Below are 105179 nucleotides of genomic sequence, written 5' to 3' on the forward strand. Positions count from 1 at the left end.
GATGCATCCGTAGCTCAGCTGGATAGAGTACTCGGCTACGAACCGAGCGGTCGGAGGTTCGAATCCTCCCGGATGCACCATCTATTACTTCATATTGCTTTAGAAGTGATATGAATATCGAGCAGTACAGTAGTAAATCCCGATGCATCCGTAGCTCAGCTGGATAGAGTACTCGGCTACGAACCGAGCGGTCGGAGGTTCGAATCCTCCCGGATGCACCATCTATTACTTCATATTGCTTTAGAAGTGATATGAATATCGAGCAGTACAGTAGTAAATCCCGATGCATCCGTAGCTCAGCTGGATAGAGTACTCGGCTACGAACCGAGCGGTCGGAGGTTCGAATCCTCCCGGATGCACCATTTACTATTTCTGAAAGCAGTACCCTGATGCATCCGTAGCTCAGCTGGATAGAGTACTCGGCTACGAACCGAGCGGTCGGAGGTTCGAATCCTCCCGGATGCACCATTACTGTTTCTAAAAGCATTTCCCGATGCATCCGTAGCTCAGCTGGATAGAGTACTCGGCTACGAACCGAGCGGTCGGAGGTTCGAATCCTCCCGGATGCACCATCTTCTCCTTCTTTGTTTATTCCTTCGACGTTCCGTCAGCAATCACACTCTCTGTCAGCGACAAAAACCACCATTTACGATAAAGTAATGCTTTGTTAATCGGTTAGCGAGAGCACGATGTACGCACAGTATGACGGTTTGATCTTCGATATGGATGGTACCCTTTTGGATACCGAACCCACGCATCGTCAAGCCTGGACCGACGTCCTGGGCCGCTACGGTATGCGTTTCGACCTTCAGGCGATGATCGCCCTCAACGGCTCCCCAACCTGGCGTATTGCACAGGCCGTGATTGAACTGAATCAGGCCGATCTCGACCCGCACCTGCTCGCACGCGAAAAAACCGATGCAGTAAAAGCCATGCTTTTAGATACCGTACGTCCTTTGCCGCTGATTGATGTGGTAAAAGAGTGGCACGGGCGTCGCCCAATGTCGGTGGGGACGGGCAGCGAAAGCGCGATTGCAGAGGCATTACTCAATCATCTTGGCCTGCGCCACTATTTTACTGCCGTGGTTGCCGCCGATCATGTTAAAAATCACAAGCCCGCACCGGACACCTTCCTGCTCTGCGCAGAATTAATGGGCGTCCCGGCGGCAAAATGCGTCGTGTTTGAAGACGCCGATTTCGGCATCCAGGCCGCGCGTGATGCTGGAATGGATGCGGTGGATGTGCGCTTACTGTGAGTGACGCGCTGTCACTTGCCTCATTATTCGCCAGCAGTTTTCTCAGCGCCACGCTGTTACCGGGCAATTCGGAAGTGGTGCTGGTGGCGATGCTGTTGTCCGGCGTGAGTCAGCCCTGGCTGCTTGTAGTAATAGCAACAATGGGTAATAGCCTTGGAGGGCTGACTAACGTTATTCTTGGGCGTTTCTTTCCGCTGCGTGAAAAATCGCGCTGGCAGGAAAAGGCAGTCGGCTGGCTAAAACGCTATGGCGCTGCCACGCTGTTATTAAGCTGGATGCCTGTAATAGGCGATTTACTGTGTCTGCTGGCGGGATGGATGCGCATCTCCTGGGGACCGGTGCTCTTTTTTTTGTGCCTTGGCAAGGCGTTGCGTTATGTCCTCGTGGCATGGGCAACGCTGCAGGGTATGACGTGGTGGCACTAATTGGTGGAATGAATACGCGACCTTCAATCGTCAACCATTACAATTATGCTGAGTAACATTACTTTGACAGGCGGGAGGTCAATTTGATCCCGGACGTATCTCAGGCGCTGGCCTGGCTGGAAAACCACCCTCAGGCATTGAAGGGTATTCAGCGTGGTCTCGAGCGTGAAACGCTGCGCGTTAACGCGGACGGCAGTTTAGCGACAACGGGTCACCCGAAGGCGTTAGGCTCGGCGCTGACACATAAATGGATCACAACCGATTTCGCTGAAGCGCTGCTGGAGTTCATCACCCCAGTAGAGGGTGATATTGATCATATGCTGACGATCATGCGCGATATTCATCGCTACACCGCGCGCAACCTGGGCGACGAGCGCATGTGGCCCCTCAGCATGCCGTGCTATATCGAGCAGGGCCAGGAGATTGAGCTGGCACAGTACGGCACGTCAAATATCGGCCGGCTGAAAACGCTTTACCGTGAGGGGCTGAAAAACCGCTACGGCGCGTTGATGCAGACCATCTCTGGCGTGCACTACAACTTCTCGTTGCCAATGGCATTCTGGGAAGCGAAATGCGGTGAAACGGATAAAGATGCCATCTCAGCAGGCTACTTCCGCCTGATCCGAAACTATTACCGTTTCGGCTGGGTGATCCCGTATCTGTTCGGCGCATCGCCTGCTATTTGCTCATCCTTCCTGCAGGGAAAACCGACGACGCTGCCGTTCGAGAAGACTGACTGCGGAATGTACTATCTTCCGTACGCCACCTCTCTGCGCCTGAGCGATCTCGGCTATACCAATAAATCGCAAAGCAATCTCGGTATTACGTTTAACGAATTGCACGAATATGTGGCAGGATTGAAGCGGGCGATCAAAACCCCGTCAGAAGAGTACGAGAAAATCGGCCTCGAAAAAGACGGTAAGCGTCTGCAGATCAACAGCAATGTGCTGCAGATTGAAAACGAGCTGTATGCGCCTATTCGTCCTAAGCGCGTGACGCGCAGCGGGGAAACCCCGTCGGATGCGCTGCAGCGCGGCGGGATTGAATACATTGAAGTGCGCTCGCTGGATATCAACCCGTTCTCACCGATTGGCGTTGATGAACAGCAGATTCGCTTCCTGGATCTGTTTATGGTCTGGTGCGTGTTGGCGGATGCGCCGGAAATGAGTTCAGACGAACTGCTCTGCACCCGTACAAACTGGAACCGCGTGATTCTGGAAGGGCGTAAGCCGGGTCTGACGCTGGGTATCGGCTGCGAAACGGCACAGTTCCCGCTGACGAAAGTCGGCAAAGATCTGTTCCGCGATCTGAAGCGTGTTGCCCGGACGATGGACAGCATTGACGGCGGGGATGCGTATCAACAGATTTGCGACCAGCTGGTGGAATGCTTTGATAACCCGGAACTGACGTTCTCAGCACGCATTCTGCGTTCTATGATTGATCAGGGCATTGGTGGTACGGGGCGTTCACTCTCGGCGGAGTACCGTGAGATGCTGATCCAGGAGCCGTTAGAAATCCTGAGCGAAGCAGATTTTGTCGCGGAACGCGAAGCGTCCGTTGTGCGTCAGAAAGAGGTTGAAGCGGCGGATACCGAGTCGTTTGAGGCGTTTCTGGCGAAGCAGGCTTAAGCAGAAAAGAAAAAGGCCACATCGCTGTGGCCAAAATATACATCTCTGAATTCAGGGATGATGATAACAAATGCGCGTCTTTCATATACTCAGACGCGCATTCTGTAGAAGAGTTCAGTTTATTTTAAAAAAAATCACTATCGGAGGTGACGTATGCCGTTATTAGATAGCTTTACTGTCGACCATACCCGTATGGAAGCACCTGCAGTCCGCGTGGCGAAGACCATGCACACCCCGCACGGCGACACGATCACCGTCTTCGATCTGCGTTTCTGCGTGCCAAACAAAGAAGTGATGCCGGAGAAAGGCATTCATACGCTGGAACACCTGTTCGCTGGCTTCATGCGTGACCACCTGAACGGCAACGGCGTTGAGATCATCGATATCTCTCCGATGGGCTGCCGTACAGGTTTCTACATGAGCCTGATTGGTCAGCCTGAAGAGAAACGTGTGGCAGATGCCTGGAAAGCGGCCATGCAGGACGTGCTGAAGGTGAAAGAGCAGAACCAGATCCCTGAGCTGAACGTTTACCAGTGCGGCACCTACCAGATGCACTCTCTGGAAGAAGCGCAGGAGATCGCGCGCCACATCATCGAGCGTGATGTGCGTGTGAACAGCAACGAAGAGCTGGCCCTGCCGAAAGAAAAACTGCAGGAACTGCACATCTAGTATTGTGCCTGTGGATGCCCGGTGGCGCTTCGCTTACCGGGCCTACATTGTGTTGGTGCCTCCTTTGACCACAACCTTAACCTTCTCCTTTACCCACCGTCCCCTCGTTCCGTTTGCCCATGATTACGTTCATGGTGACAGCGAACCCTGGCACAAGCACGACTGCGCGCAGCTGCTGCACACCCTGAGCGGCGTGGTACGGGTGGAGACCGCATCAGGCTGTTGGGTTGTTCCTCCTGGTCGCGGCGTCTGGCTGCCTGCGGGCACGCAGCATTCCCTGCGCATTACCGGCAACGTGGCGGCGCGAACGCTGTTTATCGATCCGCTGGCGCGGGCCGATCTCCCGGCCACCTGCCAGATCGTGCAGATCACGCCGCTGCTGCGCGAGCTGATCCTCGTCTGCCTTGCTTTACCTGAATCGTACTTACCCGGAAGCCGGGATGAGCGCGTCTATGAGCTCATTCTCGATGAAATCCGCACTATGCCGGTGCTGCCGTTTCACCTGCCGGAGCCGGAAAGTGAGGCGCTACGTCGCCTGTGTCTGCAAATCCGGCAACACCCGGGTGAAAGCTGGAGCAGCGCTCAGGCTGCGAGCATGATGAACATGAGCGAGCGCACGCTGAACCGCCATTTTCAGCAGCAGACGGGATTAAGCTACGGAGAGTGGTTGAGAAGGGCGCGCCTGCTGGAAGCCTTAGTGCGGCTGGCGCAGGGCCAGCCGGTATTACGCGTGGCGCTGGATCTGGGGTACGGCAGCCATAGCGCCTTTACGGCCATGTTCCGTCGGGTGATGGGCGTCTCTCCCAGCGATTACTTTAAGAACGACTGACGGCGTTAAAGAGCGCCTGAAGCGACGCGCGCGCCACGTCGCTATCAATGCCCACGCCCCAGCGGCTGCTGCCGTCCTGGAACAGACAGCGGATGTAGGCCACCGAGCGGCTGTCGCTGCGTTCGCCTAACGTATGCTCGTGATAATCCTTAATCACGAACGGGGCGTTGACCCAGCGGCTCAGGCCGTGAGCGGCGGCGGAGAGCAGACCGTTGCCCTGACCTTCCAGCTGGCGCGTTCCTCCCTGTGTGACGACGCTGGCCGTCAAACGCAGCTGGCCGTCCTGCTGGCTGTCGCTGCGGTAGGATTGCAGCGCATAGTGCGGCGTTGCCACCAGGCCGTAGCGGGTGCGGAACAGCTGCCACAGCGCATTTTGCGTCATCTCTTTTCCGTGACGATCGGTTTCCTGCTGCACGTGCTGGCTGAAATCCTGCTGCAGGGCGCGGGGCAGTTTCAGACCATGATTCTGCTCAATCAGCCACGCGCTGCCGCTTTTTCCTGACTGGCTGTTTACGCGGATCACCGCTTCGTAGGTGCAGCCGATATCCTGGGGATCGACGGGCAGGTAAGGCATCTCCCAGCGATCGCCTGGCCTGCGGGCATCAAAGCCTTTTTTAATCGCGTCCTGGTGCGAGCCGGAGAAGGCGGTATAGGCCAGCCGTCCTGCCCACGGATGGCGCGGGTGGACCGGCAGCTGATTGCAGGTTTCCACCACTTCCACCACCCGGTTCATATCGCTAAAGTCCAGATTCGGGCTAACCCCCTGGCTGTAGAGGTTCATCGCCAGCGTTACCAGGCAGACGTTACCCGTACGTTCCCCGTTACCGAACAGACAGCCCTCCACGCGGTCAGCTCCCGCCATTACGGCCAGCTCCGCGCAGGCAACGCCGGTACCGCGGTCGTTATGCGGATGCACGCTGATGCAGACATCGCGGCGGCGGCTGAAGTGGCGGCAGAAATACTCGATCTGGTCGGCATAGACGTTCGGCGTGCTCACTTCGACGGTGGCAGGTAAGTTGATCACCATAGGCCGTTCGTCGCACGGCTGCCAGATTTCCGCCACGGCTTCACAAATCTCCAGCGCAAACTCCGGCTCGGTAAAGCAGAAGGTTTCCGGGGAGTATTCATATTGCCAGCGGGTGTCGGGATTTTCCTCACACAGCTGGCGAATAAGCCGCGTCGAGCGCGTCGCCAGCTCAACGATTTGCGCTTTCTCCATGCCGAAGACCAGGCGGCGGAACAGCGGAGCGGTGGCGTTATACAGATGCACGGTAGCCTGCTTCGCGCCGCGCAGGGATTCAAAAGTACGATGGATGAGATCTTCCCGTGCCTGAGTGAGCACCTGAATTGTCACGTCATCCGGGATGCGGTTCTCTTCAATCAGCTGGCGAACGAAGTTGAAATCCGTCTGCGAGGCGGAAGGAAAGGCAACCTCGATCTCTTTGAATCCGCAGCCCAGCAGCAGTGCCCAGAACTGCAGCTTGCGGGCGCTGTCCATCGGCTCGGCAAGGGCCTGGTTGCCGTCGCGCAGGTCGGTCGAGAGCCAGCGCGGCGCGCGGGTGATGCGTTGTTCCGGCCAGCGACGGTCGGGCAGGGAAAGGGTGGGATAGGGTTGGTACTTGTCGGCGGGTGTGTTCAGCATGATGCGCTCCTGTTGTCTTTTCACTATCGTGAATCGATTTCAGGCGCGCTGCTTTATCGGAACTGACAATGGCTGTCGCGTTCTGGACACAGTGCGGTTTTTTGCCGGATGGCGGCTACGCCTTATCCGGCCTACGTTCGTAGGCCCGGTAAGCGTAGCGCCACCGGGCAACCGTCGCACAGAACTAGTGCGCGCCGCCACCGCCGCCACCAGCACCAAACGGCGGTCTGGCAAACCACACCAGCCCCAGCAGGACGATAAAGATCCCTGCCGATATCCAGAAAATCTCGTTGGCCGAGATAATCAGCCCCTGGTTGGTGATCTGCTGGGCAATCCAGCCGGACGCCTGCTGCTCCGTCATTCCCATCCCCTGAAGCTGGCTATACATCTGCTGAGCATTCGGGTTGTACGGGTTCACCGCTTCGGTCAGCTGCGCGTGGTGCATCGATTCGCGGTTCGTCCACAGGGTGGTGGTGATCGACGTACCGATGGAGCCCGCCAGCGTACGGGTGAAGTTCGACAGGCTCGAGGCGGCCGCCAGACGCTCGGGCGGTAAGCCAGAGAGCGTGATGGTGGTCAGCGGCATAAAGAAGCACGCCACCGCGAAGCCCTGAATGAACTGCGGCCACGCCGAGGCGCCAAAGTCCATTCCTGGCTCAAAGGTATACGCACGCCAGTAGAAGCACACCGCATACATAATGAAGCTGAACGTCACCAGCCGACGCATGTCGAGCTTATGGGCGAAGCGGCCAATTATCGGCGACAGCAGGACCGGGATCACCCCGACAGGTGCCGACGCCAGACCCGCCCAGGTGGCGGTATAGCCATACACCTCCTGCAACAGCTGCGGCAGCAGAACAATCGCGCCGAAGTAGAGCATATAGGCGAGGCTGATACACAGGCAGCCGATGGTGAAGTTTCGCGACTTAAACAGCGAGAGATCGACTATCGGGTTGTCGTCCGTCAGCTCCCAGACGATCAGGAAGCTGATCGACACCACCGCGACAATGGTCAGGATGATAATTTCCTGCGAGTTGAACCAGTCGAGCTCTTTACCGCGGTCGAGCATGATCTGCAGACTGCCGATACCCAGGATCAGCAGCGCCAGCCCAATGCTGTCGATACGCCGTTGTTCGGTGCGCGTCTCTCGTCCCCGCAGCGACTGCAGCGTCATCAATACCACGACGGCGCCAATCGGTACGTTGATGAAGAAGATCCAGCCCCAGTGGTAGTTATCGCTGATGTACCCGCCCAGAATCGGTCCGCAGATAGGCGCGACGATAACGGTCATCGACCAGAGCGCCAGCGCGACGGAACGTTTTGCGGGAGGGTAGTTGCTCAGCAGCAAACTCTGGGAGAGCGGGATCAGCGGCCCCGCGACAATCCCCTGAATGACGCGGAAGAAAATCAGCATCGTCAGGCTGCTGGACATGCCGCACGCCCACGAGGCCAGTACAAACGCCACCGTGGACCAGAGGAACAGCTTCACCTCACCGACGCGCTTTGCCAGCCAGCCGGTGATCGGAATGGAGATGGCGTTTGCCACCCCAAACGAGGTAATGACCCATGTCCCCTGGCTCAGCGACGAGCCAAGGTTACCGGCGATGGTCGGGATCGCCACGTTTGCGATGGTGGAGTCCAGCACCTGCATGAATGTCGCCAGCGACAGCGCGATGGTCATAATGACCAGCTGCGCGCCTTCGAGCGGTTTTTGCGGCTTTTGCTGTTGCATAACGCTCACCTTCGGATTAACCGGCGTTTGCCTTCACGATGTCATCGATCAGCTTGTTGACCGGATCGAGGCTAATTTCACGGGCGTTACTTTCATAAGCCGGGCTGCTACGCACCTGGCTTGCCAGGATCTGACCGTCGCGGTTGGCGGTGTCAACCGTCACCAGCGTGGAGAGGCCGATACGCAGCGGGTGATCCGCCAGCTGTTTGGCATCCAGTTCGATACGCACGGGCAGACGCTGTACGACTTTGATCCAGTTACCGGTGGCGTTCTGCGCAGGCAGCAGGGAGAAGGCGCTGCCGGTCCCCATATCCAGACCCACCACTTTCCCGGTGTACTTCACGTCATCGCCATAGATGTCGCTGACAACCGTCGCGGTCTGGCCGATACGCATATGCGCAAGCTGCGTCTCTTTAAAGTTGGCGTCGACCCACAGGTTGTCTGCCGGTACGACCGCCATCAGCGGCGTGGTCGGGCTAATCTGCGCCCCAGGCTGAACGGAACGACGGGAGACATAGCCGGTCATTGGGCTGACGATTTTAGTACGCTGCAGGGCAAGCCACGCGTTGCGGACTTCGGTCGCTGCCTGCTGAACGGCAGGCTGGTTTTCCAGGCTGGTGCCCAGCACCATCGCCTGGTTGGCGTTGTACTGTTGAATGGCCACATCCAGCTGTGCCTGAGCGCTGGCTACGGCGTCGCGGGCGTGCTGCAGCTCTTCACGGCCAATCAGGTTGGCGGTGCCGAGCGGCACGCGGCGGTTCAGGTCGCTCTGCGCCTGTGCGAGTGCGGTTTTCTGCACGTCGATGTTGGCCTGCAGCTGCTTGCTGTTGATCATCAGCTGGCGGGTCTGACGGACGCTGGAGGCCAGCGCGGTCTGTGCTTTTTCAAACGCCTGCTGGGCGTCGGTTGGATCGAGAGTCACCAACACATCGCCTTTTTGCACAAAGTCGGTATTGTCAGCCCAGACTTTCGTCACGCTGCCCGACACCTGCGCCATAATTTGTACCTGGTTCCCTGCCACGTACGCGTCGTCAGTCTCTTCAGCATGACGCAGTACTAAAAACCAATAGATCCCATATGCCACGGCAATAATGATAAAGAGCAATGTCAACAGAAGAAGGGCGCTCTTACGTTTGCCTTTCTTGTTGGCCGGTTGCTGCGGGGTAGTGCTCTCCGCATTTGCGCTCATTGTTGTTCTCCACGATCTTCTTATTTTCACATCGGCTGAGCCGACCTGTTGTCAGAAAGGCCAGCAGTGTGACGTGCTGGCCTGTCGGTTTTCTTATGAATCTGGAATGGTGAGCGTGTCGTCGCGTTAGCGCAGCGCCTCAAGAACGGCGCCGTCTTCATCCATCTGGTCCAGACGGGTGAGCAGCTTGCGAGTGATGTGCTCAAGCTGGTCACGCTCGGCGGTGCTGAGGGCGGACCAGAGTTTGTGCAGGCAATTGTGCTGAGGTGGCAGCACCTCGCGCAGGAACTGGTGACCTTTATCGGTCAGTTGCAGATGCAGGCAGCGGCGATCGTTGTCGCTTTCACGGCGCTCAATCCAGCCACGCTTTTCGAGCTCATCGGCAATTCGGGTCGCATTGGTACGGGAGGAGCCCAGCGCGCAGCTCAGCTCGGAAGGCTGAATACTGTGGTTTTCCTGAGACTCCAGCGTGATCAACGCCATAAACAATGTCTCGTTAATCCCTTGAGCTTTCAGCATTTTATTACGGTTTTCCAGTAGCTTACCCTGCATGTGCATGCACAGGCGAGTCAGCAGGATTTCCTGGTACGGGAAGTCCTCATGGCGACTGGCGCGGAATTTAAGCATTTGTTCAATGGGCGTAAACGAACTATCCATTTGGGCATAACCTCATTAATTACAGCCGATATAGTAACGATAGTGACAAATAATGTAAATGAATTATTTGTGCGGTTATATCCGCCAAATTAATGTCACCATCAGAAAGCGCCGGGTAAGTCCGTGACCCGGTGAGCACAGAAAGCGTAGGGTGTGAACCCGCTGAAGAGAGGATGTGAGGACGGGAGTCTGAACTATTCATGCCAATTGTAAATATGTCACCCACATTAAAATTTCTGGGATAAATGATTACGTTTACATTAACAGAGTGAAGGGCCTCTTAACACCCTAAGAGGCCAACGCAATGTAAAACTTAATGAATTGCATCCTGACGATGGTAGCCGCGCCACCATACTAGCAGGTTAAGCGTGGCGACGATGGCGCCGATCGCACATACCCCTGACCAGCCGGCATGCTGCCATGCCGAGGCGGAAATGAGCGAGCCCGCCGCGCCGCCAATGAAGTAGCTGGTCATGTACCCGGCCGTCAGGCGGTTACGCGCCTCTGGCTTCACGCGATAGATGACGGTCTGATTGGTGATGTGAACGCCCTGCACGGTGAGATCGAGCACCAGGATACCGACGATCAGCGCCAGCACCGAGACGTGCCCATACCAGATTGCCGCCCAGGAGAGCAGGAGTAATACCAGCCCCGCGGAGGTGGTCAGATGGGATTTGCCCTTGTCGGCCAGCCCGCCTGCGGGACGTGCGCCCAGTGCGCCTGCGGCACCGGCCAGACCGAACAGGCCAATCACCCCTTCGGAATAATTGAACGGCGGCGCGGCCAGCAGAAACGCCATCGACGTCCACAGAATGCTGAAGTTGGCGAAGGTAAAGCAGCCCAGCAGGGCGCGGGTGCGCAGAAGTTTATCCTGGGTGAACAGGCTGAAAACGGAGGCCAGCAGCTGCGGGTAGTTCAGGTGATTTTCCTGCTTCACTTTTGGCAGCCCGCGCCACAGCGCCAGCGCCATGACGACCATCAGCACGCTCGCCACCCAGTATACGGTGCGCCAGCCGCCGAGGCTTGCCAGCAGCCCGGCAACGGTACGCGCCAGCAAAATCCCCAGCAGCAGGCCGCTCATGATGGTGCCCACCACCTTGCCGCGTTTTTCCGGGGAGGCGAGGGTCGCTGCGAGCGGGACCAGGATTTGCGCGACCACGGAGAACAACCCCGTCAGCGCGGTACCGATAATCATCATCGTCAGCGACTGGCTGCTGGCGGTGATCAGCATCCCACCGGCGGCCAGCAGGGTCATGGAGACGATCAGCATTCGGCGTTCAAACATATCGCCGAGCGGCACCAGGAACAGCAGCCCGGCGGCATAACCGAGCTGGGCTGCGGTGACAATAAAGCCTGCTGAACTGGCGGAAAGGTCAAACGCGCGGGCGATGGTGTCGAGAAGAGGTTGCGCGTAATAGTTGCTGGCGACGGCCAGACCCGTGGCCACGGACATTAAAAGAATGAGTGCGGGGCTAAGCCCTTGAGCTGTTTTTGTCATTGGTTTCAGGAATCGTTAGTTAAGTGATTATTTTTCCGGAAACCATAATAGCGAATGATTGTGAATGTTGGGGGATTGTTATGTGTGTGTTTGTGCGGTTATCCCCTCATCCTCTCCCCTTTGGGAAGAGGATGAGGGGTAGGGTTTTGTTTTTTACTTCTGCGCCTCAAGCGCCTCTTTCACCCAGCCGTCAAACTGCTGCTGGTGGGCTTTGATCCAGCCGTCGACGTGGCCTTTGACATCTGCCTCAGACGATTTACCCGCGTGCATCATCGCGTTCTGGGCGTTGATGTCCGCCAGTGGCAGCTTCATCACCGAGAACAGCTTCGCCGCGGCCGGGTTTTTCTCGGCCCAGGCTTTGTTCGCCACGATATGCATGGTGTTCACCGGGAAGCCGTAGTTCATGCCGTTCGGCAGTTTGGTGTCGATATCTTTCTGCTCGCCCGGGAGGGAGGAGAACGGCACCTGCAGCCACACCACGTCTTTCCCCGGCTTCAGCACGTCGCTCACCCAGTATGGCGTCCAGGTGTAGTAAATCACCGGTTTACCCTCTTTGAAGCGGGCAATGGTGTCGGCCATCATCGCAGAATAGTTGCCGTGGCTCACGTCGACCGTTTTCGCCAGATCAAAGGCCTTGTTCTGGTGGTTAATCACCGCTTCGCAGCCCCAGCCCGGCGAGCAGCCCATCATGTCGGCCTTGCCGTCACCGTTGGTGTCGAACAGTTTGGCGATCTTCGGATCCTTCAGCTGTTCGATATTGGTGATGTGGTACTGGTCGGCGGTTTTCTTGTCGATCAGATATCCCTGCGCCGCGCCGGTGACAAATGTGCCTTCACGGTAGAATTTCTTGTCGCCACCGGCGGCGGCATACATGTCGTCGTGCAACGGCTGCCAGTTCACGGCGGTGAAGGTGGCGTCACCGGAGGCAATCGAGGTATAGCCCACGTTGTAATCCACTTCGCTCGGCGTGTTAACCGTGTAGCCGAGTTTTTCCAGCGCGCGGCTGACGATCAGGGTCTGGAAGCTCTCTTCCGAAATGGTGCTCTGCACCGGCTGCACGGTAATGCCTTTGCCCGGCAGATCAGCCGCGAACGTGCTGGTGGAGACAAGGGTGGCAAACGCTGTGGCAAAAAGGACTTTATGTCGCATCGTTGTTCCTTATTTTCTAAAGGGGCGGGTGAGTAACCCGACAGGGCCGGTGGAATACCAGCGACGGTTGCCGCGACTGCGTGAATCGCGACCGACGGCCTGGGTCAGGCGGTCAAGAATAATGGCGAGGATGACAATCCCGACGCCGCCGACGGTGGCCAGCCCCATGTCGAGACGGCCAATGCCGCGCAGCACCATCTGACCGAGACCACCAACGGCGATCATCGAGGCAATCACCACCATCGACAGGGCCAGCATCAGCGTCTGGTTAACGCCCGCCATGATGGTTGGCATGGCCAGCGGGAGCTGAACCTTAAACAGCATCTGGCGCGGGCTGGCACCGAACGAGCGTGACGCTTCGATCAGGTCCGCAGGCACCTGGTTGATCCCGAGAATGGTCAGACGAATAATCGGCGGCAGGGCGAAGATAATGGTGACTACCACGCCCGGCACGTTGCCAATGCCGAACAGCATCACAATCGGCACCAGATAGACGAACGCCGGGGTGGTCTGCATTGCATCCAGCAGCGGACGAATAATCTTCGCTGCCCGCGGGCTGCGCGCCAGCCAGATCCCCATCGGCAGGCCGATGACAATGCAAAAGAGCAGGGCGGTCAGCACCAGCGCCAGGGTGATCATCGCCTGCGACCAGGCCCCAATCGCGCCGATGGCAATCAGCGAAATCAGCGTGGCGACACCCATGCCGGCGCTGCCAAACTGCCAGGCGATCAGGGAGAACAGGATAATCGCCACCGGTGCCGGCATGCCCAGCATCAGCTGCTGGAAGCCGTTCAGGATGTAATCCACCGGGATGCGGATCCCCTGGAACACCGGGCGGAAGTGCGTCACCACCCAGTCGATCCCCTCCGTGACCCAACTGTCCAGCGGGATCAGCGTTTTATGGAACGGGTCCATGATGTTGAAGTGTTCTGGCGCAGGCGCGGGGGCGCTGTTCAGCCAGTCTGCCGCGCCGCCGCCGTCGGCGGGTGCTGGCGTGGAACCCCACGCGTCGGCGGATTGTGCAGCGTTATCCGCCGCTTCAGTGGTACCCCACGGGTTAGTTTGGTCAGCCATTGTTTGCCCCCTCGCGATCTAAAGCCTGCAGCAGCATCCGTTTTGAGATGATGCCGACGTACTGTTGTTCCTCACCCACGACCGGCACGGCGCACGGCGCCTGCCCTACGTGAGAGAGCAACTCGCTGAGCGGCGTTTCGGCGTCCACGGCAAGCGGAGCGTCAATCAACGCCGCATCGATCCCCTGGTTTTCGCTGAGCGCGGTTTTCAGAGAGTCGATGGAGACAACGCCGACAAATTTATTGCCGCGTTCAACCAGATAACCGTATTCACGGTCTTCGTCCTGCAGCAGCTTAAGCGCCGAGCGCGGGCCGAAGCCTGGGGTTTTACGAATAATGCCGTTTGGCGTTCGACGGGCAATATCTTTGGCGCTAAAGACCTGGCTAATATCCACGCCGCGGAAGAAGGTGCGGACATAATCATTCGCCGGATTATTGAGTATTTCATCCGGCGTGCCGACCTGCACCACTTCACCGTTTTGCATAATGGCAATACGGTCGCCAATACGCATGGCTTCATCCAAATCGTGGGAAATAAAGACAATGGTTCGCTGATGTTTCGCCTGTAATTTTACCAGCTCATCCTGCATCTCGGTGCGAATTAACGGATCGAGGGCGGAGAAAGCTTCGTCCATTAATAAAATGTCTGGATTAATGGCTAATGCGCGGGCTAATCCCACGCGCTGACGCATACCGCCGGAAAGTTCATCCGGGTACGCATGCGCATAATTTTCCAGCCCTACCTGACGCAGGGCATCAAGGGCTTTTTCCTGACGTTCCTGCGCAGGCGTGCCGGCTAATTCCATGCCGAAGGCGGTATTATCCAGTACCGTCATGTGCGGCATCAGCGCGAATGACTGGAATACCATCGCAATCTTCTTTCTGCGCACCTCGCGAAGCTCGGCGTCTGATATTCTGGCGATATCCACGCCGTCAATCAGTACCTGTCCGCGGGTGGGTTCAATCAGGCGATTGAGAAGGCGAACCATAGTGGATTTACCCGAACCGGATAATCCCATGATGACAAAAATCTCGCCTTCTTCAATGGCCAGACTGGCGTCTTTAACGCCAAGCGATAGCCCGGTTTTTTCCAGAATTTGCTCTTTCGAAAGGCCTTTCTCAATATATTTGAATGCGCGCTGCGGATGCTCGCCAAATACTTTATAAAGATTTTTCACTTCTAATTTAATTGCCATGCAATAGAGAGTGTCCTGTTATTTGTTTATGTCGATATGATTACCATGGTAAATTGTTAACGGGCATAACCCTAACATACTGAGAATCTGAGACAACCCTGGGTTTGCTTATGACGTGAATTTTCAGGGAAGCGAAACGGCTGAATTTCCCATGAGTAAAGGGCTGAGCGTGATCTGAATTTTTCTCAATTTTTTGCTGTGGCGCAGGAGAATTTCGCCTGAATCGGGTGATTCAGGCGAATATGACGCAGAAATGACAGTGTAGTTGCTTTGTAAATATTAGAGAGGAAATTGTTGGGTTTATATTAAATTAACGAACGTTAACGTTCATTAAAAATCCCAGTCTTCATCCTCAGTTTCCACCGCTTTGCCCATCACGTACGATGAACCCGACCCGGAGAAGAAATCGTGGTTTTCGTCGGCGTTGGGCGACAGCGCGGACAGAATCGCCGGGTTCACCTCCGCCATCTCCGGTGGGAAAAGCGCCTCGTAACCCAGGTTCATCAGCGCCTTGTTGGCGTTGTAGCAGAGGAAGGCCTTCACGTCTTCCTCCCAGCCGGTACCAGCGTAGAGTTCTTCGGTATAGCTCAGCTCGTTGTCGTACAGATCCATCAGCAAATCGAGCGCAAATCCCTTGAGCTCCTCTCGCTCCGCGTCGCTGACCTTTTCCATCCCTTTCTGATACTTATAGCCGATGTAATACCCGTGCACCGCTTCATCCCGGATGATGAGGCGAATCAAATCGGCGGTATTGGTGAGCTTGCCCCGGCTCGACCAGTACATGGGCAGCCAGAAGCCAGAATAGAAGAGGAAGGATTCCAGAAACACGCTGGCGATCTTCTTCTTCAGCGGCTCGTCGTCCCGATAATACGTCAGCACCAGCTCCGCCTTTCTCTGTAGTGACTCGCTCGCTTCACTCCATGTGTAGGCCGCGTCCACGTCTTTGGTCTGGCACAGTGTGGAGAAAATCGAACTGTAGGAGCGGGCGTGCACCGCCTCCATAAAGCTGATGTTCGACATCACCGCCTCTTCGTGCGGCGTCAGCGCGTCACTCATCAGAGCCGGTGCGCCGACGGTATTTTGAATGGTGTCGAGCAGCGTCAGGCCGGTAAAGACGCGGATCGTCAGCTGCTGCTCGGCGTGACTCAGGGTTTGCCAGGCCGGAATATCGTTGGAGAGCGGGACCTTTTCCGGTAGCCAGAAGTTGCTGGTCAGGCGGTTCCATACCTCCAGGTCTTTATCGTCCTGGATTTTGTTCCAGTTAACGGCACTCACGCGTGACAGTTTCATCCTTTCTCCTTACAGCGCGCAGGACACGCAGCCTTCAATTTCGGTGCCTTCCAGCGCAAGCTGGCGCAGGCGAATGTAGTAGAGTGTCTTGATACCTTTCTTCCAGGCGTAGATCTGCGCTTTGTTGATGTCCCGCGTGGTGGCGGTATCCGGGAAGAACAGCGTCAGCGAGAGTCCCTGATCCACGTGTTTCGTCGCCTCGGCGTAGGTATCGATGATTTTTTCCGGGCCGATCTCATACGCGTCCTGGTACAAAGCCAGGTTCTCATTGGTCATAAACGGGGCAGGGTAGTAAACGCGTCCGGTTTTGCCTTCTTTACGAATTTCAATTTTCGACACGATCGGGTGAATGCTCGACGTGGCGTGATTGATGTAGGAGATCGAACCGGTTGGCGGTACGGCCTGCAGGTTCTGGTTGTAGATGCCGTAGCGCATCACGTCATCACGCAACTGCTGCCACATCGCGCGCGTCGGCAACATAATTCCGGCGCGAGCAAACAGTTCGAGTACTTTTTCGGTTTTCGGCTGCCAGTCGCCTTCAAGATACGGGCTAAAATACGCCCCGCTGGCGTAGCGGGACTGCTCAAAGCCCGCGAAACGCTGGTTGCGCTCGCGCGCCAGCATCATCGAGGTATGCAGCGCGTGCCAGGTGACGGTGTAAAAATAGAGGTTGGTGAAGTCCAGCCCTTCCGGACTGCCGTAGGCGATGCCCTCCCGCGCCAGATAGCCGTGGAGGTTCATCTGCCCCAGCCCGATAGCGTGCGACGCAGCGTTGCCTGCCTCAATGGACGGCACGCTGCGGATGTGGCTCATGTCCGACACCGCCGTCAGCCCGCGAATGGCGGTTTCTATCGTGCGGCCAAAGTCGGGTGAATCCATGGTGTGGGCGATATTCAGCGACCCGAGGTTGCAGGAGATGTCTTTGCCGATCTCCGCATAGTCCAGATTCTCGTCATAGCCGGACGCGCTGTTGACCTGCAAAATCTCCGAGCACAGGTTGCTCATGTTGATGCGCCCGGCAATCGGGTTCGCGCGGTTTACCGTATCTTCGTACATGATGTACGGATAGCCGGACTCAAACTGAATTTCGGCAAGCGTCTGGAAGAAATCGCGGGCGTTGATATATTTTTTGCGAATGCGCTCGTCGGCTACCAGCACGTCATAAAGTTCGCTGATGGCCACGTCGCCAAAGGCTTTGCCATAGATTCGCTCAACGTCATACGGCGAGAAGAGCGCCATCTCGGCATTCTCTTTGGCCAGTTTAAAGGTGATATCCGGGATCACCACGCCAAGCGACAGGGTTTTGATACGGATTTTTTCGTCGGCGTTTTCGCGCTTGGTATCGAGAAAACGCAGAATGTCCGGATGGTGCGCGTGCAGGTAAACCGCTCCCGCGCCCTGGCGCGCGCCAAGCTGGTTAGCATAGGAGAACGCATCCTCCAGCATCTTCATCACCGGGATCACGCCGGAGGACTGGTTTTCGATGCGCTTGATCGGCGCGCCCGCTTCGCGCAGGTTAGAGAGCAAAAACGCCACGCCGCCGCCGCGTTTGGAAAGCTGCAGCGCCGAGTTCACCGCGCGACCAATCGACTCCATATTATCTTCGATACGTAGCAGGAAGCAGGAGACCAGCTCACCGCGCTGGGCTTTGCCGCAGTTGAGAAAGGTGGGCGTGGCGGGCTGGAAGCGGCCGGAGAGGATCTCGTCGGTGAGCTGTTGCGCCAGCGCTTCATCGCCCTGCGCCAGGGTCAGTGCGACCATCACCACGCGATCTTCAAAGCTTTCTAAGTAGCGCTTACCGTCAAAGGTCTTCAGGGTGTAGCTGGTGTAGAACTTCCACGCGCCAAGGAATGTCTGGAAACGAAAGCCGCTGGCGTGGGCGCGTTCAAACAGCTTCACGACGAAGGCGCGTTCGTAGCGGGTGAGGACGCGCGCATCGTAGTAACCCTCGTTAACCAGGTGGTCGAGACGTTCATCCTGGCTCGTAAAGGTCACGCTGTTGGGCCGCACGTGGGCGGCAAAAAAGGCGTCCACCGCCTCACGGTCTTTATCAAACTGAATGCGTCCCTCCCGGTCATAGAGGTTAAGCATCGCGTTTAATGCGTGGTAATCCGACGTCGCCTGTATTACCCGTTCTGCGGTTGTCGTTGCCAAAATTCGTTCACTCCTTTACGCACGTTTTCGACGTCCTGCTGCGTCCCCATCAGCTCAAAGCGATAGAGATACGGCACGCCGCATTTTTGAGAGATGACATCTCCGGCGCGGCCAAAGGCGTCGCCGAAATTGCGATTCCCCGCCGCAATGACGCCGCGGATCAGCTCCCGGTTATGAGGATCGTTCAGAAAGCGGATCACCTGGCGAGGCACTGCGCCCGCCGTGCCGCCTCCGCCATAGCTGGGCACCACCAGAATGTAAGGTTCCTCTACCCGGATCCGCTCCCGCTCGTTAAGCGGAATGCGCACCGCAGGCAGCCCGACGCGCTCAATAAAACGGAGCGTGTTTTCCGAGCTGCTGGAGAAGAACACCAGTCTGCTCATGCCCGTGCGGCCTGCGCGGCGATGCGGTTGATCATGTCCGGACGGAAGCCAGACCAGCTGGTCTCCCCGGCCACCACCACCGGAAGCTGACGGAAACCCTGCGCGCGAAGGGTATCGGCGGCCTCGGGCTGCTGGTCAATATTCACCATCTCAAACGCCACGCCGCGGCTTTCCATCGCCCGTTTGGTCGCGTGGCACTGAACACAATCGTTACGAGTGTAAATAGTAATGCTCATGATTCGTATTTCCATTTAAAATGAGAGAACGGCGCGAATCATCGCGTCAGGTTGTGTATGTCTTGCTAAAAGGAATACTAGATGTAGTTGTCTTAAGTTTCAACCATACAAGATATGGGAAATTCAGATTGATGTTGTCACGATGATGAGCTCAGCGGGGCAGGGCAGGCTATACGGGTTTTACAGGCGAGAAGGCAAAGAAAAGCCCCGGCAGCCACTGACCACCGGGGCAGATAACGGTGCGTGAGCGGGTTATTTACGCAGGCTAAGCAGAGCGCCCACAAAGATACCGACTGCCGCTACCGTGCCGAGCGTACAGAGCGGCTTCTCGCGCACGAAGGTCGTTGCGCAACTGACCGCATCGCAGGCAGCCTGTGTCGTACGCGTGCGGCCGTTTAAGCGCGCGCGGGTTTCACGGAGCAGAGACTGAGCCTTACGTTTTGCGGCATCCGCTTCGTCCTTCGCGTCACTTCCCCAGGATTTCAGCACCTCTTCCAGCGTGTCCGCTAATTGGCTGACATCATTACGAATATCCTGCGCATCGTCATTAATATCGTTTCGGTTCGGTCTGTTAAACATACGATCCTCCGTAATTTTGCGTTCCCGTTCAGTTTAGTTCAGAAATTTAATATCTGAAGCGCATCACGCGTTATCCGGCAGTTTATGGACTATTCTGAAAGCCCTGCTAATGCTGAATACTGTAAGGTTGCCGGGCAGGAAAAGATAACGAGGAAAAGATATGTATTTACGACCTGATGAGGTGGCGCGCGTTCTTGAAAAAGAGGGATTCACCATGGATGAGGTGACGCCAAAAGCGTATGGATATCGCCGTGGCGAGAATTATGTTTACGTTAATCGTGAAGCAAGAATGGGACGTACCGCTCTCATTATTCACCCGACGCTGAAAGACAGAAGCCTGTCATTTGCTGAGCCTGCCTCGGATATTAAAACCTGCGATCACTATCAGCAATTTCCGCTCTATTTAGGCGGAGAGACGCATGAGCATTATGGTATTCCGCATGGTTTCAGCTCGCGTATGGCGCTGGAACGGTTTTTGAAGGGACTGTTTGGCGACGTACAGTAAATTTGCGACTGGCATGCGCCAGTCGCTTCACATCACGCTTTTGCCTGGCTGTACTGGGTGACCTTAAACAGGCGGCGACAGTAGTCGAGGAAATAGCCGTACACCGCCCCCATCAGCATTGAAATCACAATATTCGAACTGACGGCCGCAGCGATCTGGTGCCAGTCCGCGCCCACCGTCAGCAGAATAGCCACGTAAACCGGCGACTGGAACGTCACATAGGCCAGAACGTCCGCCAGGTTTTTCACCCAGCCTGCGGGGCTGATACGACGTGCGAAACGCATGACGGCATCGCGGTATAAGCCGTAAGGCCATGCAATAATAATATTGACCGGGATCGCCACCAGACGAGAAGAAAGTGACTGCTCGAAGGTCATTCCGGAGAGGAATATTTCGATCAGCATGTTCACAACGGAACAGTAGACAACCATCGCGAAAGTATCCGCCACGGCATGGCGAAGGCGTGATTGCGGTGAGAACATGTCTGAACTCCTTGAGAAGAACACAAAAGAAACGATTTTCCCGAAGCGATTAGTGCTTTAGGTTGGTTTGTTTGACGTGTATAGCGTATATCTCTATGTTTGAACTAACAACTAGTGATTAATTTTTATTTAAACGCGTTTTGTCCACAAAATTCTCTAAAATTGATGGTTTTTTGTTCGCTTCGTTATAATGTGTCTCGTGTGATGATTTTTTAATGTAAATCATAGGGTTGTATCTCTTCGCACTGACGAGGGCGTCAACCCGCTTTTGGACAGCGCAGGATGCTGAAATTTTGATTAAGGATGACCATTTATATTGATGGGGTGATTGAATCCATGCGTATCCCACAGGCGTTATAAGATAATATTAAGGGTGGCAGTAAAACATATTTACGCTATTGGCAGGGACGCCCCGCGGGTAGATATTTCAGCGGAAATGAATTATTCTGTCGGTGATTTATCTATTTACCCTAAAGAGAAGGTTTTCAAATAATATGTCTTTGACGTTACAGAATCTTAATAATATCCGAACTCTGCGCGCCATGGCACGCGAATTATCCCTGGACGTTCTTGAGGAAATGCTGGAAAAGGTCAGGGTCGTTGCTGAAGAGAAACGTAGTGAGCTGGCGGAATTAGAGCAGCAGCGGGCTGAACAGCAGGAGAAAATTAATGCCCTGCTGGAACGAATGAAAGCCGATGGTATTTCACCGACCGATCTGCTGGGCTCTGAACTGGGGCAGGCGGGTAAGCCAGTGAAAAAGCGCAAGCCGCGTGATGCCAAATATCGCTTTATTGACCAGAACGGTGAGGAGAAAACGTGGACCGGCCAGGGCCGCACGCCGAAGCCTATTGCCAGCGCGCTGGCAAACGGCAAATCACTGGAAGATTTTCTGATCTAAACAGGTAAACCGGGCGGAACACACCGCCCGGCATTTTTTCAGCAGACGCCGAAATCACCGTCTTCAGTATACGGCGCCAGATCGGCCGCTTTCAGGGTATATTTCTCGCCTTGCTCATTGCTGGCCTGTACCGCCACAACGCTGTCACCATTCACTTCAAGCACTTTCAGCTTCGGGCCGCCTTTACGCGGTTGTACATAATCACCGACAGAAAACATATTACCTCCTCATCGTTTTAGCGATCTTCACCTTAGCCCACGTATGACGGCGGGTACAGCGTATTTCAGCGATTACTGCTTATGAGGTACGACGGTTCCAGGGCATCACCTTGAGCAGCCTCGCCATGCCGCAAAAACCGGTCACACCGGCGAACAGCAGCCCGGCTCCTACGAAGCCGCTGAGCAGGAAAAAGCCGCCGGAGACGCTATAGCCGAGCACCACGCCGCAGAGAATGAGCAGCCCGGCGGCAATTTGCACCTGACGCATCAGCGGCAGCGGCTGGGTTTTGTCTTCGACCGTCTGCAGACCCGCCTGCTTCCAGCCCTGAATGCCCCCTTCGACCACCAGTGCCTGAGCGGGGGCGGCGGCCTGCGCAAGGCGTTCGGCATTGCCTGAGGTGCGGGCGCCAGACTGGCAGTGAAAAATCACCGTTTCGCCCGCGTGCGTTTTAAGTCCACCGGGTAAGGTATCCAGCGGCATGGACTGCGCGGCGGGAATATGCTCGCGGGCGTACTCGTCGGCATCACGAATATCAATCAGCTTTGCACCTTCAGCGATGCGGGCGCTGGCCTCGCGCGGCGAAATAAGGGGAAGTGACATGGCGGCTCCTTACGGGCAATAAAGGGTTTTCAGGGTGCTGATGAGCTGATGCACCGCATCGTTTTTAATGAAATAGCGAATGCGCTGTGCCTGGCGGGTACTGTCAATCAGACCTTCCTCACGCATGCGCGCCAGATGCTGCGACGTGGCGGAAGGGCTCAGCCCCGTCGCGCGGGCCAGTTCCCCCGCGCTGGTGCCGGGGGCGCCGCACAGCGTGCAGAGGATCAGCAGGCGACGCGGATTGCTCATCGCTTTTAAAAGGTTTGCGGCCTGCTCTGCGCTGGCCTGAAGCTGTTCGAGTTCGGTCATGATAGTTTAGTATTTGCTTAATTAAGTTAATGCTAAAGTAATTGTGCGCATTACGCCAGCGTCAAAAGCGTAAAAGAGGGTAAACGCGGGGGAGAGAACTGGCGCAGACAGGTAAACTGGCTATGCTTAGAGATAGTTCTCTTTATTATTTTCAATGGATTAGCTTGCACGGAGTTTTGATATGGGTTTTTGGCGTATTGTTTTTACCATCCTGTTGCCGCCGCTGGGCGTGCTGTTGGGCAAAGGTTTCGGCTGGGCGTTTATTATCAACATTATTCTGACGCTGCTGGGCTACATCCCGGGTCTTATCCACGCTTTCTGGGTTCAGAGTAAGAGCTAAGCACGCCAGAGTAAGTCGCTGTAGATCCCGGTCAGTACGCCCTGGGGGCCAAACTGCTGTTTGATCCAGCGCGTGACCTGGCCGGTCGCGGCATGCTGCGTGGCGAGCAGCATGCGCGAATCCTGACGCGGGTTATTGATACGCCGCGTCACCAACAGCCCGTCTTCCACCGCTTCCCGCGCCATATACTCCGGTAAAAAACCTATCCCTTCGCCCAGGATCTGACACTGGCATTTGGTATTAAAGTCCGGCACCAGAATCGCCTCCTGTCCGTGTAGCAGCCAGCCCACCTTCTTGTTAATGGTGTGCGCGGTATCTTCCACCATGATGTTGGGGTACAGGCGCAGCTGGCTTTCCGCTATCGGTTCCGGAACAAACGCCAGCGGGTGCGCCGGCGCAATGGCAAACACCCAGCGGATGGCGCCGATCTCGGTGTAGTCAATTCCGCCGCCGTCGAGCAGCGTGTCGGGTGCGCCAATGGCGATATTGGCCTGGTTATTGATGATCGAATCCCACACGCCGTTATAGACCTCGGTGGTGACGGTGATCTGGCAGGTGGGAAACTGCTTTTTCAGCACCTGCAGCAGCCGCGCGGTATGGCGCGGCGTATACAACAGCTGGTTGATACAGATGCGCACCCGCGCCTCGATGCCCTGTGAGATGGTATCAATCCCGCGCTTGATGGCGTGAAAGTCGTTAAGCAGGTCGGTGGCTTTGCGGTAAAAGTAAAAGCCGGACTCGGTCAGCTCAATGCTGCGCGTGTTACGCACGAACAGCACCACGTCCAGCCCGGTCTCCATGCGCTTAATGGTGTAGCTGATGGCAGAGGTGGTAACGCCCAGTTCGGCGGCGGCTTTGCTGAAGCTGCCAAAGCGGGCGGCGGTGGTGAAGGCCAGCAGGTTCTCTTCGGTAAAGATGGAATTCATATCACGGCTCCGTCAAACATCAGTTTTGAACATATTTTAACAACGCTGTTACAACGCATTTGAAGCCGATCACAGTTCTGACGCTTTGCCGAAAGCCCTGGTGCATAAGGCTTTATCAGACATAAGCATAATGCGTTTTGACGCGCTAAAAAGCGGTTAAACATAAGAAAAAGGTTGCACAGACGCACGCTTTGACCGAACTGTTGAATTTAACTCAACAATGAATTGACTGTCGATGAATCATTTTTAAGCGGATTCTTTTATGACCAGGCTGTTGCTATTCTCAGGTCAACAGAAAGAAAAACATCGGGAGTCTGAATATGTCTGCAACTGAACTGGTTACGGAATTTCTGCTGGCGGCAGAAGAGGGCAATAGCGATGCGCTAAAAGCCTGTCTGGAGAAAGGCGTGGATATTAACGCCACTAACCGCCAGAAAAGAACCGCCGTTACGATTGCCAGCCTGAAAAAACACTATTCCTGCGTAGAATTTTTAATTGCAGCCGGGGCAGATATTGATAAACAGGATCAGACCTGCTTTAACCCTTTCCTCATTAGCTGCCTGACCAATGATTTAACCCTCCTGCGGCTGGTATTACCCGCGAATCCGGATCTCGACCGCCTGACGCGTTTTGGCGGCGTGGGCATTACGCCTGCCAGTGAAAAAGGGCACGTGGAGATCGTGCGCGAGCTGCTGGAAAAAACCGATATCAACGTTAACCACACCAACTTTGTCGGCTGGACGCCGCTGCTGGAAGCCATCGTGTTAAACGACGGCGGTGCGAAACAGCAAGAGATCGTGAAGCTGCTGCTGGATCACGGCGCGAACCCGCATATGACCGACAAATACGGCAAAACCCCGCTCGAACTGGCGCGGGAGAAAGGCTTCACTGAGATTGCCGACCTGCTGCTGGCGGCGGGCGCGTAAAACGATCGGTCAGCCCGTTCCGGCTGGCCGCTAATTAAATAAAGCATTTTTTACCGACGTGCATTGTGTACGACGGCGGCCCCCTTTTATCCGCGAACAGGTGCAAATAATGCCAACGAAAATCGTGATTAAAAAGAACACCTATTTTGACTCCGTGTCATTAATGTCCGTTTCCACTAAAGCCAATAAATTGCCGGGCGTTGAAAAGGCCTTTGTCGCCATGGCAACGGAAATGAATAAGGGCGTATTAAAAAACCTCGGGCTGTTAACGCCGGAATTAAATGAGGCGAAAAACGGCGACCTGATGATCGTCATTAAAGGCGACGCGGCGAATGATGAAACGCTGGCGGCTATTGAAGCGCTGTTCACGCGTAAAGAGAGCACCGGCTCTCATGAAGCGCGCTACGCGACGATTGCCAGCGCCAAAACCCATCGCCCGGAGAGCAACCTCGCGGTGATCTCCGTCAATGGCACCTTCGCCGCCCGCGAGGCGCGTCAGGCGCTGGAAAACGATCTCAACGTGATGCTCTTCTCCGATAATGTCTCGCTCGACGACGAGCTGGCGCTGAAGCAGCTGGCGCACCAGAAAGGACTGCTGATGATGGGGCCGGACTGCGGCACCGCCATCATCAACGGCGCGGGACTGTGCTTTGCTAACGCGGTGCGCCGTGGATCGATTGGCATCGTCGGCGCATCCGGCACCGGCAGCCAGGAGCTGAGCGTGCGCATCCATGAATTCGGCGGCGGCGTGTCGCAGCTGATTGGCACCGGCGGGCGCGATCTCAGCGAGAAAATTGGCGGCCTGATGATGCTCGACGCCATCGACATGCTGGAAGCCGACGAGGGCACCCAGGTTATCGCGCTGATCTCCAAACCAGCGGCTCCTGCCGTGGCAGAAAAGGTGCTGGCCCGCGCCAGAGCCTGCCGCAAGCCGGTGGTTGTTTGCTTCCTCGGGCGCAATGAACCGCCCGCCGATGAGGACGGACTGCAGTTTGCGCGCGGCACCAAAGAGGCGGCGCTGAAGGCCGTTCTGCTCACTGGCATCAAAAAAGAGTCCCTTGATCTGCACCCGCTCAACTGGCCATTGATTGAAGAGGTGCGCGCCCGCCTGACCCCGCAGCAGAAGTACATTCGCGGCCTGTTCTGCGGCGGCACCCTGTGCGACGAAGCGATGTTTGCCGCGCTGGAGAAGTTCGACGACGTGTACAGCAATATCCAGCCGGATCCCGCTAAACGCCTGCCGGACGTCAGCGTCAGTAAAGCCCACACCTTCCTCGACTTTGGCGACGACGATTTCACCAACGGCAAGCCGCATCCGATGATCGACCCGACCAACCGCATCAGCCGCCTGCTGCAGGAGGCGCGCGATCCGGAAGTGGGCGTTATCGTGATGGACTTTGTGCTGGGCTTCGGCGCGCACGAGGATCCGGTGGGGGTGATGATCGACGCGATCAAAGAGGCGCAGGCCATCGCGAAGGCCGATAACCGTCCGCTTGAGATCCTCGGGTACGTGCTCGGCACCGATCAGGATCCGCAGTCGCTGGCGCAGCAGTGCCAGATGCTGACCGACGCAGGCGTCATCTGGGCCAGCAGCAGCACCAATACCGGATTACTGGCACGCGAATTTGTCTGCAAAGGGGAGAACGCATAATGACCACCTTATTTAACCAGCCGCTGAACGTCATTAACGTGGGTATCGCGATGTTCAGCGACGATCTTAAAAAGCAGCACGTTCCCGTGACCCAACTCGACTGGACGCCGCCGGGGCAGGGCAATATGCAGGTGGTTGAAGCGCTGGATCAGCTGGCGGAAAAACCGCTGGCGGAGAAGATCGCCGCCGCCAACCAAATCGCGCTTGAGCGCATTATCCAGTCCCATCCGGTGCTGGTGGGCTATGACCAGGCGATTAACGTCGTGCCGGGGATGACCCGCACCACCATTCTGCACGCTGGTCCGCCTGTCTCCTGGGAAAACATGTGCGGCGCGATGAAAGGCGCGGTCACCGGTGCGCTGGTGTTTGAAGGGCTGGCGAAAGATCTGGACGACGCGGCACGGCTTGCCGCCTCAGGGGAGATCACCTTCTCGCCATGCCACGAGCATGACTGCGTGGGCTCCATGGCGGGCGTCACCTCTGCGTCGATGTTTATGCACATTGTTGAGAACAAAACCTACGGCAACCGCGCCTTCACCAACCTCAGCGAGCAGATGGCGAAGATCCTGCGCATGGGCGCCAACGACCAGAGCGTCATCGACCGCCTGAACTGGATGCGGGATGTGCTCGGCCCGATGCTGCGCGACGCGATGAAGATTATCGGCGAAATCGACCTGCGCCTGATGCTGGCCCAGGCGCTGCACATGGGGGATGAGTGCCACAACCGCAACAATGCGGGCACCACGCTGCTGATTCAGGCGCTGACCCCGGGGCTGATCCAGGCGGGCTATCCGGTTGAGCAGCAGCGCGAGGTGTTTGAGTTTGTCGCCAGCAGCGACTACTTCTCCGGCCCGACGTGGATGGCGATGTGTAAAGCCGCGCTGGACGCCGCCCACGGCATTGAATACAGCACCGTGGTTACCACCATGGCACGCAACGGCTACGAGTTCGGCCTGCGCGTTTCCGGCCTGCCGGGGCAATGGTTCACCGGCCCGGCGCAGCAGGTGATTGGCCCGATGTTTGCGGGCTACCGGCCGGAAGATTCCGGGCTGGATATCGGCGACAGCGCGATCACCGAAACCTACGGCATCGGCGGCTTTGCGATGGCGACGGCCCCGGCGATCGTCGCCCTGGTGGGCGGGACGGTGGAGGAAGCTATCGACTTCTCCCGTCAGATGCGCGAAATCACCCTCGGCGAAAACCCGAACGTCACCATTCCGTTGCTCTCGTTTATGGGGATCCCGACCGCCATCGACATCACCAGAGTCGCCGGCAGCGGCATTCTGCCGGTGATTAACACCGCCATTGCCCACAAAGACGCGGGCATCGGCATGATTGGGGCGGGCATCGTTCATCCGCCGTTTAGCTGTTTTGAAAAGGCGCTGTTGACCTTCCGCGATCGCTACTTTTTATAAGGCATGCATCCATGAAAAACATGAAACTGGAGTGGAAAAGAGGTGACTGGGCGGCGTATTTCGGGTTGATGACCAACAACCTGACCAATTTGCTGACCATGATGGGGTTGCTCATTTTTGTCGTCGGCATCCCGAAGGAGATTGTTTATGGACGCATTGCGCCAGCCTTCGGGCTGGCGGTGCTGACCGCGAGTATTTGCTACGCCTGGTTTGGCATGCAGATGGCGCGCCAGACCGGGCGCACGGACGTCACCGCGCTGCCGTCCGGCCCCAGCGCGCCGTCGATTTTTACCGTGACCTTCCTGGTGTTGATGCCGGTCTATCAGCAGACCGGTGATGCGGAGTTCGCCATCCAGATTGGCCTGGTGTAGTGCTTCGTGGAGGCGATGATCCTGGCGGGCGGCTCGTTTTTAGGGGAAACCATCCGCAAGATGATCCCGCGCACCGTGCTGCTGTCGTGCCTGTCCGGTTTGGGTCTGCTGCTCCTGGCGATGAACCCGATGCTGCAGGCGTTCGAGGCGCCGACCGTGTCGTTTATCGTGCTGCTGCTGATTTTCATCAACTGGTTCGGTAAAAAGCCGATCTTTGCCCGCATCCCAACCGGATTGCTGCTGCTGATTGCCGGCACGGCCCTGGCGTGGATCTCCGGCCTGCAGAGCCCGGAGGCGATTAAAGCTTCCATGTCATCCTTCGGCTTTAACCCGCCGCAGGTGCACGTGGAAGGTTTCCTGCAGGGGCTGCCGCACGCGCTACCGTATCTTGCCTCTGCCGTACCGCTGGGTCTGGCGAACTACATCTTTGACCTGGAGAACATCGAAAGCGCCCACGCGGCGGGGGATGAATACCCGACGCGTAAAGTCATGCTGGCGAACGGTCTGGCCTCCATGCTCGGCTGTCTGATGGGGAACCCGTTCCCGGTGACGGTCTACGTCGGCCATCCCGGCTGGAAAGCGATGGGTGCGAGCATCGGCTACACGCTGGCCTCCGGCGTGACCATGTTCATCGTGCCGCTGTTCGGGCTGGGGGCGTTTATGCTCGCCATCATTCCGATGACCGCCATCGTGCCGATTCTGGTGTTTATCGGCGTGGTCACCGCCAATCAGGTGGTAAGGGAAACGCCGAAGGTGGAAGTGCCCGTGATCTTCATCTGCCTGTTCCCGTGGATCGCCAACTGGGCGCTGACCATGATGAACAGCGTGATGGGCGCGGCGGGTACGAATGCCGCCAACATCGGTACCGACGTGCTGCATAGCAAAGGGATCTACTACGAAGGATTAGTCCATCTGGGGAACGGGGCACCGCTCGCCAGCATGCTGTGGGGCTGTATCGCCATTTTCGCCATCATCAACAAACCGCTGCGCGGTGCCGTGGCTGCGGCGGGCGGGGCGCTGCTGGCGCTGTTCGGGGTGATCCACGCTCCGGTCGTGGGCTTTGCCGAAGGCCGTTCGCTGATGTTCGTCACCGCGTATCTGATGATGGGCGGCATGTTTGTGGTGAAGCATGTGCTGGATAGTCGTGAAGCGGCGAGCGCTGAGCCGGGTACTGTTGCGAAGGAGCACGTATGAAAGAGCTTATGGTCGTCGCCATTGGCGGCAACAGCATTATCAAAGACAACGCCAGCCAGTCGGTTGAACATCAGGCGCAGGCGGTTAAAGCGGTGGCAGAGTCCGTGCTCGAAATGCTGGCCTCCGATTATGACATCGTGCTTACCCACGGCAACGGCCCTCAGGTGGGGCTGGATCTGCGCCGGGCTGAAATTGCCCACGAGCGGGAGGGGCTTCCCCTCACGCCGCTGGCAAACTGCGTGGCGGACACCCAGGGCGGCATTGGCTACCTGATCCAGCAGGCGCTGAACAACCGCCTGGCCGCGCGCGGGGAGCAAAAAGCGGTTACGGTCGTCACGCAGGTGGAAGTGGATAAAAACGATCCCGGTTTTACGCACCCGACGAAACCGATCGGCGCGTTCTTCAGCGAGGCGCAGCGCGACGAACTGCAGCGCGCGCACCCGGACTGGCACTTTGTTGAGGATTCGGGCCGGGGATATCGTCGCGTGGTGGCCTCGCCGCAGCCGTTGCGCATTGTCGAGGCCGATGCGATCAAGACCCTGACGCAAAAAGGCTTTGTGGTGATCGGCGCGGGCGGCGGCGGTATTCCCGTGGTGCGTTCGGCGCAGGGCGACTACCAGAGCGTTGACGCGGTGATTGATAAAGATCTCTCCACCGCGCTGCTGGCGCGCGAGATCCGCGCCGACGTGCTGGTGATTACCACCGGCGTGGAGAAGGTGTGCGTCAACTTCGGCAAGCCAAACCAGCAGGCGCTGGACACCGTCAACGTAGCGGAGATGACGCGCTACAGGGAAGAAGGTCACTTCCCGGCGGGCAGCATGCTGCCCAAAATCGTCGCCTCGCTGGAATTTTTACACCACGGCGGCAGGCGGGTGATCATCACCTCGCCAGACTGTCTGCCCGCCGCGCTGCGCGGGGAAACCGGTACCCATATTGTGAATGAAGGAAGATAAGATGAGTGAAAACAAAAGCCGCCGTGAATTTATCAGCCAGAGCGGCAAAATGGTGACCGCCTGCGCGCTGTTTGGCGCAACCGGATCCGTCGCGTATGCTGCTGACTCCGCAAAGCCACTCTGCGAGACCGGTAAGCCTATGAATATCACCGCGAAACATTACTATCTGGACAACGTGCTGCTCGAAGCCGGGTTTAACTTCGACGGCGGCGTGGCGACGAGCACCCGTACCGAGCTGAAAACGCTGGAGATCAAGGACGGGAAGATCGTCGCCCTGCGCGACAACAAGCGCCACGCCGACGCCACGCTGCCGCACTACGATGCGGGCAACAAGCTGATGCTCCCGGCAATGCGCGACATGCACATCCACCTGGATAAAACCTTCTACGGCGGCCCGTGGCGATCGCTCAACCGCCCGGCGGGCACCACGATTCAGGATATGATCCGCCTGGAACAAAAGCTGTTGCCTGAGCTGCAGCCCTACACCCAGGAGCGTGCGGAAAAGCTGATCGACCTGATCCAGTCGAAAGGCTCCACCATCGCCCGCAGCCACTGCAATATTGAGCCGGTTTCCGGTCTGAAAAACCTGGAAAATTTGCAGGCGGTCCTGGCGCGCCGCAAACCTGGTTTTGACTGCGAAATCGTCGCCTTCCCGCAGCACGGGCTGCTGCTGTCGAATTCTGAAAAGCTGATGCGCGAGGCGATGCAGGCCGGGGCGCACTACGTGGGCGGGCTGGATCCAACCAACGTCGACGGCGCGATGGAGAAATCTCTCGATCTGATGTTTCAGATTGCGCTGGACTACGACAAAGGGGTGGACATTCACCTGCACGAAACCAGCCCTGCGGGCGTGGCGGCGGTGAACTACATGGTCGAAACCGTGGAGAAAACGCCGGCTCTGAAGGGGAAACTCACCATCAGCCACGCCTTCGCGCTGGCGACGCTCAACGAACAGCAGGTGGATGAGATCGCCACCCGCATGGCGGCGCAGCAGGTGACCATCGCTTCGACCGTGCCGATTGGCACCCTGCATATGCCGCTGAAGCAGCTGCGGGACAAGGGCGTGTTTGTGATGACCGGCACCGACAGCGTGATCGACCACTGGTCGCCGTACGGTCTGGGGGACATGCTGGAGAAAGCCAATCTTTACGCCCAGCTCTACATCCGCCCGAACGAGCAGACGCTCTCCCGCGCGCTGGGAATTGCGACCGGCGACGTGCTGCCGCTGAACGACAAAGGGGAGCGCGTGTGGCCGAAAGCGCAGGATGACGCCAGCTTTGTGCTGGTGGACGCCTCCTGTTCCGCCGAAGCCGTGGCGCGCATTTCCCCGCGTACCGCAACGTTCCATAAAGGAAATCTGGTCTGGGGTACGGTGGGCTAATGGGGTGCCGGGTGGCGCTGCGCTTACCCGGCCTACTGAAACCCTCAAATCGTAGGCCGGGTAAGCGCAGCGCCACCCGGCAATGTTTTATACTGGGAGTCACATTCTTAAAGAGGGATCTGCCATGGCACAAAACATCTACGACAACCCGGCGTTTTTTGAAGGCTACGCCCAGCTTCCGCGTTCGGTGCAGGGGCTGGACGGCGCGCCGGAGTGGCCCGCGCTGAAAAGCCTGCTGCCCGATTTAACCGGCAAATCGGTTGTCGATCTCGGCTGCGGCTACGGCTGGTTCTGCCGCGCCGCGAGCGAGTTGGGTGCTGCTCACGTCACGGGGATCGATATCTCAGAAAAGATGCTCGCCCGCGCAGCGGAGCTTACCGCGGACCCACTGATTCACTATCAGCGTAGCGATCTGGACTCTCTCAGCCTAGACGAAAACAGCGTCGATCTGGTCTACAGCTCGCTGGCGCTGCACTATCTGCCGGAACTGGACACGGTATTTGCCGAGGCTCAGCGCGCGCTTAAGCCCGGCGGCAGCCTGGTCTTTTCGATGGAACACCCGATTTACACCTGCGCCTCGCGTCAGGGCTGGCTGACCGACGATAACGGCGAGCGGTTCTGGGGCGTGAATCATTATCAGGACGAAGGCCAGCGTGTCAGCAACTGGCTGGCAGACGGGGTGATCAAATACCACCGCACGCTGGGCACCACGCTTAACGCGCTGATCAAGGCCGGATTAACGATAAGCAACGTCAACGAGTGGGGACCAACGCAGGCGCAGATTGACGCCTGGCCCGCGCTGGCCGAGGAGGCGGAGCGCCCGATGCTGGTGCTGATCGCCGCCCGCAAGGATCAGTAGCCGACCTTGTATACGCGTCCGGTCTGTACGCCTTCCACGCTGCGACGATAGGCTTGCGCCACCGTGGCGGCAGGCACGCTTTCGAAGCCCGGGAAGAAGCCATCGTACGTGTCGACCGATTCGGTGAGCACCGTCGGGCTGATCAGGTTGATGCGGATCCCGCGCGGCAGTTCGCAGGCTGCGGCGCGAACAAACCCTTCCAGCGCGGCATTCACCGTGGTGGCGTTCACGCCCTGCGCAATCGGCTCGTGTGCCACGATCCCGCTTATCAACGTAATCGAGCCGCCTTCATTCAGGTAGTGCTGGCCGGTCAGCGCCAGGCGCACCTGCCCCAGCAGCTTATCCTGCAGTCCCTGGTTAAAGTCGCTGTCTTTCATGGTCGCGAGCGGGCCGAAATAGAGGCCACCGCTGGCGGACACAATCGCATCCACCTGGCCGATTTTCTCGAACAGCGCCTGAACGCTTGACTGCGAGGTGATATCCACCTGCTCGTCGCCCTGGGTGCGACCGACGCGGATGACCTCGTGGCGACGACTCAGCTCTTCCGTTACCGCACGACCGACCGTACCGCTGGCACCAATAATGACGATTTTCATAGCTGACTCCTTCTGTTGTGAGCCTTCATTCTTTAATAAATTAAAATGCGGATAAACTGGGCTAAAGTTAGAAGATTGCTAACCAGAGGTTTGGAATATGGATAAGCTCCGCAGCATGGAGACGTTTATTGCCGTGGTGGAAAGCGGCAGCTTCACCGGTGCGGCGGCGCGGCTGGAGATGTCGGCGGTAATGGTGGGGAAGTACGTTGCGCTGCTGGAGTCCCAGCTTGGCACCCGCCTGCTGGAGCGTAACACGCGCCGCCAGAGCCTGACGGATGCCGGACGCGTCTACTTCGACGAGGCGAAGCGGGTGCTGGAGCAGGTCGTGATTGCCGAAAGCGCGGTTGAACGGCTGCGCGCCGCGCCGTCTGGCACCCTGCGCGTCACGGCGCCCACGTCGTTTGGCGGCTGCGTGATCGCCCCGCTGACGGCAACCTTTTTACAGCGCTACCCGGAGGTACGCATCGAGCTGGATCTCACCAACCGAATGGTCGATCTGGTGGAGGAGGGCGTCGATCTGGCCATTCGCATTGGCGACGTTCGCAACGACGATCTGGTGGCGAAATACCTGTGCCCCTACAACATGGTGATCTGCGCCGCGCCGGACTATTTAGCGCGACACGGCACGCCGCAAACGCCAGACGATCTGGTGGATCATCTCTGTCTTTCGCACACGGTGTGGACGGCACGCAACGAGTGGCGGCTGCCGGGCGTGGAAGGGGAGGTGCGCTGGAAACGGGATGCCGTATTACGGTGCAACGACGGCTACGGCTTACGCATGGCGGCGCGAGCCGGGGCGGGGCTATTGCTGCAACCGGAAGTGCTGGTGGCGGAAGAGCTGGCAAGCGACAGACTGGTGCGGGTAATGGAACCGTTCACGCCCGCGCCGAGGCCGGTGCATCTACTGTGGCGCCAGGATTTGCGGCCGCTGCCTAAGCTGACGGAATTTATCGCCCATATTCTGCTAAGATTGAGCACACTATAAAAACAGAAGGTAAGCAAAGAATGTCCGTGAGTAAACTCGCCAGCAGCGCGCAGGGCCTGCAATCATCTGCCATCCGTGAATTATTAAAACATAGCAAAATGGCGGGCGTGATCTCGCTGGGGGGCGGTATTCCAAACCCTGACCTGTTCGATCGCGAAGGGCTGAAAATTGCCGCTGATGCCGTATTATCTCAGCATTTTGGCGAGGCGTTTCAGTATGGCCTGACCGAAGGCGTACCGGGACTGCGGGAAGAGATTCAGCGCATTTGCGAGGGGCGAGGCATTCGCTGTAAGGCCGATGACGTGGTCGTAACCTCCGGTTCACAGCAGTCCCTCGACGTGCTGGCGCGCGCGTTAATTAACCCGGGCGATATTGTTGTCGTCGAGCGTCCAACCTATCTCGCCGCCCTGCAGGTATTCGGCCTGGCGCAGGCGAATTTTGAATCCGTTGGCACCGACGGCGACGGCATGAAGGTGGACGAACTTGAGGCCCTGGTGGCAAAGAAAGCCATCAAAGCGGTCTATATCGTTCCAACCTTTGGTAACCCTGGCGGCGTGACGCTTTCTGAGGCGCGTCGTAAACAGCTGGTGGAGCTCTCGAAGCGCTATGACTTCGTAATCATCGAAGACGATCCGTACAGCGAAATTAACTATACCGATGAAGTCTTCCGCCCGTTAATTGCCCATGCCAAAGATATCGGCAATGAAGAGAACGTGGTGTATACCTCCACCTTCTCTAAAATTCTCGCGCCGGGCACGCGCGTAGGCTGGGTGGTGGTGCCGGAATGGTTGAAGCGCGCGGTGGTGAACCTGAAGCAAACCACCGATCTGCACACCAGCACGCTGTCGCAGCTGATGACGTATGAGTACCTGAAGACCGGCCGTCTGGCCGATCAGATTAAAACGATCCGCGAAGCCTATCGTCAGAAATACCAGACGTTCGCCACGGAACTGGAAGCCGAGCTGGGCGACGTGATGTCGTTCCACAAGCCGAAGGGCGGCATGTTCCTGTGGGCGAAAATGAACAACGGCATGAACACCACCCGCTGGCTGGAAAAAACGTTAAGTAACGGCGTGGTATTTGTGCCGGGCGAATTTTTCTACTGCAATGAGCCGGACCCAGCGACGCTGCGCATGTCGTTTGTCACGCCAACGGATGAAGAGCTGAAAGAGGCCGTTCGACGCCTGAAAGCCTCTTTATAACAGAATGGCGGGGTATGATTCTGGACGTTATTTAAGCGGTGAAGCTGAAAATGCAGATCAGGAACTTCACGTTAACTTGCGCAGGATCATACCCGGGCCATGTTTTTGGATTGTATTCGAAAAGTAATACCAAAATTAACATTATCTAACTAATTAATTATTAATACTTTTTTTCTAAGAAAAGCATTTTTTGTATTATCCTTTTTCGGATTGCTCTTACACTTGTTGCCCATATTCTTATTTGCATCTCATTCATTTTGATCTGAATAATGTCTCATGGAATAAGCGCAGTCGTTGGATGATTTTTTAGCGTTCGCTCAGGGTTAAATCACTTCACAAGCTCTATTCCCGGAATGTTATACATGGATCAGTATAAGGTTACGGATGATGATTATTTGTGTGTCTGATAATGTCTGGTTCAGAATTGGATTGAGTGAAATCATACAAAATTGCCAGAGAGATAAGCAGGAACTGAAGTTTTTAGCATTTGAAAAAGCCAGCGTAACGCTGAGCACGATGGTAATGAGATCACCGGTCACGATAATCATTGACTATTATATTGCTGACCACAGTTTACTGTTGTTACTGTTAAAGATGAAGCGCCAGAATGTTTTTGACAATATACTTATTATTACGACTAATGCGCGAATTGTGGAAGTGACTGAAAATATTTTGCTGGACTCGGTTGCTGATATCTTAATTGATAACAGCGAATCATTTGATAAACTCAGCACTTTTATGGTCAAAGATAAGGCTGGCCAGATTATTTCAAAATCCGTGACCAATAAAACCTGGGCGATGATTAAGAAAAATTCAAATCTCACCCACCGGGAATTAGACCTGATGCCATTTTTTATTACAGGGAAAGGTAATAAAGAGATCTCCCGTCAGGTCGATATTAGTGAGAAAATGGTCAGTATTCACCGGCGTAACATTTATTCCAAACTCCAGGTTGAGAGTCTTACCGGGCTTTATCATTACCTGACAACGGATATAAAGGTTACATAACGTTCGCCGGGAAATGAAGCGTTTTATGCGGGTGTAGTATTCAGGCAGAAACGATGCACTGTTATTCATAATATGTTGTATAAACAGAAGGAGCTGTATATGAAATTGAAATCTCTTTGCGCGGCGATGGTTGCCCTGGGGCTTTTTACCTCTTTTGCCCATGCGGCAGACGGTAAGTTAAAATTTGTAGGGCAAATTGGCTCATCATCCTGCAAGCTCTCCGGGGAAAGCACTGCCGAAATTACGGTTCCGATGGGAACTATTCCGATGGAAACCTTAAAACAAGATGCTAATGGTCCGGAGGTGGGCTTTGCCATTAACCTGACGGGCTGTCAGCCGGGCACCTATTATCTGGTTCTTGACGGCGTCAGCCCGTCCGGTCAGCCGAACGTGCTGGACCTGGATAACGCGACCGCCAGCACCACGGCAAAAGGGGTGGGGATTCAGATTAAAGATATCTCCGACCAGAACATTACCTTATCCAAAACCCTTGATAAATCCGATGCCAGCATCACTATTGCTGAAGGCGACACCTCGGGCAGCGGGACGTTCTTCCTGAAAGCGAACTATTACGCCTATAACAAAGATGCGGTCACCACCGGGGAAGCAAACGCAACGGCCACCTTCACCATTGTTCAACAATAACAGGAGCAGGCCTTCGGGCCTGCTTTTAAGGTGGTATGATGAAGTCACTTATTATTGCGCTATTCGCGCTGTACTCCGCATCGGCTATTTCAGCTATTCAGATTGAAAGTTCACGGGTGATTTATTCCGGTGAGAATAAATCGGCCTCGTTAACGCTGCATAACGCGTCGCAAAAAAATTATATTATCCAGACCTGGCTGGACGAAGATTCAGACAAGCCCGGAAAAGAGATGGTGGTGACGCCGCCTATTATGAAGGTGAAACCCGATCAATCCGCCGTGTTACGTTTTATCTATTCCGGTAAAGGATTACCGACCGACAGAGAAAGCGTTTACTGGATTAACGTTCAGGAAATACCGCCCCGGGCCAGCGAGCCTAATGTGATGCAGCTGGCGATTCGAACGCGCCTTAAGCTTTTTTATCGCCCGGTTGGGATGAAGGCAAAACTGGACGAGCAGATAGGTCAGTTAACGCTGACGAAAAGCAGTGAGGCACTGGTCGTCAGCAATCCGGGGCCTCTGCATATTAGCCTGAGCCAGTTAATTATTAAAACCCCGCAGGGAAAAGAACAAAAAATAACGGCCCCGATGATCGCTCCCTTTGGCAGCGAAACGATTTCTTTTCCAAAAGGCTCGCGGGTGGTTGGCTTAACGTACATTAACGATTACGGCGGCGTTGCCGACGTGAAAATGCACTAAGCCCACGGTTGCAGATTATTAAATAATGTCATGGATGAATCATTATGCAACGAACATGGATCCCCCTGTGCGCGCTTACCTCTTTACTGGTTTCCGGCAGCGAATGTCTGGCGCAAAGTGAATATAACACCGCATTTTTTCATGGAACGGGCGAGCAATCGTTCATTAATTTGATCGACCCTGATTCCGGCATTATTCCCGGAACCTATTCCCTCGAGGTTTACGTTAACCGAAAGCTCGTTGAACAGCGTGACGTTGAGATCGTCCGCGATGAGCCCGACAGCGCGCTGTACCCGTGCATTAGCGCCGATCGGCTGCGCGCGTGGTCCGTCGCACTTCCCGCTGACGATGACGAGTCGTGCTATCCCCTCGAGCGCCGGATTGCGGGTGCGTCCATGAACGTTACGATGACCGAGCACCGGCTGGATATTCAGGTTCCCCAGCTCAATATGCTGACACAACCGCGTGGAACGGTACCCGCCACGCGTTACGACGAGGGCATCAATGCCGCTTTTGTGAACTACAACCTGGCGGCGAACACCATCAGAAGCTACGGGCAAAACAGCCAGTACGCCTACCTTTACCTGAATAACGGCATCAATATAGGGGCGTGGCGCTTGCGCCAGATGGCGAACCTGACAAAGCGGGATGGGGAAACGGGCCACTGGAAAAATGTCTCGTCGTGGGCTGAAAGGGCACTTCCGTCAATCAGGAGTCGTCTGCTGCTGGGACAAGGGAGTACCGGAACAACCCTCTACGACAGTATTCCGTTTCGCGGGGTGCAGCTGGCCTCGGAGCCCATGATGCGTGCAGACAGCCAGTCGCGCTATGCCCCTGTCGTCAGAGGCGTGGCGGAAAGCAATGCCCGCGTTGAGGTTCGACAGAATAAGTATCTGATCTACTCTACCAACGTGCCGCCGGGACCGTTCGCGTTTGATGACATTGTGCCGGTCAGTCAGAGCGGGGATCTGTTTGTCACCATCATTGAAACCGACGGACGGAAAACCAATCTGGTGATCCCCTATACCGTGCTCCCGGGACTGGTTCGCAAGGGGCAGTGGAACTATGAAATCACGGCCGCAAAATATCATGACGGTGCCGACGGCTATGCCCCTGCGTTTGTTGAAAGCCAGCTCGCCAGAGGGATGAGCGATACGGTGACCCTGTCGGGCGGCCTGCTTTCGGCGGAACACTACCGCAGCGCGGCGATGGGCGTGGGCAAAAACATGGGGCATTTTGGCGCGGTGTCCGTCGATCTGGCGTTATCCGACACGCGGCTGGCGCGGGGCGACGATGAGCAAGGGGGGAGCGCTCGCTTCCTGTACGCGAAATCCTTTCTCGATTCCCGCACCGATTTCCAGGTGGCGGGCTATCGTTACTCCTCGTCCGGTTATTACGATTTCCAGGAGTCGGTTCAGGAACGTCGCCGCTGGGATAATGGCCGATATAAAACCTATTACTGGGATGACGCCGATCAGGATAACCCTGACTGGGTCGCGTCAAAGCCTGAAATCCATTACGACAGCCGCTACGCAACCAAAAAAGCGCGGCTGGATATCTCAATGAGCCAGCAGATAGGTGAGATCAGCCAGCTTTATCTCACCTTCAGCAAGCAAAGCTACTGGCAGGATGCCGGTTCTGATACCACGGTTCAGTCTGGCTTTACCTCACGGCTGGGCAATGTGACCTGGAGTCTGTACTACCAGAATACGCGCAACCACTACATTGCACATGACAGCAGCATTAACCTGCGCCTGTCCCTGCCGCTCAGTTTTGGCAGCCACCCGGCGACGGCGACGACAGACCTTCACGCCGATCGTGCCGGAAACGTGTCCTCCTCCGCGGGGCTGAGTGGCTCCCTGCTTGAGGATAACCGCCTTAGCTACGCCATGCAGGTGCAGCAAAACGATGCTGAGGGGACGGCGGGCGATCTGAGCATGGGCTACAAGGGGGGCGCCGGAAATCTGTGGCTGGGCTATTCCAGAGCGGAAGATGTGCAGCAAAGCAGCATGAACCTCAGCGGCGGTATCCTTGCTCACGCTGGGGGCGTGACGCTGTCCCAGCCACCGGGCAGTACCTTTACCCTGATTGAGGCTCAGGATGCGCAAGGGGTGAGGGGAGAGAATCAGGCCGGAGTGCGGATCGACGCTGCGGGCTATGCCGTTGCCCCGCATGCGATTCCTTATCGCAACAATACCTGGTCGTTAAACACCCAGGACTTCCCGGAGGGGCTGGACGTGCCTGTTGCCACCCAGAATAACGTCCCTACCCGCGGCGCGATTACGCGCGTGACGTTTGAAACATATCGGGGCGACAGCGTGCTGATTCACAGCAAACGACCCGACAACAGCGTGCCGCCGGTTGGCGCGCAGGCCTACAGCCGGGGCGAGCGTAACAACGGCATTGTCGGGCCTGACGGGGATATTTTTGTTTCAGGCGTGCTGCCGGGCGAAGCGATCGCCATTCGCTGGGGGGAGGGGGATGACGAACAGTGTCGCATCCAGCTTCCGGATGAGGAACGGCGTGAACAGGATACCGCGGGCTATCGCGAGATCAGCGCAATTTGTCGATAAAGGAGAGGACAATGCAATTTCAGGGACGACATATGCTGTACGCCGCGGTGATTTTTTGCTTCGGCCTGTTTTCTTCCACCGTTATGGCGCTGACCTGTAAAGCCCAGGGCTCGGTGAGCCAGTACGTTGCCATTAACAGCATCATCAAAGCGTCGATCGGTGACTTCGGCACCAACACCAAAATATGGGTATCGTCACCAATCACGGCGACGTTTACCTGCTCTGACACGGACGCCTATCCAAACGGCGAGAGCGCCTATTTATGGCTCGATCCGAAAGATGCGGTGAAAAACGTGCACAACTCTCTGGAGATTGGCATCACCTTCAGGAACGTCGATTACAAGCTGAAGAAGGGCGATAAAATAGAGATTGGTCCCGGTACCGTGTGCCGTCCTAACGGCAACAAAGGCTGTCTCTCCCCGGCGGCCCCGCAGACGTTCACGCTCACCTATCAGGTTTACATCAAAACCACCGGCCTTCCGGCGGCCACCAATGGCAAAGTGATGGGGGATGTCAGCCTGTCGCTCTTCCAGGTAGATGGCGTGGGCGGTCTGCGAGGCGGCACGGTGACTCAGGACGGTAACTTTAACCTGACCATTACCGGGCTGGATAAAATCACCTTTCTGGCCTGCACGCCAAAAGTGCTGCTGGTACCCGATACCCTCGACTTTGGCGTCATCAACGGCAGCTGGGCGACGCCCGGTAAGATTGAAAAAACAAAACCCTTTACGCTACAGGTCGATTTGACGCGTGAAGCCAGCGGTAAAACCTGCACGGGGGAGACGTTGCTGATGACGTTAAGCTCGACGAATACGGTCAAAGACGGGGCAATCATCATGCCCGCGGCAGACAGCGGCTTTGGCTTTATCATTTCCGCCAGCAGCCTGATGGAGCCGCGCATTGCGCTGAACACGCCGCAGGAGATAGGTACGATCGGTGGAGACCGGCTCACGCATGATTATCACGCAGGGTTTATATGGACGACCACGACGCCGAAGCTTGGGGATTACAGTGCGACAGCCACCTTTACCGTGACGTTCAAGTAACAAAAGTGGGGATTGCGCGCGGGCTATTTTGCGTAATACTTATCCCGCGCGATAACGGCCGCGTGACGCCCACGGTAAACAGCTATGTTCGAACAACTGACTGGTATTCTGACGCACACCCCCATCTGGGTCTGGGTGCTGTTTGTGTTTCTGGTTTCTCGTGGGCTCCGGGCCCGCCGGCCCGCCACGGTCACGCTGGAAAAACTGGCGATAATTCCGGCCATTTTTCTGCTATGGGATATTTACGATCTGGTGATGTACCGCTCCCTCAGCGTCGCGACGCTGTCGATGTGGCTTGCGGGCATTCTGGCTGGCGCTGCGCTGGGTTACGCATTGATTCGCCCGACGGCGGTAACTCGCGCCGCCGCGCCGCGCACCCTTTGCCGCCAGGCTGACTACACCGCGCTGCCGTTTATGATGCTGGCGTTCGCGGTGAAATACGTGCTGGGGGTAATGAGCGCCATCGCGCCGCAGACGCTGCAGCAGCCCGCCATCAGCGCCCTTGCGATTGTCTCCGGCGGGCTGTTTGCCGGGGTGTTTATCGGCAAGTTTACGCGGTATGTTGAGGTGCTTAGCCGTACCGCGCCGCACCCGGCGGAGTGACGTTATTCTGTCGCGTGTGCCAGGGTGCGATCTGAAACATCGCCGCTGAGGGCTCGCGTGACTTCATGGATCCGCCAGATTTTCCCTTCACGCAGCGCGGCAAACAGGTAAACCTCTATCTCTGCCTGACGACCATCAGGATACGTGACCGTCACGATATGCCGGTCAGCCAGAAGTTCGTCATGACAGGCTATCTCCGCCACGGTAAAGGCGATCGCGCGGATCTGCGAGCGGACGTGGTTCAGGTGCTGAATAAAACCCCGGTAGTCAAGGGCGTGACCGTCCGTAACCTGTTGGTAATCGGGCGTAAAAACCTCTGCCGGATCGATATCGCCGTTGAATAAGCGGGTTAACAGGCACGCCATTTTTTCGCGCTGCGCGGCGTTGTCAGGCTGGGCTACCAGAGAGGTGATAATGCTCATACGGGCTCCTTATGTGGTTGAGTCCCCATTATCCTTGACAGCCGAAGACGTGGTTTCTGTAATAGGCCGATGAATAACGATTTTCGGTCAAAATGAGATGGTCAGTTTTGAAACGCTCCGTCATCCCGGCGGGTATCGAACACCGTGGCACAGTCATCGCACCGGCCAGCTGTGGCGCATTGCAACGGGTCTGCTGGTCATTGAGACGCAGCAGGCGCGCTCGGTCGTACCGGCAAAACACATTGGCTGGATCCCGCCAGGTCAGCAGCATGCCGCCTTTTCTGAAAGCGCAATAGAAGGCTGCGCCATCTATCTTGACCCCGCCTGCTGTGCAGGGCTTCCCGAAGCACCCGCGCTGTTCGAGCCCGACGATCTGACTCATGCACTGTTTTCCCGTTTATGTGGTGCAGAGAACGAGTACGATCCGCGAAAGCTGACTTTGCTGCTGGATGAGCTTGCCCTGACGCCCCAGGTTCACTTTTCTCTGCCCGTGCCGACGGATCCGCGTCTTAAGAACGTGGTCAGCCATTTGCTGCAGTTTGTCGATGATAACCAGACGGTCGAGAGTCATGCTATTCATGCTGGGATGAGTGTGCGTACGTTCAATCGTCGGTTTAGTGCCCAGACCGGAATGAACTTTGTTAACTGGCGGCAGCTGGCGCGCGTCATGCAGGCAATGGAGTGGCTGGCGGCGGGGAAGCCGGTAGGGTGGATTGCGCTGTCCTGCGGCTACAGCAGCGTCAGCGCATTTATTGAGGTTTTCAGAGCATGGACCGGTAAAACACCGGGGCAGTGGGCGATGTTGCGGTCTGATGCCCTCCCCACGTCCCGCTGAGCTTTACAATGTAGGCCGGGTAAGGCGAAGCCGCCACCCGGCGATTGACTACCGCTCCCTCAGCGCTTCTTTCGCCCGGTTAAACGGCTTGATCAGATAATCCAGCACCGTTTTCTCGCCGGTCTTAATGTCCACCGTGGCAATCATCCCCGGCACAATCGAGAAATGCCTGCCCGCCTTATTGACCAGGTAATCCTGGCTGGTGCGGATAAATACCCGGTAGTAAAACACCTCCGGCTTGGCCTCGTCCTGAATAGTGTCCGGCGAAATCGTCTCCACGACCCCGTGCAGCCCGCCGTAAATGGCGTAATCGTAGGCGGTGATCTTCACCAGCGCCTCCTGATTCGGGTGGATAAAGGCGATATCACGCGGCGACAGGCGGGTTTCAATCAGCAGATGATCGTCAACCGGCACAATCTCCATCAGCTCGCCGTTGGGCGGGATCACGCCGCCGATGGTGGTGACCTTGATGTTTTTGACGATCCCGCGCACCGGGGATTTTACCGTCAGACGGGTGACGGAATCCTGACGGCCCTTGAGGATCGCCGAAACCATATCCACTTCCGCGTTGGCCTTGGAGAGCGCCTCGCGGGCCTGGACGTAATACTGGGAACGCACGTCGGTGAGCTTCAGTTCCAGATCGCTTTTCTGCCGCTGCAGGCGCAGCACCTCCACGTGGCTGGCGGCCCCGGTCTTCACCAGCCGCTGGGTAATGGCCAGCTCTTTATTCGCCAGATCTAACGCGGCGCGAAGCTCCCGCTGGGTATCCTCCAGCTGCGCGCGGCGCGAGTTGTACAGCCGCGTTTCGTCGGCAATCAGATCCGGCCATTTCGCCAGTGAAGGAGGGAACTTCAGCGGCAGATCGTTCACCTCGGCGTACAGGCGGGCGCTGGAGGCCAGAGACGCGCGGTAGCGCGCCGCGCTTTCGCCGACGTTTGATTCGGAACGGGTAGGGTCAAGCCGCGCCAGCACCTGTCCGGCCTGCACCTGATCGCCCTCGTGGACGTTCAGCTCGGTGAGGATCCCCCCGTCCAGCGACTGTAAAACCTGCTCGCGCGAGCTGGGGATCACTTTCCCCGATCCGGTTGACACCTCATCCAGCACGCCAAACCACGCCCAGACGCCCAGCACCACAAACATCAGCAGCGAGAAGATCACGATCCGACGCGCGCCGGTGTAGCCGCTTTCCGAGTCGAGGGCGTTATCCAGATCGTCCATTGCCGCCACGTCACGCTGACTGATTTTCATTTTTCCACTCCCGTCCGGTTGCTGCCTGCTGCTGTTGCTGCTGCTGCATACGGCTGTTGCTCAGCGCCTGGGCTTTTGGCGCGTCCATCACCAGCATCCCATCTTTCAACACGACCACGCGCTCCACCAGCTCCAGCACCGGTACACGATGGGTGGCGACGATCAGGGTGCGGTGCCCGAGCCAGTCGCCCAGCCGCTGGATAAATTCCCGCTCGGTGTGCTCGTCCAGCGAGGCGGTGGGTTCATCCATCAGCACGATATTCGGATCGCGCAGCAGCATCCGCGCCAGCAGAATCGACTGACGCTGCCCGCCGGAGAGCCCCACGCCGTTTTCCATGATCGGGTAGTCCAGCCCCTTGGGCAGCTTCTGCACGAAACTTGCCGCGCCGGTCAGTTCCAGCGCCTCGAAGATCTCTTCGTCGGTGGCGCGCGGCATGCCGAGGGTGATGTTCTCGCGCAGGGTGCCGTAAAACAGCCGCGCGTTCTGGGTCATAAAGCCGACGTTGCGCCGCACGTCCGCCACGTCGAGATGCGGCAGGCTGAAGCCGTCGAGCCGCAGCTCGCCCGCCGCCAGATCCATCCCGCCCGCCATCGCCTGCAGCAGGGTCGATTTGCCCGCACCGTTGCGCCCGAGGATCGCCACTTTCTCACCCGGCCCGATCTCCAGGCGGTTAATGCGCAGCGCCATGCGCGGATCGTCCGGCTGATAGCGGAACTGCGCCTGCTCAAAGAGGTAGTGACCGCGCAGCACGTCCTGGCGGATCGGCGTCTCCTCGCGCTGGTTTTCGGTTGGGAGCTGCATGATGCTGTCCAGCCCCTCTTTTGCCGCTTTGACCTGCTGCCAGCGGGCCAGCACGCCGCACAGCGTCGCCATCGGGGCGATCATGCGGGAGGCCAGCATCGAGGCGGCGACCACCGAGCCGGTGGTCAGGGTGCCGTCGATCACCATCGGCGCGCCGACCACAATCACGGCGGCGTAAACCAGGCTCTGGATGGTCATCCCCCAGCTGATCAGGTTCTGCGTCAGCTCGCGGGTGCGCAGGCCGGATTCGGCGGTGATCTGGATATAGCTGTTCCACTGCTGCAAAAAGCGGTTTTCCGCCTGCATCAGCTTGATGTCCTCCAGCCCCTGAACGCTCTCCACCAGCACCGCATTGCGCAGGGTTGATTCATGGGCCGACTGCTTTGCCAGCTCCGCCAGCTTTTTCTGCAGCAGCAGGCCGGGCAGAACCATAATCACCGCCGCGACCGGGGCGATCCACGCCAGCTGTGGGGCGATGATCGCCAGCACCACCACGAACAGTAAAAAGAAGGGCAGGTCGACAATCGTCGAGATGGTGGACGAGGTGACCATCTCGCGGATCTGCTCCAGCTCGCGCAGCTGTGAGATAAAGCTGCCGGTAGAGCGGGGAATCGCGCTGTTGCGCAGCCGCAGCGCGTGGCCGAAGACGCGATCCGAGACGCGCATATCCGAGCGCTTGCCGAGCAGATCCATAATGTGCCCGCGCGCCACGCGCAGCACGAAGCCAAACAGGGTGGCGATCAGCACCCCGATGGTCAGGACGTACAGCGTCGGGTAGGACTGGGCGGGGATCACCCGGTCATACACCTGCATGGAAAAGACGATCCCGGAAAGCGACAGCACGTTGATAAACAGCGCGGCCAGCATCACCCAGCTGTAGGGGCGGAGATCGCGCATCACCAGCCGGTAGAGCCAGTCCGAACGATATTTTGAGATATAGGCATCCACGCGGCTGTCCTTCAGCGCGGCGAGTGGCCGCAGGGCAATGACGTGGCGGATGGCGGGCAGCATGGCCGTCATCGACAGCCGGTTAGTGTAGGTCTGGTCGTCGAAGAAGCTGACTTCCAGCGTGTCGTCGCCGTCGAAGTGCTCGATCGCACCGACCCGGCCGTCATTCAGCGCCACCACCACCGGCAGACGCCAGCTGTTGATTGATTGCTGGTCAGCGGTGAGCAGTTGAAACGACAGCCCCGCCTCACGCGCCAGTTGGGTGAGGGCGGGCACCATCGGTTTGCCTTTCAGCCACGGTGCGCCTGCGATCAGCGCGCCGGGCGAGCAGGCGACGCGGTAGCGCGTGGCGATAAAGCCAAAGGCCTGCGCCCACTGCGCCAGCGCCTCATCCGTCATGTTTTCACCTTGCGGGATATCACGCTGCTTCATGGCTGGATCTCCACGGTCTGGATGGTGCGGTTATCAAGGTCGAACGCATGACGCAATTGCCCGGTGTTATACAGGCAGTTGAGCTGCAGCTGGTGCAGCTGACCGAGGGTCTGCTGCTGGGTGAAGCGCGCCTGATAAACCTCCTGTTCGGCGTTGAGCACGTCGAGCAGCGGGCGCGAGCCGAGGTCAAGATACTGCTGCTGGTACAGTTCGCGGGTGCGGGCGCTGAGCGCCTCCTGGCGGCCCTGAATTTGCAGCGTGCTTTGTAGGCTCATCACCTGACTGCGGGCTTCCAGCAGTTTCTGTCGGACATCCAGGCGCGTGCGCTGAATGGTGGACTGTGCCGCTTCCACCGCGTGTCCGGCGGCGTTACGCCGGGCGGTGAGGCCGCCGCCCTGATAGAGCGGCATCTGCACTTTCACCCATGCGGAATACTGGGTGCGATCCCGCGTGTCGCTGCCCGCGTAGCGATCGTTCATGTAATGGCGCACCTCCGGCTCCAGCGAGACGGTTGGCGTCATCTGCGCGTCGGCGTAGTCGAGGTTAGCCTGGGCGACGTTAGCCTGCGCCCAGGCGGCGAGCACCGCAGGAACCAGGCGGTCGTCCGGCTCGGCGACATCGCAGCTGCGGGCCAGCTTTTGCGGAAAGTCGTTGCTGATCGCGTTCAGGCTGTTCCAGCCGAGAAAGCTCATCAGCGTCGCGCGTGCGCTCTCCAGGCTGGCCTGGTACTGCATCAGCTGGGCGCGCGCGCCTTCGATACGGGCATCGGTCTGCACCACGTCAGAGAGCGACGTGGCGCCCTCGTCGTTACGCTGGCGGGTCAGCGTGCCGATGGAGGAGAGGGCCTCAAGCTGCTCTTTGGCGGTGTCGACCATTTGCTGCCAGGTCTGCACCTGTACCATGGCGACGGCGGTATCGTGGGCGATGGTGTCGATACTCACCAGCACGTTGGCCTGCTGCTGGGCAACGCCAGCGCTCTCGGCGCGCACCTGGCTGGCCACTTTGCCGAAGTCATAGAGCATTTGAGAGAGAGAAAGCACCAGAGACGGCGTAAAGCCGTTCTGGTCGCCGTCGTGGGAATACCCATTGTCCACGCCGGCATTAATCTGCGGATAGTATTTTGACTTCGCGACGTCCACCTCTTCGCTCTGCTGGTAGAGTTTGCCCACGGCTTCGCTGATGGCCGGGTGCCACGTGACGGCACGGTTAACGGCTTCGCCAAGCTGTAATGAACCGGGAGCGGCGTTGCCAGCCACCGGGGCCACGCGGCCGTTGAGTGAGGGGAGTTCCTGCGTTTCGCGAAGCTGTCCGGTATTGATGATTGCCGCCGGATTTGCGCAGAAAGCGGGCACAGATATCAGGCAGCACGAGAGCCACCAGTAAGGCATCTTCATTCCCATGTCATGTCCCTAATAAAAATGTACAGCTTTATTATTAATGCCCGGGCGCTGTGCGCCCGGGTCATCTCTTGCAGGTGCTATCAGGTAATGATGTGTTGCTGGTTAACGAGCTCGTCGTACGTGGTCTGAACGTTATCAAGCGTAACGAGTGCAGTATTAGTGTAGGTGGACCCTGCACCATCACGGTCGATGGAGATCACAGTGTTGCTACCGCTTTGTGTGACATGGATATAATTCCCCAACGAGGCGGTATTACCGTCCCAGCCCACCAGCAGATCGCCGATGTCGATCTTGTCCCCCTGCGCCAGCGAGAACCCGGTCCAGTGATCACCTCCGGCGCTGCTGGTGTTACCCGCCGTGGCATTTCCCACCGTACTGTTCAGCACCTGGTAAATCAGCGTATCGCCGTAGGCCGTACCGGTGATGGCGTCGTTATGCTCCGAGCTGATGAACTGCGGCGCCATATTGATGGTCAGCGTGGCGCTGTCCGTTCTTCCGGCAGAGTCGGTCAGGGTGTAGTTGAAGGTCTCCTTCGAGGTCATGGTTGAGAGCGATACCCCGCTGTTGAGGGTATAGGTGTAATGGCCGTCAGCGCCGATCGCCAGCGTGCCGTAGTGGCCGACAATGTTCACCGTTGCGCTGCCGGTATACGGATCCAGCGTGGTGGTCACGCCGTTGTAGCCGGTTACGCTCAGACGGGTATCCACCGAGTGGAGCTGATCCAGCACGCCGCCAGAGTCGGTGCCGTCAAAGATATTGCCGTTGACGGTGTGGCTGCCGGTGACGTCGAAATTACTCAGCGAGTAGGTGGTGCCGTTTACGCTTGGCGTGATGGTGATGGTCCCGACGCTGAGCCCCGGTACGCTACCGGTAAAGCTCAGCGTATAGGTCCCGGCGTTCAGATCCAGCCCGGTCAGCGGGACGTCGATACTGCCGCCCAGCAGCGAGGCGCCGCTGAAGGAGCCGCTGCGGATCGCGCCGTTGGCATCGCTAATCGTCCAGTTCACCGTCAGCCCGCCCAGCGCCAGCAGCGAGGCCACGCTAAAGTGCAGCGACGCGTTGTGCAGCGCGGTGTTCGGGTCGACAACGAAGGTTCCGCTGCCGCTGCCCTGGGTTGATGAGAACAGGGCCGTCGTCCAGCTGGCGACGCCCACGGTGGTATCCGAGTAGACCGACGTGTGGTGCACCGAGGTGAGGTCCATCGTGGCGCTGACATCGTTGACCGCATTCATTGCCTGCGCGGTTGGAGTGATGTTGAGCGATGCCGTATCCTTCGAGCCGTCAGGCGCGGTAACGGTGTAGACGAACGTATCCGGCGTGCTGATATGGTCCGCGCCCACGCCGCTCCTCAGGGTATAGGTGTACTGACCGGACGCATTGATGGTCAGCGTGCCGTATTCCCCCTGAATGGTGGTGGTGCCGCTGCTGTTGACCGCCACGCCGTTCACTTCGGTGACCAGCGTGCCCGCCGGAACCGGATCATTCGCCAGCACGTCGCCCGTGGTCGTTTCGCTGATGCTTGCCACGCTGTAGACATGATCCTGCAGGACGCTCAGCGTGTAACCCGTCAGTACAGCGATCCCGGACGCGGTATTCAGCAGGAACAGGTACTCCCCGGCAGGCAGGTTCAGCGTCAGCTGTGGTGACGTTCCCCCCAGCAGCGGCGCGCGCAGCCAGCCCGACTCGACGCGGACCTGCTCGAAGGTCTGGGTCGCGTTGTTGAACTTATAGACGTACAGATCGAACACCGACGCAAGCGCCACGCCGCCCACGGAGGCCTGGATGGTCATGGTACGGGTCGTGCCTTCCTCCACGTTGTAGATGATCGGGTTGGTCATGTCGTCCAGCAGGTTAAGCCCCAGCGTGCTGCCGAGATTAATGCCCACCACGGTAAAGCCACCCTGAGACGAGGCGCCGTTATTAATCTCACTTACGGTGGTGTCAAAGGTCAGCGAGGCCGTGTCGTCCACCGCCACAATGCCGTTGAGTACCGTACCGGCACCCAGAGACAGCACCAGGTTCGCCGACGCGCTGACGCCGTTATGGGTGATGGTGTAGGTGAAGCTCTCCGTCCGGCCAATGACCGCGGCGCTGGTGTCGGTCAGGTTGTAGGTGTAGCTGCCGTCGCGGTTGATGGTCAGCGTACCGTATTTGCCCTGGATCACCGTGCCGTCGGCGTTCACGCTGGTGGTCACGCCCTGCGCGTTAGTGACCGTGGAAATGGTGGTTCCGGCCGGGGCATTGTCGCTGCCGGCGGTCGGGTCCGTATCGAGGATCACGTTGCCGTTGAGGCTGGTATCGCCCGTGACCGTACCCGGACCGGTCTCTTTCACCGCCACGTCGAGGCTGGTGTAGGAGCCGGTCGCCAGCAGGTTGGTGTTATAGCTGAGTACGCGGTAGTTGCCGTCGGCCAGCCCGGTCAGGTTCAGCGAGACGCCGGTAGCGCCGAGGGTCAGGAGATCGGCAAACTGCGGCTGGCCGGTATCCACCACGGTTGTCCAGACACCGTTGACGTAGTGCTGCACCACCAGCTCAAGGGTATTGAGCAGAGAGAGCACCGCCCCTGTGGCGTTGGCATTGACCACAATATCCGCGCTGCCGCCGTTGCCTACCGTGAAGTTCACCTGCGCGGTGTCATTACCGATCAGCGTCAGGACGTTGCCCACGGCGCCGACCAGCAGGAAGCCGTAGTCGCTGTACTGGCTGTTGGTCACGGTCGCCGTGGTGCTGAGGTTCAGCTCCTCAACGTTATTGCTGGCGGAGAGCGGCACCACCGGCGCAAGGGCGGAGCCCGGCAGGGAGGTGTTGCCCGCGACGTCGGTAGCGGTGATCTGCAGCGTCTGGCCTTCGATCTGCTTGTTCGTGAAGGTGTAGCTGTAGGTGCCGTTGCTGCCCGCAATGGCGGTCACCGTTGAACCGTCCGCAAGGCGGATTGTGACGGTGCTGCCCGCCTCTGCGCTCCCGGTCAGGACGCTACCGTCGGCGTTGAAGGTCCCGGTCGGTGCCGTTGGCGCGGTCGTATCGACGATAATCGTCGTCACGGCTGACGCCACGCTGGTGTTGCCCGCCGCATCGGTGGCTGTGGCGGTGAAGTTATGCGTGCCCTGCGTCAGCGTGGTGGTGGTTTGTGGCAGGGTCCAGTTGCCGCTGCCATCGGCGGTGACCGTACCCACCAGCGTGATGCCGTCGTAGATCCGGACCGTGGCATTCGCTTCGGCGGTCCCGCTCAGCGTTGGGCGGGTGTCGTTAGTCGGGTTCGTACCGGTCACGGGGCCGGTGACGCTGCCGACATCATCAATGACCGAACTGATGACCGGAGCGGCTGGCGGGAGGGTATCGACGTTAATCACGTACCCGGCGGTGGGCGCGCTGGCGTTGCCCACCGCATCGGTGGCGGTAAAGGTCAACGTGTGCGCGCCGTTGCTCAGCGCCGGAGATGGCGTAAAGCTCCACGCGCCGCCGGTCGCCGTCACGCTGCCGATCTGGACCCCGTTATCAAAGATTTTCACCGTCGACCCCGCTTCCGCCGTGCCGCTGAGCGTCGGCTGCGCGTCGTTGGTGAACTCGCCGTTGGCAACCGGCGTCGCCGCGTTGCCCACATCATCCAGAATACTGGTCAGCACCGGCAGCGCAGGCGGCGTGGTATCGACGGTGAGGCTGAAGCTGGTCGACGACACGCTGGTGTTGCCTGCCGCATCCGTGGCCTGCGCGGTGAAGCTGTGCGGGCCACTCGCCAGCGTGGTGGTGAGCAAGATACTCCAGCTCCCGCTGCTGTCCGCGGTGCCCGTTCCGACCAGGGTGGTTCCCTCATAGATCTTCACGGTGGCAAACGGTTCGCTGGTTCCAACAAGCCGCGGTACGGTGTCGTCGGTCGTCTGCCCGGACGTGAGCGGTCCGGTGAGGCTGCCTACGTCGTCTATCGCCTGGCTGATAACCGGCGCGTTCGGTGCCGTGGTATCGACAATCAGGGTAAAGTTTGGCGACGCCGGGCTGACGTTGCCCGCTGCATCGGTGACCGTGGCGGTCCAGGTGTGGCTGCCGCTGGACAGCGGCGTTGACGGCGTGAAGCTCCAGTTGCCGCTGCCGTCCGCCAGCACGGTGCCGACCGGCTGTCCGTTTTCATGTACGGTGACCGTGGCGTTGGCGCTGGCGGTGCCGTTCAGGGTCGGCGTGGTGTCGTCGGTGCTCTGCCCGGAAGAGAGCGGGGTTTGAATACTGCCCACGTTGTCACCCGCGGTCGAAATGACCGGTGCCGACGGCACGCCCGTATCCACCGTCAGGTTAAACGGTGCCGTTGTGGTGCCGGTGTTGCCTGCCGCATCGGTAGCGTTGAAGGTGATCGTATGGGACCCGTCGCTCAGATCGGTGCCCGGGGTGAAGGTCCAGTTGCCCTGGGCATTCACCACCGCCGTACCTATTTCGCTCCCGTCGACAATCACGTGCACTGTGGCACCGACGTCGCCCGTGCCGTTGAAGGTCGGACGCGCGTCGTTAGTGCTGTTGCCCGACGTGAGCGTCCCGATGACCGGACCGACATCGTCAACCACGCTGGTGACTACCGGTACGCCAGGGGCTGCGGTATCCACGGTAAAGGCGAAGACCGATGAGTTAGCCGAGGCATTGCCTGCCGCATCCGTTGCATAGACGCGAAGGGCGTAGCTGCCGTCGCCCAGCGGCGTGGTCGGGGTAAAGGACCAGTTCCCGCTTCCGTCAACGGTTGCAGTACCAATCTGCGTCCCGTTGTTCATGATGTGAACAGTGCTGCCTACCTGTCCGGTGCCGCTAATTGTAGGGGTGTTGTCGTTGGTCACCTGCCCGCTGGTGAGGTTACCCAGGACGCCGCCTGGGACGTTGTCATTTACCGTATCCAGCGTTGGAACCGTCGGTGCCGTCAGGTCAATCACCACGCTCCAGGGCGCGGAGACCGCGCTGAGGTTGCCCTGCGGGTCGGTCGCCTGGACGGTGAAGCTGTGCGAGCCTTCGCCGAGGGCGGTATCAGGGGTAAACGTCCATGCGCCGGTACTGTCAGCCGTCACTACGGCAATCTGCGTGCCGCCGTCGAAAAGGGTCACCACGCTGTTTGCGTCCGCTGTCCCCGAAAGGGTTGGCGTGGCGTCGTTGGTGAGACCACCGCTGACCACCGTGGTGGCGGCATTGCCCACATTATCCGTGACGTTGGTGATGACCGGCGTGGCGGAAACGGAATCCACCACGACGGTGAAGCCCGCCGAAGGACCGCTCTGGTTCCCTGCCGGATCGGTCTCGCGGATGGTCAGGACGTGATTGCCCTCTGCCAGGACAGGCGTGGTATAGCTCCAGGTGCCGGTGATGCCGACCTCTGCGGTCCCCAGCAGCACGCCGTTGTTGTAGATGGAGATGATATCACCCACCGCACCAGTGCCGGTGAGGGTCGGCTGGTTGTCATTGGTGATCTGGCCGCTGGTCAGCGGGCCGGTGCCCGGACCAACGTCGTCAATCACGGCGCCGATGGTCGGCGTGCCCGGCGCGGTAAGGTCAACGGTGACGCTGGCCGCCGGAGAGCGACCGCTGGTCTGACCGTTGAGGGTCGCGGTCACCTCAAAGGTGTGCAGCCCTTCGCCAAGCGCGGCTGGCGTATAGCTCCAGTTGCCGCTGCCGTCGGCGGTGACCGTCGTCAATGGCGTCGCGCTACCGTCCAGGTAGATAGCGATCTGGCTCCCCGCCTGAGCCGTACCGGTGAGGGTCGGGGTGGTGTCGTTGGTGGTTTTGCCTTTCACATCGCCAATGATTGGGTCGACGTCATCGTTGATCGCCGTGATGACGGGTACATCAGGAAGATTCGGCTCCGTACCGGTGACGGTGTAATTCGCAACGGGACTTTCATGCCCGGCAGCATCTGTCGCGGTCACGGTCAGGGTCGCGCCATCCTGCTGAGCGGGGCTGACAGCGATGGAGAAGTTGCCGCCGGTGGCAACCCCGGTACCAATGACGTTGCCATTACTGTCTTTCACCGTGATGAGGCTTCCCGCTTCGGCACTACCGGTTAGTGGCGTACCTTCTGGTGCCAGGTTCAGATTGTCAGGGGCGTCCGGGGTGAGGGTGTCCACCGTCACGCTCAGCGGGGCTGAACTTCCTGAAGCGTTACCCGCAGGATCGGTAGCGGAGACAGTGAAGGTATGCGGACCCTCTGAGAGCGTGGTGCCTGCGGTCCAGCTCCAGCTACCGTCCGACTGGATCGTGACCGGCACCCCTGACGGGATACCGTCGACGGAGACAATCACGGTGGTGCCGGGTTCGCTTGTCCCGGTAAGGGTCGGCGTGCCGTCGCGGGTGTAGAGCACGTTGTTGGTGAGCTGGCTGTCTGAGACGGCACTGATCTGCGGGATCCCTGGCGCAACGGTATCGAGCGTGACGGTAAAGACCGAACTCGGCGCGCTGACGTTGCCCGCTGCGTCCACGCCCGCCACGGTAATGTTCAGCGGGCCGTCCGTTTGCGCTGGAAGCGTCAGGCTCCATTCTCCGTTCACCACCGCGACACGGCCCAGCTCGACGCCGTTGTTGTAGACGATCACCGTCTCACCGTTAACGCCGGTTCCGCCCACTGTCGGCGTGGTATCCGTGATGTAGCCTCCGTTCGGTTCACCGCCCACGGCGCTGATCGCTGGCGTAGCCGGTGCCACGGTATCCACGGTGATCGCGATCGCCGGCGAAGCGTCAGAGACGTTGCCCGCTTCATCGGTGGCGGTGGCGGTATAGACGTGGCTGCCCTCCGCAATATTACTGTCAGGGCGCCAGCTCCAGTTGCCGTTGCTGTCTACCGTGACGGTACCAACGATAGTTGGCGTGCCGCCGTTGACCGTGTCAGTGATGTTGATAACGTCGTTCGGCGTACCGGTGCCGCTCAGCACCGGGCGCGGATCGTTGGTGGTGCCGCCATCGGGAACGGGACCGGTGATCTGGGTGACGCTGTCAGTAATGACCGGTGCTGCAGGCGTAGCCGGCGCCTCGGTGTCAATGGTGATGGTGACCGGCTGCGACGGGGCGCTTTCGTTGCCCGTGCCGTCCACGTTGGTGACGGTCAGGGTGATGTCATAGGTGCCGCCAGCCAGGGGGGATGGCGGTGTCCAGGTCCAGTTGCCGGTATTGTCCACGACAGCGTCGCCGATTTTGACGCCGTTGTTGTAGATCGTCACGGTATCACCCGGATTGCCGGTACCGCTCAGGGTCGGCGTGGTGTCGCGGGTGATTTCGCCCGGGTTCAGCGGCGTTGCTGTGCCGTCAGGATTGACGGTAATGGCCGGGATATCCGGCGTGGCAGGCGCAACGGTATCCACCGTCAGTTCAAATGGCGTTGAGATGGTGGTATTGCCCGCGGCATCTGTGGCGTGCACCGTCAGGGAATGCGGACCGTCGGTGAGCGGGGTCACGGGCGTGAAGCTCCAGCCGCCGCTGCCGTTGAGGATGGCGGTGCCAAGCAGAGTCGTGCCGTCATAGACGGTGAGCACCGTGTCTGCAGGGGCGGTGCCCTGCAGCAGGGGTCGAGTGTCATCCGTGGTATCGCCGCTGTTGAGCGAACCCTGTACGCCGCCGACATCGTCGATCACGGTGGCGATGGTGGCCGCCGCTGGCGCAGTGATATCGACGTTCAGGGTGAAGTCGTCTGACGGCTGGCTGGTGTTACCCGCCGCGTCGGTGGCGACGACGCTAAAGGTATGAGGACCCTCGCCAAGCGGCGTGGTAAGGGTATAAGTCCAGGTGCCGCTGCCGTCGACCGGGATCGTAATAAGGTCGGCACCATCCAGGCGGATGGTAACGGTTGAGCCCGGTTCAGCCGTGCCGTTGAGCGTTGGCGTGGTGTCGTTGGTGCTGTCGTTGGGGTTGAGCGCGCCGAGGCGCTCCGGCACATCATCGAGCACCTGGGTAATGACCGGCGCCGCAGGCGCGACGCTGTCAACCGTCAGGGTCCAGGTGTTGGAGATGGGGCTGGGGTTGCCTGCCGCATCGGTTGCGACGGCGGTCAGGGCGTGGGAGCCTTCACCGATTGAGGAGGAAGGGGTAAAGCTCCATACGCCGAGGCCATTGGCAACGGTTGTACCAATTTCAACACCGTCCACGCGCAGGCTGATCGTCGCGTTTGCTTCGGCGGTACCGCTGAGCGTCGGGGTGGCGTCGTTGGTGATCCCGTTCAAGTCGATCGCGCCGGCCTGCCCAGGGATATCGTTTACAGCCTGTAAAATCACCGGGGCGGTTGGCGCCGTCCCGTCAACGTTAATTGTCCACGCGTTTGATATCCCGCTCGGGTTACCGGCGGGATCCGTCGCCTTCGCGGTCAGCACCCAGGTGCCGTCGGTCAGCGGTGTGGACGGCGTAAAGCTCCACTGGCCGGAGGAGGGAACAACCACCGTACCGAGGGCATCGCTGCCGTTATAAATCGTGATGGTCGAGCCTGCCTCACCCGTGCCGTTCAGGGTCGGCGCCCGGTCGTTGGTCAGCCCATTCTGGACCACGGGGCCGGTGGTGGCCAGCACGTCATCAATCACCGACAGGATGACCGGCGTCTGCGGCGGGGTAATGTCCGGTGCTGCCGCGGAGGTGGTTGGACTGGTGTTGCCCGCCGTGTCGGTGGCGTCAGCGGTCAGGATTTCGCCGTTGATCCTCGGCGGGCTCAGCGTCAGGCTGAAGTTCCCCTGGCTATCAACAACCACTGTGCCAAGAGTGAAATCGCCTTCACGGATGGTCACCGTGCTGCCTGCTTCTCCGATACCGCTGATGGTACCGCCATCATTTGACACCACGAGGTTTCCTGGGGCAGACGGCGGCGTGGTATCCACGGTAAAGGTGATAGGTTCAGAGGCCGTACTCTGGTTTCCGGCGGCATCGGTTTCAGTGACGGTGATCGAATGCGTACCGTCCGGAAGCGGGCCCCCTGGGGTAACGCTCCAGGTACCGTTAGGCAGCACCGTCGTTGTGCCAATTGCCACACCGTTATCGTAAATAGTGATGGTTCCACCGGGCTCGCCCGTTCCCGCCAGAATCGGTTGCGAGGCATCGGTAGGCACGCCCGACGTGATTGTTCCTCGGATAATGCCCGTATCGTCGAGCAGCACAATCGCGGTGGGCGCTGTCGGAGGGGTGAGATCGACGGTGAGGGTGAATACCGGTGAGGCTGGTCCGGTGTTGCCGGCGGCGTCGGTTGCCCGTACGGTAATCTGGTGGGTGCTTTCATTCAGGTCGACGGACGGGGTGAATGTCCATGTGCCATTGCTGGCGACGACCGCGGTGCCAATGGCTATTCCGCCGTCATAAATCGTCACGGTGGAGCCCGCTTCGGCGGTGCCGGAGAGCTGCGGTCGCTGATCGTTGGTGCTGCCGCCGTTGGTCACCGTCCCCGTCTGAGGGGCGATATCGTCGATTACGCTGCCAATCGTTGGTGCATCGGGTGCGGTGAGATCCGGTGCGGTGACGCTTGAACCCTGGCTGGTATTCCCGGCGCTATCCGTTGCGGTGGCAGTTACCTGCTCGCCGTTGGTCAACGGTGTCCCGAGGGAGACGCTAAAGTTGCCGTCGCTGCCCGTTTTTCCTGTACCAATGACGTTGCCGTTCGCGTCTTTCAGCGTGATGGTGCTGCCGGGTTCGGCGGAACCGGTGACGGTTTTACCGTCTGACGAGAAACGAAGGCTGGATGGCGCATTCGGCGGTGTCGTATCCGGATCGGCGGGGTCGACAGGGGTGTTGGGGTTGGTGCTGTTGTTATTACCGTCATCGCCACCACCACCTCCTCCGCCAGTACTTGCCGCGGCCGCGATGCCGCCCGCAGCCGCAATACCGCCCAGAGCCCACGGCCAGATGGCGGCGCCACCGGCATCACTTCCTGACGCTGCAAGCAGCACATCCGTGGACGCGATAGATTCGTACGTGGCGGCACCAGCCGGATCTTCAATCCACCATAACGCGCCGTTGCTGTCCTGCAGAACCAGCTGGCTCACGCCCTGCGCATCCGCGACGTAGAAATTTTTAAGGGTGATCACCTCGCCGGAGTGGAGTGTCACCAGCAGGTCGTTACCGCTTCGCGCGAAGTGGGAGACGCTCGCTCGCTCGACGTGAAGCTCAACGACAGAGGAATGGTTCAGCGTAACCTGTGTACCTTCCAGGGTCGTTTCTACGCCAGTAAGTTTTGAAATAACAGAGATTTGGCTCATTTTGTTATTACTCCAGCAGAAGTGTCATGAACGGCGAGCAAGACGAGCCATCTCTGCTGAAGGTAAAGGGCGCCCCCGGTGTAGTTGCTGTTATAAAACAGCTCTCACCGTAGAATTCAGCGCGCACGATGCCCGCCATGCGTCAGAGTGGCAACATCAGAGCGAATCTAATGACTTATGAAAAAACGTTTTAATGGGTGTTTTGTATTTTATAAAACCCTGTAATTAATAGAGGAATTGGTTTCTGGAATATAAAAATGATATAGACAGAAAATGCGTGTTGTGCAAATTCAGCTTTCGTAAATAAAGGCGCAAACAATGAAGGGGGCATTAATCTATTGATGTATTTTATAATTACATTTTTCTATCTTTTTGTTTTTGCATGTTTTTTATTTGTTATGATGGCGCGGCTATTTAACGTTTACGACCCGGTATGATAATTGGTAGGGATCATTTTAAATAACATTTTAAGCATTATTGTTTAAGCGGGCTTAACGTGTGTTTAAGTTAGGGTAACGTTTTTGATGTAAGATATATTATGTCATCGAGGTAATGAAATATATTCTTGTACAGGGTTAAAACTCTGCTATCACGCGTAAGCAATAATAACGGGCAAGCAAAGAGAAAATAAGCTGATTTATTTTCTTTGGGACTGAGGCGCGGGCAGGACTTCAGGACAGTAAAAAAATTCACCGAAGAATGAATAAAAATCGTCAGCCGGACGTTTACTGACGTCACTCCCCACTTACCCTGGAGTTTTGTATGAACACGACCTCGTTTCGTTTGATCCCGGTGCTGATTTTTTCCCTGCTGTCTCCACTGGCGCTGGCCATGGGCAATAATAGTACCGAGAGCAAAACGCCCGACTGTCCTGCCGGACAGGTGTATGACAGCGCCACGCAGAAATGCGTGCCGGACAAGAGCAGCAGCCTCAGCGACCAGGACAAAACCAGCTACGCGTACCATCTCGCGAAGAAAGGGGAGTACCAGGCGGCGCTGAATCTGCTTGATTCGCTGAAAAATGGCAATACGGCTGAAGCGTGGAACTATCGCGGGTTCGCCACACGCAAACTGGGCCGCACGGACGAAGGGATTGGTTACTACCAGCGCGCGCTGGCTATCGCGCCGGATTATGCCAAAGCCCGGGAGTATCTCGGTGAAGCATGGATGGTGAAAGGACGCCCGGACCTCGCGAAAGAACAGCTGAAGGTGATTGCCGGTATCTGCGGCCAGTCCTGCGAGGAGTACCGTGACCTGCAGGCCGCCATCAATGGACATCCGGAATCCTGATTTTCTCGTGGAGGGAAAACCCATCGCAACCCGTGAGGTTCGTCAACAGCTCGCCGCACTCCTGCCGCGTCTCTGGCGCTATGGGCTGGTGCTGTCGCGAAACAGGGATATCGCCGAAGAGCTGGTTCAGTCCACCTGCGTGCGTGCGCTTGAAAGAAGCAGCCAGTATACGCCTGGCACGCGCATCGACAGGTGGCTGTTCGCGATCCTGCACTCCATCTGGATCTCTGAGCTTCGGGCACGACACGTTCGACAGGGGCAGGGATTTATTCCCAGCGACGAGCTGCTGGCGCCGGACACCCACGAACAGAATGAGACGCGCCTGCATTACCTTCAGATAATGCAGCGCGTTAACGCGCTGCCTGAAGCCCAGCGCAACGCGGTATTTTTGGTTTATGTCGAAGGCTTTACCTACCAGGAGGCGGCGGAGACCCTGGCGGTGCCGATCGGTACCGTGATGAGCCGGCTGGCGACAGCGCGGGCTCGGCTTGCCAGATCCGCTGACGCACTCCCTCCGGTAAAGGAGAAACGCTCTTGAACGCGCACCGTTTTACACCGCCCTATAACGACGACGCCATCGTGGCCTGGATAGATGGCGAGATGTGTCGCGCCGACGCGCAGCAGTTTGAAGAACAGTTAAAGCGTGACGAACGCCTCGCCGGGCGAACCGATGAACTGATGAAAAGCAGCCAGGATTACGCCGGGGCGTTTGCTTCCCTGCTGGATGACGCGCCTCTTGAGACGATGCAGGCGCGTCTTGCGGCACTTCCCGACCCGCAGTCCGCCACGCCGACTGGCGTCAGCCGACGGGCGCTGATCGCCGCCTCGGTCAGTTTCTTGCTGGTCGGCTCCGGGCTGGGCTACCTGCTGCGGCCTGCTGCTGCACCAGAAGATGAGAACGCCCATATCCGCGACCTCGAAGCGCAATATATGTCCCTGTACAGCGTCGAGACGCTGCTGGATATGGACAGCGCAACGCCGGTTCTGCAGCGCGGGCTGGAACGGGCCGCGCAGGACATCGGCATGAGGCTAAACCTGTCGCAGCTTACCCTGCAGGGGGCAGAGCTTAAAATGGTGCGCATGCTGCGCTATGAAACGACGTCTATCGCGCAGATTGCCTGGATCAACCCCGACTACGGCCCGATGGCCCTCTGTATTTCGCCTGTTGATGAGAAGACGACGGCCTCGCTCCAACAGGAGCAGCGGCACAGCATGAACCTGGCGTGGTGGCTGGAAGCGGGCTACCAGTTTGTCCTGATTGGCCGCAACCCGCCGTCCTATCTGCGGCAACACGCGGAGCAGCTACAGCGCCTGATCTCAGGGTGACGGCACCTGGTTCGTCTGAATCGCAATGGCGATGGCAATACGATCGTCCACGACCAGGGCAAACTTATCCATCCCATAGGACGCGCGCGAGATCGCCGTGGTGGCGTCCAGCGTGGGGGCCTGCGCATGCGGGTCTTTCAGCACGGCCTCCAGAATCACCGGCCGGGCAATGTTTCGTACGGTCAGGGTGCCGAACACCCTGAACCGTCCGGCGCCCTGGGCGACCACGCGAGAGCTGATGAACTCGATGGTCGGATAGTGCTCCGCATCAAAAAACATGTCGCTTTTTAATTGCCAGGTGAGCAGCGTGTTTGAGGCCACCAGGGTTGCCACAGGAATGGTGACGTGGATGTGGTCGTCAACGTCGTTATCCGGATTGAGCGTCACGGCACCCGTTACGCCGCTGAACGTTGCCCAGGAGAGGATGCCGCCGAAGGCATGCCACGAGAGCCGAATGGCGGTGTTATCGGTATCGATAAGGTAGCTTTTCGGGGCAGCATGCAGGGAAGGGCACAACAGCAGAACGGTCAGAAAGGCCAAAAGGCGGTACATAGTGGTTTCTCCGATAAGTGCGCACTGCGTAAACGCCTGAGGTGCTAATTATATTCGAAGAAATAAAAAAGGCCGCAAGCGCGACCTTTTCGTGAGTATAACTAATTACTCAGTGACTTTCTTTTCCAGCTCGCTGGCACCTTCTTTGGTTTTGTTCCAGCCTTTCTCAGCGCCTTCTTTGGTGGCATCCCACCCTTTCTCGGTGCCTTCTTTGGTTTTATGCCAGGCTTTCTGGGAATCTTCGCTGACCTTGCTGCCCAGACTCTCGCTCTTGCCTTCCGCAGCATGCTTCTGTTTCAGCTTCAGCTCTTCACCTTTGTTCTGCTCTTCGTGCAGTTTTTGCTTCGCCTCGTTGGCGTTTGCGTTCGCCGCCGCGACGGTATCGTCAGTTGCATGTGTGGTCGCAGCAAATATTGGGGAAGCCAGCAGAACGGCAGATAATGCGATAATTGTTTTTTTCATAATATCCTCATTTAACGTTATCGGTTATGAGCGTGATTCAGCATGGCACAGGCGAAACGGGATGGCTTTAGGAAAAAACTGTAATGAGATCAACATGCCCAGATGAGAGGTATTTAGCCTGAGGATTATCCAAAGGATAAAACGCCTATTTCCGCGAGGGCGGCGAGCGTCAGAAGAATGAATATGATGACGGTTATGGGTCTGTACATGGTGGGACTCCTTCCGGGTTGAGCGGCTATTCCGTAGCGCGGGGTGGTGTGGGTAATTTTGCACAGGAGGGAGGAAGAGGGTGTTGATATTTGTCAATGTCATGGGGTTAACAATACAACTACTGGCCCGTAGGTCGGTTTTTTTTTGCAAAGATCACGGTATACTTGCTCTGATTAGAAGGAGAGGAATGTCATGGCGATAACAGAAGAAGCGTTGCTTAGGTCGGGTTTCACAAAAGAAGAGCTGCAAAAGCTTAAACGTTATGTGGATACTCAGCATTCGACGCTGGATATTTTGCTTCCTGCGCTTTCAAATCGGTTTAAAGGGACAATCATTCTTTCCGTCGTACTTACGGTTCTGTTCATCCTGGCGGTATGCTTTGCTTCCCGAGAAAATATCATCTCATCAGGCATTGCTGTAGTGTTTATCTTTGGTATCTTCTGTTGGATGACTCCCCTCAAATTAACGTATAAAGCCTGGCGTTTTAAGCAGGATTATTATCAATAGATAGCAAGTCAAAAACAATTTTTGCGTTTATGCCATATCCGATGATTTTCATGGTGAGTTTTGGCCGACTCATAGAGTCCATTTTTCTGTAAAAATCTGAGCGCATAAAATAAAAAAGACGCCAGGAACCCGGTTTGCGAAGTAAGCCGAATACGCTGTACGCATTTGCAGCAAGGCTTACCGTTTTATACGCAGCCAGACCAGTCTCACCGCGAAATCCCATAAACTCTGCAACCGACATTGCTGTATCAGCAACAAATCCCTGCGAATCAGGTTTGTTCAGTAATTGATTATTCACTTCTCTGGATACGGTATTAGCCGCATCAATCACCAGTGTGGCACCTAACAACACACCGACAGGCGTCATCGAGCTCGCAAGGAGTAATCCACCTGCGGCTTGTAACCCAGCAAAAACAACCTGTACAGCGGAAATGATATAGCCAACAATTTTATTGTTTTCCTTAATGAACTCAACCCTTGCATAAAGCTGCGCTGCTTTCGTTCTGAGCAGGCGATCTTGTTCAAGAAGATTTTCGTTCTCTGCCCTGAGATTTTTTATATAGGAAATCCCTTCTTCGTCGGATGTCGCTCTGCGGGCAAGAGAAAATTGCTCAGTGATAAAAGACTTAATGTCTTCCATAAACTGAATTCTGGTGAGCCCATCTTTGAGATGGTCAGCAGCTACCCTATTTGCGGTATTAATGAGTTTACGTGCTTCCAGATTAATCATGGTCGCTGACCATGCGTTTGTCTGTTGTCCTGTAAGCAGTGAAATGTCCATATATATCCTCATGAACGCGTTATGCCAGCACCGGCCAAAAGCATATAACAATGTTTACTCGTTTGCATATGTTCTTGCAGAGCAAGGGCTACGCAGAGGACCGTGTCATAATCTCATAAGGACTGCTTTGTTACCTTTACTGGTACGACTATGTTAGTCAGATATCCGAGTAATCGACGATGGTAAGAAATTTCTCCGAGTTTACAGGGCAATATAACGCATCGGGAGAACCCTCTCAGGACATTATTGTTCCTGCAAAAAATATCTGGCCTGCCTATAAACAGCGCGATACTCTGTAATGCTTTGTCTTTTTTGTGAATAGGAAAAAGTATGCTTAGTACGTTACCCGATTTACACAGAAGTTTTGCAGAGCAACTCAAGCTTAAATTTCAGGCTGATTCGCGGATTCACTCCCTTCTCGCTGGCGGCTCGCTTGTTCATGGCGGGTTCGATAAATACTCCGATCTCGATTTTGTCGTTGTGGTAGACCCTCTCTATTATGACGAAATCATGGCTCAGCGTATTGTGTTCGCCGGAACATTGGGTCACCTGCTCCATGCTTTCACCGGGGAACATGTGGGAGAGCCTCGTCTGCTTATCTGCCTGTATGGCCCCGAACTTCTTCATGTCGATCTGAAATTTGTCACCCTCGAAATGCTCACTCAACGCGTTGAGGAGCCAGCGGTGTTATTTACCCGTGATAACCTGGCTCTGGAGCGCCAGCTGGCAAAATTTAGCGCTCACTGGCCCAACATGACGCCGGAGTGGTTTGAGTCCCGAGCCTGGATCTGGCTTCATTACGCGGTCGTGAAGCTGGAAAGGGGAGAACTCTTTGAAGCGATAGGCATGCTGGCATTCTTCCGGGAGCAAGTGCTGGGGCCGATGCTATACCGTCGAGCAAATCTACCGCAACGTGGGGTTCGCCGCATCGAATTCCTCAGCATTGATCCTGATGCCCTGCTGACTTCGACGCTGGCAACGCACGATCGTGATTCCGTTAGCATGGCCATCAGAAAGGCTGTTGATGCTTATATCACTCTGCGGGCTGATGCGCTGCCGGAAAATATCACAGACGATGCGGCACGTTGGGTGGTTATTGCCATGCTCGAAGCCAGAACCTGACCTTAAAAGGTTTGGTCTGTTCCGCACCCATGTTCAGACGACGTTTGCTAAAAAATGGTCGTCTGAATTTCGGTTGTGAGGTTCTTCCTGAGTGCTTAGATTCATTTTCAATCTATCGAGAGGATATGAATATGAACTTTGCAGAACGCCACTATCAGCATGAGCCTCTTCTTATCGCCAACATCTGGGATGCCGCCAGTGCTGTCGCAGCGCAAAAAGCAGGCTACCAGGTTCTGGGAACGTCCAGTGCAGCTATAGCGTCCACACTGGGATATGACGACGGGCAGGGAGTGCCGTTTGATGAGTTGTTTTATATGGTCACCCGGATCCGGGCTGCCAGCAGCCTTCCATTGAGTGTTGACATGGAAGCAGGGTATGGTGATTCAGCCGAAGAGATAGCAGACAATCTGCGGCGCCTTGCTCAGACAGGCGTCGCAGGCGTTAACCTCGAAGACAGCCGAGTCATAAACGGGGTTCGTCAGCTTGACGATGCCTCTGATTTTTCCCGTAATTTGAGAACAGTATGCGATACGCTGAGAAGCGAAAATTACAGCCTGTTTCTGAACATCCGGACTGACACGTACCTGCTCGGGCATGAAGACGCGTTGCAGGAGACGATATTACGGGGTCAACGCTATAAAGCTGCAGGTGCTGACGGCCTTTTTGTTCCCTGCCTGACGTCAGAGAAAGACATCAGCCTCATTGCAGAGGCAACGGGGTTACCTTTGAATGTCATGTGTATGCCCGATCTTCCGTCATTCGATAGGCTGAAACGGGCAGGGGTAAGCCGCATTTCAATGGGCAATTTTGTTCATTCAGCGATGCAGTCAACGCTGACTGATGTCATGCATGCGATCCGATCTCGTCAGACGTTTGAAGGACTTTTTGGCGATGAAAATAACCGATAAAAATCTGTGTGATATCTGGTATCAGGCATTACTTGAACGTGCGTCAGACTACACTGGCGTGTTTTTTGTTGGCGTCAAAACCACTGGTGTATTCTGCATTTCGGTATGCCGGGCGCGAAAGCCCAAGCGCGAAAATGTCGAATTTTATAAAGATGCCAAATCTGCCCTTGCGGACGGCTTTCGTCCCTGTAAAGTCTGCAGACCTGCGGAAAATGCGCACAGCGCGCCATTATTCGTTGAGCAGGCGCTTGCGCTTGTCAGGCGCGATATCAAATCCCGTGTAGCAGACGCGGAGCTTCGTCAGCATGGCATCAGCCCGGAGCGGGTAAGGCGCTGGTTCCTGCAACATCACGGCATCACTTTTCAGGCTTTCCAGCGAATGCAGCGGGTGAACGTTGCCTTGCAGGAGCTGAAAAGCGGACGAGCGGCGACTGACGTTGCGCTGGACAATGGCTATGAATCGCTGAGCGGCTTTGGTTATACCTACAAGCGTCTTACTGGCGCAGCGCCGACTCAGGCAACCCAGGTGATAGTCATTCACCGGTTTACCACGACGCTTGGACCGATGTTTGTCTGCGCGACAGAGCGGGGAGTCTGTCTGCTGGAGTTTACCGATCGCCGGATGTTAGAAACTGAATTTCGCGATATCCAGCGTTTATTTAATGCCAGAATCGTCACCGGCGAAAACAGCCATACCCGGCAGACAGTAAAAGAGATCGGCGAGTATTTTGCCGGAACGCGCCGACAGTTTGATCTGGCTTTAGATGCTCCGGGCAGTGATTTTCAACAATCCGTCTGGCATGCGTTGCGTGCTGTTCCCTATGGACAGACCTCACACTATCAGGCCATTTCACTACGGCTTAATAAGCCCAATGCTGTGCGCGCCGTCGCTGCAGCTAATGGTGCCAACCGGATTGCGATTGTGATCCCCTGTCACAGGATAATTGGAAAAGAAGGGACGATGACAGGTTACGGAGGGGGGATTTCACGCAAAGAATGGCTTATTGAGCATGAGAGAAATTATGTTTAATGGCGTGATGTTGCTGTGTCGCCGGGAAATTTTACGGACTTCGCGGGACATGTTGAGGGTACAAAAAAGCCCGCAGGGCTTGCGCCGTGCGGGCTTTCAGGACTTCATCAGTCGACTCTGGTGATCGCCGATGGAGAATTTTGGTGCTGGCGTCCTTGTAATTGGTGGGGGAGGTGGTTGAGTTTGTTGGGGATTTTGATTTTTTTGCGCGAAGGGGAAGGCGCAAAAAGAGTGGCGATGGTGTTGATATGGAAGGGATTTTTTTATCTTTTTGATTTTTAAGTTGATTGTTGAGGGCTGGGTTTTGCGTGTTGGTTGAGGCTTTGGTGGACGTTATAGGCTTGTCGTTCGTTTCCTCAAGTGAGCGTTTCTGTCGAATAGTTCACTCTCTTGAATTTTCCAGACTGTAGACCATGCTCATCTAATACACGTGAAAAACAATAGCGTCGTCTTTCGCATAAGGAGATACGGGTAGATGGCCTTTGGTATAGCCAATGATGTCCCTTTAACAATAAGAGAGCAACATGCTTGAACTCCGTCCTAATTGCGAATGCTGTGATAAAGATCTGCCACCTGAAACAAAAGAGGCATACATCTGTTCATTCGAATGCACATTTTGCGTCGATTGCGTGACCCAACGGCTTAACGGCCAGTGTCCGAACTGCGGAGGGGAGCTGGTGCGACGTCCAATACGCCCCGAAGCATCCCTCCTGCGACACCCTGCATCCAGTCAGCGTCACTATAAACAGTAGAGATGAAAAAACTATGTTCGCTCCTTGCTCATAACGACCTTCGTGATCCTCCTGGTCGTCCGCTTAGTGCCAGGAGGGGACGTTGGCTGATGTTTTTTTAATTTAAATTCCCGGGGGGAATGTTATATCCATTAAAATATAAAAGACCTTACTTCCTTTATCTTGAAATATCTATTTAGAATCATGCATTCTCGTTGGCGCCATTCTAGAACCATTAAAAATTATTTGCTGAACAGAACTTGAAATATAATTATATTTTTTGTAGGATGATTATTCAACAATAAACTGGAGATGCCTGAATGAACGTCTATTTCGTAGTCGGTCAAAATGGAGTTGGAAAAAGTCAGTTCCTTCTTAAACGAGCGTACGAAGATACCGTATTTAAATCAATAGTTATATGTAATTCTATACACGACAGATTCATCCCTTCCCCTAAAATTAAACGTCTCTCTGCTAAGAATTCAATGTCCTTGCCTAACAATGTGATGAAGAAAGCAATAATGTTATCTTTATCTGAAGGCCCTCACAAGCTTAGCGATATTTCCAGAACACTCATTTATTGTGGCTATCAACCAGTAATTACAGTTATAGTGAAACCTATACGAAACAGAGACGAAATATTTGAATCAAGATTCAATAATGATAATTCAAGCGGTTATATAATAAATGAAATAATGAATCATGGCAGTGAGTCTCTGGAATTCGACTTCGACTTTGGTCGCGCTGATAAAGACTTTAACTTTAGAGAACTATCCATTCTAAACGAAATATTACGTTCTGAAGGAGAACTGCGTGGCAGGAAAATAATTAAACCTATAGAAATATCACTTCACAAGCTAAATGGAGGGAAAATACCATTAGCCGGAGCTAGTTCTGGGGAGTTAAGTTTAATTACTTCATTCATTTATATCTTGTGTGAACTAGATGGTGCAGAACAGTTACTCATTGACGAACCTGAGAATAGCTTACACCCTCAATGGCAAAAAGAGTACGTGAGCAAACTAGTTGGATTAATTGGATATCGAGAGGTAAAAATATTTATTGCTACCCATTCCCCTCTTATTGTGTCTGGAGCTCAGCTTGAGGAATATATCTCCCCATCCTTTTATCATCCAGAAAGTAATGAGTGGAGCAAGTCATCATCAATAAATATCGAAGCTACTTTATGGGAGCAATTTGAAACCATTGGGCCTAAGAGCACATATCTCAGTGAGAAAATAGTTACTATTCTAGATGAATTTCAGTCTAGAAAGCGATCATTTGATGAGACAATTTCTGAAATTACTCTTATGGAAAAAGGTACCTTTGATAAATCTCAAACACTCACTTTTAAAGCCGCTGTAGGTTTGGCTAAAGCAATTGCACAGGAATTAAAAAATGCCTAACGATCCTTTAGAACCTAAGCTAACTACATTTAAGCTTTCAAAAAAAGAAGAAGAGGCCATTGAATTTGCCTTAAGTAAAGAAAATCCTTGGGCTCATGATGATAAGCAATTATCCAGCGTCAAAGATACAATTAAAGATATAAAGAATAGAATACGTGATTTCCATATGCAACGTCAGTCAAACCAATGCTGCTATTGTCGAACAATATTACATGGTACTGGTAGTTTTATGATTGATAGAGAGCATATCTTACCGAAAAGTAAATATAGTAAATTAACTTACAATATCTCAAATCTTTCCGTTGCTTGTAAAAGATGCAATATGGAAATAAAAAAAGACGAGCTTGGCTTTATTCGTTCCATACAGGATATCGAGGCCAATTTTGATGATGAATCTCAATATCTCTTCATTCATCCAAATCATGAGAAATACTCTAACTTCATAATCAGAAGGCAAGAACAAGTAGGTGATCATTGCGCAATAAAGTATATTTATGATGAGGGTTGTGAGAAGTCAAAGTTTACGTATAATTACTTTAAATTAGAAGGGCTTGAAATTGATTCTATTAATGAGACTCAAGGGCTAACTCGTACGGATTCACAAGAAAATTTAAAGCTACGCTTGGAACAAGAAATAGAAAGACTACGTAACCAACTAAATGCACTAAATATATAAAAAGAGACTTATCCTCTAATTCAGGTAGAGGCACATTAAAAAATACATGTTCTTTTTTCGCTCATGAACGATAATTCCACTCAAATCTCACCATTGCAGGAGATTTGAGTGTGAACATGTCACCGTGGAGCAAAAAACATATCATCGGCCTTCATCGAGGCGGAAGTGATCCGGCAGGATGTCGGAAGGCCTTTCCTGTCGCAGGCGTTCAAGCTGACCGCTCCAGTCCTCCAGTACCTCACCATCAGGGGTCATTAGCCGGGCCATCTGCACACCCGCGTGCGCCAGTTTTACGGCGATTTTCAGCAACTCCTCCTCGCGGATATCGCCTGTGCGAAGTACCCGGACGTAGAGCGCGTCAGGTCTGATTATGGTCAGGTTATCCAGATCGGCCAGTTCATCCGGGCCGAGTACCACCGGAGGAACATCATCTTCCCGGTCGGGATCTTTTCGCCACACGCGTGAAGTCTCCCATGCCAGGCTTCCGGCCAGGATCACCACTTCGAGCGTGCGGTCTGGAGACTGCTTGTTGAGGAAAGGGGCGCGTTTCATGATGGGGTATCGGTCGGCTCATCCATGAGCGTAGATTAACGGATGGCGGCGCGACGCTGCTGCCACTGACGGATTTCAGCGGCATCGAAGACCACTAGTCGGGAAGAGAGATGGACGGGGCGGGGAAAGTCGGTGTTTTTAATCAGGCGGTAAACTGACGATTCGCTCATCGCCAGAAACTGAACTACTTGCCGCATACGCACATTGCCGCTTTCGGGAAAAGCATCGCTGCTGTCAGCACGGGTTTTCATGATTGCACCTCACGGGAACAGAGTGTCGAAGCGGTTATAGCGCGGAACGGAGAGCAGGGGGATAGGTCCGGGTGAAAAAGTTAAGTCCGGATAGAAAGTAATGAGTCCGGGAAGAATTTATGGGCTGTTAGAATCAGTATTTTTACAATTAATTTATTGAAAATAAATGGTTTTGCTTCTCTCTTTTTCAATCAAGCCCCTACATGCTGTAGGTTAACGAATGTCAACGCACGACTATAAACACTTCACTATAGCCGACACTATCTCTTAGTCAGTTAAGAACGCAAATCCTGATTTTAAAATAAATGGCTAATAGGGGGATCCTTTAATAATGAAAGTAAGTCTTGATTAATATAAAAAACTAATTGGTTATAGCCATTAGTTATAGAGGGGGATATTTTTTTAAAGATGATTTCCTAGTGTGAAAGCGTATTGCTATATTTTTATCTGTTGATTTTGTGAGTGTTTTTCGTTAAGTTTTATGTGTTTTTAAATGGGTGAACAAAAAATACATTTCTACAGGAGGTTTTGTGTATATATCTTTTCTAAAAATAAATAACTTCAGAAAGTTTGGAGAGAATGAAAACATTATCGGTTTTGTTCAATCGCATAGTGATTCGCCACAAAAGGATTTAGTCGCGTCATCAACAACACTAGTGATTGGAAAGAATAACTCAGGAAAAACAACTGTAACAAAAGCATTGGAACTTCTGCTCTCTGACTCAGAAAAAATCACAGGGCACGATTTTAATTATAATTATTCAAAAATGATACTTAAGCAAAACTTTGATAACAAACCGCACATTACACCAAAACTATCTTTTGAAATAGAAATTATTTTAGATGACATGACGAATGATCTCATCGGTGATTTTCAACCGTTTATTGATGTAAGAAAATCATTAAATGAAGATGTGCGAAAAGCAAATATCATTATTGAGTATGAAGTTAAAATAAAAGCAGACTATATAGCTAAAATTGAAGCACTCAAAGAAGATTGTTCCAGTGGGAACCATAATCCAGAAGCAATTTTTAGGAAATATCTCGATATATTATCTAAAACACAATTCAGAAGAAGGATAAAAAATTATCAAGATATAAATGTTGATACTTTAACCCCAAAAAACATCATCGATTTACGAGTTATCTCGGCAGCAAAAAATATTCATGATAAAAGATTACTCACAAAATCATTCAATAAAATAATAAAATATATGTATGAATGTGATGAGGTGGAATATAAGGGAATACTAAGTTTAGTTGATGGAAATAATGAAAATCTAACCCAAAACATTAAAATAAAACATCAATCAGGTGTTGAGAGAATTTTAGCAAAGATAATATCGGATAAAGATATTGGGATAGAACTCAGATCCGAATTGACATTTGATAAACTAATGTCGGACTTGATAACTTATGAGCATAAAGATGGAGAGTTTCTTGTTCCTGAGAGTCAATTCGGTTTAGGTTATGCGAGCTTAGTTAGTATTATCGGTGAAATAATTGACTATACAAATCAAAGTTTGAAGGAAACAAGTCAAAGCAGGATTAGGCTTTTATGTATTGAAGAACCAGAAGTCTTTATGCACCCACAGATGCAAATCAATTTCATCAGACATATCCAAGAAGCATTGAATGAGATTTTATCATCTCATGTTGAAACATTGACGTCTCTTAAAAGTCAAATACTCATCACTACACATTCATCTCATATTTTAAATAGCGTCATACATAGTAGTAATACTTTTGATGATATTAATTATATTTATCTCAAAGATGGGAATGCTGCGAGTGTTTTACTAAAGGATAGAGATATTGCAAATACAAAAAAGAAATCATTACAATTTGAGTTTATTAAGAAACACATAAAACATCAAACTCCAGATTTATTTTTCTCTGATGCTATAATATTTGTTGAAGGTATTACAGAAGAGCGAGTTTTGAACTCATATATTGAAGATGATCCCGTCCTCAATCGAATGCACATTTCTGTTTTCAGAATTGATGGTGCACATGCAAAAGTTTACGAAAAGCTAATTAATAAAATTCAAATCCCCTCCTTGATCATTACTGATATTGATTTCAAAAAAGATGTTAAGAAAACCGATAAAAGTATAGTTGCACATACTGAAAGTAAAGATAATTTTTGTGACGTTGATGACGTTGATGACGTTGATGACGTTGATGACGTTGATGACGTTGATGACGTTGATGACGTTGATGACGTTGATGACGTTGATGACGTTGATGAAAGTGACAAGATTGTTGAACAAATATCTGTTCTTTCTGAAGACTTAATAACTACAAATGCAACTCTACGTCATTTTTATAGAAACAGAAAGATTGCAGCCTTAAAAGATTATTATGTAAAAGATAATTTGATGGTTGTTTTTCAGAAGGATGGCATTGGTATACCAACAGAATGTCCTCAAAAATTTTATTATGCTACTAGTTTCGAAGAGGCACTAATTTTAAAGAATTATAATAATGACTTACTATTAAATGTCCTTCTAAAAGTTATAAAAAAAGAAACAATAAAAACCCTTGGCAGTCCAAGGGATGTTTGTAACATAGCTCATAACTCAAGGCAACTACAAAAGTTACTGGCTCGGAAAAAAAGTGAATTTTCTAATAATCTTATATTCTCTTTAGTTACAACAGAACAACATAAACCTGAGCTTCCTGATTACATTTTGAAGGGATTTGAATGGCTCACGTTAAAATTAAAAAGGGATGGCGTAACCTATGAAATTTGAACTTGATCAACAACAAGTTGAAGTCGAAAGAAATGTCGAGATTGAGCTTTTTAAACTGATAGAAAAATCTGAGTCTTTCTATTTTATTTCTGGGGCTGGGTCCGGAAAAACACATGCTCTCATCACAAGTGTTAATAAATTTATAAATGATAATTACACGCAACTGATATTAAATGGTCAAAAACTTCTATGTATTACATATACAAATAACGCAGCAGATGAAATTAAACATAGATTAGGCGATAATGATTTAGTAATAACCTCTACAATCCATTCTTACATCTGGGATCTTGTTAAATTCCATATGGATTTATTACTTGATGAGCATGTTATTTTCTTGAATGAAGAAATAGAAAGAATTTACAGTGAAATTTATGAACTACGAACAGATAATGCAACTTTATTGAAAGTGAGAAGTTTGAAAGAACCTCAACTAGATGCAATAATAGACTATATTCTTGTAGATAAAAATGATTTTTATGAGTCTCTTAAATCAGCCTCTAAGTTTTGGACGTATTTAAAAGGAATTACTGATGAAGAGGTGTTTAAGCATCTAAAAGGTAATTATCAGCAATTAACAACTGTTTTTAAGAAATTAGTAAAATCTCAAGAATTCAAACGATGTATATGTAATATTGAGAAAAAAGAAGAACAGTACACTACAATAAAATACTTCAATACTAAAAATATTGAAGTTTTATATAAAAACATTATCGGGCATAATACGTTGTTAATATATGCATCCAGATTGATTCAAAAATATACTTTGCTTTCAAAATGCATCATAGATGCTCATCCCCTTATTTTTATTGACGAATATCAGGATACGGATGAAAATGTTATCAATTTATTTTTAAGTGTAGATAATATTGCAAAAGGAGGAAATAAGAAAATGTGCTTAGGTTTCTTTGGGGATCCTATGCAGACAATTTATAAACATAGCATGCATAAAGAATCGCAAAGCTTAAAGAAATTGGTGAAAAACATTAATAGGAGATCGCATCAGAATATTGTTGAGTGCATTAATAAAATTAGAGGTGATAATCAAGATGTTAAACAAAAACCAATAAAAATATACGCAGAACAATGCTGCCCATCGCTGATTATCGAAAGTGAAAAAAATTATACGAATAACTATTTATCTTCCATAATTCAGAGGCATAAAAGCGAATGGAGCATAAATGAAAATTCCAAACTTGCCTGCCTTGTTCTCAAAAATGAAATGCTGTCTCAGCTCCTTGGATTTGAAGGTCTTTTTTCTACTATGCTAGATATCTACCAAACTGAGCATGCAAAAGGATTTGAGATGATTGGTTCGGAATTTTTATTTAGAGAAATAAGGTATGCCGGTTCCTTACCATCTATTCTGCATGATTTATTGATGCCACTTTATCTCTTGAAAAGAAAAGCGAACTTTTCGGTTTCAGATTTTTTCAATGTAAAGCCAATTTCAAATCATAACTTGTCAGATGTTTTAGATTCTATAAAAATAATTGAGTCATTAAAAGTTAAATGCTTAAGTGATTTTGTACATGAAATATCTGAAATATATGTTGGGCAGGAAGCGGAAATTCAAAGTCTGATTAGCTATAACTTTCATCTTGTTATCGATGGCTTAGAAAGTGCGAAAGAGAAAATTATTGATAAATGTAGGTTTAAGGATACGGAAAAGATTCCTCAATTATTGGATGAATTATTTAAGATTGATATGGAACAGTTTTTCCTATGGCTGGATTTTATTTATCAGACTTATCCAGAAAATTTAGTTTCATACTTGACTTGCCATGCCTCAAAAGGTCTGGAGTTTGATAATGTCATAATTTTTCTTTCCGATTCTTTCAATAGAAAAGAAGGGTATTTTTCTAATCTCTTAAACTCTGATATAAATTCCATTTTGGAACCTCAACTTGAGTCAGCAAGAAGATTACTTTATGTTTCAAGTTCAAGGGCTGTAAAGAATTTAAAAATTTATCTTTTTACAAATAAAGAAATTGATAAATCTAAAGTTGATTATTTATTTACCTGATATATGAGTTGACTAATTTATAGCGAATGCCATGGATGGCTCAACAGACGGTTCATTCTCAATGAATATTTTGCTACTCCTACATACTTTGAGATTTTTTAGTTCATATTAGAATCAGCTGGAACTGCAAGTTCCATAGAAAATGCCTAACCTAGTATCTTCAAAGACTGCTCTTGGCACTATGCCGACTATGTGTCTAGAGGAGTCTGCAGCATTTCAGTACTGGTAGCAACTTCCTACGCTTCCTTTCCCATCTTCAACACCTCATAAAATGTCCCTCGCCCAAGCCCGTCTGACGGCAATTCCTGTTCCTGAGCCAGAGCCTTAAGCTTTCGAAGTATCCGATCCGAAGCCGGTTTATCAGACGTACCATAACGCCCGTCAGTCTCCTCTACCAAAAGCTGAACCAGCAACCAGCAGAGTTGGGCAGTATTCTCCCTCGCTTTGTCGCGCTTATGCATTCCTCGTTGGGAAGGTTGTGCTGAAGCAGTTAGATCCGGCAGCGCATCGTCGCCGAGCATCTTTAGCCACTTGCGGCCACGGCTATTACGCGACAGTTTCATCACCGCCTTCAGGCTGCGGGCCTTAATTTCTGGCGGCGTCAGTTCGTCATCAATAAGCCGCCAGGCCAGCGCGAACATCTCATCGGCATAGAACATGCGTTTGTTCGCCGGGGCACTGACCATGCCCGTTGCCTTGATGGTGCGGCTGATGGCGTCGTGCAGGATACGGTAATTTTCCTGATGTTCTTCCGGCAGGGCATTTGCTGGTTGGGATGCATCAAGGCCGAGAAGCAGAAGGGCGAGATGCCGCGCTTCCAGCAGCGGCATATCACATTCCCGTTCAAACAGATTCTGACGAATGGGACTGATCACATTATTCTCCTTCCACGATCTGCAGCGGTTCTTCTGCACCGAGCAGCGCCTGCCGTCTGGCGGCATCGACGTAGTTTCCCCACCACTGCATGAGCGGTCGCCTTTGTTCCAGGTAATCGCTGCGGTTGTAGGCCGCTTCGATCTCGTCTTCTTTCTGGTGCGCCAGTGCAGATTCCAGGACTTCACGGGGGAAATGACCTGCGCCTGCGGTCCTGGCGATGCTGCGCATGCCGTGGGCGACCAGTTCACCGCCAAACCCCATACGGATAAGCGCGGCGTTCGCGGTCTGCTGGTGCATATGCTCCAGTGGTTTGCGGATGCTGGGGAACACCCACGGACGATGGCGGCTGACGGGCTCCATGATCTGAAGAACGCGCAGCGCCTGTTTGCTGAGAGGCACCGTGTGCGAACGATTCATCTTCATAAAGGTGTCAGGGATGCGCCATTCCGCTTTTTTCATATCGATGTCGCACCAGCGAGCGCTGACGGCTTCGCCGGGGCGAACCCAGGTCAGTAGTTCCCATTCGATTAGACAGCGGGTTTCCTTGCGGATAGAAGCGTTCTGTAGCGCCAGCATTAGCCTGCCCAGTTCACTGGGGTGAAGGGCGGGCATGTTCTGCTTTTTCGGTTTCTTGAAACGGGCGACCAGGTTGTCAGCCGGGTTAAACTCGATAAGCTCTTCGGAGATGGCGAAGCGGAAGATTTCATTGAGCCGTGAGATCACCCGCCGCAGCGTTTCGAGGATGCCCTGTTCTTCCAGCGGTGTAAGGTGTTCCTTGAGCATCTTCGGGCGGATCTCAGTGACGGGCGTACTACCCAGAGAGGGGAAGACGTGCATCTCCAGCGAGCGCCAGACATCTTTGGCGTGATCTTCGCTAAGATCGCTGGTCCTTTTTTTCTCTTTGAGCCACTGTTCCGCAACTTTTTCCAGCGTGCATTCATTCTGGAGTCGTTGCTCCTCTGCAACCTGCTCCAGATGGGCCTGCGGGTCGATACCCTGCACGAGTAAACGCCGGTATTGCAACCTGAAATCTCGCGCCATGGCGAGGGTGACAACCGGGTAGGGGCCAATGCTGATTTTGGTCCGTTTTTTCAGCGCCGGGGGAGTGTATTCGAAGTACCAGATCTTTCTGCCGGATGGCTTAATCAACAACGCCAGCCCGTCGCCATCGCGCAGCATATACTCAGTCTTCTGCGGTTTGGCGGCAGCGATCTCGGTATTGGTTAGTGATTTCAATACCTTAGGCATGTTTTTGCACCTGGTTTTTTTAGCGTTCAGGCAACGCGGTGCAAAACAAGATACATAATGCTCAAGATTCATACAGAGATCATGACCACACATGCAACAAAAAAGCCTGCAACTCGTTGAAGTTACAGGCTTTTTGAAGGTTCATGATGCATCATGAATGAATGTTTGGTGGAGCTGGCGGGAGTTGAACCCGCGTCCGAAATTTCTACATCCTCGGTACTACATGCTTAGTTTGTCTTTACATTCGCACGCCAGCTGCGGACAGACACGCCACTAACGAACTAGCCTGATTAGTTTTAACGCTTCAACCCCAGGCAGGGCTTCCACGCGATCTCTTTTGGGTTTGACCTCTCTTTGATCCCCGTCTTAAGAGCGGAAGCTAGGGAGAGAGGGCTCAGAGCAGGTTATTAAGCTGCTAAAGCGTAGTTTTCGTCGTTTGCGACTATTTTTTTGCGGCTTTTAACGAGGCAAACCGCCCCTCGGCATGCACCTTGGGTTTCGCAAATCCCGTCGAATCCAGAATCAGCCCCAATAGTGTTGAACTGAGTATACCAGATTTCACTTCCTGGATACCAGCCCGGAACGCTAACTTATTGAATAGTACAATAAGTGTGCAGAATCAACGTCCTGCGTTTTTCATAATGCGCGCTTTGTCCAGCTGCCACTCGCGCTCTTTCAGGTCAGTACGTTTGTCGTGCTGTTTTTTACCCTTCGCGACGCCAACTTTCACTTTGCACCAGGCGTTTTTCCAGTACAGCGACAGGGCGACCACGGTGAAACCTTCGCGGTTGATGCGTCCGTAGAGGGATTCCAGTTCACGCTTGTTTAGCAGCAGTTTACGCGTGCGCGTTGGGTCACACACGTAGTGTGAAGAGGCGACGGTCAGCGGCGTAAAGTTTGCGCCGAACAGGAAGGCTTCGCCATCTTTCAGGATCACGTAGCTATCGCCGATGTTGGCTTTCCCGGCGCGCAGCGATTTTACTTCCCAGCCCTGCAACGCAAGGCCAGCTTCGAATTCTTCTTCAATGAAATACTCGTGGCGAGCACGCTTGTTGAGCGCAATGGTCGCCGAGCCTGGTTTATGTGCTTTTTTCTTCGTCATAAGTGTCGTAAAGCCGTCGGTAATCTGATTTCAAAAAGTCACCTCATTGCGTCCTGTGAGGTCTAACGCGCTATCTTAGCACGAGATGAGGCTTAGCGTTTTTTTAACAGGTGATAAATGTTATTATTTGTCCGTTGTGTGACCATGGGAAATGCTATGCCTCAGATTAGCCGTACTGCGCTTGTGCCTTACAGCGCGGAACAAATGTATCAGTTAGTGAACGATGTTCAGTCTTATCCAGAGTTTATTCCGGGATGCACCGGGAGCCGCGTTCTGGAGTCCGGCCCGACGCAGATGACCGCGGCGGTGGATGTTTCCAAAGCGGGGATCAGTAAGACGTTCACCACCCGTAATACGCTGACGAGCAATCAGAGTATTTTGATGCATCTGGTGGATGGTCCCTTTAAGACCCTGATGGGGGGCTGGAAGTTTACGCCGCTGAGCGCTGACGCCTGCCGCATTGAGTTCCATCTGGACTTCGAGTTTACCAATAAGCTGATTGAGCTGGCGTTTGGCCGCATCTTTAAAGAGCTGGCATCGAATATGGTTCAGGCGTTCACCACCCGCGCCAAAGAGGTTTACAGTGTCGCATAAGATTGCTGTAGAAGTGGTGTACGCGCTTCCGGAGAAGCAGTATCTGCAGCGCGTGACGCTGGAAGAGGGGGCGACCGTTGAGGCGGCCATCCGTGCTTCCGGCATACTTGAGCTTCGCAGCGATATCGACCTGGCGAAGAACAAGGTCGGGATTTACAGCCGTCCGGTGAAGCTGGGCGATGTGCTGAAAGAGGGCGACCGGGTGGAGATTTATCGTCCGCTGATTGCCGACCCGAAAGAGCTGCGTCGTCAGCGCGCGGAGAAGGCCAGTAAATAGCGCTTTCTTCTCCTCACCCTGACCCTCTCCCCAAAGGGGCGAGGGGATCAACACAAAACAAAAAAGGTGCTCAATGAGCACCTTTTTGCTTTTCTGACACCGGATTATTTGGTCAGGGCAGGCTTGTTGTCGATCTTGGTCAACACACCGGCGCTGCTGAAGGTCAGCGTCAGGGTCTGCTGGGTCGCATCTTCATGGCCCGGCTTCTGACGGAATACATAGAACCAGGTGTTAGTGCCGAACGGATCGGACATCATCGGGGTTCCCAGTGCATAAGCGACCTGCTGTTGTGTCATCCCCACGCGGATTTTGGACACATCGTTAGGGGTAAGGTAGTTCCCCTGGTTGATGTCAGGACGGTAAACCACTTTCTCCAGAGTGGAACAGCCTGCGGTCAACATCAGAAGAACCGCTGCGGCAGCGGTCAGCATTTTACAACGCATAGTGATTTGATTCCTTTTCGGGCCCGAGCAGAACGCGGCTCATATGTAATATGCCGATGATAATAGACCTTGCCCCACTTTGAAACCGGTCTGGCGGCGTTTTTGTTGTTCTGTATGACCCTGAGATCCCGAAAAAGTTTATGCCGCCAGCAGTTCTTTCGCGTTCGCGAGCGTGTTACGCGTGACTTCGCTGCCGCCGAGCAGGCGTGCCAGCTCCTGCAGACGCGCACGTTTATCCAGCGGCTTCATGTGCGTTTCGGTCATTTCACCGTCGGTTTCTTTGCTGACGATAAAGTGATGATGACCGCAGCCCGCGACCTGCGGCAGGTGGGTGACACACATCACCTGCGTGGATTCGCCGAGCTGGCGCAGCAGTTTACCCACCACCGCCGCCGTCGGGCCGCTGATGCCGACATCCACTTCATCGAAAATCAGCGCCGGGGTGTCCATTTTACGCGCGGTGATCACCTGAATCGCCAGCGCAATACGCGACAGTTCACCGCCGGAGGCCACTTTGGAAATCGCCTGCAGCGGCTGCCCCGGGTTGGTGGTGACGCGGAATTCGATGCGATCCGCACCTTCCGCCGTCAGGTGATTCTCTTCAAAGCGAACGTCAATGGTGAAGACGCCATGCGGCATCGCCAGCGTGTGCATGCTGTCGGTAATGTGCTGGCTTAACTCCTGAGCATAGTGCTGACGAATTTCATGCAGCTTTTGCGCTGTCGCCAGCGCCTGTTCATGGTGCAGGCTCACCGCCAGAGAGAGGGTTTCCAGCGAGTCAGCCTGATCGTCAAGCTGCTGCTGCTCGTCCAGCAGAGACTGATAGTAGCCCGGCAGCTCTTCCGGCGTAACGTGGTGCTTGCGCGCCAGCGAGATCTGACGGGAGATACGCTGTTCCAGCTCAAACAGACGGTTCGGGTCGAGATCCAGACGCTCACAGTAGTGGCGCAGTTCGTCACCGGCTTCAGAGATCTGAATGGCCGCCTCTTCCAGCATATCCAGGACGCCAGACAGTTTGCTGTCCATGCCGACCAGTTCGGTAAGCAGCTGACGGACGTTATACAGCTGGCTCTGCAGGTTCACGTCTTCGCCATCCGCCAGCAGGTTGAGCGCATTCTGACTGGTTGAGAGCAGATGCCCGCTGTTCGCCAGGCGTTTGTACTCTTCGTCGATTTGCTCAAACTCACCCGCCTGCGGGTTAAATTCGTTCAGCTCTTTGAGCTGGTATTCCAGCAGCTCCGCACGGGCGGCGCGCTCCTGGCTTTGCTGCTGGTGCTGAGCGAGCTCGCGGCAGCTCTGATGCCACTGGCGATAGTGCTCGGCCATAAGCTGAGTAAGCGCGTACTCACCCGCATAGCCATCCAGAAGCGCTTTCTGCTGTTCGGGTTTAACGAGTTGCTGATGCGCGTGCTGACCGTGGATCTGGATAAGCAGCTGACCGAGTTCACGAAGCTGGGAGAGCGGGACCGCCGTGCCGTTGATAAAGCCGCGTGAGCGGCCGTCGCTGCTGATCACACGGCGAAGTAAACACTCACGTCCATCTTCAAGCTGGTTCTGCTCCAGCCAGCGCTGAGCTGCAGGGGTGTCTTTCAGGGAGAAGCGGGCGCACAGGTCGGCACGGTTTGCGCCCATGCGCACCATGTCGCCCTCGGCGCGGCCGCCAAGACACAAGCCGAGGGCATCAATGGCAATGGATTTACCCGCACCGGTTTCCCCGGTGATCGCCGTCATGCCGCTGTGGAAATCGATCTCAAGCTCACGAACAATGGCAAAGTTGCTGATGGTCAGTTGTGCCAGCATAATTGTTTTCCTGTATGAAAAACCATAACTGTGTTTTCATACAGTATAAACTGGTTTTATATACAGTAAAGCCCTGGTTGCAAAATCAGAACAATTTTTTTGACCAGCCAAGCTTCGAACTTAATGTATTGAAATAGCTGTAATCTTTCGGGTGAATCAAATTCAGGTGGTAATCACACCGGCGAATAAGCACATCTTCACCTTCCTGGATCGGCAGCGCAATCTGGCTGTCGCAGCTGATCTCCAGGTCGTTTCGGCGGTGCGAGAAGCGCAGACGGATCGTGCTGTCGCCGTTGATCACCAGCGGGCGGGCGGAGAGCGTGTGCGGGAACATCGGCACCAGGGTTATGGCGTCCAGAGAGGGGGTCAGGATCGGGCCGCCGGCAGATAGCGAGTAGGCGGTTGAACCGGTCGGTGTCGAGATAATCAGCCCGTCAGAACGCTGGGAGAAGGCAAAGATTTCGTCGATATAGACTTCGAACTCAATCATGTGCGCCACTTTACCGGGGTGAAGGACCACCTCGTTAATCGCGGTGCTGATGCGCTTCTGGCAGTCCTGCTGGCACACCTGCGCTTCCAGTAAAAAGCGTTTTTCGCTGATATAGTGGCCTTCCAGCACGTCGGCCAGCTGCTGCTGCGCATTGTCCGGGTCGAGGTCGGTTAAAAAACCGAGATTGCCACGGTTGATACCGATGACCTTGATGTCATAACGCGCCAGCGTGCGGGCCGCGCCAAGCATGTTGCCGTCGCCGCCCACCACCACCGCGAGATCGGCCTGTTGGCCAATTTCCGCCAGCGTGCCGGTTTTGACGCTCTTCAGCTGCAGCTCCTGGGCAATCTGCTGCTCGACCATCACTTCATAGCCTTTGCTACACAACCAGCGATACAACATTTCATGTGTCGTTAGTGCGGTAGGGTGACGCGGATGCCCGACGATCCCAATACACCTGAAATGATTATTCATTTTCTGGAGGTCCTTGTGCCTGATGAATGATGACAATCTGTCTTGTTCCCTTGAATCCCGGAAACTGATCCCCATAATAAGCGAAGTTAGCGAGATGAATGCAGAAAAACGCGGAGAAATTCATGAGTAGTAAAGAACAGAAAACGCCTGAGGGGCAAGCCCCTGAAGAAATTATCACGGAACAGCACGATGAAGTTGAGGCTGTAGAGCCAGACGCATCTGCTGAGCAGGTGGACCCGCGCGATGAAAAAATTGCGAATCTGGAAGCCCAACTGGTAGAAGCACAGAATCGCGAACGCGATGGTGTTCTGCGCATCAAGGCGGAGATGGAAAACCTGCGTCGCCGTACCGAGCAGGACGTTGAGAAGGCGCATAAATTTGCGCTGGAGAAATTCGTCAACGAACTGCTGCCGGTGATCGATAGCCTCGATCGTGCGCTGGAAGTGGCTGACAAAGCGAATCCGGACAACGCCGCAATGATCGAAGGTATCGAACTGACGCTGAAATCCATGCTCGACGTGGTGCGTAAGTTTGGCGTGGAAGTGATTGCCGATACCGACGTTCCGCTGGATCCAAACGTTCACCAGGCGATTGCGATGGTTGAATCTGAAGAGATTGAAGCCGGTAAAGTGCTGGGCGTAATGCAGAAAGGTTACACCCTGAACGGCCGTACCATTCGCGCGGCGATGGTGACCGTGGCGAAAGCGAAAGCGTAATTCGCTATCCGTAGTGCCGGGTAGCGGCGTTCGCCTTACCCGGCCTACAACCTTACTCCGCGATACTTTCGCGCAGGGGTTTAACGGGCAGGACTTTCACCTGCTTGATCATATTGTCCTGCACGTCCAGGATATCAATATCGTACTGCTCAATGCGCACCCGCGTGCCCGCGGCCGGGATCTCTTCCAGCGCTTCCAGAATCATCCCGTTAATGGTGCGAGCCTCATCTTCCGGCAAATGCCAGTTAAAGGCTTTGTTGAGTTCACGAATGTTTGCGCTTCCGTCAATCAGCACCGAGCCATCGTTTTGCGGGGTGACCTCTTCCGCGAGGGAAGGAGACATTGAGGTGGTAAAGTCCCCGACAATCTCTTCCAGAATATCTTCGACCGTCACCAGCCCCTGGATATCGCCGTACTCGTTGACCACCAGGCCGACCTTCTTCTTGTTGCGCTGGAATTTCACCAGCTGCGTGCTGAGCGGCGTTCCTTCCGGCACGTAGTAAATTTCGTCGGCGGCGCGCAGCATCACCTCTTTGGTGAACTCTTTTTTCTCGGTCATCAGACGGTAGGCTTCGCGCACGCGCAGCATGCTGATGGCGTCATCCAGCGAGTCGCGGTACAGCACAATGCGCCCGTGCGGAGAGTGCGTCAGCTGGCGAACGATGGCTTTCCAGTCGTCATTGATGTCGATACCGACGATTTCGTTACGCGGCACCATGATGTCGTTCACGCTCACCTTTTCCAGATCCAGCACCGACAGGAGCATGTCCTGATTGCGCCGGGAGATCTGCGAGCGGGATTCATTCACGATAGTGCGCAGCTCCTCTTTGCTGAGTGCGCTGCTGATAGTGACGTCGGCTTTGATTCCCACCATCCGCATCAGGACGCGCGTCACCATGTTCAGCAGCCAGACCAGCGGCATCATCAGGATCTGCAGCGGTGCCAGCAGGAAGCTGCTCGGGTAGGCGACCTTCTCCGGGTAAAGCGCGGCGATGGTTTTCGGCAGCACTTCGGCAAACACCAGCACCACGAACGTTAGCACGCCGGTGGCAATCGCCACCCCGGCGTTACCGTACAGGCGCATCCCGACAATGGTGCCGAGGGCGGAGGCCAGAATGTTGACGAGGTTGTTGCCGATGAGCACCAGGCTTATCAGGCGATCCGGCTTGCGGAGCAGCTTTTCAACGCGACGGGCGGCGCGGTTACCCTGTTTAGCACGATGACGTAACCGGTAGCGGTTTAAGGTCATCATGCCGGTTTCCGAGCCGGAGAAATAGGCGGAGATGACCACCATGACGATCAGCGTAACGATCAGCGTGGTGGTAGAGATGTGTTCCAGGGGGAACTCCTTTGTTTCTTAGCCAGCAAATTGCTGTATGAAGCGGCTGCCAAAATAGGCAAGGGTGAGAATGCCCGCACCCGCGACGTTGAACCAGACCACGCGACGACCGCGCCAGCCTTCATGATAATGGCCCCATAACAGGACAATATAGACAAACCACGCGATGATGGAGAGCACCGCTTTATCGATATTCTCCACGCTGAACAGGTTCTTCATGTAAAACAGGCCCGTGCAGAGCGTGAGCGTCAGCAGCACCACCCCCACCTGGGTGATATGGAACATCTTACGCTCAATGACCATCAGCGGCGGCATTTCATGGTTAAAGGCCAGCTTTTTGTTTTTCAGCTGGTAGTCAATCCAGGCGAGCTGCATGGCGTAAAGCGCGGCGATAATCAGCGTCGCGTAGGCAAAGAGCGACAGGCCGATATGCACCAGCATCCCCGGCGTCGCCTCCAGATGCGTAATGAACTCATTAGGCATAAAGGTGGCGAGGGCCAGATTGATCAGCGCGAAGGTGTAGACAATCGGCAGCAGCAGCCAGCCGCGATTTTTAGACGCGACGATGGTCATTACCGTACAGATCATCAGGCTGACCAGCGAGCCGACGTTGAGGACGCTCAAGTTTTGCACGCTGCCGTCGCCGGGGATGATGCGTGATTCCAGCGCAAAGGCGTGGCTAATCAGTGCGATGACCGCAGAAAGAATAGCCATGCGTCGCCAGCCGCTGTTTTTTTGCAGCAGTCCGGGAACGATCAGCGCGAGGCTGACAGAGTAGGCAACAAGGGCGATCAGTGCGAAAACAGGCATATAGGCATCGACAGTTGTCTTAATAAGAAAGAGAAGCAGTATAACGTTACGTGACGCCTGCTCCAACCGTTGCATAACAACAAAGGCGCCTTCATGTTATACTCCGGCAAAATTCTGTGTATGTGTCGCTCATGGCGGCCCAACGTTTCTACTCAGGCGAGAGACAATGTTTGATAATTTAACCGATCGTTTGTCGCGCACGCTGCGCAACATCAGCGGCCGCGGACGCCTTACTGAAGAGAACATCAAGGAAACGCTGCGCGAAGTGCGCATGGCGCTGCTGGAAGCAGACGTCGCGTTGCCGGTTGTTCGTGATTTTATCAACCGCGTAAAAGAGAAGGCGGTTGGTCATGAAGTTAACAAGAGCCTGACCCCGGGTCAGGAGTTCGTCAAAATCGTTCGTAATGAACTGGTTTCGGCGATGGGCGAAGAGAACCAGGTGCTTAACCTGGCCGCTCAGCCTCCGGCCGTGGTGCTGATGGCGGGCCTGCAGGGTGCGGGTAAAACCACCAGCGTCGGTAAGCTGGGTAAATTCCTGCGCGAAAAGCACAAGAAAAAAGTGCTGGTGGTCTCTGCGGACGTCTATCGCCCGGCGGCGATCAAGCAGCTGGAAACCCTGGCAGAGCAGGTTGGCGTGGATTTCTTCCCGTCCGACGTGGCGCAGAAGCCTGTCGACATCGTTAACGCCGCGTTGAAAGAGGCGAAGCTGAAATTCTACGATGTGCTGCTGGTGGATACCGCCGGTCGTCTGCACGTTGACGAAGCGATGATGGACGAGATCAAGCAGGTGCATGCCTCTATCAACCCGGTAGAGACCCTGTTTGTTGTCGACGCCATGACCGGTCAGGATGCGGCGAATACCGCGAAAGCGTTTAACGAAGCGCTGCCGTTAACCGGCGTGGTGCTGACCAAGGTGGACGGTGACGCCCGCGGCGGTGCGGCCCTCTCCATTCGTCACATCACCGGTAAGCCGATCAAATTCCTCGGCGTGGGCGAGAAAACCGAAGCGCTGGAGCCGTTCCACCCGGATCGTATTGCCTCTCGTATTCTCGGCATGGGCGACGTGCTGTCGCTGATCGAGGATATCGAGAGCAAGGTTGACCGCGCGCAGGCCGAGAAGCTGGCCAGCAAGCTGAAAAAAGGCGACGGTTTCGATCTCACCGACTTCCTTGAGCAGCTGCGTCAGATGAAAAACATGGGCGGCATGGCCAGCCTGATGGGCAAACTGCCGGGCATGGGCCAGATCCCTGACAACGTGAAAGCGCAGATGGATGACAAGGTACTGGTGCGTATGGAGGCGATCATCAACTCGATGACGCTGAAAGAGCGCGCTAACCCGGACATCATCAAAGGTTCCCGTAAACGCCGTATTGCAGCCGGTTGCGGCATGCAGGTGCAGGACGTTAACCGCCTTCTGAAACAGTTCGACGACATGCAGCGCATGATGAAGAAAATGAAGAAAGGCGGCATGGCGAAGATGATGCGCGGCATGAAAGGGATGATGCCTCCCGGTTTTCCAGGGCGTTAATCGCTTTTGAGATTGCTTTTTGCCCGAAAATGAGTAAAATTTTCGGGCTTTTAATATGACACCCGGGCTCCGTTCCTCGATGGGGCCCGGTTGTTTTATTCACACAAGAGGATGTTATGGTAACTATTCGTTTAGCACGTCACGGCGCTAAAAAGCGTCCGTTCTACCAGGTTGTTGTGACTGACAGCCGTAATGCACGCAACGGTCGCTTCATCGAGCGCGTTGGTTTCTTCAACCCACTGGCCGCTGGCGCAGAAGAAGAAACTCGTCTGGATCTGGATCGTATCGCTCACTGGGTTGGCCAGGGCGCTACTGTTTCCGATCGCGTTGCTACGCTGATCAAAGCAGCAAACAAAGCAGCTTAATCTGTCACGGTGGTCATGATGAGCAATAAAGCACCTGTTGAACCGATCGTATTGGGAAAAATGGGTTCTTGCTACGGTATCCGTGGTTGGCTCAGAGTGTTTTCCTCCACTGAAGACGCTGATAGCATTTTTGATTACCAGCCCTGGTTTATCCAGAAAGGCGGTAAGTGGGAAGAGGTCGAGCTGGAAAGCTGGCGTCACCACAATCAGGACATCATCATCAAGCTGAAAGGCATTGACGATCGTGATGCCGCGAATGCGCTGACTAATTGTGAAATTGTCGTGGATTCGTCGCAGTTGCCACAGCTGGAAGAGGGCGACTACTACTGGAAAGACCTTATGGGTTGCCAGGTAGTCACTACCGAAGGCTACAGCCTGGGAAAAGTCATCGATATGATGGAAACCGGGTCAAATGACGTTCTCGTCATTAAGGCAAACCTGAAAGATGCATTTGGCATCAAGGAGCGGTTGGTCCCGTTCCTCGATGGACAGGTTATCAAGAAAGTCGATCTCACTACTCAAACCATTGAAGTAGATTGGGATCCTGGTTTTTAAATTCTCCGGATAAACGGTAAAAGACGGCGCTATGTGGATTGGCATAATTAGCCTGTTTCCTGAAATGTTCCGCGCGATTACCGATTACGGGGTAACTGGCCGGGCAGTAAAGAATGGCCTGCTGAGCATCCAGAGCTGGAGTCCTCGTGACTTTACTCATGACCGGCACCGTACCGTGGACGATCGTCCTTACGGCGGCGGACCGGGGATGCTAATGATGGTGCAACCCTTACGGGACGCCATTCACACAGCAAAAGCCGCGGCAGGTGAAGGCGCAAAGGTGATTTATCTGTCACCTCAGGGACGCAAGCTTGATCAAGCGGGCGTGAGCGAACTGGCGACGAATCAAAAGCTGATTCTGGTCTGTGGGCGCTACGAAGGGATAGATGAGCGCGTAATTCAAACCGAGATTGACGAAGAATGGTCTATCGGCGATTACGTTCTCAGCGGTGGTGAGTTACCGGCAATGACGCTGATTGACTCCGTCGCCCGGTTTATTCCGGGTGTTCTGGGCCATGAAGCTTCGGCAACGGAAGATTCCTTTGCCGATGGGTTGCTGGACTGTCCACACTATACTCGTCCTGAAGTGTTAGAAGGGATGGAGGTCCCAGCAGTGTTACTGTCTGGAAACCATGCCGAGATACGTCGCTGGCGTTTGAAGCAGTCGCTGGGCCGAACCTGGCTTAGAAGACCTGAACTTCTGGAAAACCTGGCTCTGACTGAAGAGCAAGCAAAGTTGCTGGCCGAGTTCAAATCTGAACACGCGCAACAGCAGCATGAACATGATGGGAATGCGTAATACGCTCCCGAATATCAGTTTACCCAGGATAAGAGATTAAATTATGAGCAACATTATTAAGCAACTTGAACAAGAGCAGATGAAGCAGGACGTACCTTCCTTCCGTCCAGGTGACACCGTGGAAGTGAAAGTATGGGTTGTTGAAGGTTCCAAAAAACGTCTGCAGGCATTCGAGGGCGTGGTTATCGCTATTCGTAACCGCGGTCTGCACTCTGCATTCACTGTTCGTAAAATTTCCAACGGCGAAGGCGTTGAGCGTGTCTTCCAGACTCACTCTCCGGTAGTTGACAGCATTGCTGTTAAACGTCGTGGTGCTGTACGTAAAGCTAAACTGTACTACCTGCGTGAGCGTACTGGTAAGTCTGCTCGTATTAAAGAGCGTCTGAACTAAGATTCGCTTAAGCGACATCCTGTTAGAAAGGGCTGGCCGAAAGGCTGGCCCTTTTTTTATCCCATCGCACCTCTCGCGTTAACCCTTTCGTCATAAATCATTTACAATGCTTGCCTCTTGAATGGAGGGAAAGTGGATAACGTACTGCATCAGCCTGACCGGAAACGCGCAGCGGCATTGGCCGCGCTGTTCGCGATCCTGCTGATCGTGGTAGCACCCCTTATCTCCGTTTCGCTGCAGAAAGATCCCATGAGTGCCATGCCGGGCATGCATCATGACATGAGCATGATGTCGATGGACGAGCATCACGGCGATATGCCGCACACGATGCCTGTCGACCATGCGGAAGCGTGCGGCTACTGCGTGCTGTTAGCGCATGTCCCTGGCGTAATGCTGGCGCTCATCGTCCTGCTCAGCGTGGTGCTGCAGAGGCTTCGCGTTAAGCCGCCGCGTCAGGCGGTCAACCACTGGCACTTCTTCCCCTGGCTTTACCCTGATACCCGCGCGCCGCCGCGGCAGTCTGCTTTTTCCCAATAAAAAATATCGATAACTTTTTGCCTTAAAAAGGAAAAGTATGACTACCTGCACCTCGCGCGCGGCATGGGGAAACCTGCTGCGTCGCCTTCATTTCTACGTTGGGCTGTTTGTCGGCCCGTTTATCTTCTTTGCCGCGCTGACCGGGACGCTGTATGTGGCGACCCCACAGCTGGAAAACGCACTCTACCGGCACGCGCTCCACGCGGATTCCGTGGGCGAGCCGCAGCCTCTGGCGGAACAAATCGCCGTGGCGGAAAAAACCGTTGGATCAGATTTACGTTTGCACGCCGTTCGTCCGGGGCTGGTTGCGGGCGAAACCACCCGCGTGATGTTCGCTGACCCGAAACTTGGGCCATCGGAGAACCGGGCTATCTTTATCGATCCGGTGAGCCTGGCGGTGCTGGGAGATCTGACGGTATACGGCACCAGCGGGATTTTACCCCTGCGTCAGACTATTGATTACCTGCATACGTCCCTGATGCTGGGCGACATTGGGCGCCTCTACAGCGAGCTTGCGGCCTCGTGGATGTGGGTTGCCGCGCTGGGCGGTATTGCCCTGTGGTTTTATACCCGACCCAAACGACGGCTCAACAATCGCTTCCAGAACCGGCGTCGGGTGCACGTGACGCTGGGCTGGGTTCTGCTGGGAGGAATGCTGCTGTTCTCCGCAACCGGCCTGACCTGGTCCCAGTGGGCTGGCGGGAACGTGGATAAGCTGCGTGCAGAGATGAACTGGCTCACCCCGCAGGTGAACACGACGCTATCCGGCCAACATGAGATCGTGGATGAACATGCCGAACATCGCGGTCATCACGGTGGGATGATGATGCCGGAAATGGCGATGGATTTGACGCTGTTTGACGGGGTGTTAAGCGCGGCGCGTCACGCGGGGATTGATGCCAGCAAGCTGGAGATCCGCCCGGCGAAAACGAGGGATCGTGCCTGGACCGTGACGGAAATCGATCGCAGCTGGCCGACCCAGGTGGACGCCGTTGCGGTAGATCCCCATACGATGCAGATCCTGGACAGAACCCGATTCGAGGATTTTCCGTTAATGGCAAAACTGACCCGCTGGGGCGTGGATTTCCATATGGGGATTTTATTCGGCCTGGCAAATCAGCTGCTGCTCGTGGCGTTCGGCCTCGCCCTGTGCGTGCTCATTATCTGGGGATACCGGATGTGGTGGATGCGTCGTCCTGCGCAATCGGCAGTGAGTCCGGTACAGACGCTGTGCCAGAGCTGGCTGGCGCTGTCAGGATGGGGAAGAGGCGTTACGGTGATAACCAGCGTACTGTTGGGGCTGGCCCTGCCGGTAATGGGCGTGAGTCTGGCGCTGTTTGTTCTGGTGGACTGGCTGCGCTGGCGAGCGGCAACCCGAGTGACGCTCGCCGAATCATCCGTTAAATAACCCTATGGCGTGCTGATCACCACTGCGACGCGGCGGTTTTCAGCGCGCCCTTGCGGGGTACTGTTGCTCGCAACCGGGTATTTTTGACCTAATCCCCGCGTGGTGAGATTGCTGCGCGGGATATTTGCCCCCTTCGCCCAGGCGTCGGCCACGGCGTTGGCGCGTTTTAACGACAGCGCTTCGTTGTAGCTTTCTTCCCCGTAGTTATCCGTGTGACCGTCCATTCGCGCGTGGTTCAGGCCGGTTTCGGCCAGGCGAGAGGCCATGGACTGGATCTGCGTTTCACTTTCCGGGCGCAGTCGGGCGTCATTTTTATCAAACAGGATGGTGTCCGACATGCCAAGCGACCAGTCACCGTTCAGTTCGTTAAAACCGTAAGACTTCATCGCCGCAATTTGCTCAGGAGTGAATTTGCCTTCCGGCGGCGACTGACAGCCTGCCAGAACCAGTGAGGCCAGTACTAACGGCGCGAAGTAACGTTTTAACATAGTGTATCCTTTCTAACTTATTGTTTTCGTACGCTGGTTTTTAACCTGGTACATATTGCGGTCAGCCCTCTCCAGTAATGCTTCCACGGAAGCATTTTCCCACGCCAGAGCAAAGCCAATGCTGAGTGACATCGATGCTTTTTGTCCGTTATGAAGATCAAACGGAGGGATAAACTGCTGCGAAAGCGCAGCACAAATGTGTTGAACCTCAAGCTCAGAGTGAACGCCGTACAGCACCATGGCAAATTCGTCTCCGCCAAGACGGTAAGACTGATGACGTTTGTCGCCAAACTCCATCATCCTGCTCGCGACTTCGATGAGCACACAGTCTCCTGCCGCGTGTCCCCAGGTGTCGTTAATAAACTTAAAATTATCACCGTCGAGGAAGAGCAGGGCCGAGTTTGTTCTGGCTGAAGGGTCGTTCATTAATGCCGCAATGCTGTTACGAAACGCCGCGCGGTTGGCAAGACCGGTAAGCGGGTCGTGCATGGCGGTCCGCAACAGCTGAGCGTTCTTCGCCTGAAGCTTCAGTTGCCACTCTTCCATTTCGTCCAGAAGACTGTTGAAGTCCTCGCCAAACTGGTGAAATTCTTCGATACGGCCGTCTTTCACCCGGCGGGAGAAGTTGCGGTTCGTGCGTACGTCATGCACGACGTCGGTAATGTTCTGCAGGGCCGTGACCATTCCACGATGCAAAGACTGGGTAATGATGAGCGCGACGACGGCGGCAAAGAGAATGCAGCCGGTCAGTACGGCAAACGACGTCCAGATGAAATGGCTGATCAAACTGTCGCGTGCGGTAAGGCGGATTTCGCCGATCGTTAAGCCGTTATGCATGATGGGCTGCGCAACCGGTACGGGGAAAAGCCAGCGACTGACCAGCGCGCCCAGCGTGTCGTTGTTATCCTCCGGGTTCCAGGACCAGTAGGCGAACCGCTTTTTATGCGCGTTAATTACCTCCGCCGCGGCAAACTGCCCCTGTTTGCCCAGGGCGGCAAGCGTTTCGTTGGCCGCCAGCGAGTCGTTGAAAACCAGCGAGGCTTCCAGGCTGTGGCTCATTGTGGCGCCGGTTAACTCGAGATTCTTTTGCGCGTATTGTTTTAACGTCACGACGGAAGCAAAACAGAGCAACAGCCATATTAACGTCATGGTAATAATGACGCTTATCATGCTGTTTCGCCTCAACGTTCTTTTAAACGTCGGACGTGGCGTTGATGTGAAATCTTTATCCATGCTGCTTATTCCGTGCCAGCATTAATACATCCGGATTGACTCTTACGCCACTGCGCGTCAATGCATCCAGGTTGACGGAAAACCGTACCTGGCCGCGATCGATCATCAGGCAAAAGGCACTGCCAATTACACATTCCGGATTTTGCTCTGAGATTAATAGCAACGCTCTGCCCTGATATTGACTTATTAATTCAAGTTGTTTTGCCGGTGATTCAGACCCGAAATATATCGCATCGCACGTCGCGGCCAGGGCTTCCCGATCGTTACGTACAATAACGGGAGTATAGGGTAACTCGTTGTGCCCTTCGTCGCCGCTGAGCGCGTGTGTATAGTGAGAAGTGGCATAGACGCAAAGTCTGGGCTGCCCGGATAGTGACGGCCATCGCGTATAGCTCACAATGCCTGAGACAATCGAACGTACCGATTTATCCGTTTCCGTAAGCGTGCCTGCCGTCGCTGGGCCCACCATAAGGAACAGCATTATCACCAGAGTGAGTCGGAAAAAAGAGATCAAGAATAAATTTCTCACCAGAATCCGCCACATCGCTCCGGAAATAGATGTCCTTAAGAGTTGCGGGCAGAATACCATTGTTTATCAGAGCCGTCATTATGTCAGAAATAGCCTCAGGCCAACCTAAGCTAAATCCTACTGTTGTTTATTTTCCGGTGGTTAAAAGCAGACTTAATTGAGTCTGCTGGAACGTATACCTTCATCCATTCCTTTTTGCCATGACGCACGCAGTTTTGTCGCGTTTTCGACAGTATCGCAACTGGCAGGGAAAGATTTGCCCGCTAATCCCCAGGCGTGAATAAACCCTTCTTCGCAGACTCTCTTCTGACCATCGGCATAGCCGCGAAGATATTCGCTACGATCAACGTGGGTGTCGTTAAAACTATCGGCCAGGGTCTGGTTATCTTTAACCGGCAGGCCATTCATGGCGTCTTCTTTACCGGCATCAAACCAGGATGGACTGGTCCAGTCGGGCTGGAAGGTGTAAGGATTGATCTGGCAGCCCGTTAAAAACAGCGACAACAGCGTGAGAGCAATTGAACGCATAGCCATTCTCCTTTTTTCTTCAGCATAGCCTGGCTTAAGAAAATATGTCTGTAATTTAAAATTTACGTTTTTATCGGCTGATTTTTGCAATAAATCGGCTTCTGTAAACTAATGTGTACGAATTTTGGATTGAAATGTTTACTTTTTATGGTATCGTGGTCTCACCTCATTGAGGAAAACAACTATCGCAAACGAGCTTTACAGGATCGCCATCATGCAAAAAGACGCGCTGAACAACGTACATATCACTGACGAACAGGTTTTAATTACTCCTGATCAACTGAAAGCGGAATTTCCGCTGAGCGTCGCGCAGGAGGCTCAGATTGAGCACTCGCGTCAGACCATTTCAAATATCATCGCCGGCCGCGATCCGCGCCTGCTGGTGGTGTGTGGTCCTTGCTCCATTCACGATCCTGAAACCGCCATTGAGTACGCTCGTCGATTTAAAGCATTAGCGGAGGAGGTCAGCGATAGCCTCTATCTGGTGATGCGCGTCTATTTTGAGAAGCCACGTACCACTGTCGGCTGGAAAGGATTGATTAACGATCCGCACATGGATGGCTCGTTTGATGTGGAAGCAGGTCTGAAGATTGCGCGTCGCCTGCTGGTGGAGCTGGTCAGCATGGGGCTGCCTCTGGCAACCGAAGCGCTGGATCCGAACAGCCCGCAATACCTTGGCGATCTGTTCAGCTGGTCCGCGATTGGCGCGCGTACCACGGAATCGCAAACCCACCGCGAGATGGCGTCTGGTCTGTCGATGCCGGTTGGTTTTAAAAACGGTACCGATGGCAGTCTGGCGACGGCGATCAATGCCATGCGCGCTGCCGCCATGCCGCACCGTTTCGTCGGTATCAACCAGGCGGGCCAGGTCTGCCTCCTGCAAACGCAGGGCAACCCGGACGGTCACGTGATCCTGCGCGGTGGGAAAGCCCCGAACTACAGCCCGGCGGACGTGGCGCAGTGTGAAAAAGAGATGGAGCAGGCGGGACTGCGCCCGGCACTGATGGTAGATTGCAGTCATGGTAATTCGAATAAAGATTACCGTCGCCAGCCTGCGGTTGCGGAATCCGTGGTCGCACAGATCAAAGATGGCAATCGTTCGATTATCGGTCTGATGATTGAGAGCAATATTCATGAAGGCAATCAATCATCTGAACAACCGCGCAGCGCCATGAAGCACGGCGTCTCCGTGACGGATGCCTGCATCAGCTGGGAGACCACCGATGCGCTGCTGCGTGAGATCCATAAAGATTTAAACGGCCATCTGGCGACGCGTCTGGCTTAAGAGGGTAGTTATGGTTGCTGAATTGACCGCACTGCGCGATCAAATTGATGAAGTGGATAAGGCGCTGCTGGATCTGCTGGCGCGCCGCATGGCCCTGGTTGCCGAAGTCGGTGAGGTGAAAAGCAAATACGGCCTGCCGATCTACGTCCCGGAGCGCGAGGCCTCCATGCTGGCCTCCCGTCGCAAAGAGGCGCAGGCGCTGGGCGTTTCGCCGGATTTGATTGAGGATGTTCTGCGTCGCGTGATGCGGGAGTCCTATTCCAGTGAAAACGACAAGGGCTTCAAAACCCTCTGTCCGACCCTGCGTCCGGTGGTGATTGTCGGCGGTGCAGGACAGATGGGGCGCCTGTTTGAAAAAATGCTGACCCTTTCTGGCTATCAGGTGCGCATTCTGGAAAAAGAGGACTGGGCCCAGGCGCCGGAACTCATGAAAGATGCCGGAATGGTTATCGTCAGCGTGCCGATACACGTGACGGAGCAGATCGTCGGGAAGCTGCCTCCTTTACCGAAAGATTGCATCCTGGTGGATCTGGCCTCCGTCAAAAATGGTCCGCTGCAGGCTATGCTGGCGGCGCATACGGGGCCGGTGCTGGGTTTGCACCCAATGTTTGGTCCGGACAGCGGCAGCCTGGCTAAGCAGGTGGTGGTTTACTGCGATGGTCGTCAGCCGGAAGCCTATCAGTGGTTCCTGGAGCAGATTCAGGTATGGGGTGCGCGACTGCACCGCATCAGCGCGGTTGAGCACGACCAGAACATGGCGTTCATTCAGGCGCTGCGCCACTTTGCGACGTTTGCCTACGGCCTGCATCTGGCGGAAGAGAACGTGCAGCTTGAACAGCTGTTGGCGCTCTCTTCACCTATCTATCGTCTGGAGCTGGCGATGGTCGGGCGTCTGTTCGCGCAGGATCCGCAACTGTACGCGGATATTATTATGTCCTCGGAAAATAACCTGGCGCTGATCAAGCGCTACTATCAGCGCTTTGGTGAAGCCATTACGCTGCTGGAGCACGGAGACAAACAGGCCTTTATCGACAGCTTCCGCAAGGTCGAGCACTGGTTTGGCGATTACGCGCAGCGTTTCCAGAGCGAGAGCCGGACGCTGTTGCGCCAGGCAAATGACAGTCGCCAGTAATGCGATGATGTATATACTGAAAGCCAGCATTGCTGGCTTTTTTCATTTTGGGGAACTGTCATGGCCGAACCGCAGCTGCTGTTGAATTACACCGGGCATTTGCCTGAATGCCCGACGTGGAGCGCCGACGAGCACGCGCTCTACTGGGCCGATATTCTGGAAGGAGAGATCCACCGCTACCATCTGCCGACGGCGGAACACACCGTGCTTTCTTTCCACGAGGAGGTGGGCTGTTTCGCGCTGCGCGAGCGCGGCGGGTTTATCGTCGCCATGCGCAATGGCATCTGGCTTGCCGATAAGCATGGCCTTCTGCAGCGCAAGGTGTGCGACAACCCCTCTAACCCGCAGCTGGCGCGTTTTAACGATGGGGGTACCGACCATCAGGGCCGGTTCTATGCGGGCACGTTCTGGGGGCCGGGAGATTACAACGGCGCCTTGCTGATGCGCATCGACAACGATCTGACGCCGAAGGTGATCCAGTGCGATATTCACGGGCACAACGGCTTAGCGTTTAGCCCGGATAAGCAGTGGATGTTTACCTCAGACACGCCAAACGGTGTGATTTACCGTACCCCGCTTGATGAGCAGGGCGAACCGGGTAAGCGAGAGGTGTTTCGTCAGTTTAAAGAGGGCGAGGGGATACCGGACGGCGCGGCGATGGATGTGGAAGGTTGCTACTGGAGCGCGCTGTTTGACGGCTGGCGCATCGCGCGTTTTTCACCGCAAGGGGAGCAGCTGGAAGAGTATCGCATGCCGGTACGTTGCCCGACGATGGTTTGCTTTGGCGGCGATGATATGAAAACGCTCTTTATCACCACCACGCGGGAAAATATGGATGCGGAGGAGGTGGCGAAATATCCGCTCTCCGGAGCCATCTTCACCCTGCCGGTGAGCGTGGCAGGGATGAAGAAAAGCCGTTTTATCGAACGTTAGATCGGATCGACCGGCACGACGTTTTCGCTCGGATAGCAGCCCAGCACTTTCATGGAGCGGGTGATTTCGCCCAGCTCGCGCAGGGCTTTCTGCATGGAAGCCGACTCGAGGTTGGCCTGGATATCGAGGTAGAACATCTCTTCCCACGGGTTACCGTGGATTGGGCGCGATTCCAGCCGGGTCATGATCAGGTTGTGATTACGCAGTACCAGCAGGGCTTCAACCAGCGCACCGGCCTGTTGGCCGGTGGCCATCAGCAGCGTGGTTTTGGCCGGTACCTGGTCAGATACATTGATTGCCTTGCGGGCCAGCACCACGAAGCGGGTAATGTTTTGCGTCTGGTTTGCCAGGTTGCGTTCCAGCACCTGTAAACCATACAGCGCGCCGCCCGCTTCACTGCCGAGCGCCGCGACGGTGGGAGAGTTCGCCTGGGCGACTTTTTCCATCGCCGCCGAGGTGCTTTCGGTGTACTCAATTTTCCAGTTCGGATAGCGGTTCAGGAACTGGCTGCACTGCTGGAACGGCTGCGGGTGGCTGTAGACGGTTTCGATCGTGTTCAGGTCCGTTGAACCGGAGACCAGCACGCAGTGATCGATAGGGATCGTCAGCTCGCCGACCAGCGACAGGCTGGTGTGCTGCAGCAAGTCGTAGACATCGTTGATGGCACCGGAGCTGGTGTTTTCAATCGGCACCACGGCGTAATCCGCCTGGCCGGTCTCGACCTGGTTAAAAATGTCGGCAAACTTCGCGCAGCCGCTTTCAATAAATTCTTCGAAATGGCGAGCGGCATACTGACGTGCGGCCAGGTGAGAATAGGAGCCCTTTGGCCCGAGGAAAGCGATACGCGCAGAGTGCGGATTGGTTTTATTGAGATGCTGCTGGAGTAGCGCTTGCTGGGTCAGAACGGAATCTTCGATGATGAGCTGGAACAACCGGGTGATGTAGTGGGCATCGAGGTGATGCGCTTTGCCGAGCTGAATGAGCCGTTCCAGCAGATCCCGCTCGCGGTCGATATCACGGACCGGACGATGGGAGTCCAGCTTGGCTTTACCCACTTCAACGGCAAGGGCGCGGCGTTCGGCCAGCAGCGCCAGCAGTTTCTCATCCAGCGCGCTGATTTTTACTCGCAGATCCAGTAACGGGTTTTCCGGTGTCATAGTGTTGCCTGTCTCATCTTATCGTTATCAATAAAAAAGGCCCCCCAGTGTGGGAGGCCTTGTTGTTCGTCTTCGCATTCTTTATCACACGACGAAACGCCTCCCGTTCAGGGGAAGGTAAAAAAGAATGCGAAGAAGAACGGCGTAAGTTTCATAAAGTCATCCTGTGAGTGATACCGTTAAAGTACCCGTACTGTTTTCACCCTGTCAATAAAAAACAAAAAACGCGCCCGAAGGCGCGTTGGCGGTACACTCAATTTAAAGGATTACTCTTCTTCAACTTCTTCCGCGAAGCTGGCGTCTTTCACCGACGTTGTGGCGCGACGGGCTTCACCTTTGTGTTGCACTTTATTGAGCTGCCGTTCCAGCTTGTTGATCAAATCGTTAATAGCGGTGTACATATCCTCATGTTTTGCGCTGGCGACCAGATGGCCGTTTGGAGTATTGATAGTTGCGTCAGCGATGAAACCCTGCGGCTCCTTGGACAGGATGATATGTGGATTAATCAAATGTGTTTGCCATTTATCCAGTTTGGCGAGACGGTCTGCGACGTGCTGGCGAATTGCCGGAGTAATTTCCATTTGTTTACTGGTAATGTTCATTGTCATAAATTTTACCTCTTGTCTTTCCGTCTTGGTGATTCCAGCATACCCGACCTAATGTCAAAATGTGTGATTTAGATCACGTTATTTTGTCGGTTTTTGTCAGGGAATCTTTTTTGTGAGGCAGGGCAGGAAGAGGTGAGATTTACCTTGTAGAAGGCATAAATTGGGGCCATAGTTGACAGGATGTGTTGAGGGTAACGCGCTTCAGCGACGCTCAGAAACGAATAAAAAAACGGCAGCCTTCGGGCTGCCGTTTTGCATTGAGGCAAAATCAGGTGTTGCTGCTGTTCGCGGCGATGATTTTCGCCACTTTTTCAGCCTGAGCGGTCATCTGCATCTGACGGTAAGCATTTTCCATCAGCTTCAGGCCGTCGCGCGTTGCCTGAGTATCCGGGTAATCACGCAGCATACCTTCTACGCGGTTAACCACGGCAACCCATGCGCCACGGCGGGTATAATATTCCGCCACGGAGTATTCATATTTCGCCAGACGATCTTTCAGGAACACCAGACGTTTGGTGGCGTCGGTCACGTACTGGCTGTTCGGATAGCCGCGCACCAGCTTGGAGAAGTCATTGAAGGCATCACGCGCATGCTGCGGGTCACGGTCGGAACGATCCACGCCGAAGAAGCCCTGCAGCGCACTGTCGTCCAGCGCCATGTTGGTGAGGCCGCGCATGTACATCACGTAGTCGATGTTAGGATGAGTCGGGTTCAGACGCATGAAACGATCGATGGTTGCCTGAGCCAGCGGCAGATCGGCATTTTTATAGTATGCGTAGATGAGATCTAACTGTACCTGCTGCGAATACGGACCAAATGGATAGCGATTATCCAACGCTTCCAGTTGCGTTATCGCCTGTTTCCAGTTACCGTCCTGCAACTTTTGTTGTGCAGTCGCATAGATTTCATTCGGCGGATTGTCAGGGACCTGTTCATTTGAACCGGAGCAGCCCACCAAAGCCAGGCTCAACGTGGCCGCTGCCACCAGATATTTCATGCGCGTCATGACGTTTTGACTTTCCTCAAATGTTTGTCCGGGAGAAACTCTGTTCCTGCTCCCGATTAAGACCAGCTACAATAGCACACTATATTAAACGGCAAAGCCGTAAAACCCAACGTTAAACGAAGAAGCAGTTTATGGCACAACGAGTAGAACTCACCGCAACAGTCTCCGAAAATCAGCTCGGTCAACGCTTAGATCAGGCTTTGGCCGAATTGTTCCCTGATTATTCGCGTTCACGCATAAAAGAATGGATCCTTGACCAGCGCGTGATGGTAAACGGCAAGATCTGGGACAAACCAAAAGAGAAGGTGTTAGGTGGGGAAGCTGTCGCCATCAATGCTGAAATCGAAGAGGAAATCCGCTTCGAGCCGCAGGATATTCCACTGGACATCGTCTATGAAGATGATGACATTCTGGTGATCAACAAGCCGCGCGACCTGGTTGTTCATCCGGGGGCAGGGAATCCTGACGGTACGGTACTTAACGCACTTCTCCATTATTATCCGCCGATCGCGGATGTTCCGCGCGCGGGCATCGTGCACCGTCTCGATAAAGACACTACCGGTCTGATGGTGGTGGCGAAGACCGTTCCTGCTCAGACCCGTCTGGTGGAGTCGCTGCAGCTGCGCGAAATCACCCGTGAGTATGAGGCGGTAGCCATTGGGCATATGACCTCTGGCGGGACGGTAGAAGAGCCTATCAGCCGTCACCCAACCAAGCGTACCCATATGTCGGTGCATCCGATGGGTAAACCGGCGGTGACGCACTATCGCATTATGGAGCATTTCCGTATTCATACGCGCCTGCGTCTGCGTCTGGAAACCGGGCGTACTCACCAGATCCGTGTGCATATGGCCCACATTACCCATCCGCTGGTGGGTGATCAGGTCTACGGTGGCCGTCCGCGTCCGCCTAAAGGCGCATCGGATGAGTTCATCAGCGTATTGCGTAAATTCGACCGTCAGGCGCTGCACGCGACCATGCTGCGTCTTTACCATCCTATCACCGGCATTCAGATGGAGTGGCATGCGCCTATCCCGCAGGATATGGTGGACCTTATTGACGCCATGCGTGCTGATTTCGAAGAACATAAGGATCAAGTGGACTGGTTATGACCAAACTGATTGTCCCGGAGTGGCCATTGCCTGCCGGCGTGGCTGCCTGCAGTTCAACCCGTATTGGCGGTGTTAGCCAGGGCGCATGGGAGTCGTTGAACCTCGGCGCACACTGTGGCGATAACCTGGAACACGTGGAAGAGAACCGCAGGCGTCTGTTTGCTGCGGGGAACCTGCCTTCAAATCCGGTCTGGCTGGAACAGGTTCATGGCAAGGCGGTGCTGAAGTTGACGGAAGAACCCTATGCTTCTAAACGTGCTGATGCCTCTTACAGCAATACTCCGGGAACCGTTTGTGCCGTAATGACCGCCGATTGTCTGCCAGTGCTGTTCTGCAACCGTGCAGGCACCGAGGTGGCTGCAGCTCACGCGGGCTGGCGTGGACTGTGTGAAGGCGTGCTGGAAGAAACCGTCGCCTGCTTTAAGGATGAACCCGCCAATATTATGGCCTGGCTTGGCCCGGCCATTGGTCCTCGCGCTTTTGAAGTGGGGCCGGAGGTTCGCGAAGCCTTTATGGATAAAGATCCGCAAGCGGTGGACGCCTTCCTGCCTTCTGGAGATAAATATCTGGCCGATATTTATCAGCTTGCTCGTCAGCGCCTGAACAGCGTCGGCATAACGCAGATCTTCGGCGGCGATCGCTGCACATTCACCGAAAAGGGTGATTTTTTCTCTTATCGCCGCGACAAGACGACGGGGCGTATGGCAAGTTTCATTTGGCTGATATAACCTAAAGAATCAAGACGATCCGGCACGTGCCGTTTTCTTTTCACATAATTCAGGTCATTAACCTTGAATAATTGAGGGATGACCTCATTTAATCTCCAGTAGCAAATTTGACCTGTTATGGGAGGAGTTATGCGTCTGGATCGTCTTACTAATAAATTCCAGCTTGCTCTCGCCGATGCCCAGTCCCTCGCACTGGGGCACGACAACCAATTTATCGAACCTCTTCATCTAATGAGCGCCTTGCTGAATCAGGAAGGGGGATCGGTACGTCCTTTATTAACGTCCGCTGGCATTAATGCTGGCCAGTTACGCACCGCTATCGATCAGGCGCTTAGCCGTTTACCGCAGGTCGAAGGGACCGGCGGCGACGTTCAGCCGTCGCAGGATCTGGTGCGCGTCCTGAACCTTTGCGACAAGCTGGCGCAAAAACGTGGGGACAATTTTATTTCGTCAGAGCTGTTTGTTCTGGCGGCGCTTGAATCACGCGGTACCTTGACCGACCTGCTGAAATCTGCCGGTGCGACCACCGCCAATGTGACTCAGGCGATTGAGAACATGCGCGGAGGTGAAAGCGTGAACGATCAGGGAGCCGAAGACCAACGTCAGGCTTTGAAGAAATTTACGGTCGATCTGACCGAGCGTGCTGAACAGGGCAAACTTGACCCGGTGATCGGCCGTGATGAAGAAATCCGCCGTACCATTCAGGTGCTGCAGCGTCGTACCAAGAACAACCCGGTACTGATAGGTGAACCGGGGGTCGGTAAAACCGCCATCGTTGAAGGGCTGGCGCAGCGTATTGTGAACGGTGAAGTGCCGGAAGGTCTGAAGGGCCGCCGCGTACTGGCGCTGGACATGGGCGCGCTGGTGGCCGGTGCGAAATACCGCGGCGAGTTCGAAGAGCGTCTGAAAGGCGTGCTTAATGACCTGGCGAAGCAGGAAGGCAACGTTATCCTGTTTATCGATGAGCTGCACACCATGGTCGGTGCCGGTAAGGCAGACGGCGCGATGGATGCCGGGAACATGCTGAAACCTGCGCTGGCGCGCGGTGAACTTCACTGCGTCGGTGCCACTACGCTGGATGAGTACCGTCAGTACATTGAGAAAGATGCTGCGCTGGAACGTCGTTTCCAGAAAGTGTTTGTTGCCGAGCCAAGCGTTGAAGATACCATCGCGATCCTGCGTGGTCTGAAAGAGCGCTATGAACTGCACCACCATGTGCAGATCACTGACCCGGCCATCGTTGCGGCGGCGACGCTTTCGCATCGTTATATTGCTGACCGTCAGTTGCCGGATAAAGCGATCGACCTGATTGATGAAGCGGCGTCGAGCATTCGTATGCAGATTGACTCGAAGCCGGAAGAGCTGGACCGACTCGACCGACGCATCATTCAGCTCAAGCTGGAACAGCAGGCGCTGAAGAAAGAGTCTGATGAAGCCAGTAAGAAACGTCTCGATATGCTCAATGAAGAACTGGACGATAAAGAGCGCCAGTATTCTGAGCTTGAAGAAGAGTGGAAAGCCGAAAAAGCCTCCCTTTCCGGTACGCAGACCATTAAAGCTGAACTCGAACAGGCAAAAATTGCCATTGAGCAGGCGCGACGCGTGGGTGACCTGGCGCGAATGTCTGAGCTGCAGTACGGCAAAATTCCTGAGCTGGAAAAACAGCTTGAGATAGCGACGCAGTCAGAAGGCAAAACGATGCGTCTGTTGCGTAATAAAGTGACGGATGCTGAGATCGCGGAAGTCCTGGCGCGCTGGACCGGTATTCCCGTGGCGCGCATGCTGGAAGGCGAGCGTGAAAAACTGCTGCGCATGGAAAACGATCTCCACAATCGTGTCATTGGTCAAAACGAAGCGGTTGAAGCGGTATCGAATGCTATTCGTCGTAGCCGTGCAGGGCTGTCCGATCCAAACCGCCCGATTGGTTCGTTCCTGTTCCTTGGGCCGACCGGTGTCGGTAAAACCGAGCTGTGCAAAGCGCTGGCTAACTTTATGTTCGACAGCGACGATGCGATGGTGCGTATCGACATGTCCGAGTTTATGGAGAAACACTCCGTCTCGCGTCTGGTCGGGGCGCCTCCAGGATATGTGGGTTATGAAGAAGGTGGGTACCTGACAGAAGCGGTGCGTCGTCGTCCTTATTCCGTCATCCTGCTGGATGAGGTGGAAAAAGCGCATCCGGATGTGTTCAACATTCTGCTTCAGGTGCTGGATGATGGTCGTCTGACCGACGGGCAGGGGAGAACGGTCGACTTCCGTAATACGGTTGTCATTATGACCTCGAACCTGGGTTCCGATTTGATTCAGGAACGTTTCGGTGAACTGGACTACAGCCATATGAAGGATTTGGTGCTGGGTGTGGTAAGCCATAACTTCCGTCCGGAGTTCATCAACCGTATTGATGAAGTGGTGGTATTCCATCCTCTGGGTGAGAAACACATCGCGTCGATTGCGCAGATCCAGCTGCAGCGTCTGTACAAACGTCTGGAAGAGCGTGGATATGAAATTCACATCTCCGACGATGCGCTGAAGCTGCTGAGTAAGAATGGTTACGATCCGGTGTACGGTGCGCGTCCATTGAAACGTGCTATCCAGCAGCAGATCGAAAACCCGCTGGCGCAGCAGATCCTCTCCGGGGAGCTGGTTCCAGGCAAAGTTATCCGTCTGGAAGCCAACGACGATCGCATTGTGGCAGTGCAGTAAGTCACAAAACGCAAAAACGAGCCGCTTGCGGCTCGTTTTTGTTTAAAAACCAGGCGAAAATTGAGGTCTGAAGTCGGTTTTGCCTGGAAAGTGAGCGGTCGGTAAATAAATTTCACTTTATCCTTGCAGGTTCAGAATTACTCCCTATAATGCGCCTCCACTGACACGGAACAACGGCACACACGCCGCCGGGTCAGCAGAGAAAAGCGAAAATAAACGCTTGACTCTGAAGCGGGAAAGCGTAATATGCACACCCCGCGCCGCAGCGAAAACGAAGCGGCACTGCTCTTTAACAATTTATCAGACAATCTGTGTGGGCACTCAAAGTGACATGGATTCTTAATGTCTTCGGACAATAAATGAATACCAAGTCTCTGAGTGAACATGCGTAATTCATTACGAAGTTTAATTCACGAGCATCAAACTTAAATTGAAGAGTTTGATCATGGCTCAGATTGAACGCTGGCGGCAGGCCTAACACATGCAAGTCGAGCGGTAACACAGGGAGCTTGCTCCCGGGTGACGAGCGGCGGACGGGTGAGTAATGTCTGGGAAACTGCCTGATGGAGGGGGATAACTACTGGAAACGGTAGCTAATACCGCATAACGTCGCAAGACCAAAGAGGGGGACCTTCGGGCCTCTTGCCATCAGATGTGCCCAGATGGGATTAGCTAGTAGGTGGGGTAACGGCTCACCTAGGCGACGATCCCTAGCTGGTCTGAGAGGATGACCAGCCACACTGGAACTGAGACACGGTCCAGACTCCTACGGGAGGCAGCAGTGGGGAATATTGCACAATGGGCGCAAGCCTGATGCAGCCATGCCGCGTGTATGAAGAAGGCCTTCGGGTTGTAAAGTACTTTCAGCGGGGAGGAAGGTGTTGAGGTTAATAACCTCAGCAATTGACGTTACCCGCAGAAGAAGCACCGGCTAACTCCGTGCCAGCAGCCGCGGTAATACGGAGGGTGCAAGCGTTAATCGGAATTACTGGGCGTAAAGCGCACGCAGGCGGTCTGTCAAGTCGGATGTGAAATCCCCGGGCTCAACCTGGGAACTGCATTCGAAACTGGCAGGCTAGAGTCTTGTAGAGGGGGGTAGAATTCCAGGTGTAGCGGTGAAATGCGTAGAGATCTGGAGGAATACCGGTGGCGAAGGCGGCCCC

Annotated in this window: 95 protein-coding genes, 5 tRNA genes, 1 rRNA gene, 1 other RNA gene, 2 pseudogenes and 1 other annotated feature; of the genes and pseudogenes, 58 read left to right on the forward strand and 46 right to left on the reverse strand. The window is 54.8% G+C overall.

Going from position 1 to position 105179, the window contains the following annotated elements; translation table 11 throughout:
- Nucleotides 1-3: 3 nt before the first annotated feature.
- The 10 genes from LJA86_RS17295 (at nt 4) to LJA86_RS17340 (ending at nt 4807) form a co-directional block, all read left to right on the forward strand.
- Nucleotides 4-80 (forward strand) — tRNA-Arg (locus LJA86_RS17295).
- A 64-nt stretch (nt 81-144) separates the two neighbouring features.
- Nucleotides 145-221: transfer RNA gene (locus LJA86_RS17300), tRNA-Arg, on the forward strand.
- Nucleotides 222-285: 64 nt separating this feature from the next.
- Nucleotides 286-362 (forward strand) — tRNA-Arg (locus tag LJA86_RS17305).
- Nucleotides 363-391: 29 nt separating this feature from the next.
- Nucleotides 392-468, forward strand: a tRNA-Arg gene (locus LJA86_RS17310).
- A 27-nt stretch (nt 469-495) separates the two neighbouring features.
- A tRNA-Arg gene (locus tag LJA86_RS17315) sits at nt 496-572 on the forward strand.
- 117 nt (nt 573-689) lie between these two features.
- The gene (gene yqaB, locus LJA86_RS17320; RefSeq protein WP_229226485.1) at nt 690-1256 is read left to right on the forward strand and encodes a fructose-1-phosphate/6-phosphogluconate phosphatase; all 567 of its coding nucleotides are present in this window, start codon (nt 690-692) and stop codon (nt 1254-1256) included.
- A complete protein-coding gene (locus tag LJA86_RS17325) occupies nt 1253-1681 on the forward strand; it encodes a YqaA family protein (RefSeq protein ID WP_021241956.1) in 429 nt (142 codons plus the stop codon). Before yqaB ends, LJA86_RS17325 begins: the two co-directional genes overlap by 4 nt.
- Nucleotides 1682-1764: 83 nt before the next feature.
- Nucleotides 1765-3309: a glutamate--cysteine ligase gene (gene gshA, locus LJA86_RS17330; protein WP_045909305.1), complete on the forward strand. Its 1545-nt coding sequence runs from the start codon at nt 1765-1767 to the stop codon at nt 3307-3309.
- Between the two features lie 153 nt (nt 3310-3462).
- Nucleotides 3463-3978, forward strand: coding sequence for an S-ribosylhomocysteine lyase (luxS, locus tag LJA86_RS17335; RefSeq protein WP_014833019.1), 516 nt, complete (start codon nt 3463-3465; stop codon nt 3976-3978).
- A 64-nt stretch (nt 3979-4042) separates the two neighbouring features.
- Nucleotides 4043-4807, forward strand: coding sequence for an AraC family transcriptional regulator (locus LJA86_RS17340; protein WP_229226486.1), 765 nt, complete (start codon nt 4043-4045; stop codon nt 4805-4807).
- On the opposite strand, the gene leuA is transcribed toward LJA86_RS17340, so the two are convergent.
- The 13 genes from leuA to LJA86_RS17405 all read right to left on the reverse strand — a co-directional run bounded on the left by leuA (nt 4794) and on the right by LJA86_RS17405 (nt 19585).
- Nucleotides 4794-6449 carry a 2-isopropylmalate synthase gene (gene leuA / locus LJA86_RS17345; RefSeq protein ID WP_069720354.1) on the reverse strand — a complete coding sequence of 552 codons (1656 nt, stop codon included), beginning with the start codon at nt 6447-6449 and terminating at the stop codon, nt 4794-4796. The genes LJA86_RS17340 and leuA overlap by 14 nt on opposite strands.
- Nucleotides 6450-6633: 184 nt before the next feature.
- A complete protein-coding gene (gene emrB / locus LJA86_RS17350) occupies nt 6634-8181 on the reverse strand; it encodes a multidrug efflux MFS transporter permease subunit EmrB (protein ID WP_028014182.1) in 1548 nt (515 codons plus the stop codon).
- A 16-nt stretch (nt 8182-8197) separates the two neighbouring features.
- Nucleotides 8198-9370, reverse strand: coding sequence for a multidrug efflux MFS transporter periplasmic adaptor subunit EmrA (gene emrA / locus LJA86_RS17355; RefSeq protein ID WP_045909303.1), 1173 nt, complete (start codon nt 9368-9370; stop codon nt 8198-8200).
- A gap of 126 nt (nt 9371-9496) precedes the next feature.
- Complete coding sequence (mprA, locus tag LJA86_RS17360) at nt 9497-10027, reverse strand: transcriptional repressor MprA (protein WP_023308933.1); 531 nt, start codon at nt 10025-10027, stop codon at nt 9497-9499.
- A gap of 313 nt (nt 10028-10340) precedes the next feature.
- On the reverse strand, nt 10341-11525 hold the full coding sequence (locus LJA86_RS17365) for an MFS transporter (RefSeq protein WP_111967739.1): 1185 nt from the start codon (nt 11523-11525) through the stop codon (nt 10341-10343).
- A gap of 153 nt (nt 11526-11678) precedes the next feature.
- Nucleotides 11679-12674: a glycine betaine/L-proline ABC transporter substrate-binding protein ProX gene (gene proX, locus LJA86_RS17370; protein WP_229226487.1), complete on the reverse strand. Its 996-nt coding sequence runs from the start codon at nt 12672-12674 to the stop codon at nt 11679-11681.
- Between the two features lie 9 nt (nt 12675-12683).
- Entirely contained in the window at nt 12684-13748 is a 1065-nt protein-coding gene (gene proW / locus LJA86_RS17375; protein WP_008502575.1) for a glycine betaine/L-proline ABC transporter permease ProW, read from the reverse strand.
- Nucleotides 13741-14943, reverse strand: a complete 1203-nt coding sequence (proV, locus tag LJA86_RS17380; protein ID WP_008502574.1) for a glycine betaine/L-proline ABC transporter ATP-binding protein ProV — start codon at nt 14941-14943, stop codon at nt 13741-13743. The genes proW and proV overlap by 8 nt, the downstream gene beginning before the upstream one ends.
- A gap of 330 nt (nt 14944-15273) precedes the next feature.
- Nucleotides 15274-16233, reverse strand: a complete 960-nt coding sequence (nrdF, locus tag LJA86_RS17385; RefSeq protein WP_229226488.1) for a class 1b ribonucleoside-diphosphate reductase subunit beta — start codon at nt 16231-16233, stop codon at nt 15274-15276.
- A gap of 9 nt (nt 16234-16242) precedes the next feature.
- Nucleotides 16243-18387 (reverse strand): class 1b ribonucleoside-diphosphate reductase subunit alpha, encoded by a 2145-nt coding sequence (gene nrdE / locus LJA86_RS17390; protein WP_229226489.1) that lies wholly within the window; start codon nt 18385-18387, stop codon nt 16243-16245.
- A complete protein-coding gene (gene nrdI, locus LJA86_RS17395; protein ID WP_024907682.1) occupies nt 18360-18770 on the reverse strand; it encodes a class Ib ribonucleoside-diphosphate reductase assembly flavoprotein NrdI in 411 nt (136 codons plus the stop codon). The genes nrdE and nrdI overlap by 28 nt, the downstream gene beginning before the upstream one ends.
- Nucleotides 18767-19006, reverse strand: a complete 240-nt coding sequence (nrdH, locus tag LJA86_RS17400) for a glutaredoxin-like protein NrdH (RefSeq protein ID WP_021241966.1) — start codon at nt 19004-19006, stop codon at nt 18767-18769. Before nrdH ends, nrdI begins: the two co-directional genes overlap by 4 nt.
- A 252-nt stretch (nt 19007-19258) precedes the next feature.
- Nucleotides 19259-19585: a DUF883 domain-containing protein gene (locus LJA86_RS17405; protein ID WP_008502569.1), complete on the reverse strand. Its 327-nt coding sequence runs from the start codon at nt 19583-19585 to the stop codon at nt 19259-19261.
- Between the two features lie 160 nt (nt 19586-19745).
- On the opposite strand from LJA86_RS17405, the gene LJA86_RS17410 reads away from it, so the two are divergent.
- Complete coding sequence (locus LJA86_RS17410) at nt 19746-20090, forward strand: DUF2002 family protein (protein ID WP_008502568.1); 345 nt, start codon at nt 19746-19748, stop codon at nt 20088-20090.
- Between the two features lie 32 nt (nt 20091-20122).
- Here the strand turns inward: LJA86_RS17410 and alaE are convergent, their stop codons facing one another.
- Nucleotides 20123-20572: an L-alanine exporter AlaE gene (gene alaE / locus LJA86_RS17415; protein WP_229226490.1), complete on the reverse strand. Its 450-nt coding sequence runs from the start codon at nt 20570-20572 to the stop codon at nt 20123-20125.
- Nucleotides 20573-21066: 494 nt separating this feature from the next.
- Here alaE and stpA point away from each other — a divergent pair, with 494 nt between their 5' ends.
- Nucleotides 21067-21471, forward strand: coding sequence for a DNA-binding protein StpA (gene stpA, locus LJA86_RS17420; protein ID WP_048029252.1), 405 nt, complete (start codon nt 21067-21069; stop codon nt 21469-21471).
- Between the two features lie 38 nt (nt 21472-21509).
- On the opposite strand, the gene LJA86_RS17425 is transcribed toward stpA, so the two are convergent.
- From LJA86_RS17425 to LJA86_RS17435, 3 genes are all read right to left on the reverse strand, one after another.
- Nucleotides 21510-21689, reverse strand: coding sequence for a hypothetical protein (locus LJA86_RS17425; RefSeq protein WP_048029253.1), 180 nt, complete (start codon nt 21687-21689; stop codon nt 21510-21512).
- 79 nt (nt 21690-21768) lie between these two features.
- Nucleotides 21769-22290 carry a rhodanese family protein gene (locus LJA86_RS17430; protein ID WP_069720360.1) on the reverse strand — a complete coding sequence of 174 codons (522 nt, stop codon included), beginning with the start codon at nt 22288-22290 and terminating at the stop codon, nt 21769-21771.
- A gap of 9 nt (nt 22291-22299) precedes the next feature.
- A complete protein-coding gene (locus LJA86_RS17435; protein WP_111967734.1) occupies nt 22300-22599 on the reverse strand; it encodes an ArsR/SmtB family transcription factor in 300 nt (99 codons plus the stop codon).
- Nucleotides 22600-22780: 181 nt separating this feature from the next.
- Here LJA86_RS17435 and LJA86_RS17440 point away from each other — a divergent pair, with 181 nt between their 5' ends.
- On the forward strand, nt 22781-22939 hold the full coding sequence (locus tag LJA86_RS17440) for a YqaE/Pmp3 family membrane protein (protein ID WP_045909293.1): 159 nt from the start codon (nt 22781-22783) through the stop codon (nt 22937-22939).
- Here LJA86_RS17440 and LJA86_RS17445 read toward each other — a convergent pair.
- Entirely contained in the window at nt 22936-23865 is a 930-nt protein-coding gene (locus tag LJA86_RS17445; protein ID WP_045909292.1) for a LysR substrate-binding domain-containing protein, read from the reverse strand. The genes LJA86_RS17440 and LJA86_RS17445 overlap by 4 nt on opposite strands.
- Nucleotides 23866-24185: 320 nt before the next feature.
- Here LJA86_RS17445 and LJA86_RS17450 point away from each other — a divergent pair, with 320 nt between their 5' ends.
- From LJA86_RS17450 to LJA86_RS17480, 7 genes and pseudogenes are all read left to right on the forward strand, one after another.
- Entirely contained in the window at nt 24186-24791 is a 606-nt protein-coding gene (locus LJA86_RS17450) for an ankyrin repeat domain-containing protein (RefSeq protein WP_048029257.1), read from the forward strand.
- A 109-nt stretch (nt 24792-24900) separates the two neighbouring features.
- Nucleotides 24901-26442, forward strand: coding sequence for an acyl-CoA synthetase FdrA (gene fdrA, locus LJA86_RS17455; protein WP_229226491.1), 1542 nt, complete (start codon nt 24901-24903; stop codon nt 26440-26442).
- Nucleotides 26442-27857 carry a DUF1116 domain-containing protein gene (locus LJA86_RS17460; RefSeq protein ID WP_229226492.1) on the forward strand — a complete coding sequence of 472 codons (1416 nt, stop codon included), beginning with the start codon at nt 26442-26444 and terminating at the stop codon, nt 27855-27857. Before fdrA ends, LJA86_RS17460 begins: the two co-directional genes overlap by 1 nt.
- A gap of 11 nt (nt 27858-27868) precedes the next feature.
- Nucleotides 27869-29422, forward strand: a pseudogene (locus LJA86_RS17465) (xanthine permease).
- Nucleotides 29419-30375, forward strand: coding sequence for a carbamate kinase family protein (locus LJA86_RS17470; RefSeq protein WP_229226493.1), 957 nt, complete (start codon nt 29419-29421; stop codon nt 30373-30375). Before LJA86_RS17465 ends, LJA86_RS17470 begins: the two are co-directional and overlap by 4 nt.
- Before the next feature lies 1 nt (nt 30376).
- Nucleotides 30377-31756: an amidohydrolase family protein gene (locus LJA86_RS17475; protein ID WP_063622326.1), complete on the forward strand. Its 1380-nt coding sequence runs from the start codon at nt 30377-30379 to the stop codon at nt 31754-31756.
- A 124-nt stretch (nt 31757-31880) separates the two neighbouring features.
- A complete protein-coding gene (locus LJA86_RS17480; protein WP_229226494.1) occupies nt 31881-32615 on the forward strand; it encodes a class I SAM-dependent methyltransferase in 735 nt (244 codons plus the stop codon).
- Here LJA86_RS17480 and LJA86_RS17485 read toward each other — a convergent pair.
- Nucleotides 32609-33211, reverse strand: coding sequence for a short chain dehydrogenase (locus tag LJA86_RS17485; protein WP_069720367.1), 603 nt, complete (start codon nt 33209-33211; stop codon nt 32609-32611). The genes LJA86_RS17480 and LJA86_RS17485 overlap by 7 nt on opposite strands.
- Nucleotides 33212-33308: 97 nt before the next feature.
- On the opposite strand from LJA86_RS17485, the gene LJA86_RS17490 reads away from it, so the two are divergent.
- From LJA86_RS17490 to LJA86_RS17525, 8 genes are all read left to right on the forward strand, one after another.
- Nucleotides 33309-34196: a LysR family transcriptional regulator gene (locus LJA86_RS17490; RefSeq protein WP_229226495.1), complete on the forward strand. Its 888-nt coding sequence runs from the start codon at nt 33309-33311 to the stop codon at nt 34194-34196.
- 20 nt (nt 34197-34216) lie between these two features.
- Nucleotides 34217-35398: a PLP-dependent aminotransferase family protein gene (locus tag LJA86_RS17495; protein WP_048029265.1), complete on the forward strand. Its 1182-nt coding sequence runs from the start codon at nt 34217-34219 to the stop codon at nt 35396-35398.
- 399 nt (nt 35399-35797) lie between these two features.
- Complete coding sequence (locus LJA86_RS22220; RefSeq protein ID WP_175481435.1) at nt 35798-36406, forward strand: LuxR C-terminal-related transcriptional regulator; 609 nt, start codon at nt 35798-35800, stop codon at nt 36404-36406.
- A gap of 99 nt (nt 36407-36505) precedes the next feature.
- On the forward strand, nt 36506-37051 hold the full coding sequence (locus LJA86_RS17505) for a fimbrial protein (protein ID WP_045909280.1): 546 nt from the start codon (nt 36506-36508) through the stop codon (nt 37049-37051).
- 35 nt (nt 37052-37086) lie between these two features.
- On the forward strand, nt 37087-37749 hold the full coding sequence (locus tag LJA86_RS17510) for a molecular chaperone (RefSeq protein ID WP_229226496.1): 663 nt from the start codon (nt 37087-37089) through the stop codon (nt 37747-37749).
- Between the two features lie 44 nt (nt 37750-37793).
- Nucleotides 37794-40322 (forward strand): fimbria/pilus outer membrane usher protein, encoded by a 2529-nt coding sequence (locus LJA86_RS17515; RefSeq protein WP_229226497.1) that lies wholly within the window; start codon nt 37794-37796, stop codon nt 40320-40322.
- A gap of 11 nt (nt 40323-40333) precedes the next feature.
- On the forward strand, nt 40334-41368 hold the full coding sequence (locus tag LJA86_RS17520; protein WP_080474238.1) for a fimbrial protein: 1035 nt from the start codon (nt 40334-40336) through the stop codon (nt 41366-41368).
- Nucleotides 41369-41452: 84 nt separating this feature from the next.
- Nucleotides 41453-41971, forward strand: coding sequence for a DUF6622 family protein (locus tag LJA86_RS17525; protein WP_229226498.1), 519 nt, complete (start codon nt 41453-41455; stop codon nt 41969-41971).
- A 2-nt stretch (nt 41972-41973) separates the two neighbouring features.
- Here LJA86_RS17525 and LJA86_RS17530 read toward each other — a convergent pair whose 3' ends face one another.
- Nucleotides 41974-42393 (reverse strand): nuclear transport factor 2 family protein, encoded by a 420-nt coding sequence (locus LJA86_RS17530; protein WP_045909277.1) that lies wholly within the window; start codon nt 42391-42393, stop codon nt 41974-41976.
- Nucleotides 42394-42490: 97 nt separating this feature from the next.
- On the opposite strand from LJA86_RS17530, the gene LJA86_RS17535 reads away from it, so the two are divergent.
- Entirely contained in the window at nt 42491-43228 is a 738-nt protein-coding gene (locus tag LJA86_RS17535) for an AraC family transcriptional regulator (protein WP_126533936.1), read from the forward strand.
- 48 nt (nt 43229-43276) lie between these two features.
- On the opposite strand, the gene LJA86_RS17540 is transcribed toward LJA86_RS17535, so the two are convergent.
- The 4 genes from LJA86_RS17540 to LJA86_RS17555 form a co-directional block, all read right to left on the reverse strand.
- Nucleotides 43277-44446, reverse strand: a complete 1170-nt coding sequence (locus LJA86_RS17540; RefSeq protein ID WP_086374946.1) for an HlyD family efflux transporter periplasmic adaptor subunit — start codon at nt 44444-44446, stop codon at nt 43277-43279.
- Nucleotides 44447-44456: 10 nt separating this feature from the next.
- Nucleotides 44457-46658, reverse strand: a complete 2202-nt coding sequence (locus LJA86_RS17545; protein WP_229226499.1) for a type I secretion system permease/ATPase — start codon at nt 46656-46658, stop codon at nt 44457-44459.
- Nucleotides 46655-48058, reverse strand: coding sequence for a TolC family outer membrane protein (locus tag LJA86_RS17550; protein ID WP_229226500.1), 1404 nt, complete (start codon nt 48056-48058; stop codon nt 46655-46657). The genes LJA86_RS17545 and LJA86_RS17550 overlap by 4 nt, the downstream gene beginning before the upstream one ends.
- A gap of 80 nt (nt 48059-48138) precedes the next feature.
- The gene (locus LJA86_RS17555) at nt 48139-58236 is read right to left on the reverse strand and encodes a BapA/Bap/LapF family large adhesin (RefSeq protein ID WP_229226501.1); all 10098 of its coding nucleotides are present in this window, start codon (nt 58234-58236) and stop codon (nt 48139-48141) included.
- A gap of 762 nt (nt 58237-58998) precedes the next feature.
- On the opposite strand from LJA86_RS17555, the gene LJA86_RS17560 reads away from it, so the two are divergent.
- Genes LJA86_RS17560 through LJA86_RS17570 form a run of 3 tightly spaced genes read left to right on the forward strand, consistent with a single transcriptional unit; the run spans nt 58999 to nt 60852 of the window.
- Nucleotides 58999-59526 (forward strand): tetratricopeptide repeat protein, encoded by a 528-nt coding sequence (locus tag LJA86_RS17560; RefSeq protein WP_229226502.1) that lies wholly within the window; start codon nt 58999-59001, stop codon nt 59524-59526.
- Nucleotides 59507-60064 carry a sigma-70 family RNA polymerase sigma factor gene (locus LJA86_RS17565; RefSeq protein WP_229226503.1) on the forward strand — a complete coding sequence of 186 codons (558 nt, stop codon included), beginning with the start codon at nt 59507-59509 and terminating at the stop codon, nt 60062-60064. Before LJA86_RS17560 ends, LJA86_RS17565 begins: the two co-directional genes overlap by 20 nt.
- Nucleotides 60061-60852, forward strand: coding sequence for an anti-sigma factor family protein (locus LJA86_RS17570; RefSeq protein WP_048029277.1), 792 nt, complete (start codon nt 60061-60063; stop codon nt 60850-60852). Before LJA86_RS17565 ends, LJA86_RS17570 begins: the two co-directional genes overlap by 4 nt.
- Here LJA86_RS17570 and LJA86_RS17575 read toward each other — a convergent pair.
- A complete protein-coding gene (locus LJA86_RS17575) occupies nt 60844-61404 on the reverse strand; it encodes a YceI family protein (RefSeq protein ID WP_229226504.1) in 561 nt (186 codons plus the stop codon). The two genes, LJA86_RS17570 and LJA86_RS17575, sit on opposite strands and share 9 nt — an antisense overlap.
- A 105-nt stretch (nt 61405-61509) precedes the next feature.
- Complete coding sequence (locus tag LJA86_RS17580; RefSeq protein ID WP_229226505.1) at nt 61510-61866, reverse strand: hypothetical protein; 357 nt, start codon at nt 61864-61866, stop codon at nt 61510-61512.
- A 402-nt stretch (nt 61867-62268) separates the two neighbouring features.
- Between LJA86_RS17580 and LJA86_RS17585 the strand changes: the two genes are divergently transcribed.
- Complete coding sequence (locus tag LJA86_RS17585) at nt 62269-62583, forward strand: hypothetical protein (RefSeq protein ID WP_045909269.1); 315 nt, start codon at nt 62269-62271, stop codon at nt 62581-62583.
- Here the strand turns inward: LJA86_RS17585 and LJA86_RS17590 are convergent.
- The gene (locus tag LJA86_RS17590; protein WP_229226506.1) at nt 62561-63364 is read right to left on the reverse strand and encodes a DUF4225 domain-containing protein; all 804 of its coding nucleotides are present in this window, start codon (nt 63362-63364) and stop codon (nt 62561-62563) included. The two genes, LJA86_RS17585 and LJA86_RS17590, sit on opposite strands and share 23 nt — an antisense overlap.
- 330 nt (nt 63365-63694) lie before the next feature.
- On the opposite strand from LJA86_RS17590, the gene LJA86_RS17595 reads away from it, so the two are divergent.
- From LJA86_RS17595 to LJA86_RS17620, 6 genes are all read left to right on the forward strand, one after another.
- Nucleotides 63695-64486 carry a nucleotidyltransferase domain-containing protein gene (locus LJA86_RS17595; RefSeq protein WP_229226507.1) on the forward strand — a complete coding sequence of 264 codons (792 nt, stop codon included), beginning with the start codon at nt 63695-63697 and terminating at the stop codon, nt 64484-64486.
- A 131-nt stretch (nt 64487-64617) separates the two neighbouring features.
- On the forward strand, nt 64618-65394 hold the full coding sequence (locus LJA86_RS17600) for an isocitrate lyase/PEP mutase family protein (protein ID WP_229226508.1): 777 nt from the start codon (nt 64618-64620) through the stop codon (nt 65392-65394).
- Complete coding sequence (locus LJA86_RS17605; protein ID WP_229226509.1) at nt 65378-66424, forward strand: bifunctional transcriptional activator/DNA repair enzyme AdaA; 1047 nt, start codon at nt 65378-65380, stop codon at nt 66422-66424. The genes LJA86_RS17600 and LJA86_RS17605 overlap by 17 nt, the downstream gene beginning before the upstream one ends.
- Nucleotides 66425-66948: 524 nt before the next feature.
- On the forward strand, nt 66949-67176 hold the full coding sequence (locus LJA86_RS17610; protein WP_072050366.1) for a DUF1272 domain-containing protein: 228 nt from the start codon (nt 66949-66951) through the stop codon (nt 67174-67176).
- Nucleotides 67177-67475: 299 nt separating this feature from the next.
- Nucleotides 67476-68561 (forward strand): AAA family ATPase, encoded by a 1086-nt coding sequence (locus LJA86_RS17615; protein WP_229226510.1) that lies wholly within the window; start codon nt 67476-67478, stop codon nt 68559-68561.
- Entirely contained in the window at nt 68554-69237 is a 684-nt protein-coding gene (locus LJA86_RS17620; protein ID WP_070534310.1) for an HNH endonuclease, read from the forward strand. Before LJA86_RS17615 ends, LJA86_RS17620 begins: the two co-directional genes overlap by 8 nt.
- 150 nt (nt 69238-69387) lie before the next feature.
- Here the strand turns inward: LJA86_RS17620 and LJA86_RS17625 are convergent.
- Nucleotides 69388-69789: pseudogene (locus LJA86_RS17625) on the reverse strand (hypothetical protein); the annotation flags it as partial.
- Between the two features lie 35 nt (nt 69790-69824).
- Complete coding sequence (locus LJA86_RS17630) at nt 69825-70040, reverse strand: AlpA family transcriptional regulator (RefSeq protein ID WP_200076251.1); 216 nt, start codon at nt 70038-70040, stop codon at nt 69825-69827.
- A 530-nt stretch (nt 70041-70570) separates the two neighbouring features.
- Here LJA86_RS17630 and LJA86_RS17635 point away from each other — a divergent pair.
- Both LJA86_RS17635 and LJA86_RS17640 read left to right on the forward strand, forming a co-directional pair.
- Nucleotides 70571-72796, forward strand: a complete 2226-nt coding sequence (locus LJA86_RS17635) for an ATP-dependent nuclease (RefSeq protein WP_229226511.1) — start codon at nt 70571-70573, stop codon at nt 72794-72796.
- A complete protein-coding gene (locus LJA86_RS17640; RefSeq protein WP_229226512.1) occupies nt 72786-74822 on the forward strand; it encodes a UvrD-helicase domain-containing protein in 2037 nt (678 codons plus the stop codon). Before LJA86_RS17635 ends, LJA86_RS17640 begins: the two co-directional genes overlap by 11 nt.
- 236 nt (nt 74823-75058) lie before the next feature.
- Here LJA86_RS17640 and LJA86_RS17645 read toward each other — a convergent pair whose 3' ends face one another.
- The 4 genes from LJA86_RS17645 to smpB form a co-directional block, all read right to left on the reverse strand.
- Nucleotides 75059-75697 carry a hypothetical protein gene (locus LJA86_RS17645; protein WP_049133507.1) on the reverse strand — a complete coding sequence of 213 codons (639 nt, stop codon included), beginning with the start codon at nt 75695-75697 and terminating at the stop codon, nt 75059-75061.
- A gap of 1 nt (nt 75698) precedes the next feature.
- Nucleotides 75699-76946: an integrase domain-containing protein gene (locus LJA86_RS17650; protein WP_058675109.1), complete on the reverse strand. Its 1248-nt coding sequence runs from the start codon at nt 76944-76946 to the stop codon at nt 75699-75701.
- A gap of 166 nt (nt 76947-77112) precedes the next feature.
- Nucleotides 77113-77476: a transfer-messenger RNA gene (gene ssrA, locus LJA86_RS17655) on the reverse strand.
- Nucleotides 77477-77565: 89 nt separating this feature from the next.
- The gene (gene smpB / locus LJA86_RS17660) at nt 77566-78048 is read right to left on the reverse strand and encodes an SsrA-binding protein SmpB (RefSeq protein ID WP_008502505.1); all 483 of its coding nucleotides are present in this window, start codon (nt 78046-78048) and stop codon (nt 77566-77568) included.
- Nucleotides 78049-78204: 156 nt separating this feature from the next.
- Here smpB and LJA86_RS17665 point away from each other — a divergent pair, with 156 nt between their 5' ends.
- Both LJA86_RS17665 and LJA86_RS17670 read left to right on the forward strand, forming a co-directional pair.
- Nucleotides 78205-78642, forward strand: coding sequence for a type II toxin-antitoxin system RatA family toxin (locus LJA86_RS17665; RefSeq protein WP_014832955.1), 438 nt, complete (start codon nt 78205-78207; stop codon nt 78640-78642).
- Nucleotides 78632-78919: an RnfH family protein gene (locus LJA86_RS17670; protein WP_008502503.1), complete on the forward strand. Its 288-nt coding sequence runs from the start codon at nt 78632-78634 to the stop codon at nt 78917-78919. The genes LJA86_RS17665 and LJA86_RS17670 overlap by 11 nt, the downstream gene beginning before the upstream one ends.
- Nucleotides 78920-79023: 104 nt before the next feature.
- Here LJA86_RS17670 and bamE read toward each other — a convergent pair whose 3' ends face one another.
- From bamE to nadK, 3 genes are all read right to left on the reverse strand, one after another.
- On the reverse strand, nt 79024-79362 hold the full coding sequence (bamE, locus tag LJA86_RS17675) for an outer membrane protein assembly factor BamE (protein ID WP_229226513.1): 339 nt from the start codon (nt 79360-79362) through the stop codon (nt 79024-79026).
- A 138-nt stretch (nt 79363-79500) separates the two neighbouring features.
- Nucleotides 79501-81162: a DNA repair protein RecN gene (recN, locus tag LJA86_RS17680; protein ID WP_048029282.1), complete on the reverse strand. Its 1662-nt coding sequence runs from the start codon at nt 81160-81162 to the stop codon at nt 79501-79503.
- 85 nt (nt 81163-81247) lie between these two features.
- The gene (gene nadK, locus LJA86_RS17685; RefSeq protein WP_008502500.1) at nt 81248-82126 is read right to left on the reverse strand and encodes an NAD(+) kinase; all 879 of its coding nucleotides are present in this window, start codon (nt 82124-82126) and stop codon (nt 81248-81250) included.
- A 122-nt stretch (nt 82127-82248) separates the two neighbouring features.
- On the opposite strand from nadK, the gene grpE reads away from it, so the two are divergent.
- Nucleotides 82249-82842, forward strand: coding sequence for a nucleotide exchange factor GrpE (gene grpE, locus LJA86_RS17690; protein ID WP_032646909.1), 594 nt, complete (start codon nt 82249-82251; stop codon nt 82840-82842).
- Nucleotides 82843-82894: 52 nt separating this feature from the next.
- Here grpE and LJA86_RS17695 read toward each other — a convergent pair whose 3' ends face one another.
- Both LJA86_RS17695 and LJA86_RS17700 read right to left on the reverse strand, forming a co-directional pair.
- A complete protein-coding gene (locus LJA86_RS17695; protein ID WP_045909263.1) occupies nt 82895-84181 on the reverse strand; it encodes an HlyC/CorC family transporter in 1287 nt (428 codons plus the stop codon).
- An 18-nt stretch (nt 84182-84199) separates the two neighbouring features.
- Entirely contained in the window at nt 84200-84991 is a 792-nt protein-coding gene (locus LJA86_RS17700) for a cytochrome C assembly family protein (RefSeq protein WP_014884879.1), read from the reverse strand.
- A gap of 166 nt (nt 84992-85157) precedes the next feature.
- Between LJA86_RS17700 and ffh the strand changes: the two genes are divergently transcribed.
- The 7 genes from ffh (at nt 85158) to LJA86_RS17735 (ending at nt 90574) form a co-directional block, all read left to right on the forward strand.
- Entirely contained in the window at nt 85158-86519 is a 1362-nt protein-coding gene (ffh, locus tag LJA86_RS17705; protein WP_014884878.1) for a signal recognition particle protein, read from the forward strand.
- A gap of 116 nt (nt 86520-86635) precedes the next feature.
- A complete protein-coding gene (gene rpsP / locus LJA86_RS17710; protein ID WP_003863133.1) occupies nt 86636-86884 on the forward strand; it encodes a 30S ribosomal protein S16 in 249 nt (82 codons plus the stop codon).
- Between the two features lie 15 nt (nt 86885-86899).
- Complete coding sequence (rimM, locus tag LJA86_RS17715) at nt 86900-87439, forward strand: ribosome maturation factor RimM (RefSeq protein ID WP_032640972.1); 540 nt, start codon at nt 86900-86902, stop codon at nt 87437-87439.
- Between the two features lie 31 nt (nt 87440-87470).
- Nucleotides 87471-88238, forward strand: a complete 768-nt coding sequence (gene trmD / locus LJA86_RS17720) for a tRNA (guanosine(37)-N1)-methyltransferase TrmD (protein WP_229226514.1) — start codon at nt 87471-87473, stop codon at nt 88236-88238.
- A 43-nt stretch (nt 88239-88281) separates the two neighbouring features.
- Nucleotides 88282-88629: a 50S ribosomal protein L19 gene (gene rplS / locus LJA86_RS17725; protein ID WP_002914145.1), complete on the forward strand. Its 348-nt coding sequence runs from the start codon at nt 88282-88284 to the stop codon at nt 88627-88629.
- Between the two features lie 132 nt (nt 88630-88761).
- Nucleotides 88762-89166 (forward strand): DUF2946 domain-containing protein, encoded by a 405-nt coding sequence (locus LJA86_RS17730; protein WP_023618257.1) that lies wholly within the window; start codon nt 88762-88764, stop codon nt 89164-89166.
- A gap of 37 nt (nt 89167-89203) precedes the next feature.
- The gene (locus LJA86_RS17735) at nt 89204-90574 is read left to right on the forward strand and encodes a PepSY-associated TM helix domain-containing protein (protein WP_229226515.1); all 1371 of its coding nucleotides are present in this window, start codon (nt 89204-89206) and stop codon (nt 90572-90574) included.
- Between the two features lie 2 nt (nt 90575-90576).
- Here LJA86_RS17735 and LJA86_RS17740 read toward each other — a convergent pair whose 3' ends face one another.
- The 4 genes from LJA86_RS17740 to LJA86_RS17755 form a co-directional block, all read right to left on the reverse strand.
- Nucleotides 90577-91062, reverse strand: a complete 486-nt coding sequence (locus tag LJA86_RS17740; RefSeq protein ID WP_045909260.1) for an OmpA family protein — start codon at nt 91060-91062, stop codon at nt 90577-90579.
- A gap of 12 nt (nt 91063-91074) precedes the next feature.
- Nucleotides 91075-92295 carry a diguanylate cyclase DgcN gene (dgcN, locus tag LJA86_RS17745; protein WP_229226516.1) on the reverse strand — a complete coding sequence of 407 codons (1221 nt, stop codon included), beginning with the start codon at nt 92293-92295 and terminating at the stop codon, nt 91075-91077.
- Nucleotides 92288-92839 carry a YfiR family protein gene (locus LJA86_RS17750; RefSeq protein ID WP_205246257.1) on the reverse strand — a complete coding sequence of 184 codons (552 nt, stop codon included), beginning with the start codon at nt 92837-92839 and terminating at the stop codon, nt 92288-92290. Before LJA86_RS17750 ends, dgcN begins: the two co-directional genes overlap by 8 nt.
- Nucleotides 92840-92977: 138 nt before the next feature.
- On the reverse strand, nt 92978-93352 hold the full coding sequence (locus LJA86_RS17755) for a DUF2799 domain-containing protein (protein WP_229226517.1): 375 nt from the start codon (nt 93350-93352) through the stop codon (nt 92978-92980).
- A gap of 214 nt (nt 93353-93566) precedes the next feature.
- Here LJA86_RS17755 and aroF point away from each other — a divergent pair, with 214 nt between their 5' ends.
- From aroF to LJA86_RS17770, 3 genes are read left to right on the forward strand one after another with little or no spacing between them, the layout of a single operon-like run.
- Nucleotides 93567-94637 carry a 3-deoxy-7-phosphoheptulonate synthase AroF gene (gene aroF, locus LJA86_RS17760; protein ID WP_045909256.1) on the forward strand — a complete coding sequence of 357 codons (1071 nt, stop codon included), beginning with the start codon at nt 93567-93569 and terminating at the stop codon, nt 94635-94637.
- 10 nt (nt 94638-94647) lie between these two features.
- Nucleotides 94648-95769, forward strand: a complete 1122-nt coding sequence (gene tyrA / locus LJA86_RS17765) for a bifunctional chorismate mutase/prephenate dehydrogenase (RefSeq protein WP_126796488.1) — start codon at nt 94648-94650, stop codon at nt 95767-95769.
- A 60-nt stretch (nt 95770-95829) separates the two neighbouring features.
- Entirely contained in the window at nt 95830-96702 is an 873-nt protein-coding gene (locus LJA86_RS17770) for an SMP-30/gluconolactonase/LRE family protein (protein ID WP_045909255.1), read from the forward strand.
- Here LJA86_RS17770 and pheA read toward each other — a convergent pair.
- The 4 genes from pheA to bamD form a co-directional block, all read right to left on the reverse strand.
- Nucleotides 96699-97859: a bifunctional chorismate mutase/prephenate dehydratase gene (gene pheA / locus LJA86_RS17775; RefSeq protein WP_021242003.1), complete on the reverse strand. Its 1161-nt coding sequence runs from the start codon at nt 97857-97859 to the stop codon at nt 96699-96701. The genes LJA86_RS17770 and pheA overlap by 4 nt on opposite strands.
- A 30-nt stretch (nt 97860-97889) precedes the next feature.
- Nucleotides 97890-98015 (reverse strand) — a sequence feature (Phe leader region).
- Nucleotides 97967-98014, reverse strand: a complete 48-nt coding sequence (pheL, locus tag LJA86_RS17780) for a pheA operon leader peptide PheL (protein WP_100249759.1) — start codon at nt 98012-98014, stop codon at nt 97967-97969. (Overlaps the previous feature by 48 nt.)
- 110 nt (nt 98016-98125) lie before the next feature.
- Nucleotides 98126-98467: a ribosome-associated translation inhibitor RaiA gene (gene raiA / locus LJA86_RS17785; protein ID WP_008502470.1), complete on the reverse strand. Its 342-nt coding sequence runs from the start codon at nt 98465-98467 to the stop codon at nt 98126-98128.
- Between the two features lie 268 nt (nt 98468-98735).
- Nucleotides 98736-99473: an outer membrane protein assembly factor BamD gene (gene bamD, locus LJA86_RS17790; RefSeq protein WP_023308867.1), complete on the reverse strand. Its 738-nt coding sequence runs from the start codon at nt 99471-99473 to the stop codon at nt 98736-98738.
- Nucleotides 99474-99604: 131 nt separating this feature from the next.
- On the opposite strand from bamD, the gene rluD reads away from it, so the two are divergent.
- The 4 genes from rluD to LJA86_RS17810 all read left to right on the forward strand — a co-directional run.
- A complete protein-coding gene (rluD, locus tag LJA86_RS17795; RefSeq protein WP_008502468.1) occupies nt 99605-100585 on the forward strand; it encodes a 23S rRNA pseudouridine(1911/1915/1917) synthase RluD in 981 nt (326 codons plus the stop codon).
- Nucleotides 100582-101313: a purine nucleoside phosphorylase YfiH gene (yfiH, locus tag LJA86_RS17800; RefSeq protein WP_229226518.1), complete on the forward strand. Its 732-nt coding sequence runs from the start codon at nt 100582-100584 to the stop codon at nt 101311-101313. Before rluD ends, yfiH begins: the two co-directional genes overlap by 4 nt.
- 129 nt (nt 101314-101442) lie before the next feature.
- Entirely contained in the window at nt 101443-104016 is a 2574-nt protein-coding gene (clpB, locus tag LJA86_RS17805) for an ATP-dependent chaperone ClpB (protein ID WP_045909253.1), read from the forward strand.
- A gap of 427 nt (nt 104017-104443) precedes the next feature.
- Nucleotides 104444-105179: ribosomal RNA gene (locus LJA86_RS17810) — 16S ribosomal RNA — on the forward strand; the annotation flags it as partial.

The sequence above is a fragment of the Enterobacter sp. TCD1-1 genome, assembly GCF_020567405.1.
In the GTDB taxonomy this organism is placed as follows: domain Bacteria; phylum Pseudomonadota; class Gammaproteobacteria; order Enterobacterales; family Enterobacteriaceae; genus Enterobacter; species Enterobacter quasiroggenkampii.

Excerpts from the sequence above, each read along its gene's own strand:
- yqaB (WP_229226485.1), top strand. The coding sequence starts at position 690 with ATGTACGCACAGTATGACGGTTTGATCTTCGATATGGATGGTACCCTT.
- luxS (WP_014833019.1), top strand. The coding sequence starts at position 3,463 with ATGCCGTTATTAGATAGCTTTACTGTCGACCATACCCGTATGGAAGCA.
- leuA (WP_069720354.1), bottom strand. The coding sequence starts at position 6,449 with ATGCTGAACACACCCGCCGACAAGTACCAACCCTATCCCACCCTTTCC.
- emrB (WP_028014182.1), bottom strand. The coding sequence starts at position 8,181 with ATGCAACAGCAAAAGCCGCAAAAACCGCTCGAAGGCGCGCAGCTGGTC.
- emrA (WP_045909303.1), bottom strand. The coding sequence starts at position 9,370 with ATGAGCGCAAATGCGGAGAGCACTACCCCGCAGCAACCGGCCAACAAG.
- mprA (WP_023308933.1), bottom strand. The coding sequence starts at position 10,027 with ATGGATAGTTCGTTTACGCCCATTGAACAAATGCTTAAATTCCGCGCC.
- LJA86_RS17365 (WP_111967739.1), bottom strand. The coding sequence starts at position 11,525 with ATGACAAAAACAGCTCAAGGGCTTAGCCCCGCACTCATTCTTTTAATG.
- proX (WP_229226487.1), bottom strand. The coding sequence starts at position 12,674 with ATGCGACATAAAGTCCTTTTTGCCACAGCGTTTGCCACCCTTGTCTCC.
- proW (WP_008502575.1), bottom strand. The coding sequence starts at position 13,748 with ATGGCTGACCAAACTAACCCGTGGGGTACCACTGAAGCGGCGGATAAC.
- proV (WP_008502574.1), bottom strand. The coding sequence starts at position 14,943 with ATGGCAATTAAATTAGAAGTGAAAAATCTTTATAAAGTATTTGGCGAG.
- nrdF (WP_229226488.1), bottom strand. The coding sequence starts at position 16,233 with ATGAAACTGTCACGCGTGAGTGCCGTTAACTGGAACAAAATCCAGGAC.
- nrdI (WP_024907682.1), bottom strand. The coding sequence starts at position 18,770 with ATGAGCAGACTGGTGTTCTTCTCCAGCAGCTCGGAAAACACGCTCCGT.
- nrdH (WP_021241966.1), bottom strand. The coding sequence starts at position 19,006 with ATGAGCATTACTATTTACACTCGTAACGATTGTGTTCAGTGCCACGCG.
- LJA86_RS17405 (WP_008502569.1), bottom strand. The coding sequence starts at position 19,585 with ATGTTTAACAGACCGAACCGAAACGATATTAATGACGATGCGCAGGAT.
- LJA86_RS17410 (WP_008502568.1), top strand. The coding sequence starts at position 19,746 with ATGTATTTACGACCTGATGAGGTGGCGCGCGTTCTTGAAAAAGAGGGA.
- alaE (WP_229226490.1), bottom strand. The coding sequence starts at position 20,572 with ATGTTCTCACCGCAATCACGCCTTCGCCATGCCGTGGCGGATACTTTC.
- stpA (WP_048029252.1), top strand. The coding sequence starts at position 21,067 with ATGTCTTTGACGTTACAGAATCTTAATAATATCCGAACTCTGCGCGCC.
- LJA86_RS17425 (WP_048029253.1), bottom strand. The coding sequence starts at position 21,689 with ATGTTTTCTGTCGGTGATTATGTACAACCGCGTAAAGGCGGCCCGAAG.
- LJA86_RS17430 (WP_069720360.1), bottom strand. The coding sequence starts at position 22,290 with ATGTCACTTCCCCTTATTTCGCCGCGCGAGGCCAGCGCCCGCATCGCT.
- LJA86_RS17435 (WP_111967734.1), bottom strand. The coding sequence starts at position 22,599 with ATGACCGAACTCGAACAGCTTCAGGCCAGCGCAGAGCAGGCCGCAAAC.
- LJA86_RS17440 (WP_045909293.1), top strand. The coding sequence starts at position 22,781 with ATGGGTTTTTGGCGTATTGTTTTTACCATCCTGTTGCCGCCGCTGGGC.
- LJA86_RS17445 (WP_045909292.1), bottom strand. The coding sequence starts at position 23,865 with ATGAATTCCATCTTTACCGAAGAGAACCTGCTGGCCTTCACCACCGCC.
- LJA86_RS17450 (WP_048029257.1), top strand. The coding sequence starts at position 24,186 with ATGTCTGCAACTGAACTGGTTACGGAATTTCTGCTGGCGGCAGAAGAG.
- fdrA (WP_229226491.1), top strand. The coding sequence starts at position 24,901 with ATGCCAACGAAAATCGTGATTAAAAAGAACACCTATTTTGACTCCGTG.
- LJA86_RS17460 (WP_229226492.1), top strand. The coding sequence starts at position 26,442 with ATGACCACCTTATTTAACCAGCCGCTGAACGTCATTAACGTGGGTATC.
- LJA86_RS17470 (WP_229226493.1), top strand. The coding sequence starts at position 29,419 with ATGAAAGAGCTTATGGTCGTCGCCATTGGCGGCAACAGCATTATCAAA.
- LJA86_RS17475 (WP_063622326.1), top strand. The coding sequence starts at position 30,377 with ATGAGTGAAAACAAAAGCCGCCGTGAATTTATCAGCCAGAGCGGCAAA.
- LJA86_RS17480 (WP_229226494.1), top strand. The coding sequence starts at position 31,881 with ATGGCACAAAACATCTACGACAACCCGGCGTTTTTTGAAGGCTACGCC.
- LJA86_RS17485 (WP_069720367.1), bottom strand. The coding sequence starts at position 33,211 with ATGAAAATCGTCATTATTGGTGCCAGCGGTACGGTCGGTCGTGCGGTA.
- LJA86_RS17490 (WP_229226495.1), top strand. The coding sequence starts at position 33,309 with ATGGATAAGCTCCGCAGCATGGAGACGTTTATTGCCGTGGTGGAAAGC.
- LJA86_RS17495 (WP_048029265.1), top strand. The coding sequence starts at position 34,217 with ATGTCCGTGAGTAAACTCGCCAGCAGCGCGCAGGGCCTGCAATCATCT.
- LJA86_RS17505 (WP_045909280.1), top strand. The coding sequence starts at position 36,506 with ATGAAATTGAAATCTCTTTGCGCGGCGATGGTTGCCCTGGGGCTTTTT.
- LJA86_RS17510 (WP_229226496.1), top strand. The coding sequence starts at position 37,087 with ATGATGAAGTCACTTATTATTGCGCTATTCGCGCTGTACTCCGCATCG.
- LJA86_RS17515 (WP_229226497.1), top strand. The coding sequence starts at position 37,794 with ATGCAACGAACATGGATCCCCCTGTGCGCGCTTACCTCTTTACTGGTT.
- LJA86_RS17520 (WP_080474238.1), top strand. The coding sequence starts at position 40,334 with ATGCAATTTCAGGGACGACATATGCTGTACGCCGCGGTGATTTTTTGC.
- LJA86_RS17525 (WP_229226498.1), top strand. The coding sequence starts at position 41,453 with ATGTTCGAACAACTGACTGGTATTCTGACGCACACCCCCATCTGGGTC.
- LJA86_RS17530 (WP_045909277.1), bottom strand. The coding sequence starts at position 42,393 with ATGAGCATTATCACCTCTCTGGTAGCCCAGCCTGACAACGCCGCGCAG.
- LJA86_RS17535 (WP_126533936.1), top strand. The coding sequence starts at position 42,491 with ATGGTCAGTTTTGAAACGCTCCGTCATCCCGGCGGGTATCGAACACCG.
- LJA86_RS17540 (WP_086374946.1), bottom strand. The coding sequence starts at position 44,446 with ATGGACGATCTGGATAACGCCCTCGACTCGGAAAGCGGCTACACCGGC.
- LJA86_RS17545 (WP_229226499.1), bottom strand. The coding sequence starts at position 46,658 with ATGAAGCAGCGTGATATCCCGCAAGGTGAAAACATGACGGATGAGGCG.
- LJA86_RS17550 (WP_229226500.1), bottom strand. The coding sequence starts at position 48,058 with ATGGGAATGAAGATGCCTTACTGGTGGCTCTCGTGCTGCCTGATATCT.
- LJA86_RS17555 (WP_229226501.1), bottom strand. The coding sequence starts at position 58,236 with ATGAGCCAAATCTCTGTTATTTCAAAACTTACTGGCGTAGAAACGACC.
- LJA86_RS17560 (WP_229226502.1), top strand. The coding sequence starts at position 58,999 with ATGAACACGACCTCGTTTCGTTTGATCCCGGTGCTGATTTTTTCCCTG.
- LJA86_RS17565 (WP_229226503.1), top strand. The coding sequence starts at position 59,507 with ATGGACATCCGGAATCCTGATTTTCTCGTGGAGGGAAAACCCATCGCA.
- LJA86_RS17575 (WP_229226504.1), bottom strand. The coding sequence starts at position 61,404 with ATGTACCGCCTTTTGGCCTTTCTGACCGTTCTGCTGTTGTGCCCTTCC.
- LJA86_RS17580 (WP_229226505.1), bottom strand. The coding sequence starts at position 61,866 with ATGAAAAAAACAATTATCGCATTATCTGCCGTTCTGCTGGCTTCCCCA.
- LJA86_RS17585 (WP_045909269.1), top strand. The coding sequence starts at position 62,269 with ATGGCGATAACAGAAGAAGCGTTGCTTAGGTCGGGTTTCACAAAAGAA.
- LJA86_RS17590 (WP_229226506.1), bottom strand. The coding sequence starts at position 63,364 with ATGGACATTTCACTGCTTACAGGACAACAGACAAACGCATGGTCAGCG.
- LJA86_RS17595 (WP_229226507.1), top strand. The coding sequence starts at position 63,695 with ATGCTTAGTACGTTACCCGATTTACACAGAAGTTTTGCAGAGCAACTC.
- LJA86_RS17600 (WP_229226508.1), top strand. The coding sequence starts at position 64,618 with ATGAACTTTGCAGAACGCCACTATCAGCATGAGCCTCTTCTTATCGCC.
- LJA86_RS17605 (WP_229226509.1), top strand. The coding sequence starts at position 65,378 with ATGAAAATAACCGATAAAAATCTGTGTGATATCTGGTATCAGGCATTA.
- LJA86_RS17610 (WP_072050366.1), top strand. The coding sequence starts at position 66,949 with ATGCTTGAACTCCGTCCTAATTGCGAATGCTGTGATAAAGATCTGCCA.
- LJA86_RS17615 (WP_229226510.1), top strand. The coding sequence starts at position 67,476 with ATGAACGTCTATTTCGTAGTCGGTCAAAATGGAGTTGGAAAAAGTCAG.
- LJA86_RS17620 (WP_070534310.1), top strand. The coding sequence starts at position 68,554 with ATGCCTAACGATCCTTTAGAACCTAAGCTAACTACATTTAAGCTTTCA.
- LJA86_RS17630 (WP_200076251.1), bottom strand. The coding sequence starts at position 70,040 with ATGAAAACCCGTGCTGACAGCAGCGATGCTTTTCCCGAAAGCGGCAAT.
- LJA86_RS17640 (WP_229226512.1), top strand. The coding sequence starts at position 72,786 with ATGAAATTTGAACTTGATCAACAACAAGTTGAAGTCGAAAGAAATGTC.
- LJA86_RS17650 (WP_058675109.1), bottom strand. The coding sequence starts at position 76,946 with ATGCCTAAGGTATTGAAATCACTAACCAATACCGAGATCGCTGCCGCC.
- smpB (WP_008502505.1), bottom strand. The coding sequence starts at position 78,048 with ATGACGAAGAAAAAAGCACATAAACCAGGCTCGGCGACCATTGCGCTC.
- LJA86_RS17665 (WP_014832955.1), top strand. The coding sequence starts at position 78,205 with ATGCCTCAGATTAGCCGTACTGCGCTTGTGCCTTACAGCGCGGAACAA.
- bamE (WP_229226513.1), bottom strand. The coding sequence starts at position 79,362 with ATGCGTTGTAAAATGCTGACCGCTGCCGCAGCGGTTCTTCTGATGTTG.
- recN (WP_048029282.1), bottom strand. The coding sequence starts at position 81,162 with ATGCTGGCACAACTGACCATCAGCAACTTTGCCATTGTTCGTGAGCTT.
- nadK (WP_008502500.1), bottom strand. The coding sequence starts at position 82,126 with ATGAATAATCATTTCAGGTGTATTGGGATCGTCGGGCATCCGCGTCAC.
- grpE (WP_032646909.1), top strand. The coding sequence starts at position 82,249 with ATGAGTAGTAAAGAACAGAAAACGCCTGAGGGGCAAGCCCCTGAAGAA.
- LJA86_RS17700 (WP_014884879.1), bottom strand. The coding sequence starts at position 84,991 with ATGCCTGTTTTCGCACTGATCGCCCTTGTTGCCTACTCTGTCAGCCTC.
- ffh (WP_014884878.1), top strand. The coding sequence starts at position 85,158 with ATGTTTGATAATTTAACCGATCGTTTGTCGCGCACGCTGCGCAACATC.
- rpsP (WP_003863133.1), top strand. The coding sequence starts at position 86,636 with ATGGTAACTATTCGTTTAGCACGTCACGGCGCTAAAAAGCGTCCGTTC.
- rimM (WP_032640972.1), top strand. The coding sequence starts at position 86,900 with ATGATGAGCAATAAAGCACCTGTTGAACCGATCGTATTGGGAAAAATG.
- trmD (WP_229226514.1), top strand. The coding sequence starts at position 87,471 with ATGTGGATTGGCATAATTAGCCTGTTTCCTGAAATGTTCCGCGCGATT.
- rplS (WP_002914145.1), top strand. The coding sequence starts at position 88,282 with ATGAGCAACATTATTAAGCAACTTGAACAAGAGCAGATGAAGCAGGAC.
- LJA86_RS17735 (WP_229226515.1), top strand. The coding sequence starts at position 89,204 with ATGACTACCTGCACCTCGCGCGCGGCATGGGGAAACCTGCTGCGTCGC.
- LJA86_RS17740 (WP_045909260.1), bottom strand. The coding sequence starts at position 91,062 with ATGTTAAAACGTTACTTCGCGCCGTTAGTACTGGCCTCACTGGTTCTG.
- dgcN (WP_229226516.1), bottom strand. The coding sequence starts at position 92,295 with ATGGATAAAGATTTCACATCAACGCCACGTCCGACGTTTAAAAGAACG.
- LJA86_RS17750 (WP_205246257.1), bottom strand. The coding sequence starts at position 92,839 with ATGTGGCGGATTCTGGTGAGAAATTTATTCTTGATCTCTTTTTTCCGA.
- LJA86_RS17755 (WP_229226517.1), bottom strand. The coding sequence starts at position 93,352 with ATGCGTTCAATTGCTCTCACGCTGTTGTCGCTGTTTTTAACGGGCTGC.
- aroF (WP_045909256.1), top strand. The coding sequence starts at position 93,567 with ATGCAAAAAGACGCGCTGAACAACGTACATATCACTGACGAACAGGTT.
- tyrA (WP_126796488.1), top strand. The coding sequence starts at position 94,648 with ATGGTTGCTGAATTGACCGCACTGCGCGATCAAATTGATGAAGTGGAT.
- LJA86_RS17770 (WP_045909255.1), top strand. The coding sequence starts at position 95,830 with ATGGCCGAACCGCAGCTGCTGTTGAATTACACCGGGCATTTGCCTGAA.
- pheA (WP_021242003.1), bottom strand. The coding sequence starts at position 97,859 with ATGACACCGGAAAACCCGTTACTGGATCTGCGAGTAAAAATCAGCGCG.
- raiA (WP_008502470.1), bottom strand. The coding sequence starts at position 98,467 with ATGACAATGAACATTACCAGTAAACAAATGGAAATTACTCCGGCAATT.
- bamD (WP_023308867.1), bottom strand. The coding sequence starts at position 99,473 with ATGACGCGCATGAAATATCTGGTGGCAGCGGCCACGTTGAGCCTGGCT.
- rluD (WP_008502468.1), top strand. The coding sequence starts at position 99,605 with ATGGCACAACGAGTAGAACTCACCGCAACAGTCTCCGAAAATCAGCTC.
- yfiH (WP_229226518.1), top strand. The coding sequence starts at position 100,582 with ATGACCAAACTGATTGTCCCGGAGTGGCCATTGCCTGCCGGCGTGGCT.
- clpB (WP_045909253.1), top strand. The coding sequence starts at position 101,443 with ATGCGTCTGGATCGTCTTACTAATAAATTCCAGCTTGCTCTCGCCGAT.